112 protein-coding genes and 1 tRNA gene (1 of these 113 only partly in view) are annotated in these 113,685 nt (G+C 68.6%); 78 read left to right on the top strand and 35 right to left on the bottom strand.

The genetic code is table 11. From position 1 onward, the window contains the following. The 5 genes from C4K88_RS09530 to C4K88_RS09510 form a co-directional block, all read left to right on the top strand. Window positions 1-87, top strand: partial view of a DUF2797 domain-containing protein gene (locus C4K88_RS09530; protein ID WP_104121411.1) — the end only. It extends 855 nt beyond the left edge of the window; the window shows 87 of its 942 coding nt (coding positions 856-942); the start codon falls outside the window, past its left edge; it ends in the stop codon at window positions 85-87. Between the two features lie 33 nt (window positions 88-120). After that, window positions 121-351 carry a hypothetical protein gene (locus C4K88_RS09525; RefSeq protein WP_104121410.1) on the top strand — a complete coding sequence of 77 codons (231 nt, stop codon included), beginning with the start codon at window positions 121-123 and terminating at the stop codon, window positions 349-351. A gap of 83 nt (window positions 352-434) precedes the next feature. Continuing rightward, on the top strand, window positions 435-884 hold the full coding sequence (locus C4K88_RS09520) for a MaoC family dehydratase N-terminal domain-containing protein (RefSeq protein ID WP_104121409.1): 450 nt from the start codon (window positions 435-437) through the stop codon (window positions 882-884). A gap of 2 nt (window positions 885-886) precedes the next feature. After that, window positions 887-1,327, top strand: coding sequence for a MaoC family dehydratase (locus tag C4K88_RS09515; RefSeq protein WP_104121408.1), 441 nt, complete (start codon window positions 887-889; stop codon window positions 1,325-1,327). Beyond that, on the top strand, window positions 1,324-2,415 hold the full coding sequence (locus C4K88_RS09510; RefSeq protein WP_438502341.1) for a UDP-N-acetylmuramate dehydrogenase: 1,092 nt from the start codon (window positions 1,324-1,326) through the stop codon (window positions 2,413-2,415). The genes C4K88_RS09515 and C4K88_RS09510 overlap by 4 nt, the downstream gene beginning before the upstream one ends. Window positions 2,416-2,590: 175 nt before the next feature. Here the strand turns inward: C4K88_RS09510 and C4K88_RS09505 are convergent, their stop codons facing one another. Next, a complete protein-coding gene (locus tag C4K88_RS09505) occupies window positions 2,591-3,019 on the bottom strand; it encodes a hypothetical protein (RefSeq protein ID WP_104121407.1) in 429 nt (142 codons plus the stop codon). Window positions 3,020-3,193: 174 nt separating this feature from the next. Here C4K88_RS09505 and C4K88_RS09500 point away from each other — a divergent pair, with 174 nt between their 5' ends. Beyond that, complete coding sequence (locus C4K88_RS09500; RefSeq protein ID WP_104121406.1) at window positions 3,194-4,918, top strand: HNH endonuclease; 1,725 nt, start codon at window positions 3,194-3,196, stop codon at window positions 4,916-4,918. A gap of 136 nt (window positions 4,919-5,054) precedes the next feature. Here the strand turns inward: C4K88_RS09500 and asd are convergent, their stop codons facing one another. The 3 genes from asd to C4K88_RS09485 form a co-directional block, all read right to left on the bottom strand. Then, window positions 5,055-6,194, bottom strand: coding sequence for an aspartate-semialdehyde dehydrogenase (asd, locus tag C4K88_RS09495; protein WP_104121405.1), 1,140 nt, complete (start codon window positions 6,192-6,194; stop codon window positions 5,055-5,057). Window positions 6,195-6,256: 62 nt separating this feature from the next. After that, window positions 6,257-6,820: a dihydrofolate reductase gene (locus tag C4K88_RS09490; protein ID WP_104121404.1), complete on the bottom strand. Its 564-nt coding sequence runs from the start codon at window positions 6,818-6,820 to the stop codon at window positions 6,257-6,259. Continuing rightward, window positions 6,817-7,596 (bottom strand): thymidylate synthase, encoded by a 780-nt coding sequence (locus C4K88_RS09485; RefSeq protein ID WP_104121729.1) that lies wholly within the window; start codon window positions 7,594-7,596, stop codon window positions 6,817-6,819. The genes C4K88_RS09490 and C4K88_RS09485 overlap by 4 nt, the downstream gene beginning before the upstream one ends. Before the next feature lie 176 nt (window positions 7,597-7,772). Between C4K88_RS09485 and C4K88_RS09480 the strand changes: the two genes are divergently transcribed. Together C4K88_RS09480 and C4K88_RS09475 are read left to right on the top strand one after the other, a co-directional pair. After that, the gene (locus C4K88_RS09480; protein WP_174705225.1) at window positions 7,773-11,699 is read left to right on the top strand and encodes a Pls/PosA family non-ribosomal peptide synthetase; all 3,927 of its coding nucleotides are present in this window, start codon (window positions 7,773-7,775) and stop codon (window positions 11,697-11,699) included. After that, window positions 11,696-13,072 (top strand): M1 family metallopeptidase, encoded by a 1,377-nt coding sequence (locus C4K88_RS09475; RefSeq protein WP_241521814.1) that lies wholly within the window; start codon window positions 11,696-11,698, stop codon window positions 13,070-13,072. Before C4K88_RS09480 ends, C4K88_RS09475 begins: the two co-directional genes overlap by 4 nt. Before the next feature lie 210 nt (window positions 13,073-13,282). On the opposite strand, the gene C4K88_RS17765 is transcribed toward C4K88_RS09475, so the two are convergent. The 6 genes from C4K88_RS17765 to C4K88_RS09445 all read right to left on the bottom strand — a co-directional run bounded on the left by C4K88_RS17765 (window position 13,283) and on the right by C4K88_RS09445 (window position 19,861). Continuing rightward, window positions 13,283-14,182 carry a 4'-phosphopantetheinyl transferase family protein gene (locus C4K88_RS17765; protein ID WP_241521813.1) on the bottom strand — a complete coding sequence of 300 codons (900 nt, stop codon included), beginning with the start codon at window positions 14,180-14,182 and terminating at the stop codon, window positions 13,283-13,285. 164 nt (window positions 14,183-14,346) lie between these two features. Beyond that, window positions 14,347-14,592, bottom strand: coding sequence for a hypothetical protein (locus C4K88_RS09465; RefSeq protein WP_104121402.1), 246 nt, complete (start codon window positions 14,590-14,592; stop codon window positions 14,347-14,349). A 134-nt stretch (window positions 14,593-14,726) separates the two neighbouring features. Beyond that, window positions 14,727-15,692, bottom strand: coding sequence for an NUDIX hydrolase (locus C4K88_RS09460; protein WP_104121401.1), 966 nt, complete (start codon window positions 15,690-15,692; stop codon window positions 14,727-14,729). After that, window positions 15,692-17,914, bottom strand: a complete 2,223-nt coding sequence (locus C4K88_RS09455) for an RNA degradosome polyphosphate kinase (protein WP_174705224.1) — start codon at window positions 17,912-17,914, stop codon at window positions 15,692-15,694. The genes C4K88_RS09460 and C4K88_RS09455 overlap by 1 nt, the downstream gene beginning before the upstream one ends. A 71-nt stretch (window positions 17,915-17,985) precedes the next feature. Next, on the bottom strand, window positions 17,986-18,954 hold the full coding sequence (gene mshD / locus C4K88_RS09450; protein ID WP_104121399.1) for a mycothiol synthase: 969 nt from the start codon (window positions 18,952-18,954) through the stop codon (window positions 17,986-17,988). Between the two features lie 199 nt (window positions 18,955-19,153). Beyond that, entirely contained in the window at window positions 19,154-19,861 is a 708-nt protein-coding gene (locus tag C4K88_RS09445) for a winged helix-turn-helix transcriptional regulator (RefSeq protein WP_104121398.1), read from the bottom strand. Between the two features lie 179 nt (window positions 19,862-20,040). On the opposite strand from C4K88_RS09445, the gene C4K88_RS09440 reads away from it, so the two are divergent. From C4K88_RS09440 to C4K88_RS09425, 4 genes are all read left to right on the top strand, one after another. After that, a complete protein-coding gene (locus tag C4K88_RS09440) occupies window positions 20,041-20,793 on the top strand; it encodes a hypothetical protein (RefSeq protein ID WP_241521812.1) in 753 nt (250 codons plus the stop codon). A 234-nt stretch (window positions 20,794-21,027) separates the two neighbouring features. Further along, entirely contained in the window at window positions 21,028-21,627 is a 600-nt protein-coding gene (locus C4K88_RS09435) for a heme-binding beta-barrel domain-containing protein (RefSeq protein WP_104121397.1), read from the top strand. Between the two features lie 46 nt (window positions 21,628-21,673). Then, window positions 21,674-22,759 (top strand): CAF17-like 4Fe-4S cluster assembly/insertion protein YgfZ, encoded by a 1,086-nt coding sequence (ygfZ, locus tag C4K88_RS09430; RefSeq protein ID WP_104121396.1) that lies wholly within the window; start codon window positions 21,674-21,676, stop codon window positions 22,757-22,759. Next, window positions 22,756-23,157 (top strand): ankyrin repeat domain-containing protein, encoded by a 402-nt coding sequence (locus tag C4K88_RS09425; RefSeq protein WP_104121395.1) that lies wholly within the window; start codon window positions 22,756-22,758, stop codon window positions 23,155-23,157. The genes ygfZ and C4K88_RS09425 overlap by 4 nt, the downstream gene beginning before the upstream one ends. 222 nt (window positions 23,158-23,379) lie before the next feature. Here the strand turns inward: C4K88_RS09425 and C4K88_RS09420 are convergent, their stop codons facing one another. After that, window positions 23,380-24,084, bottom strand: coding sequence for a GNAT family N-acetyltransferase (locus C4K88_RS09420; RefSeq protein WP_104121394.1), 705 nt, complete (start codon window positions 24,082-24,084; stop codon window positions 23,380-23,382). A 3-nt stretch (window positions 24,085-24,087) separates the two neighbouring features. Beyond that, a complete protein-coding gene (locus C4K88_RS09415) occupies window positions 24,088-25,113 on the bottom strand; it encodes a 6-phosphofructokinase (protein WP_104121393.1) in 1,026 nt (341 codons plus the stop codon). Between the two features lie 259 nt (window positions 25,114-25,372). Between C4K88_RS09415 and C4K88_RS09410 the strand changes: the two genes are divergently transcribed. Together C4K88_RS09410 and C4K88_RS09405 are read left to right on the top strand one after the other, a co-directional pair. After that, on the top strand, window positions 25,373-26,203 hold the full coding sequence (locus tag C4K88_RS09410) for a UbiA family prenyltransferase (RefSeq protein ID WP_104121392.1): 831 nt from the start codon (window positions 25,373-25,375) through the stop codon (window positions 26,201-26,203). Next, complete coding sequence (locus tag C4K88_RS09405) at window positions 26,200-27,627, top strand: phytoene desaturase family protein (RefSeq protein WP_104121391.1); 1,428 nt, start codon at window positions 26,200-26,202, stop codon at window positions 27,625-27,627. The genes C4K88_RS09410 and C4K88_RS09405 overlap by 4 nt, the downstream gene beginning before the upstream one ends. A 122-nt stretch (window positions 27,628-27,749) precedes the next feature. Here the strand turns inward: C4K88_RS09405 and C4K88_RS09400 are convergent, their stop codons facing one another. The 4 genes from C4K88_RS09400 to C4K88_RS09385 all read right to left on the bottom strand — a co-directional run bounded on the left by C4K88_RS09400 (window position 27,750) and on the right by C4K88_RS09385 (window position 30,891). Then, entirely contained in the window at window positions 27,750-28,562 is an 813-nt protein-coding gene (locus C4K88_RS09400) for a carotenoid biosynthesis protein (protein ID WP_146065661.1), read from the bottom strand. 85 nt (window positions 28,563-28,647) lie between these two features. Then, entirely contained in the window at window positions 28,648-28,890 is a 243-nt protein-coding gene (locus C4K88_RS09395; protein WP_104121389.1) for a PspC domain-containing protein, read from the bottom strand. 46 nt (window positions 28,891-28,936) lie between these two features. Continuing rightward, on the bottom strand, window positions 28,937-29,191 hold the full coding sequence (locus C4K88_RS09390; RefSeq protein ID WP_104121388.1) for a hypothetical protein: 255 nt from the start codon (window positions 29,189-29,191) through the stop codon (window positions 28,937-28,939). Next, complete coding sequence (locus tag C4K88_RS09385; protein ID WP_241521811.1) at window positions 29,188-30,891, bottom strand: PspC domain-containing protein; 1,704 nt, start codon at window positions 30,889-30,891, stop codon at window positions 29,188-29,190. Before C4K88_RS09385 ends, C4K88_RS09390 begins: the two co-directional genes overlap by 4 nt. Window positions 30,892-31,015: 124 nt before the next feature. On the opposite strand from C4K88_RS09385, the gene C4K88_RS09380 reads away from it, so the two are divergent. Both C4K88_RS09380 and C4K88_RS09375 read left to right on the top strand, forming a co-directional pair. Beyond that, a complete protein-coding gene (locus C4K88_RS09380; RefSeq protein WP_104121386.1) occupies window positions 31,016-32,434 on the top strand; it encodes an ATP-binding protein in 1,419 nt (472 codons plus the stop codon). Between the two features lie 147 nt (window positions 32,435-32,581). After that, on the top strand, window positions 32,582-33,262 hold the full coding sequence (locus C4K88_RS09375) for a LuxR C-terminal-related transcriptional regulator (protein WP_104121385.1): 681 nt from the start codon (window positions 32,582-32,584) through the stop codon (window positions 33,260-33,262). A gap of 82 nt (window positions 33,263-33,344) precedes the next feature. Here C4K88_RS09375 and C4K88_RS09370 read toward each other — a convergent pair whose 3' ends face one another. Next, complete coding sequence (locus tag C4K88_RS09370; protein ID WP_104121384.1) at window positions 33,345-34,580, bottom strand: pyridoxal phosphate-dependent aminotransferase; 1,236 nt, start codon at window positions 34,578-34,580, stop codon at window positions 33,345-33,347. A 451-nt stretch (window positions 34,581-35,031) separates the two neighbouring features. Here C4K88_RS09370 and C4K88_RS09365 point away from each other — a divergent pair. From C4K88_RS09365 to rplA, 5 genes are all read left to right on the top strand, one after another. Continuing rightward, window positions 35,032-35,104: transfer RNA gene (locus C4K88_RS09365), tRNA-Trp, on the top strand. A 153-nt stretch (window positions 35,105-35,257) separates the two neighbouring features. After that, window positions 35,258-35,512, top strand: coding sequence for a preprotein translocase subunit SecE (secE, locus tag C4K88_RS09360; protein ID WP_241521810.1), 255 nt, complete (start codon window positions 35,258-35,260; stop codon window positions 35,510-35,512). 103 nt (window positions 35,513-35,615) lie between these two features. Next, window positions 35,616-36,533, top strand: coding sequence for a transcription termination/antitermination protein NusG (gene nusG / locus C4K88_RS09355; RefSeq protein ID WP_241521809.1), 918 nt, complete (start codon window positions 35,616-35,618; stop codon window positions 36,531-36,533). Between the two features lie 123 nt (window positions 36,534-36,656). Then, window positions 36,657-37,088 carry a 50S ribosomal protein L11 gene (rplK, locus tag C4K88_RS09350; RefSeq protein ID WP_043440576.1) on the top strand — a complete coding sequence of 144 codons (432 nt, stop codon included), beginning with the start codon at window positions 36,657-36,659 and terminating at the stop codon, window positions 37,086-37,088. 144 nt (window positions 37,089-37,232) lie between these two features. After that, the gene (gene rplA / locus C4K88_RS09345) at window positions 37,233-37,937 is read left to right on the top strand and encodes a 50S ribosomal protein L1 (protein WP_104121382.1); all 705 of its coding nucleotides are present in this window, start codon (window positions 37,233-37,235) and stop codon (window positions 37,935-37,937) included. A 78-nt stretch (window positions 37,938-38,015) separates the two neighbouring features. Here the strand turns inward: rplA and C4K88_RS18245 are convergent, their stop codons facing one another. After that, window positions 38,016-38,315, bottom strand: coding sequence for a hypothetical protein (locus C4K88_RS18245; RefSeq protein ID WP_167399011.1), 300 nt, complete (start codon window positions 38,313-38,315; stop codon window positions 38,016-38,018). Between the two features lie 294 nt (window positions 38,316-38,609). Here C4K88_RS18245 and rplJ point away from each other — a divergent pair, with 294 nt between their 5' ends. Continuing rightward, a complete protein-coding gene (gene rplJ, locus C4K88_RS09335) occupies window positions 38,610-39,212 on the top strand; it encodes a 50S ribosomal protein L10 (RefSeq protein ID WP_104121381.1) in 603 nt (200 codons plus the stop codon). A 57-nt stretch (window positions 39,213-39,269) separates the two neighbouring features. Next, on the top strand, window positions 39,270-39,647 hold the full coding sequence (rplL, locus tag C4K88_RS09330; RefSeq protein ID WP_104121380.1) for a 50S ribosomal protein L7/L12: 378 nt from the start codon (window positions 39,270-39,272) through the stop codon (window positions 39,645-39,647). 102 nt (window positions 39,648-39,749) lie between these two features. Here rplL and C4K88_RS09325 read toward each other — a convergent pair whose 3' ends face one another. Further along, window positions 39,750-40,949 carry an acetyl-CoA C-acetyltransferase gene (locus C4K88_RS09325; protein WP_104121379.1) on the bottom strand — a complete coding sequence of 400 codons (1,200 nt, stop codon included), beginning with the start codon at window positions 40,947-40,949 and terminating at the stop codon, window positions 39,750-39,752. 73 nt (window positions 40,950-41,022) lie between these two features. After that, window positions 41,023-41,622, bottom strand: a complete 600-nt coding sequence (idi, locus tag C4K88_RS09320; protein ID WP_104121378.1) for an isopentenyl-diphosphate Delta-isomerase — start codon at window positions 41,620-41,622, stop codon at window positions 41,023-41,025. Between the two features lie 124 nt (window positions 41,623-41,746). Between idi and C4K88_RS09315 the strand changes: the two genes are divergently transcribed. From C4K88_RS09315 to C4K88_RS09270, 10 genes are all read left to right on the top strand, one after another. Further along, window positions 41,747-42,814 carry a polyprenyl synthetase family protein gene (locus tag C4K88_RS09315; protein ID WP_104121377.1) on the top strand — a complete coding sequence of 356 codons (1,068 nt, stop codon included), beginning with the start codon at window positions 41,747-41,749 and terminating at the stop codon, window positions 42,812-42,814. Next, the gene (locus C4K88_RS09310; RefSeq protein WP_104121376.1) at window positions 42,815-43,714 is read left to right on the top strand and encodes a phytoene/squalene synthase family protein; all 900 of its coding nucleotides are present in this window, start codon (window positions 42,815-42,817) and stop codon (window positions 43,712-43,714) included. Further along, window positions 43,711-45,333: a phytoene desaturase family protein gene (gene crtI / locus C4K88_RS09305; protein WP_104121375.1), complete on the top strand. Its 1,623-nt coding sequence runs from the start codon at window positions 43,711-43,713 to the stop codon at window positions 45,331-45,333. The genes C4K88_RS09310 and crtI overlap by 4 nt, the downstream gene beginning before the upstream one ends. Before the next feature lie 326 nt (window positions 45,334-45,659). Further along, window positions 45,660-49,169 (top strand): DNA-directed RNA polymerase subunit beta, encoded by a 3,510-nt coding sequence (gene rpoB / locus C4K88_RS09300; protein ID WP_104121374.1) that lies wholly within the window; start codon window positions 45,660-45,662, stop codon window positions 49,167-49,169. Window positions 49,170-49,356: 187 nt separating this feature from the next. Then, on the top strand, window positions 49,357-53,250 hold the full coding sequence (locus C4K88_RS09295; RefSeq protein ID WP_104121373.1) for a DNA-directed RNA polymerase subunit beta': 3,894 nt from the start codon (window positions 49,357-49,359) through the stop codon (window positions 53,248-53,250). A 368-nt stretch (window positions 53,251-53,618) separates the two neighbouring features. Next, entirely contained in the window at window positions 53,619-53,993 is a 375-nt protein-coding gene (gene rpsL / locus C4K88_RS09290) for a 30S ribosomal protein S12 (protein WP_043440593.1), read from the top strand. Window position 53,994: 1 nt separating this feature from the next. Next, window positions 53,995-54,465: a 30S ribosomal protein S7 gene (gene rpsG / locus C4K88_RS09285; RefSeq protein WP_043440595.1), complete on the top strand. Its 471-nt coding sequence runs from the start codon at window positions 53,995-53,997 to the stop codon at window positions 54,463-54,465. Between the two features lie 87 nt (window positions 54,466-54,552). Next, complete coding sequence (gene fusA / locus C4K88_RS09280) at window positions 54,553-56,667, top strand: elongation factor G (RefSeq protein ID WP_104121372.1); 2,115 nt, start codon at window positions 54,553-54,555, stop codon at window positions 56,665-56,667. A gap of 205 nt (window positions 56,668-56,872) precedes the next feature. Beyond that, complete coding sequence (gene tuf, locus C4K88_RS09275; protein ID WP_043440601.1) at window positions 56,873-58,063, top strand: elongation factor Tu; 1,191 nt, start codon at window positions 56,873-56,875, stop codon at window positions 58,061-58,063. A 940-nt stretch (window positions 58,064-59,003) separates the two neighbouring features. Then, on the top strand, window positions 59,004-62,570 hold the full coding sequence (locus C4K88_RS09270) for a hypothetical protein (RefSeq protein WP_104121371.1): 3,567 nt from the start codon (window positions 59,004-59,006) through the stop codon (window positions 62,568-62,570). Window positions 62,571-62,759: 189 nt separating this feature from the next. Here the strand turns inward: C4K88_RS09270 and C4K88_RS09265 are convergent, their stop codons facing one another. Beyond that, entirely contained in the window at window positions 62,760-63,143 is a 384-nt protein-coding gene (locus C4K88_RS09265) for a VOC family protein (RefSeq protein WP_104121370.1), read from the bottom strand. A 458-nt stretch (window positions 63,144-63,601) separates the two neighbouring features. Between C4K88_RS09265 and rpsJ the strand changes: the two genes are divergently transcribed. The 30 genes from rpsJ to C4K88_RS09115 all read left to right on the top strand — a co-directional run bounded on the left by rpsJ (window position 63,602) and on the right by C4K88_RS09115 (window position 81,039). Next, complete coding sequence (rpsJ, locus tag C4K88_RS09260) at window positions 63,602-63,910, top strand: 30S ribosomal protein S10 (RefSeq protein ID WP_026531952.1); 309 nt, start codon at window positions 63,602-63,604, stop codon at window positions 63,908-63,910. Between the two features lie 16 nt (window positions 63,911-63,926). After that, the gene (rplC, locus tag C4K88_RS09255; RefSeq protein ID WP_104121369.1) at window positions 63,927-64,583 is read left to right on the top strand and encodes a 50S ribosomal protein L3; all 657 of its coding nucleotides are present in this window, start codon (window positions 63,927-63,929) and stop codon (window positions 64,581-64,583) included. Window positions 64,584-64,587: 4 nt separating this feature from the next. Beyond that, window positions 64,588-65,211, top strand: coding sequence for a 50S ribosomal protein L4 (rplD, locus tag C4K88_RS09250; RefSeq protein ID WP_104121368.1), 624 nt, complete (start codon window positions 64,588-64,590; stop codon window positions 65,209-65,211). Continuing rightward, window positions 65,208-65,513: a 50S ribosomal protein L23 gene (gene rplW / locus C4K88_RS09245; RefSeq protein ID WP_026531955.1), complete on the top strand. Its 306-nt coding sequence runs from the start codon at window positions 65,208-65,210 to the stop codon at window positions 65,511-65,513. The genes rplD and rplW overlap by 4 nt, the downstream gene beginning before the upstream one ends. Before the next feature lie 31 nt (window positions 65,514-65,544). Beyond that, a complete protein-coding gene (gene rplB, locus C4K88_RS09240) occupies window positions 65,545-66,384 on the top strand; it encodes a 50S ribosomal protein L2 (protein WP_104121367.1) in 840 nt (279 codons plus the stop codon). Window positions 66,385-66,396: 12 nt separating this feature from the next. Next, complete coding sequence (gene rpsS, locus C4K88_RS09235; RefSeq protein WP_104050958.1) at window positions 66,397-66,678, top strand: 30S ribosomal protein S19; 282 nt, start codon at window positions 66,397-66,399, stop codon at window positions 66,676-66,678. A 30-nt stretch (window positions 66,679-66,708) separates the two neighbouring features. Continuing rightward, on the top strand, window positions 66,709-67,074 hold the full coding sequence (gene rplV / locus C4K88_RS09230) for a 50S ribosomal protein L22 (protein ID WP_104121366.1): 366 nt from the start codon (window positions 66,709-66,711) through the stop codon (window positions 67,072-67,074). Next, the gene (rpsC, locus tag C4K88_RS09225; protein WP_104121365.1) at window positions 67,075-67,908 is read left to right on the top strand and encodes a 30S ribosomal protein S3; all 834 of its coding nucleotides are present in this window, start codon (window positions 67,075-67,077) and stop codon (window positions 67,906-67,908) included. Next, a complete protein-coding gene (rplP, locus tag C4K88_RS09220; RefSeq protein WP_043440626.1) occupies window positions 67,909-68,325 on the top strand; it encodes a 50S ribosomal protein L16 in 417 nt (138 codons plus the stop codon). 2 nt (window positions 68,326-68,327) lie between these two features. After that, the gene (rpmC, locus tag C4K88_RS09215; RefSeq protein WP_104121364.1) at window positions 68,328-68,672 is read left to right on the top strand and encodes a 50S ribosomal protein L29; all 345 of its coding nucleotides are present in this window, start codon (window positions 68,328-68,330) and stop codon (window positions 68,670-68,672) included. Continuing rightward, window positions 68,669-68,980, top strand: a complete 312-nt coding sequence (gene rpsQ, locus C4K88_RS09210) for a 30S ribosomal protein S17 (protein WP_104121363.1) — start codon at window positions 68,669-68,671, stop codon at window positions 68,978-68,980. Before rpmC ends, rpsQ begins: the two co-directional genes overlap by 4 nt. Before the next feature lie 343 nt (window positions 68,981-69,323). Further along, the gene (gene rplN, locus C4K88_RS09205) at window positions 69,324-69,692 is read left to right on the top strand and encodes a 50S ribosomal protein L14 (RefSeq protein WP_026549116.1); all 369 of its coding nucleotides are present in this window, start codon (window positions 69,324-69,326) and stop codon (window positions 69,690-69,692) included. 3 nt (window positions 69,693-69,695) lie between these two features. Next, window positions 69,696-70,070, top strand: coding sequence for a 50S ribosomal protein L24 (gene rplX / locus C4K88_RS09200; RefSeq protein ID WP_104121362.1), 375 nt, complete (start codon window positions 69,696-69,698; stop codon window positions 70,068-70,070). Next, on the top strand, window positions 70,070-70,645 hold the full coding sequence (gene rplE / locus C4K88_RS09195; protein ID WP_104121361.1) for a 50S ribosomal protein L5: 576 nt from the start codon (window positions 70,070-70,072) through the stop codon (window positions 70,643-70,645). Before rplX ends, rplE begins: the two co-directional genes overlap by 1 nt. 87 nt (window positions 70,646-70,732) lie before the next feature. Continuing rightward, window positions 70,733-71,131 carry a 30S ribosomal protein S8 gene (gene rpsH, locus C4K88_RS09190; protein WP_043440638.1) on the top strand — a complete coding sequence of 133 codons (399 nt, stop codon included), beginning with the start codon at window positions 70,733-70,735 and terminating at the stop codon, window positions 71,129-71,131. A gap of 18 nt (window positions 71,132-71,149) precedes the next feature. Then, on the top strand, window positions 71,150-71,686 hold the full coding sequence (rplF, locus tag C4K88_RS09185; protein ID WP_104121360.1) for a 50S ribosomal protein L6: 537 nt from the start codon (window positions 71,150-71,152) through the stop codon (window positions 71,684-71,686). A 2-nt stretch (window positions 71,687-71,688) separates the two neighbouring features. Next, window positions 71,689-72,072 (top strand): 50S ribosomal protein L18, encoded by a 384-nt coding sequence (rplR, locus tag C4K88_RS09180; protein ID WP_104121359.1) that lies wholly within the window; start codon window positions 71,689-71,691, stop codon window positions 72,070-72,072. A gap of 29 nt (window positions 72,073-72,101) precedes the next feature. After that, window positions 72,102-72,821, top strand: coding sequence for a 30S ribosomal protein S5 (rpsE, locus tag C4K88_RS09175; protein ID WP_104121358.1), 720 nt, complete (start codon window positions 72,102-72,104; stop codon window positions 72,819-72,821). After that, complete coding sequence (gene rpmD, locus C4K88_RS09170; RefSeq protein WP_104121357.1) at window positions 72,821-73,039, top strand: 50S ribosomal protein L30; 219 nt, start codon at window positions 72,821-72,823, stop codon at window positions 73,037-73,039. Before rpsE ends, rpmD begins: the two co-directional genes overlap by 1 nt. Next, a complete protein-coding gene (gene rplO, locus C4K88_RS09165; protein ID WP_104121356.1) occupies window positions 73,039-73,530 on the top strand; it encodes a 50S ribosomal protein L15 in 492 nt (163 codons plus the stop codon). The genes rpmD and rplO overlap by 1 nt, the downstream gene beginning before the upstream one ends. 226 nt (window positions 73,531-73,756) lie before the next feature. Beyond that, complete coding sequence (gene secY / locus C4K88_RS09160; protein WP_104121355.1) at window positions 73,757-75,067, top strand: preprotein translocase subunit SecY; 1,311 nt, start codon at window positions 73,757-73,759, stop codon at window positions 75,065-75,067. Continuing rightward, complete coding sequence (locus C4K88_RS09155; RefSeq protein WP_104121354.1) at window positions 75,064-75,636, top strand: adenylate kinase; 573 nt, start codon at window positions 75,064-75,066, stop codon at window positions 75,634-75,636. Before secY ends, C4K88_RS09155 begins: the two co-directional genes overlap by 4 nt. 9 nt (window positions 75,637-75,645) lie before the next feature. After that, on the top strand, window positions 75,646-76,473 hold the full coding sequence (gene map / locus C4K88_RS09150; protein WP_104121353.1) for a type I methionyl aminopeptidase: 828 nt from the start codon (window positions 75,646-75,648) through the stop codon (window positions 76,471-76,473). Window positions 76,474-76,726: 253 nt separating this feature from the next. Next, entirely contained in the window at window positions 76,727-76,948 is a 222-nt protein-coding gene (infA, locus tag C4K88_RS09145) for a translation initiation factor IF-1 (protein ID WP_019481515.1), read from the top strand. 21 nt (window positions 76,949-76,969) lie between these two features. Beyond that, window positions 76,970-77,083, top strand: coding sequence for a 50S ribosomal protein L36 (gene rpmJ / locus C4K88_RS09140; protein WP_043440658.1), 114 nt, complete (start codon window positions 76,970-76,972; stop codon window positions 77,081-77,083). A gap of 163 nt (window positions 77,084-77,246) precedes the next feature. Continuing rightward, window positions 77,247-77,624 carry a 30S ribosomal protein S13 gene (gene rpsM, locus C4K88_RS09135; protein ID WP_043440660.1) on the top strand — a complete coding sequence of 126 codons (378 nt, stop codon included), beginning with the start codon at window positions 77,247-77,249 and terminating at the stop codon, window positions 77,622-77,624. A gap of 144 nt (window positions 77,625-77,768) precedes the next feature. Further along, complete coding sequence (rpsK, locus tag C4K88_RS09130) at window positions 77,769-78,170, top strand: 30S ribosomal protein S11 (RefSeq protein WP_043440662.1); 402 nt, start codon at window positions 77,769-77,771, stop codon at window positions 78,168-78,170. Between the two features lie 149 nt (window positions 78,171-78,319). Continuing rightward, a complete protein-coding gene (locus tag C4K88_RS09125) occupies window positions 78,320-79,330 on the top strand; it encodes a DNA-directed RNA polymerase subunit alpha (protein WP_104121352.1) in 1,011 nt (336 codons plus the stop codon). Between the two features lie 66 nt (window positions 79,331-79,396). Then, complete coding sequence (rplQ, locus tag C4K88_RS09120) at window positions 79,397-80,026, top strand: 50S ribosomal protein L17 (protein ID WP_104121351.1); 630 nt, start codon at window positions 79,397-79,399, stop codon at window positions 80,024-80,026. Between the two features lie 20 nt (window positions 80,027-80,046). Further along, window positions 80,047-81,039, top strand: coding sequence for a tRNA pseudouridine synthase A (locus C4K88_RS09115; RefSeq protein ID WP_104121350.1), 993 nt, complete (start codon window positions 80,047-80,049; stop codon window positions 81,037-81,039). Here the strand turns inward: C4K88_RS09115 and C4K88_RS09110 are convergent. Further along, window positions 81,036-81,659, bottom strand: a complete 624-nt coding sequence (locus tag C4K88_RS09110) for a prepilin peptidase (RefSeq protein ID WP_104121349.1) — start codon at window positions 81,657-81,659, stop codon at window positions 81,036-81,038. The two genes, C4K88_RS09115 and C4K88_RS09110, sit on opposite strands and share 4 nt — an antisense overlap. Then, a complete protein-coding gene (locus C4K88_RS09105; RefSeq protein WP_104121348.1) occupies window positions 81,660-83,342 on the bottom strand; it encodes a sensor histidine kinase in 1,683 nt (560 codons plus the stop codon). A gap of 218 nt (window positions 83,343-83,560) precedes the next feature. On the opposite strand from C4K88_RS09105, the gene C4K88_RS09100 reads away from it, so the two are divergent. Next, window positions 83,561-84,364 (top strand): response regulator transcription factor, encoded by an 804-nt coding sequence (locus tag C4K88_RS09100; RefSeq protein ID WP_104121347.1) that lies wholly within the window; start codon window positions 83,561-83,563, stop codon window positions 84,362-84,364. Window positions 84,365-84,384: 20 nt separating this feature from the next. Here C4K88_RS09100 and C4K88_RS09095 read toward each other — a convergent pair whose 3' ends face one another. The 9 genes from C4K88_RS09095 to C4K88_RS09055 form a co-directional block, all read right to left on the bottom strand. Beyond that, window positions 84,385-84,759 (bottom strand): hypothetical protein, encoded by a 375-nt coding sequence (locus C4K88_RS09095; RefSeq protein WP_104121346.1) that lies wholly within the window; start codon window positions 84,757-84,759, stop codon window positions 84,385-84,387. Between the two features lie 74 nt (window positions 84,760-84,833). Beyond that, window positions 84,834-85,715, bottom strand: a complete 882-nt coding sequence (locus C4K88_RS09090; RefSeq protein ID WP_104121345.1) for a type II secretion system F family protein — start codon at window positions 85,713-85,715, stop codon at window positions 84,834-84,836. Window positions 85,716-85,725: 10 nt separating this feature from the next. After that, complete coding sequence (locus tag C4K88_RS09085; RefSeq protein WP_104121344.1) at window positions 85,726-86,661, bottom strand: type II secretion system F family protein; 936 nt, start codon at window positions 86,659-86,661, stop codon at window positions 85,726-85,728. A gap of 4 nt (window positions 86,662-86,665) precedes the next feature. Beyond that, window positions 86,666-88,105, bottom strand: a complete 1,440-nt coding sequence (locus C4K88_RS09080) for a TadA family conjugal transfer-associated ATPase (protein WP_104121343.1) — start codon at window positions 88,103-88,105, stop codon at window positions 86,666-86,668. Next, window positions 88,102-89,298 carry a CpaE/TadZ family protein gene (locus tag C4K88_RS09075; protein ID WP_104121342.1) on the bottom strand — a complete coding sequence of 399 codons (1,197 nt, stop codon included), beginning with the start codon at window positions 89,296-89,298 and terminating at the stop codon, window positions 88,102-88,104. Before C4K88_RS09075 ends, C4K88_RS09080 begins: the two co-directional genes overlap by 4 nt. Then, a complete protein-coding gene (gene cpaB / locus C4K88_RS09070; RefSeq protein WP_104121341.1) occupies window positions 89,295-90,062 on the bottom strand; it encodes a Flp pilus assembly protein CpaB in 768 nt (255 codons plus the stop codon). The genes C4K88_RS09075 and cpaB overlap by 4 nt, the downstream gene beginning before the upstream one ends. Continuing rightward, complete coding sequence (locus C4K88_RS09065) at window positions 90,059-91,093, bottom strand: pilus assembly protein TadG-related protein (protein ID WP_104121724.1); 1,035 nt, start codon at window positions 91,091-91,093, stop codon at window positions 90,059-90,061. The genes cpaB and C4K88_RS09065 overlap by 4 nt, the downstream gene beginning before the upstream one ends. Next, a complete protein-coding gene (locus C4K88_RS09060) occupies window positions 91,090-91,485 on the bottom strand; it encodes a TadE/TadG family type IV pilus assembly protein (protein ID WP_104121340.1) in 396 nt (131 codons plus the stop codon). Before C4K88_RS09060 ends, C4K88_RS09065 begins: the two co-directional genes overlap by 4 nt. A 78-nt stretch (window positions 91,486-91,563) precedes the next feature. Further along, a complete protein-coding gene (locus C4K88_RS09055) occupies window positions 91,564-91,767 on the bottom strand; it encodes a Flp family type IVb pilin (protein ID WP_104121339.1) in 204 nt (67 codons plus the stop codon). Between the two features lie 237 nt (window positions 91,768-92,004). On the opposite strand from C4K88_RS09055, the gene C4K88_RS09050 reads away from it, so the two are divergent. The 4 genes from C4K88_RS09050 to glmM all read left to right on the top strand — a co-directional run bounded on the left by C4K88_RS09050 (window position 92,005) and on the right by glmM (window position 97,182). After that, window positions 92,005-94,494, top strand: a complete 2,490-nt coding sequence (locus C4K88_RS09050) for a putative bifunctional diguanylate cyclase/phosphodiesterase (protein WP_146065660.1) — start codon at window positions 92,005-92,007, stop codon at window positions 94,492-94,494. A 237-nt stretch (window positions 94,495-94,731) separates the two neighbouring features. After that, the gene (rplM, locus tag C4K88_RS09045) at window positions 94,732-95,175 is read left to right on the top strand and encodes a 50S ribosomal protein L13 (RefSeq protein ID WP_104121337.1); all 444 of its coding nucleotides are present in this window, start codon (window positions 94,732-94,734) and stop codon (window positions 95,173-95,175) included. 40 nt (window positions 95,176-95,215) lie between these two features. Continuing rightward, window positions 95,216-95,713, top strand: a complete 498-nt coding sequence (gene rpsI, locus C4K88_RS09040) for a 30S ribosomal protein S9 (RefSeq protein WP_043440692.1) — start codon at window positions 95,216-95,218, stop codon at window positions 95,711-95,713. A 113-nt stretch (window positions 95,714-95,826) separates the two neighbouring features. After that, a complete protein-coding gene (gene glmM / locus C4K88_RS09035; RefSeq protein ID WP_104121336.1) occupies window positions 95,827-97,182 on the top strand; it encodes a phosphoglucosamine mutase in 1,356 nt (451 codons plus the stop codon). 33 nt (window positions 97,183-97,215) lie between these two features. Here glmM and C4K88_RS09030 read toward each other — a convergent pair whose 3' ends face one another. Continuing rightward, window positions 97,216-97,893, bottom strand: coding sequence for a M23 family metallopeptidase (locus C4K88_RS09030; RefSeq protein WP_104121335.1), 678 nt, complete (start codon window positions 97,891-97,893; stop codon window positions 97,216-97,218). A 194-nt stretch (window positions 97,894-98,087) separates the two neighbouring features. Between C4K88_RS09030 and C4K88_RS09025 the strand changes: the two genes are divergently transcribed. Then, window positions 98,088-98,822, top strand: a complete 735-nt coding sequence (locus tag C4K88_RS09025) for an SDR family NAD(P)-dependent oxidoreductase (RefSeq protein ID WP_104121334.1) — start codon at window positions 98,088-98,090, stop codon at window positions 98,820-98,822. A gap of 32 nt (window positions 98,823-98,854) precedes the next feature. On the opposite strand, the gene C4K88_RS09020 is transcribed toward C4K88_RS09025, so the two are convergent. Further along, window positions 98,855-99,694 carry a M15 family metallopeptidase gene (locus C4K88_RS09020; RefSeq protein WP_104121333.1) on the bottom strand — a complete coding sequence of 280 codons (840 nt, stop codon included), beginning with the start codon at window positions 99,692-99,694 and terminating at the stop codon, window positions 98,855-98,857. A gap of 2 nt (window positions 99,695-99,696) precedes the next feature. Beyond that, complete coding sequence (coaA, locus tag C4K88_RS09015) at window positions 99,697-100,737, bottom strand: type I pantothenate kinase (protein WP_104121332.1); 1,041 nt, start codon at window positions 100,735-100,737, stop codon at window positions 99,697-99,699. Between coaA and glmS the strand changes: the two genes are divergently transcribed. From glmS to C4K88_RS08970, 9 genes are all read left to right on the top strand, one after another. Continuing rightward, entirely contained in the window at window positions 100,736-102,676 is a 1,941-nt protein-coding gene (gene glmS, locus C4K88_RS09010) for a glutamine--fructose-6-phosphate transaminase (isomerizing) (protein ID WP_104121331.1), read from the top strand. The genes coaA and glmS overlap by 2 nt on opposite strands. Window positions 102,677-102,730: 54 nt before the next feature. After that, window positions 102,731-103,102, top strand: a complete 372-nt coding sequence (locus C4K88_RS09005) for a holo-ACP synthase (RefSeq protein WP_104121330.1) — start codon at window positions 102,731-102,733, stop codon at window positions 103,100-103,102. A 44-nt stretch (window positions 103,103-103,146) separates the two neighbouring features. Then, a complete protein-coding gene (locus C4K88_RS09000; protein WP_104121329.1) occupies window positions 103,147-104,709 on the top strand; it encodes a bifunctional ADP-dependent NAD(P)H-hydrate dehydratase/NAD(P)H-hydrate epimerase in 1,563 nt (520 codons plus the stop codon). Window positions 104,710-104,850: 141 nt separating this feature from the next. Further along, window positions 104,851-107,037: a glycogen debranching protein GlgX gene (gene glgX / locus C4K88_RS08995; RefSeq protein WP_104121328.1), complete on the top strand. Its 2,187-nt coding sequence runs from the start codon at window positions 104,851-104,853 to the stop codon at window positions 107,035-107,037. A gap of 54 nt (window positions 107,038-107,091) precedes the next feature. Continuing rightward, a complete protein-coding gene (treY, locus tag C4K88_RS08990; protein ID WP_104121327.1) occupies window positions 107,092-109,404 on the top strand; it encodes a malto-oligosyltrehalose synthase in 2,313 nt (770 codons plus the stop codon). Beyond that, window positions 109,401-111,149, top strand: a complete 1,749-nt coding sequence (gene treZ / locus C4K88_RS08985) for a malto-oligosyltrehalose trehalohydrolase (RefSeq protein ID WP_104121326.1) — start codon at window positions 109,401-109,403, stop codon at window positions 111,147-111,149. Before treY ends, treZ begins: the two co-directional genes overlap by 4 nt. Before the next feature lie 155 nt (window positions 111,150-111,304). Further along, complete coding sequence (locus C4K88_RS08980; protein WP_104121325.1) at window positions 111,305-112,480, top strand: GGDEF domain-containing protein; 1,176 nt, start codon at window positions 111,305-111,307, stop codon at window positions 112,478-112,480. 164 nt (window positions 112,481-112,644) lie between these two features. Then, window positions 112,645-113,361 carry an EAL domain-containing protein gene (locus C4K88_RS08975; RefSeq protein WP_241521808.1) on the top strand — a complete coding sequence of 239 codons (717 nt, stop codon included), beginning with the start codon at window positions 112,645-112,647 and terminating at the stop codon, window positions 113,359-113,361. A 91-nt stretch (window positions 113,362-113,452) separates the two neighbouring features. Further along, the coding region (locus tag C4K88_RS08970; protein ID WP_368771586.1) for an aldo/keto reductase at window positions 113,453-113,685 on the top strand (233 nt) is incomplete at its 3' end.

Genomic DNA, 113,685 nt, shown 5'->3' with positions numbered 1-113,685 from the left:
GCGGACCTCTCCCAGCTGAAGGGCCGGAGGCTGCGGCGCGGGGACTTCAGTACCGCGGTGCCTGCCGTCCAGGAAGCGCTCTTCTGATGAGCGGTGAGCGGGCGGCAGTAGAATCGGAACATGCTGAATACGCCCTGGGAGTCCGGCTCGGACCTGTACCGCAAGCTGGTGGTCTCAGCACTCGTGACCACGGGGCTCGGCATCCTCATCGCCGTGGTCGGAGCGGTCACGGACCAGAGGTCGCTCGTCCTCACCGGCATCCCGATCATCGTGGCCGGCATGGTGTGTCACCTCGCGGGTATGGTGGTGCGTTCGCGCGACACCCGTCGCCGCCTCAGGGACAAGCGCTGAGCCCGCACGACGCCCGTCGCCCCTTCTCTGTGCCTTCAGCCAGGATCTCCCACCCGCCCGACGCCGTTTCCATCGGAGGAACCATGACCATCGACCCAGACCTGCAGGGGCGCAGCTACCCCGCAGGAGAGACCTACTCCGTGGGCCGTGAGGCGATCCGTGACTTCGCCCGGGCCGTCAAGGCGACGCACCCGGCCCACTACGACGTCGAGGCCGCGGCAGCACTGGGGCATCGGGACCTCGTGGCTCCGCCGACCTTCGCGATCATCGTCGCGCAGCGGGCCGACGCGCAGCTCATCGCCGATCCGAGCGCGGGGATCGACTTCACGCGTGTCGTCCATGCGGATCAGCGTTTCGTCCACCACCGCCCCATCCTCGCCGGCGACCAGCTCGTCGCAGAGCTCCACGTGGACCAGGTGCGGGCGATGGGCGGCGGAGCGATGATCACCACGCGGGCGGAGATCTCGACCGTCGACGGCGAGCCGACGGCCACGACGACGTCGTCCCTCCTCGTCCGAGGGGAGGACCAGTAGCCATGGCAGTATCCATCAGCACGCTCGAGGTGGGCCAGGAGATCGGCTCCACCACCGTCGACATCACGCGCCAGGACCTCGTCCGGTACGCGGGCGCCTCGGGAGACCTCAACCCGATCCACTGGAACCAGGCCTTCGCCGAGGGGGTCGGGCTGCCGGGCGTGATCGCCCACGGCATGTTCACCATGGGCTCCGTCGTCCAACTCGTCACCGATTGGGCCGGTGACCCTGCCGCCGTCGTCGACTACCAGACCCGTTTCACCAAGCCCGTTCTCGTCGAGGACACCACGGCCGAACCCGGCAGGCCGGGGGCCGTGGTGGAGGTCACCGGCGTCGTCGGGGCGATCGACGCCGAGCGGTCGACGGCGAGGATCGACCTCACCGTGACGTTCAATGGACAGAAGGTGCTCGTGAAGGCGCAGGCCGTGGTGAAGCTGCCATGACCGTGCCACTGACCGGTACGCTGCTGGCCGACCTCACGACGGCGCGCGTCGGAGGGCCTGCACGCACGCTCGTGGAGGCCGCGACCGAACAGGAGATCGTCGAGGCCGTCCGGGCAGCCGATGCCGCGGGGGATCCGCTGCTCATCATCAGCGGCGGGTCGAACCTGCTGATCGGTGACGACGGTTTCGAGGGCACCGTCGTCCGCATCACCTCGAGTGGGTTCACCGTCAACGACGACGACGCCACCTGTGGCGGCGTCATGGTGAAGGTGCAGGCGGGCCATGACTGGGACGACCTCGTGAAGTACACCGTGCTGCACGCGTTCACCGGCCTGGAGGCCCTGTCGGGCATCCCGGGCTCGACGGGCGCAACCCCGGTCCAGAACGTCGGCGCCTACGGCTCGGACGTGTCCCACACCATCGCCACAGTGCGGACCTTCGACCGCGAGACGGACAGCATCAAGAGCTTCACCAACTTCGAGCTGCAGTTCGGCTACCGGGACTCCCTGCTCAAGCGCAGCACCGTCGACGGGTCGCCGAGATACGTGGTCCTGACGGTCGAGTTCCAGCTCGGCCTGGGGCGCATGAGCACGCCGATCCGGTATGCAGAGCTGGCCCGGGCACTCGGCGTCGAGGTCGGCGCGCGTGCCTATGCCAATGACGTACGCCGTGAGGTGCTCAGGCTGCGTGCCGGCAAGGGCATGGTGCTGGACGCACCGGACCCGGACACCTGGAGCACGGGCTCGTTCTTCACCAATCCGATCGTCCCGGAGGGCGTCGCCGACCGGCTGCCGGCCGATGCTCCCCGGTATCCGGCCGGTGAGGACGGTCTGGTGAAGCTGAGCGCGGCCTGGCTCATCGAGCACGCCGGATTCGCGAAGGGGTTCGGTCTCTCGGACGACGACGGTTTCGTTGCCGCCGGTGGTCGGGCATCCTTGTCGACGAAGCACACGCTGGCCCTGACCAACAGGGGTGGTGCCTCGACGTCGGACCTGCTGTCCGTCGCCCGCCTGGTGCGGGACGGGGTGGACCGGTCCTTCGGTATCCGCCTGGAGCCGGAGCCGTTGCTCATCAACTGCGTCCTCTAGCTGTTGCGCCTCCCGTCGGGCGTCCTGCCTGTCGGTGGGCCGGCCGCATGGGGGCTTTCGGTAGTGCCAGGATTCGGACAGCGTGAGCGGCCGACACCATCGGGGTGATGATCCGGGCTTCCGATGGCCGGTGATCCGCGCTGCGTGCGGTACCGGCCGTACTGGTCGGGGCCCTTCAGCGGGCGGGGGAGCGGCGAGCCTGTTCGGCGGCGGCACGGGTGAGCACGACGTCGTCCCAACTGTCCTCCCGCTGCACGAGCTGTCGTGAGCAGAGCCACTGGGCGAGGCGGGAGGCGACGCTGATCTGCGCGAGGCGGTCGTGGAAGTCGGGAAGAAGCTGTGGTGCTGCAAGGAACTCGGGCAGGGCGTGCAGCAGCTGTCGTGCACCCATGACGGTGGCGTAGGGTTCCTCGGTGCCGAACTGGCGTTCCAGTGCGAGTAGTTCCCGGTCGGTGCCCGTCAGTCTGGTCGCGGCAACATGCTCGAGGTAGCTGCGGAGATGGTGCTGGATCCGCTCGTACCGCAGCAGGCTCTCCGGGTGCCGCGTATGGCCGCTGGCCGCGAAGAAGCGCCGGAGGACGATATCGGCGTTCATGGGATCCATGGGCCTATCCTCCCGGCACCCTCCGACCTTTTCGCACGACCGTCAGGCAGGGCTGATCTCGGGACCGGCGACTGATCCATAGTCGGGGTCGTGGTGCGGGACTTTGTCGTCGTCGACTTATCAACATAGCGATCTTCAGCTCCCGAATAGTACGCATGTTCGACAAAATCAGGTATGGCTATCGCACCGTTGGAGACCTCAGGAGACCCGGACGTCTCCCTGGGATCCGTGTATGCCGCGCTGGTGCAGATGGCCGACTCGTTGACGGTTCAGGGCCGGATGCTGGCGCGGACCGAAGTGGTGCAGACGCTGGTCGACGTGGAGGATATCTCCCGGGTGGTCGACTACCTCCAGGTATTCGCCGCGGGCATGGCCGAGGAGAGGGACCTGGCGTCGGGTGACGAGCCTCGTGATGCGGGTTCTCTCCAGGCCCGGGCGGCACAGTCCCTCAGAACATCAGGAACAGTCGATGGGGCCCAATCGGAGACGTCCGGAGACGGTGCAGTGGATGATGCGGGCGGGACCCGATTCAGGTCGTGTGTGGACTACCTGCGTGCCAGATTGGGTATCAGCCGCGCTGAGGCGAAGCGCAGGCTGGATCTTGCACGTAGCGTATTGCCCGGCACCGCTCCTTCGGGGTCGTTCCTCGAGCCGCAGTCGGCGGCTGTGAGCGCTGCGTTCGCCTCGGGGACCCTGAGCGGGCGCGCGGCGACGGCCATCTGTTCTGCCGTGGAACGAGTCCGCTGCCTGGCCGCCCCAGAGCATCTCGTGTCGATGGAGCATCATCTCACCCGGCAGGCGCTGGAATCCGATGAGGACGTCCTGCGCGTCGTCGCCCGTCGCTGGGAGACCGTTCTGGACCAGGACGGTCAGGAACCCACGGAGAAGATTCTGCGCAGCCGTCAGGGCGTGTTCATCCGGGGCCGGCGCAACGGACTGCGCATTCTCGAGATCGGGGCTACCGACGAACAGTTCGAGCATCTGGTCACAGCCATGACCACCGTGACGAACCCGCGGACTCCCACTAACCGCACGCCGGACGAGCCGCATCGCCTGAGCAGCACTGAAGCGTTGGCGGAGCGTAGTGACGGCGAATCTTCACCCGCCGTGCAGGAACGTCCGACCCGGGCGCAAAGCCTACTCGACGGATTGGTCGGCGCGTGCAGGATCGCCCTGTCCTCCTCCGGCCTGCCCGCAACCGGTGGGCATCGGCCCCAGGTCATGGTCACCATCGATTACCGAGACCTCCTGGCCGACATCCGCGACGCTCGCGGCAGCGGCGACGTCCGCACCACTGGCGGTCGACGGACGAACCACCCAGAAGCCATCGCTCCAGGAATCATCGATCCGCGCGTCCGCGGCAGAGACATCGACGGTCGACGTGCCTTCGCTGATGCCTTCGCCGGTAGCCGGACGGTCGGAACCGGGTCCGGGCGTGCCGTCTTCGCCGAGCAGCTGAGCGCCCGGAGCATCCGGCGGATCGCCTGCGACGCGGACCTCATCCCACTGGTCCTCGGTGGTGAGGGGCAAATCCTCGATATCGGTCGCGCCGGCAGGCTCTTCCCGCCGCACATGCGTCGGGCGCTGGTTGCCCGGGACAGGGGTTGTGCGTTCCCGGACTGCACTATCCCGGCCACGTGGTGCGAAGCCCACCACATGATGCCCTGGTCCCGCGGGGATACCACCGGCATCACCAACGGAGTACTGCTGTGTGCCCACCACCACCACACCATCCATGACGGCCTCTGGACCGTCACATCGCACAACGGCATACCGTGGTTCACCCCACCGCCCCATCTGGGTCGACACGGAAACAGCACACGACGGAACAGGTACTGGCATGCCCAGCCCGGGACACCCGCCGGTGCGATGGGTCCAGCACCGTCAGGAGGCCGGTGACGCGATGGACCCTCAGATCTCACTGCCCTACGAGGCCACTCGTCAGAGGACGCCCATCGGTGGGATGGGTCCAGCACCGTCCGGAGGCCAGTGACGCGATGGACCCTCAGATCTCACTGCCCCACGGGGCCACTCGTCAGAGGTTGCCGGTCGCGATCATCAGCATCCGGCGGAGTGGCTCGGCCGCTCCCCACAGCAGCTGGTCGCCCACCGTGAACGCGCTGATGTACTCCGGGCCCATCTCGAGCTTGCGGATCCGCCCGACCGGGATCTCCAGCGAGCCGGTCGCCGCTACCGGCGTCAGTCCGGCGACGGTATCGGCCTTGGTGTTCGGGATGACGCGTACCCACTCGTTGTCCGCCGCCAGGATCGACTCGATTTCGCTGACCGGCAGGTCCTGCGTCAGCTTGAGGGTCAGCGCCTGCGAGTGCGAGCGCATGGCACCCACCCGGACGCAGAGGCCGTCGAAGGGGATCCGTGTCGCGGTACCGAGGATCTTGTTGGTCTCCGCTCCGGCCTTCCACTCCTCACGGGAGACACCGTTGCCGAGGTCGCTGTCGATCCAGGGGATCACCGACCCTGCCAGTGGCACACCGAACTGGCTCGCTTCGAGGCTCGGGTGCCGCTGCTTGGCGAGGATCGCCCGGTCGATGTCGAGGATCGCGGAGGCGGGGTCGTCGAGATTGACGGCGACGGTGCCGTGCAGCGCACCGAACTGGTTGAGCAGCTCCCGCATGTGCCGGGCACCGCCACCCGAGGCGGCCTGGTAGGTCATGGACGTGCCCCACTCCACGAGACCGTTGCGGAACAGCCCGCCGAGCCCCATGAGCATGCAGGACACCGTGCAGTTGCCGCCGATGAAATCGCGGACACCACGCGCAAGTCCGGCATCGATGGCCTCACGGTTGACCGGGTCGAGGACGATGATGCTGTCCTGTTCCATGCGCAGCGTCGAGGCGGCATCGAGCCAGAGGCCCTGCCACCCGGCATCGCGCAGCTTGGGATAGACCTCCGCTGTGTAGTCACCGCCCTGGGCGGTGACGATGATCGGCAGCTTGCCGAGCGTCTCGACGTCGTACGCGTCCTGCAGCGTACCGGTGCCCTCCGCGAACGTCGGCGCAGCTCCGCCGGCAGCCGACGTCGAGAAGAACACGGGGTTGATCCTGGCGAAGTCCCCCTCGTCCTGGAGGCGCTGCATGAGGACCGAGCCCACCATGCCGCGCCAGCCCACGAAACCGACGGAGGGCGTGGCGGAAGTCTCGGGTGTTGAAGTCATGCCGTCCAGTCTAGGCAGAGGCTCTGCACACGCGACGGTTTGTGACCGAGAAGCCTCCGACCTCAGCCCTGCTTCGTCCAGAGGCTGATGCGATAGCGGGTGCCCTTCGCGGACTCCAGCCAGCCCGCTTCGGGGGTCAGTGCCGCCAGCGACCACTCAGGTCCGAGCAGGGGTGCCAGGGTGTCGCCCTCCGCCGCTGATTCGACGACGGTGACGAGGGCCGCATTGGCGTGCTGCATGGCGTCGGCATACACGCGCCCCCCGCCGATGACCCAGATCTCGTCGGCTCCGGGACTGGTCCGGGCGGCGTCGAAGGCGGCCTCGAGCGAATCGACGACGACGGCACCGGGCAGGTCCACGCCGGATCCCGAGACGACGATGTTCGTGCGGTCCGGCAGTGGGCGGAACGTCGAGGGGAAGGACTCCCAGGTACGACGGCCCATGATCACGGGGTGTCCCGTCGTCGTCGCCTTGAAGTGCGCCAGATCCTCCGGCACGTGCCAAGGGATGCCGCCGTCCTTGCCGATCACGCCGTCCTCGGTCTGTGCCCAGATCATGCCAATCACGGGCCGGGCCCCGACGGCATCGGCGACGCTCAGGGTGCCGGGTGAGGAGACCGAGGTCATACTGCCACCGGTGCCTTGATGGTGGGGTGGTGCTGGTAGTCGATCACGTCGAAGTCCTCCAGGGCGTAGTCGAAGATGCTGTCCGGTGTCCGGTTCAGCTCGATGCGGGGGTACGGGTAGGGCTTCCGGGACAGTTGCTCGGTCACCTGCTCCACATGGTTGTCGTACACATGGACGTCACCGCCGGTCCAGATGAACTCGCCGGGTTCGAGGCCGGTCTGCTGGGCGACCATCAGGGTCAGCAGGGCGTAGGAGGCGATGTTGAAGGGGACCCCGAGGAAGGTGTCCGCGGACCGCTGGTACAGCTGGCAGGAGAGTCGGCCGGGGCCACCGTCGATGCCGGGACTCACATAGAACTGGAAGAACACGTGGCACGGCGGCAACGCCATGTTGTGCAGCTCGGAGACGTTCCAGGCCGAGACCAGGTGGCGGCGGGAGTCGGGGTTCGTCCTCAGTGCCTCGACCACCTGGGCGATCTGGTCGATGTGACCGCCGTCGGGCGTCGGCCACGACCGCCACTGGACACCGTAGACGGGGCCGAGTTCGCCGTCGTCGTCCGCCCACTCGTTCCAGATGGACACGCCGCGCTCCTGCAGCCAGCGCACGTTGGAATCCCCGCGGAGGAACCAGAGCAGTTCCAGCGCCACGGATTTGAAGTGCACGCGCTTGGTGGTGACGAGGGGGAAGGACTCGCTGAGGTCGAAGCGGAGCTGCCGGCCGAACACGCTCCGGGTACCGGTTCCGGTCCTGTCGCTCTTGGCCACACCGTTCGCCATGACGTCGCGCAGCAGGTCCTCGTAGGGGGTGGGGATGGGAGTGCTCACCCGGCAAGTCTAGGCCGAATGGGCTGTCCCGGACGGCGGCTGCGCCCGCGGGTAAACTATCCCCGGGCGGTGCGGGCGACGGCGCCGCCGCTCACCTGCTGTTCACTTCGTACCGGAAGAATCCAGCCGTGACCATCCCCTCGCCCGAGACCAGCACCCACGCCGCACCCGTCGCCGCACGGCTCACTGCATCCGGTCGGGCGCCGTCGCCCCGGACGCTCCTGGACGTCCTGCGGGCCACGGCCGCCGAACACCCCAGCGCCTCGGCCCTCGACGACGGCACCGAAGACCTTAGCTACACGGAGCTGGCAGCAGCAGCCGACCGGTTCGCCGCCACCCTCCGGGCCACCGGCGTGGGCCGGGGCGACACCGTCGGAGTACGCCTGCCCTCGGGCACCAACGAGCTGTACATCGCGATCCTCGGCGCCCTCGCGGCAGGTGCGGCCTACGTACCGGTCGACGCCGACGACCCGGACGAACGCGCCCGCGTCGTCTTCACGGAAGCCCGTGTCGGCGTCGTCGTCGGACACGGCCTGTCTGTGGTCACCGGGCCGGGCGCACGCCGGGGAATTCCCGGAGAGCCCACACCGGACGACGACGCCTGGATCATCTTCACGTCGGGCTCCACCGGCACGCCGAAGGGCGTCGCCGTCACGCACCGCTCGGCAGCCGCCTTCGTCGACGCGGAGGCGCGGCTGTTCCTGCGGGACGAGCCCCTCGGGCCCACCGACCGCGTCCTGGCCGGGCTCTCCGTCGCGTTCGACGCATCCTGCGAGGAGATGTGGCTGGCCTGGCGGCACGGTGCGTGCCTCGTCCCGGCGCCCCGCGCCCTCGTCCGCACCGGCGTGGACCTCGGGCCCTGGCTGATCGCCCGCGGCATCACCGCCGTGTCCACCGTGCCCACGCTGGCGGCGCTGTGGCCCGCCGACTCGCTCGAGAACGTCCGCCTCCTGATCTTCGGCGGGGAGGCCTGCCCGCCGGACCTCGCGCAGCGCCTGGCCGTCGACGACCGCGAGGTCTGGAACACCTACGGTCCGACCGAGGCGACCGTCGTCGCCTGCGCCGCACGTCTCGGTGACGAGGGTCCGGTGCGTATCGGCCTGCCCCTGGACGGTTGGGACCTCGCCGTCGTCGACGAGTCCGGCACACCCGTCCCGGAGGGAGGCACGGGTGAGCTCATCATCGGGGGAGTGGGCCTGGCCCGCTACCTCGACCCGGCCAAGGACGCCGAGAAGTACGCACCGATGCCCTCGCTGGGATGGCGGCGTGCCTACCGCTCCGGTGACCTCGTGCAGCTGCAGGCGGCCGGGCTGGTCTTCGTCGGCAGGGCCGACGACCAGGTCAAGCTCGGCGGACGCCGCATCGAGCTCGGCGAAGTGGATGCGGCACTCCAGGCCCTGCCCGGGATCGCCGGTGCCGCCGCCGCCGTCCGGTCGACGTCGTCGGGCAACCAGCTCCTCGTCGGCTACCTCGTCCCGGCCGGCGGAGAGCCCGATCTCACGGCCCTGCGCACACTGCTCGCCGAGGAGCTGCCCGCCGCACTCGTGCCGCTGCTCACCGTCGCCGACGCCCTGCCCACGAAGACCAGCGGCAAAGTGGATCGGAACGCCCTGCCCTGGCCGCTCGCCGGCGTCGGCGACCCGGGCGCACCCGGCAGCCTGGAGGACCTCGATCCCCGGGTCCGGTGGATCGCGGACCAGTGGGCAGCAGTCCTCGGGACCGTCCCGGCGGACGAGGACGCCGACTTCTTCCTGCACGGCGGCGGGTCGCTCGCCGCCGCCCGGCTCGTGTCGCTGATCCGCACCCGCTACCCGGTCGTCACCGTCGCCGACATCTACGCCCACCCACGGCTCGGCGCGCTCGCCGCCTTCGCCGCGGAGACGGGCGACGGCGACGCGCAGCCCCCCGCACCCGAGCGCGACGTCCTGCGCACGGCACGCAGGTCGCAGGTCTTCCAGACCATCATGGGCATTCCGCTGCAGTTCCTGGCCGGCATGCGCTGGCTCACGTACGCGATGATCGTGAGTAACGTCCTTGACGGGCTCGGGGTCCTCACCGCGGCGGCCACCCTGTCGTGGTGGTGGGTGGCGCTGTCCTGGCTCGTGTTCGTCAGCCCGTTCGGCCGGATGGGTCTGTCCGTCCTCGCAGCCCGCCTCCTGCTGGGAGGCGTGGAGCCCGGCGTCTACCCGCGGTCCGGGAGGGTGCACCTGAGGCTCTGGCTCGCCGAACAGATCTCGGACAGCGTCGGGGCAGTCAGTCTTGCGAGCGCGCCCTGGGTGCAGATGTATGCGCGCGCGCTGGGTGCACGCATCGGGTCCGACGTCGACCTCCACTCCGTCCCGCCCGTCACGGGCCTGCTCACGCTGGGCACCGGTGCGTCGGTGGAACCGGAGGTGGACCTCTCGGGCTGGTGGATCGACGGCGACCGCATCCATATCGGGGGAATCACCGTAGGCGCGGGAGCCGTGGTCGGGGCACGCAGCACGCTGATGCCGGGAGCGAGGATCGGAGACGGCGCCGAGGTGGCCCCCGGCTCGGCGGTGCAGGGCGTCGTCCGGCGCGGACAGCTCTTCTCGGGATCGCCCGCCACCCGGGCGGGCCGGGCCAAGCAGGAGTGGCCGGCCCCCCCACCCGCCCGCTCCAGGCTCCGCTCCCGCTTGTCGTTCGCGGCGTTCGCCGCGGCCTCGGGGGCGCTCGCACTCATCCCGTACGCTGCCGCCGTCGTCGCCGCCCTGCCCGTCGTGGCGGCACTACGCGGTACATCGTCCCTGTCCTCCGCGTGGCCGACCCTCGTGGGACCGGTGGCGCTCGCAGCCGTCCTCTGGCTCATCGTCACCGCGGCCCTCGTGCTCGCCACGGTCCGGCTGCTGGGTATCGGCCTGCGGGAGGGCCACTACCCGGCACGCAGCCGCATCGGCTGGCAGATCTGGGCCACGGAGCGCACCCTCGACATGGCACGGGACCTCCTCTTCCCGCTCTACGCGAGCCTGTTCACGCCCGTCTGGCTGAGGCTCCTCGGGGCACGGGTGGGCCGCAACGTCGAGGCATCCACGGTGCTCCTCATCCCGAAGATGACCACGATCGGCGAGGGCGCCTTCCTCGCGGACGACACCATGGTCGCCTCCTACGAGCTCGGCGGCGGGTATCTGCGCATCGCCCCCGCGAAGATCGGCCGGCGTGCCTTTCTCGGCAACTCGGGCATGACGTCGGCGGGTCGGCGGGTGCCGAAGAACGCGCTCGTCGCGGTGCTGTCGGCCACACCGGCGAAGGCCAAGGCCGGCAGTTCCTGGCTGGGCAGCCCGCCCTCCCGCCTGCGCCGGCTCGCCGTCACGGGGGACCAGAGCCGCACGTTCCAGCCGCCCGGGCGCCTGAAGATGGCGCGTGCGTTCTGGGAACTGTGTCGTGTGGTGCCGGTGGTCCTCACCGTCACGATCGCCGTCACCGCCTTCGTGATCTTCGATGCGCTGGCCCTCTGGGGCGGATACCTCGTAGCAGCCCTGCTGAGCGGGTTCGTGTTCACCCTGCTGGGCGCTGTCGCCGCCGCCAGCGCCGTCGTCGCGAAGTGGGTGCTGGTCGGCCGGATCACGGCGGGCGAGCACCCGCTGTGGAGCTCCTTCATCTGGCGCAACGAGGTGGTGGACACGTTCATCGAGAGCGTCAGCGCCCCATGGTTCGCGCGGGCCGCCAGTGGGACGCCGTCGCTGGTCTGGTGGCTGCGTGCCCTCGGCTCGAAGATCGGGCACGGGGTCTGGTGCGAGAGCTACTGGCTGCCCGAAGCGGATCTCGTGACCCTTGGCACCGGGTCCACTGTCAACCGCGGGTGCGTCGTGCAGACCCATCTCTTCCATGACAGGATCATGAGCATGGACACCGTGGAGCTCGCTGCAGGAGCGACCCTCGGGCCCCACAGCGTGATCCTCCCCGCCGCACGAATCGACCAGGGTGGCACCGTGGGGCCGGCGTCACTCGTGATGCGTGGCGAGACCGTCCCTGCAGGGACCTACTGGATGGGGAACCCGGTCAGCTCCTGGCCGGGTCCGGGAGACGGTGCGTGAGCACCAGTTCCGAGAGGTTCGCCCCTGACCCGTACACCCCGACCAACGGCAGCACCTCCTATCGTGTCGACCACTACGACCTCGCCCTGGACTACCGGCTCGCGAGCAATCGCCTGGCCGGTCGTGCCGCCCTCACGGTGACCGCGCACCGGGGACTGCACCACGTCGAACTCGATCTCGAGGGGCTCCGCACCACCCGGGTCACCTCCGACGTCGTCCGTATCCGGTCCTTCAAGGACCGTGGCGGCAAGCTGGTCATCACCTTCCGCGACCCGGTACCGGCCGGCGCCACGTTCCGGCTCGACATCCGCTACGAGGGCAACCCCCGGCCCCTGACCGGGATGTGGGGCGAGATCGGGTGGGAGGAACTGACCGACGGCGTCCTCGTGGCCGGTCAGCCCACCGGTGCTCCGTCCTGGTTCCCGTGCAACGACCACCCCTCGCAGAAGGCGGCCTACCGGATCGCGGTCACCACCGATGCCGGCTACCGGGCCGTCTGCAACGGGGTCCTCGTCTCCCGGGTCGACAGATCCAGCCGGACCACCTGGACCTACGAGCAGGCCGAACCCATGGCCACCTACCTCGCCACGGTGCAGATAGGACGCTACGCCCTCGTGGCACTGAACGACCCCGCAGGACCCGCCGTCGGCCTCCCTGCCGTGGGCGCACCGCGTGTGCAGCGCCCGGAGGGCGCCCCCGTCCCGGTATACGCCGCCGTGCCGCCGTCCCTCGCTCCGGCGGCCAAGGCGTCGCTGGTGCGTCAGCACCGGATGATGTCCGTGTTCGAGGAGTGCTTCGGGCCCTACCCCTTTGCGCAGTACCTCGTGGTCGTCGCCGACGACGACCTCGAGATCCCCCTCGAGGCGCAGACGCTCGCCATCATCGGGCGCAACCACCTCGATCTGGGCTGGGATGCGCAGCGGCTGATCGCCCACGAGCTCGCGCACCAGTGGTTCGGCAATTCCGTCACTGCCGCGCGCTGGCAGGACATCTGGCTGCACGAGGGCTTCGCCTGCTACGCCGAATGGATCTGGTCGGAGGCCAGCGGAGCGACGACGGCGGACGCGCACGCGCGGTCCGCCCACCAGCGTCTCGACCGCTTACCCCAGAACCTCGTCCTCGCCGACCCCGGTGCGGACGACATGTTCGACGACCGCGTCTACAAACGCGGCGCCCTGACGTTGCACGCACTCCGGAAGGCCGCAGGCGACGACGCCTTCTTCGCCCTCCTGCGCGCCTGGTCCACCGAGCAGCGCTACGGGACGACCACCACGGCCGACTTCATCGCCTTCGCGGTGCATACGCTCCCGGGTGCCGGCGTCGGGGACCTCCTGGTGCGATGGCTGCTCTCGAGGCGGCTGCCCGACCTCTGACGTGGGCGGCGCGGCGTGGGCGCAGGCTCTTGGCGTGTGCGGCGCGGCGTGGACGCAGGCTCTTGATGTGTGCGGCGCGGCGTGGGCGCAGCGTCTTGGCGTGGGCGGCGCGGCATCGGGAACGCATGCTGTCTCTTGACGTGTGCAGCGCGGCATCGGCGCGTGCAGGGCGTCTTACCGACCGACTGGGCTCGGAGTGCGATCCGTTCCTCACGGGCTGACGGCGACGACGGCGACGGCGGCGACGAGCCCCAGGGGTTCCAGCGACTCGTCCCCGACCGACGGTCGATCGGTGACCCTGTGGTCGCTCAACACCTCGACCGCGTCCGGGCCACGATCGCTGAAGCCTGTACCCAACGCTTTCACCAGGGCTTCCTTGCGGGCCCATAAGCGTGCGCGGGCCACTCTGCGATCGCCGGCTGGGAGCCCGTCGATCATCTGCCGTTCCCCGGGGGTCAGGGCCACATCGTCGAAACCCTTGAACTCCACTGGGGCGACGGCAGTGAGGTCCACACCGATTCCCGCCCGTGACGGTGACTGGACGTCGTGCGACACCGGCGACCCGTTCACGTCGCGTCCCCGGAGACTCCCGCGACTCTTGTGGCTTCTGCTCCTCCGGTGGCTCCCGTGACGCCCCTGACTCTCGGGCGCTCCGAGTGCTCCGAGCAGGACGAAGCCTTCCGCCCGCGACAGGCTGAGCGCCAGCGGCACGCGTCCGCCGTCGAGCAGGTAGGCCGGTCTGCCGTGATCAGTCACACCGGCCGGTCCGCAGACAGGACACTCGAAGCAGGACACGAACAGATCGGCCCGGGTGCCGAGCAGGTCGGCGGCAAGGACTCGCAGCAGGTACCGGCCCGCAATGAAGGAGGCGGACTGCGTGGCATCGACGGTCCGGGCCGCGCGCGCCCGTTCGGCATCGTCGAGGACCCGGAGCATGGCCGTGGTGGACGGGAGGTCGGCGCCGGGTCCGGTCCGCTGCAGACGGAGGACGGTGCCTGGCGGCAAGCCCGAGGAATCGGCGGCACCCGCAGGCAGTCGCGCGGGATCAGAGGCGCCGGGGAGCGGGCCCGACGACGCACCGGAGGCCGAGGTTCCGGAAAAGTGCTTCACACCACCATCGTCTCCGACACCGGGCGGCGGGGCCACCCCGCCTGGGGATCAGCAGCGAAATCCGGGGTGGAATCAGCGAAGGGGTCTGGAGGGGCCCTGCGAAACCGCACATCGGTCACCGACCAGGCCCCGTCACCGACCAGCCACGTCACCGATCCGTCGGGTCAACCCACCTGGCGACCGCCGAACAGTTCCGCACAGACGTCGTCACGCAGGACGAACGGTCGTGGCCGGTCCGGCTCCGCAGGCCGTCCATAGATGTAGTAGCCCCGGCCCTCGCCGGGGCCGCCGGCTGCACGATCGATGGCGTGCAGGAGCTTCGGGGTGAGCGGTCCGGTGGGTCCGATCCGGTGAATCTGCTCGATCTCGTGCGGTGCGAGCGCCCGTACGAGGCTCTTCACATCGGCCATGGGAGCATTCCTGTCCTCGGTGCCTGGTACTGCGTCAGGGCCCGACACTAGGCCTACCGGATGAATGGCGCATGAACGCGAGCGATCGGGCCCCTGACACGGTATGAACGGATCGCGACGCGCGACGGCCGTTGTCAGTCGTCGTACGCGCGGAACTGCTCCATGGACACGATGCGCCCCTGGTTGGCACTGCTCACCTGGCAGATCATCGCCTCGCCGGGTGCGAGGTGCGGGTCCTCGACGGGCAGGAGCTCGTGCAGGTGGTCCGGCATGTGGCCTCGCAGCACCGACAGGACGAGCGGGAGCACGGGGCGATGGGTGCAGATCGCCACGGGCCGGCGCTTGTCCAGCAGTCGTTCGATCGCAGCCCGCGTGCGTGCGGGCTTCCTCGTGGCGTCGCGCTCCGTCAGCGCGTCGACGAGTTTGAGCTTCGCACTGCGCTGGTTCACGTACGGCGAGATCGTCTGGACACACCGCACCCAGGGGCTGCTCACCACCCGTTCGGGGGTCCACGCCTGCAGCAGCCGGCTCACCGCGGTGGCCTGCCGGCGCCCGGTAGCGGCGAGGGGCCTCTCGCCTTCGGCCCTGCTCCACGACGACCGGGGCTTGGCTTTCGCATGGCGGACCACGATCAGGGGCCAGGTCTGGAGACTCCGGGCACGGTGCGCCTCGACGAGCGCATCGAGGGGCACGACGTCGGTCGGGTTGCTCATCAGGGTGCGCGCCTCCTCGGGGGACACCCAGCGCACGCCGTCGACCTCGCTGCCGTCCGGCACCGGGGTGGCCCGTTCGATCCTCGCCGCCCAGTAGAACACCGTCTTGTCGCCGGAGTTCACCGCATAGCGGATCGTGGGCAGCGGGATGCCGAGCCTGACCTTCAACCCCACTTCCTCGAACGTCTCCCGGACGGCGCACTCGGGGGTCGTCTCTCCGGGATCGAGCTTGCCCTTCGGCCAGGACCAGTCGTCGTACCGGGGGCGGTGGATGATCAGGACCTCGAGGGCGCCCCTCTCGACCCGCCAGCAGATCGTGCCGGCAGCGATGACGGCGGCACCGCCCGTCGCCACGGCGAGGGCGGCGTCCTTCGTGGGTGGTGCCATCAGCGGCGCGACACTGCCCGCTGGCGGGCACGGGAGGCGAGCAGCGACGACTGGATGTCCTCGAGCAGGGCGCCGTCGGCGTTCTTGTGGTGCCGGGTCCAGCAGCCGGTCTCGTCGAGGTGCCAGCTGGAGACCGTCGGGTCCATGTACCGGTCCATCAGGTTCATCAGGTAGGAGATGTCCTCGGCCGAGCTGAGCTGCACGAGCGCCTCGACGCGGCGGTCGAGGTTGCGGTGCATCATGTCGGCCGATCCGATGAACACCGCCGGCTCCCCGGCGTTGGCGAAGGCGAAGATCCGTGAGTGCTCGAGGAACCGGCCGAGCACGGAACGCACCGTGATGTTCTCGCTCAGTCCGGGCACACCGGGCCGGACGGAACAGATGCCCCGCACGATCACGTCCACCTGGACGCCCGCCTGCGACGCACGGTAGAGCGAGTCGATGATCGCCTCGTCGACCATGGAGTTGACCTTGATGACCACGCGCGCTGCGAGCCCGGCCTGCTTGTTCGCGATCTCCCGCTCGATGCGGTCGATCAGCCCCGAGCGGACGGAACGCGGCGCCACGAGCAGACGCTTGAAGGTCGACTTCGGGGCGTACCCGGAGAGCTGGTTGAACAGACGCGACAGGTCCTCGCCCACCTGCTCGTTGGAGGTCAGCAGGCCGAGGTCCTCGTAGTACCGGGCGGTGCGCGGGTGGTAGTTGCCGGTGCCGATGTGGCAGTAGCGTCGGAGGCCGTCGATCTCCTGCCGTACCACGAGCGAGAGCTTGCAGTGGGTCTTGAGGCCCACGATGCCGTACACCACGTGCACGCCGGCCTGTTCCAGCTTGCGCGCCCAGGAGATGTTGGCCTGCTCGTCGAAGCGCGCCTTGATCTCCACGAGCGCCAGCACCTGCTTGCCGGCTTCGGCGGCGTCGATCAGGGCGTCCACGATGGGGGAGTCGCCCGACGTCCGGTACAGGGTCTGCTTGATGGCCTGCACCTTGGGGTCCGCAGCAGCCTGCTCGAGGAACGCCTGCACGGAGGTGGAGAAGGAGTCGTACGGGTGGTGCAGCAGGATGTCCCGACGGCGCATCGCCGCGAAGACGTTCGCCGCCTTCGACGTCTCGCTCTCGTTGAGGTAGCGGCTCGTGTGCGGGACATGCTTGGGGAAGTGCAGGTCGCCGCGGTCGATGCCCGCGATCACGCTCAGGCCCCGCAGGTCCAGGGGCGCCGGGAGGTTGAAGACCTCGTCCTCCTCCACGCCGAGCTCCCGCGAGAGCAGGGCCCTGATGCTCGGGTTGATGTCCGTGGTGACCTCGAGGCGGACGGGCGGCCCGAACCGGCGGCGCAGCAGTTCCTTCTCGAGGGCCTGCAGCAGGTTCTCGGCGTCGTCCTCCTCCACCTCCAGGTCCTCGTTGCGTGTCACGCGGAAGAGGTGGTGCTCGAGCACCTCCATGCCGGGGAAGAGCTGGTCCAGGTGGACGGCGATGACTTCCTCGAGCGGGATGAATCGGGCCACGCGCCCGGCGACGTTCCCTGCACGCGGCCCGTCCACCGACATGAGCCGCGGCAGCTGGTCGGGCACCTTCACGCGGGCGAAGAGCTCCTTCTGGCTGACCGGGTTGCGGACCACGACGGCGAGATTGAGGGACAGCCCCGAGATGTAGGGAAAAGGGTGGGCCGGGTCGACGGCGAGCGGCGTGAGGATCGGGAAGACCTTCTCGGCGAAGACCTTGTGCAGTTCGGTGCGGGCGGCATCGTCGAGCTCCTCCCACGTGGTGAGGTGGATCTGCTCGCGGGCGAGGGCAGGCCGGATGTGATCGGCGAAGACCGCCGCGTGGCGCTGCTGCAGCTCGTAGCCGTCCTGCATGATCTTCTCGAGCTGCTCGATGGGGCTGAGGCCCGCAGCCGAGGGCACCGCGAGCCCTGTGGCGATCCTGCGCTTCAGGCCGGCGACCCGCACCATGAAGAACTCGTCGAGGTTGGACGCGAAGATCGACAGGAAGCCGACTCGCTCCAGGAGGAAGAGCTCCGGGTCCTCCGCGAGCTCGAGGACGCGCGCATTGAAGTCGAGCCAGCTGATCTCACGGTCGAGGAAGCGGTCCGCTCCGATATCGCCGGAGGGCAGGAGACTGGGAGCGAACTCCGGGATGTCGATGCGATCCTGTGTGGCCCGGGCCGGAGCCGTCTCGGCGGACCCGTACAGTGACGCACCCCGGCGTTTCGTTCCTGAATCCATTGCGTCTCCTGCAGCGTGGGTGGTCATGGGTGAGCCCTGATCCGACAAGCCGGAGGGACCCCGGAACAACCTTACAAGGTGGGCTGCGCCACGTTCGCCGCGTACATGACATCGACATCCCACCGCGAAAACCCGAGCGTGCGGTAGAGCGCCACGGCGGCGGCGTTGTCGGCGTCGACGTAGAGCATGATGGCCTGCAGGCCCCGGGTGTGGAGGTGCTCGATGCCGGCGACCGTCAGGGCCTTGCCGAGGCCCATGCCCTGCGCCTGGGGCGTCACACCGACCACGTACACCTCGCCGATCGCCGGGTGCCCTCCCACTGCGGGGTGGACCTTCGTCCAGTGGAAGCCGAGGAGGGCGCCGTCGCCCTCGCGGACGGCGAGCAGGAAGCCGTCGGCGTCGAACCAGTCCTCGTCCATCCGCGCCTCGAGGTCGGCCCGCGTGGTGGCTCCCTGCTCGGGGTGGTGCGCGAAGGCCGCCGCGTTGGCCGCGAGCCACGCCTCCTCGTCCTGTCCGCGGACGAACGCACGGAGCACGACGCCGTCGGGCAGGCGGAGGGCGGGAGTGGGTTCCGTGACGGCTGCGCGGGTCAGGCGCATCCTCCACAGCTCCCGTACCGGGGCGTAGCCGAAGCGCACCGCGAGGTCCGCCGCTGCGGAATGGTTGCCGTGGGACCACCCGCGGAGGTCGGGGATGCCCTCGGCGAGGACCGCCTGGATCAGGGCCGTCCCCGCACCCTCCCCGCGGCAGTCGGGCCGGACGACGAGCTCGAGGACAGCGCCGTCGTCGGAGCCGAGGGTGACGACGGCGACCCCGGCGAGTTCACCGTCCGCGTCCGAGCCGCGGGCGGTGAAGGTGAGCAGGCGGTCACCGGCGTCGTGGGCGCGGAGGGTGAGGAGGGTCTGTTCGGAGAGCGGCGGGTTGCCGTCCGCTTCGGCGGCGGACGCGGCGAGTGCGCGTACTTCGTCGACGACGTCCGTGGGTGGGATACCGGCGATCCTGTCGACGGACCAGGTGGGGGCATGCTGGGCGGCGGTCATGCGTTCAGCCTAGTCCTGCGCCTGCCGGCCGGTTTGGTGGTCGCCCGCAGCGTGCTGTAGTGTCGGGAACTGCTCGAGGGGGATGCGCCAGTGGGGCGCCCGCGATACGTTCGACCCGTATGTCCTCCACTCCTCCCAGCTCCGCCGTGAACACCGAAAGCCCCTTCCGCCCGCAGGCGGGAGGGGCTTTCGCGTGGGGTCAGGCGTCCTGGTCGACCGACGCGCGGTCCTCGGGCAGGCGGGTCAGGGTGAAGCGGTAGCCGACGTTCCGTACGGTGCCGATCAGCTGCTCGTGGTCCGAGCCGAGCTTCGCCCGGAGCCGACGCACGTGGACGTCCACGGTGCGCGTGCCCCCGTAGTAGTCGTAGCCCCAGACCTCGTGCAGGAGCTGATCGCGGGTGAAGACCCGCCCGGGGTGCTGTGCAAGGTACTTGAGGAGCTCGAACTCCTTGTACGTCAGGTTCAGGGGCTCGCCACCCACCCGCGCCGTGTAGCTGGCCTCGTCGATCACCACGCCGGACGCGTGGATCTCGGTGCTCGTCTCCTCGACGGCCGCCGTGGACCGCGCGATCACCAGTCGCAGTCGCGCCTCCACCTCCGCCGGACCCGCCGAGTCCAGGACGACGTCGTCCGCCAGCCAGTTCGCGGCGACCGCCGCCATGCCGCCCTCCGTGAGCACGAGGACGAGGGGCGCACTGAGGCCGGTGGCCTTCAGGAGCTGGGTGAGGGACCGCGCCCCGATGAGATCCTTGCGTGCATCGACGAGGACGACGTCGCAGGGTTCCGTCTCGAGCAGGGCCGTGGGTTCCGCCGCGAGGATGTGCACCTTGTGGTTGAGCAGTTCCAGGGCCGGCAGGATCTCGACGGACGAGCCGCTGGTATTGGTGAGCATCAGGATGTGCGGCATGTGTCCTCCACGGTCGGGAATGCGCATCATCGGGCACCGGCGTCCCCCGCCCGGACGGGAGGAGGACGTGGTAGAAATTTGGTCAAGTATAGCCTCCGCCGTGTGATGCACTGCACGCCGGCCTCCGGCGGCGGCGCGGCTTTTTCCCGCACCAGCACGGGTAGGGCAGTATTGCTCGGGTGAAGAGGACGAGTGTGGCCGCAGCGGCCGGAGCCGCGGCCATTGCGACCGGAGCGATCGTCGCGTCCTCCTACATCTCCGCCACGGCGGTCGCCATAGCCGTCGGCGCCCTCTGCCTCCTGACCGCCGTCGGCTGGCCCTACATCCTCCGCGTGCCGGCCCGGAAGAGCCTGTCGGCCGCGATCGGACTCCCGGCGCTGCTCGCCGTCGTCCTCGCCGCCACCGTCCCCGGGCCGTTCTTCCTGGCCTGGTTCCCGGTCTCCGTGGCGCTCGGCGTCGGCGCGGTGTTCATGATCCAGCTCCTGCGGGGGACCGGCCAGAGCCTCCGCCTGGAATCGACCCTCGGGGCGAGTTCCGGCGTCGTGGCCGTGGCCATGGGGTCGGGCTGGGTGGCCACCGATCGCCTGGCCGTCAACGCCGCCGATTCCGGCATGACGCTGGTGACCGGCGTCAGCATCCTCGTGGCGATCGCCGTGTGCCTGCTGCCCCTGCCGGACCGCCTCGTCGCCCCCACCGCCGTCGTCCTCGCCGCGCTCGCCGGCCCGCTCGGTGCGCTGCTCTTCACCGATGTGCCGGCCCTCCCCGCCGCGGTCGTAGGGCTCGCGTGCGGCGCCGTGATCGCCGGGACCCGCCGGCTGCTCGTCGCACGGGAGGCGTCGATGGACCGGATCGCGGCCATCGCGGCCGGCGTCGCCCCCGTCCTGGCGACCGGCGCCGTCGTGTACTTCCTCGACACCCTGTTCCTCGCCTGAGCCCAGCGGCGAGCCGGGTCGCCGGAGCCCGGACGGGGTCCTACCGGCGGTCGCCGGCCACGGGCATCCCTGCTCCGGAGCGGGCGTTAGGATGGGAGCATGTCCATCCTTGCCCTTGAAATCTTCTTCATCTCGCTGCTGGTCGTCGCCGGTCTCGGCATGGCCGGTTTCGCGGCCCTCGTCATCACGCGCCTGTACAAGGGCCAGAAGTAGCCGACTGACCCCGGAGGTCCTATGTCGATCGAACTGCCCACCGACCTGACACCCGAGCTCGTCCCGCTGTCGTGGCTCCTCGGAACCTGGGAGGGGACGGGGATGCTCGGCGAAGGCACCGCCGAATCGGAGCGCTTCTCGCAGCGCGTCGTGTTCTCGCAGAACGGTCTGCCGTACCTGCAGTACAGTGCCGAATCGTGGCTCATCGACGAGCAGGGCGCGCAGCTGCGCCCGCTGTCCGCCGAGAGCGGGTTCTGGGCGCTCGACCGCAAGCTGAACGACTCCGACGTCGGACCCGGCCTGAGTCCCGCGGACATCGTCCCGGCCCTCAAGACCGCCGACGAGGTGGAGCAGTTCCGCAACGACGCCGGCGGCTTCGACATCACGGCCACCGTGGTGCACCCCGGCGGTATCGCCGAGCTCTACTACGGGAGCATCAAGGGCCCGCAGATCCAGCTGAGCACGGACCTGGTGATGCGCGGCCAGCACTCCAAGGAGTACGTGGCGGCCACCCGGCTGTTCGGCCTCGTGGACGGCAACCTGTACTGGCGCTGGGACGTCGCGGCCCAGGGGAACTCCCTCGAGGCTCACGCCTCCGCGATCCTGAAGAAAGTCTCCTGACGCGTCCGCGAGACCCGGAACGACCCGCCTGGAAGGCGTTGTAGCAATGACCTCACGAAGCCCCCTGCTGAGCCGACCCGGTGCCGTCGAGGGCGGCGGAGCCGACGCCGGCGTGGCATCCCACTACGGCGATCCGTTCCGTGAGCAGCGGCTCCTCGCCGCCGGGGAGGCCGTCGTCGACCTGTCGCAGCGCGGCGTCGTCACCGTCTCCGGGCCCGACCGCCTGAGCTGGCTGAACACGCTCTCCTCCCAGCTGCTCCTGGGCCTCCGGCCCGGCCAGAGCTCCGAGACACTGCTCCTGACGGTGCAGGGCCGCATCGAGTACGCGTCCCACGTCATCGACGACGGCACCACCACCTGGCTCATCACCGAGGGCAGTGAGGCGGCGCCGCTGGCCGCGTGGCTCGAGCGCATGAAGTTCATGCTCCGCGTCGAGGTGGCCGACGCCACGACCGACTGGGCCGTCCTCGGAACGACGAAGGCCCTGCCGAGCGGTGACGGCGTCGTGTGGGAAGACCCCTGGCCCGCCGTCGTACCCGGCGGATACTCCTACGCGATCGTCGACGAGCGCGTTCACCCGGGCCGTGAACGGCCCTGGTTCGAGTACCTCGTGCCGCGTGACGGACTGGAGGCCGCGGTGTCCGCCACGGGACGCGCGCTGGCAGGGTCGCTGGCCGCCGAGGCGCTGCGCATCGCGGCCTGGCGGCCGCGGCCCGGGTTCGAGACCGACGAGAAGACCATCCCGCACGAGCTCGACCTCCTGCGTACCGCCGTCCACCTCGCGAAGGGCTGCTACAAGGGGCAGGAGACGATCGCGCGCGTGCACAACCTGGGGCACCCGCCGCGCCGGCTCACCTTCCTGCACCTCGACGGCAGCCAGCACACCCTCCCCGAACCCGGGAGCCCGGTCCTCAGCGACGGCCGCACGGTGGGCAGGGTGACATCCGTCGGCCACCACTACGAGATGGGCCCGATCGCCCTCGCCGTCCTCAAGCGATCCGTCGACGCCGCTGCGGATCTGGTGGTCCAGGACGGGGACGAGCCCTACGCCGCCGGCCAGGAGGTCATCGTGGCGCCGGATGCCGGGCAGGTCGTCGGCCGGGCCGCAGGGTTCCTGAAGGCGCCCCGATGAGCGCCGGTCAGGGTACTCCGGACGACGCCGCGGCCGCGATCGCTCTCGCACACTCCCTGTTCGATGCCGCGCGGGCCGGTGACAGCGCCACGCTGGTGCGGTACCTCGACGCCGGGGTGCCCTTCACCCTGACGAACACCGCGGGCGACAGCCTGCTCATGCTCGCCGCGTACAACGGCCACCCGGCGATCGTGCGCGACCTGCTGGCACGGGGAGCGGAAGCGGACCAGGTCAACGACCGCGGCCAGACACCCCTCGCCGGTGCCGTCTTCAAGGGGCACGACGACGTCGTGCGGCTGCTCGTCGACGCCGGAGCCGACCCCGACGCCGGAACGCCCTCGGCCCGGGCCGCGGCCGAGATGTTCGGGCGGACGGAGCTGCTGGAGCTGCTGGGCTAGTCCCTGCGGCGTATCCCTGCGCAGGGCTGGAGTTGTTGAGCCAGTCCCTGCGGCGCATGCCAGGCCACCCGGACCCGGTTGCCGTCCCCCTGCGGCGGATGCCCGGCCACCCGGACCGACTGCGGGGGCTTCGCCCGTCGGTCGCCGTCCTCCTGCGGCGTGTCCCGTGCTGACACGCCCTCGACGGCGTCGAAGCTTCCGCAGGACGTACGGGCGCAGCGCTCAGGCTCCGAGAAGGACCGAGGTCTGCGTCCCCGCGAAGGCGAACCCGGCACGGCGTGCGGTCCGCTGGGACGCCGTGTTGTCGGTCCGTGCACGCCACTGCGGCACGAGCCCGGCGGCCATGGCGTCCTCGACCGCGACGGCGGCCACCCGCCCCGCATAGCCCTTGTGTCGTTCCTCGGGCGGGGTGATGACGGTGACGTGCGCGAGGATGCCCTGCCAGATGTCGTAGCCGGCCCCGGCCAGGGGAGCGGCAGGATCGTCCCGGTCGACCAGAACGAACGGGTGCTCCACCGTACTGAGGCCGGCCTCGGCGACGTCGTCGGGCGGGCATCGGCGTTCGAGCTCACGGACGAGCGAGGCCTCACCGGACACCACGGCGGGCGGTCCCTCGAGCCGCGGCAGGTCGTCACAGAAGTACAGCTGCGCCTCACCGAGACCGCGGCCGCCGTGCTCCCGGCTGAGCGTGAGCAGCGTCGAGTGGCTGCGCAGCTCCGTCGAGGCCATCGCGCGTCCGGCATCCACCGCCCAGCCGGGTCCGCGCAACACCTCGCGGCCGAACAGGGTCACGAAGGTCAGGACCGAAGCGTCGTCGTCGACCGCGTAGAGGCGATCGGGGCCGCTCGCGAGGGCGTCGTCGTCGAGCCCGAGCAGTCGCGACCAGGCGAGCTGGATGATCGAGACCGTGCCGGGATCCAGTTCCACGGGTCAGCCGAAGAGGATGGAGGCTTCGTCGTAGCGGTGCTGGGGGACCCGCTTGAGGTTGCCGAGGGCGGCCTCGAAGCCCACATGGGCGATCTCCGTGCCGTTGAGCGCCACCATGGTGCCCCACAGTTCGTCCCGCACGGAGTCGACGGCGGCCATGCCGAGGCGCGTGGCGAGGACGCGGTCGAACGACGTCGGGACCCCGCCGCGCTGGATGTGTCCGAGGATCGTGGCACGGGTCTCGATGCCCGTGCGGGCCTCGAGCTCCGGCGCGAGCTGGTCGGCGATCCCGCCGAGCCGGGGACGGCCGAAGGTGTCGAGGCCACGCTCGGAGTGGGCCTGTTCCATGTGGGAGGGCACGAAGCCCTCGGCGACGACGACGAGGGGCGCGCGCCCGCGGGCGTTGGCCGTGGACACCCACTCGGCGATCTGCTCGACACTGGTCTGCTGCTCGGGGATCAGGATGGCGTGGGCACCGGAGGCCATGCCGGCGTGCAGGGCGATCCACCCGACGTGGCGGCCCATGACCTCGGCGATCATGCAGCGGCTGTGGGACTCGCCCGTGGTGCGCAGGCGGTCGATGGCCTCGGTGGCGATCTGCACGGCGGTGTCGAAGCCGAAGGTGTAATCGGTGGCGTCGAGGTCGTTGTCGACGGTCTTCGGGACGCCGACGATGTTCAGGCCGAGGTCCGTCAGCCGCTTCGCCGCAGCGAGCGTGCCCTCGCCGCCGATCGCGATCATCGCGTCGATGCCCAGGCGCTGCATGTTCGCCTTCACGACCTCCGCACCGCCGTTGCCCTCGAACGGGTTGGTGCGGGAGGTCCCGAGGATCGTGCCGCCCTGCTTGGAGATGCCGCGCACCGCGTGCCGGGGGAGGTCGATGACGTCGCCCTCGACGACGCCGCGCCAGCCGTCCCGGAATCCGACGAACTCCTGGTCGTGGACCTTGATGCCCTTGAGGACGGCGCCGCGGATCACGGCGTTGAGTCCGGGGCAGTCGCCGCCGCTGGTGAGGATTCCGATCTTCATATGGCGTGGGGTTCCTTCGAGGGAGGGTGGGGTTGTCCAACAGGAGCACGCCGTCGGGCCCGCCTATGATTCTAGACACACGTGGACCGCCCTCCTCACCGGCCGCCCCGCTGCTCCACGCCCTTGCGCCGGGCGGGTCGGCGACCCCGTAGGCTGGGACCATCCAGCGCAGGAGGGCTCCGCGTCCCCGCGAGCGCCCGTCCGTCCGAGGAGGACACCCGCAGTGCCCCAGGCAGGTTTTGCGCCAGCGGCGCTTCGCATGGTCCACATCTCCCGGCCGGTCCTCTGGATCAACACGCTCGGCACCGGCGTCGTCGGCATGTGGCTCACCGGGACGTTCTGGGAGGAGGAGGCCCTCGCCCTCCTTCTCTGGCTGACCCTGCCGTTCAACCTGCTGATCTACGGCGTGAACGACATCTTCGACCAGGACACCGACGCCCTGAATCCGCGGAAGGGATCGCTCGAGGGTGCCAGGATCAGAGCCTCCGAGGTCCGTGCCATCTGGATCGCCGTGCTCGTCACGAACCTGCCGTTCCTCGCCTGGTTCGCGGCCACCCTGCCGCCACCGGCCCTCGCCTGGATCGCGCTGTACGCCCTCGTCTTCGTGTTCTACTCGGCGCCACCGCTGCGCTTCAAGGCCAGGCCGTACCTCGACTCCCTCAGCAACGCGGCCTACGCCTTCCCGCTCGTCTTCGTCCCCTACGCCCTCGGCGGCACGCCGGTCTGGGCCGCCGCACTCGGCCTCATGGCCTGGAGCGCGGCCAAGCACACCTACGACGCCGTCCAGGACATCGACGAGGACCGCGGCGTGGGCATCACGACGACGGCCGTGCGGCTCGGACCCCGCGGTGTCGTCGCCTGGAGCGGCGCCTGGTGGGCGGTGTCGACGGTGTGCTTCGCGCTGGTCAACATCCCGGTCGCCGTCGTGAACACCCTGATCGCCGGCGGACTGCTCCTGGGCCTGTACCGGGATCCCCGGCCGGAGACGGGCCACCGGCTGTACCGGTATTCGATCGCCTTCCCGTACGTGGCCGGGACCGTCGCGGGCGTCCAGCTCGTCGTCGCCCTGACGTTCGGACTCCACCGATGAGCCGGGTCGTCGTCGTCGGGGGCGGGATCGGCGGCCTGACCGCCGCGGCCCTCCTCGGACGCGCAGGCCACAGCGTGACGCTGCTCGAAGCCTCGGACCACGTGGGGGGCAAGAGCCGCCGCGTCGAGGTCTCGGGGCAGCGCATGGACACGGGTCCGTCGCTCGTCACCTTCCCGGGCGTGTGGCAGGAACTCCTGGGCCTGCTCGACGCCGTCGCACCTTCCGGCGCGACGCCCGCCGCGGACATCGCCGGTGTCCGCCTCGAACGGCTGCCGGAGGTCGGGACCTACTACTACCGCGGTGAGGCGTGCGCCCTGCCCGTACCGGAGGGCCATCCGTGGCATCCGGCCTGGACGCGCTTCGCGGCGGAGCACGGCGTCCTCGGCGAGGACGTGTCGCGCCTGCTCACCACGGGCCCGCTCGAGAAGTCGTCCTACCCTGCACTGGCCCGGCTCGGGGCACTGTACGGTCGGAGGCTCACCACGCGCAGCTATCTCGACAGCCTGCCGTGGCTGCCCGAGGGGCTCCGCGAGGTCATCGCCATCCACACCCTCAACGCGGGCGTCAGCCCCACCCGGACACCCGCTCTCTACGCGAGCATGCCGGCCATCATGGCCGAGGACGGCGTCTGGATCCCCGAGGGCGGCGTCTACGAACTCGTGCTGGCACTCCAGCGTGTCGTCGAGGACGCCGGCGTGGAGATCCGCACGGGCGAGCCCGCGCAGGGCATCGGACGGCGGCGGGTCACCACGGCCGCCGGCAGCTACCCGGCCGACGCCGTCGTCAGCGGCCTCGACGCGCACCGCCTGGCCGGACTGTTGGGCGGACGCGCACCCCGGACGCCGCGGAAGCTCACCTGCTCCGCCGTCGGGATCTACGCCGTCCTCGACCGGCCGCTCCCCGACGGGACAGCCCGCCACGGTGTGGTCATGCCCGATGACCCGGCGGCGCTCTACCGGAGCCTCGAAGCGGGCGAGGAACCCCACCAGACCATGGCCTTCGCGAACTACTACCCGGCGCACGGGGTCTACCCCAACGGGTCCGCGACGCTCGCGCTGCTGCTCACCGCGCCCGCCAACGGGAGGACCTACTCGCTCGAGGACCCCTTCGTACGGCGCGAACTCGACCGCACGACGCACGTCCTCGGGCTGCCCGAGCCCCTCGAGGACTACTTCGGCAGCCACGAGATCCTCGACCCGGGATACTTCGGCGAGCGCGGCTCGGCCGGCGGGGCGCTCTACGGTGCGGTGCGTCCGGCGTGGATGAGCGGGCCGTTCCACCTGCCGCCCTACTCGGATCCGCTACGCCCGTGGTTGTGGCGCGTGGGGGCGTCCGTCCACCCCGGTGGCGGGCTGCCCGCGGTACTCGGTGGCGCGATGATGTCCACGCAGAAACTACTCGCGCGCCTGGGGCCCGTCGACTGACCCGTGCCCGCCGGCTCGGGTGAGCTGCCCGGCCGGAAGGGTCCGGTCTCGTTTGTGCCTGCCTGCTCGGGTGAGCTGCCCGGCCAGGCTGTGCGCAGATGCGCTAAGTCAGGTGCGGTAAGTCAGGCCTGCTGTGCGGCATCGACCGTCGCGCGGCCCGTGGCCGGCACGTCGGACGCAGCGGCTCGGGTGAGCTGCAGCCGCCGGCGTGCCACGAGGACGATCAGGGCGACGGCCAGTACCGCCGGGAACACGAGCCCCGAGAAGACGCAGACGCCGAGCCACAGGAACATGGAGATGAGCAGGCTGTCGAGCAGGCCCGGGCGGAGCGGAACATCGGTCAGGCGCCGTCCGCCGATCCAGGTCACCAGGGCGGAGGCGACGAGCCCGGAGATCAGCCAGCCGCCGTAGTTCGAGAGCGGGACCCCGTAGTAGGGGCCGCCGCCGGGCCAGATCCAGAAGCCCAGGGACACCGCACCGGGATCGAGGACGCCGTCGATGACCACCAGCAGCAGCCCGCCGAGCAGGATCCTCCGCAGGGCGGACCCACCACCGGACACGACGGCCACCGCGCCGATGACCAGCGGCACGTAGGAGAGCGGCAGCAGGTACGGGACGAGGCCGAGGATCGTGGGGCCCAGCGGGTCGCCGTAGTAGAACTCGCCGTAGGGCATGCCGGTGGCGACACCGAAGCCCTCGATCAGGTATCCGAAGACGGACACGGCCGCGAGGGCCGCCGTGCCCCGCGCAGCACCGAACTGGCGGACGAGCGCGATGAATGCCGGCAGGGCGATCAGGAGGTTGAAACCGTACGATGCGTAGCTCGCGCCCTCGACGTCCGGGAACCGCACCACGAAGTAGCCGGAGACGAAGAGGAAGGCGCAGGACGCGATCAGCAGGCGGGGGAAGCGGCGGGCAGCGGGAGTCTTCGGCACACCGACCATCCTCGCAGGTCATGCAGCAGCAAGGGGCACGCGCCGTGTGGCGCGTGCCCCTTGCTGCGTGAGCTGAGGTCCGGTCCTAGGCTCCGGCGAGGAGCCGCTCGAGGGCGATGGTGCCTTCCGTGGTGGGGAGCAGGAGCCAGAGGACGAGGTAGAGCGGGAGTCCGATGAAGGGGAGCAGGAAGCTCAGCAGGATCCCGATGCGGACGTAGGTGACGCGCCAGCCGTACTGCAGTGCGATCCCGGCGGCGATCCCGCCGAGGAGGCCACCGGGAGCGCGTTTGATGGGCGAGGAGCGGAGGAAGCGGTAGAAGGGTTGCATGGCGTGCCTTTCGGTTCTCGGGCGGGTGGGAATCAGTATCCGTCGGTCATCGGTATTCGGACAGGGGATCGTCGTCCTTCCGGTCGTCCGCCGTCAGCCTCTTCCGGAGCGACAGGATGCCGCCGGCGACGAGCGCCAGACCGACGCCCACGAGCAGCCCCAAGGCCACGATCACCGGGTCGATGGACAGGTCCACGACCTGGCTGACGAGGAGGAGGGAGGCGACGACGAGGATCACCGATCCCCAGACGATGGTCAGGAGGCGGGGGTGCCGCCTCGTTCCGTTCTTGATCGTGCTCATGGTGTGTCTCCGGTCGGGGTGGGGCTGCTGTTGGAGGGGGCGTCGCCGGTCCCGGGGTCGGTGACGACGCTGACGTCGCTCATCGCGCCGCGCAGGTCGAGGACGATCGCGGAGCCGGTGGCGTCGGGGTTGAGCCTCCCGTTCCGCAGTTGGAGCAGGCCGCCGTCGCTCCGGGGTTCCGTGGAGGACCCGCCCGGCCCCGCCAGGGTTCCGCGCGTCCCGGCGCTGCCGAGCGCCATCCGCGTACGGACCTCCACGGGGACGTCGTCCGGCACCACCACGGTCACGGCGCCGGCGAGCGAGGTGACCGGCACCACGACGTCCCCGGACAGCGGAGGCAGGCCGGTGAGGTCGATGGTGCTCTGCGCCGCCAGGACGCTGTACCCTCTGGACGCGGCGTCCAACGACGCCGGGGTGGTCCTCGACTCCTGGGCGACGATCCACGCTCCGCCGACCATCGTGAAGGATGCGACGAGGGCGCCGATGATCGAGAGTGTCGCCGCGAAGCCGACGAATCCGGAGGTGCGCCCCCGGACACCGAGCCCAATGATGCCGAGGGCGAGGACGATTGCTGCCGCTGCGAGGGCGACGACCGCCGGGGTGGCGAGCTCCAGCGTGCCGACGTAGTCGAGGGCGAGAAGGCCCGCCCCGACGACGACGGCCCCGCCCACGAGGAGTGCCGTGACGGGTCCCGACGGCTGCGGGGGCCGGTACCGGGTGACCGGGGGCCGGGTGGTCGGTTTCATGGAGGACGCCGGATAGACGGATCCCGACCAGGACGGCACTCCGGGATCGTAGGGCAACGACCCGGTGGGGTGCGTCTGCTCGGTCCACGGGTCGCCCGAGTAGGCACGGGGCTGGTACGGCAGGGGGACGGTGCGGTGTCCGGCGTCGGAGGCGTCGTCCGTCTCGTCGTCGATGTCGTCCACAGTATCGTCCGGTGTTCCGTCGCGGCCGGTGACGGAGGCACCGGATCCGGTGAAGGCGCTCGACGAGGCGGGTGAGGAGGGACCATGGGAGCCTGCGTCGGGCCCGTCGTCGGGCGAGCGCCCGGGATCCGGTGCCGGCCCCGCCGTGGGTCCCTCACCGTCCGGGAGCGGTCCGGCGGGGCCCGAATGCCCCGGGGCGTCCGGATCCGGGCCCGACGGCGGTACGGGTCCGCCGGCCGGGCCACCGGGGGTCGAGGGCCCGCCGTGGACGTTCCTGCGGGCCTGCCCGCCGGCGGAGCGGTTGATGATCCAGTACACGAAGAGGCCTACGGCACCGATCCAGAACAGCGTCCACAGCAGACCGCCTGTGCCGTCGCCGCCGAGAAGGGGGAGATTCGGCCGCCAGAGGCCGATCGCCACCAGTGCCGCGGCCCCGGTGAGGCCCGACGTCCAGGATCCACGGCCGGCCTGCTCCACGTGGATGCGTCCGTCCGGTTCGGGGAGCAGGGCCCAGGCGAGGCCGTACAGCAGCACGCCGATGCCGCCGAAGATCGCGAGGATCACGATCAGTCCGCGGACGAGGGCGATGTCCAGACCGGTGCGGCGGGCTACGCCGCCGGCGACTCCGCCGACCCAGCGGTCGGGAGCCCTGGTGATGTCGAGGCCCCGCAGCCAGCGGAAGAACGACGAGGAGGCGGGAGGTCCCGCGGGGTGCGATGCGGCCGGTTCTTGCTGCCAGGACGGCCCGCCTGGCGGTGGTTCGGAGGTCATGCATCCATCCTTCCGCCGCGGCACCGCCGGGCACATCGGGGCCTACCCTGATTGAACCCTGAGTGTGCCCTGAATCTGCTCCGGGACCGTCCCCGAGCGGCCCGCAGCGTGCTTTGATGAGGAGATGAGACCTCCGCTGCTGCGCACGTCCGACGGCGTCATCGCCGGCGTCTGCGCGGGCCTCGCGGCTCATCTGGGGATTCCCCGGTCCTGGGTGCGGGTCGGCATGGCGGTGCTGACCCTCGCCTCCGGCGCCGGGGTGTTCCTGTACGCCTGGCTCTGGATCTTCGTCCCGACGGCGTCCGACCAGGCCGCGATGCTGGGACGCCGGAGCGGTCCCGCGGCCTTCATGCACGACGTCGGGGCCACCGGTCACCGGAACGACGACGGCGGCCGCGCAGGCGTGGCGGGCCTGACGAGTCCGACCCCCGGGTCAGCTGCCGCGCCGTCGGGGCAGGGACCAGCAGCTCCCGGTGCGGCTCCCGAGGACCCGACCCCTGCAGCAGCGCTGCGCGCCACCGGCGACCGGCCCGGTCGGGGCCCGTCCGCCGGCGACGTCGGGCCCGACCGCACGGACCGCGCGGGCCGCCGGGAGATCCTGTTCGGGACCGCCCTGCTGGTCGCTGCGGCCGTCCTCGTGGTGCAGCTGCTCGGCGTCCAGGTGGACTGGGGGTTCCTCGTCCCCATCGCGGTCGTCGCGACGGGCGCGGCGCTCGCCTGGTCCCAGCTCGACGACGTGCGGCGCGCCCGCGTGATGAATCGCGCCGGCGCCGAACGGGCGGGCGGTGCCCTGCGCCTGTTCGCGGGCATCGTCCTCGTCATCGCGGGGGTCCTCGTCGCGCTCTCCAGCAGTGGTTCGTGGACCCTGACCATGGCCACGCTCGTCGCCGTCCTCGCCGTCCTCGTCGGCGTCGGACTGGTCCTCGCCCCGTGGGGTCTCAAGTTCTGGCGGGACCTCGAGAGCGAGCAGGCCGCCCGCGTGCGGGAGACGGAGCGCGCGGAAATCGCCGCCCACCTCCACGACTCGGTCCTGCAGACCCTGGCGCTCATCCAGAACCGGGCGGACTCGGAGACGGACGTGCTGCGCCTGGCCCGGGCGCAGGAGCGTGAGCTGCGCCAGTGGCTGTTCGCCGATCCCATACGGGACCCCGTCAGCCTCGCCGAGCGGCTCCGGAGCATGGCCGGGGAGATCGAGGACCTGTACGGGCACCCGGTCACCGTCGTCGCCGTCGGGGATGCCCCGCTGGAGCCCGCCGAGGACGCCCTCGCCCAGGCGGCACGGGAAGCGATGCTCAATGCGGCGAAGCACGCCGGCGTCGCCGTCTCGGTGTACCTCGAGGCAGGCCCGGAGGCCGTGGAGGTCTTCGTCCGGGATCGCGGCCCCGGCTTCGACCCGGCGGCGGTCCCGGCGGACCGCCTGGGCATCCGGGAATCGATCAACAGCAGGATGCAGCGCCACGGCGGGACGGCGGAACTCCGCAGCGACGCCGACGGCACCGAGGTGCGGCTCCGCCTGCCCCGCCCCACGGGGATCCCGGCATGAGGCTCCTGCCACGCGGCGGCGCCCCCGGGTCCGGTCTTACGGACAGCCAGTACCTCAGACACCGTCCCTCCGGCGGCTCCACACGCCGGAGGGACGACAGCTTCACCCGACGACAGGACGAACGGCCGACGGCCGGAAGGGAGATCCATGGACGCCGTGAATGAGCCGCCGGAGGGACCGGCGCCCGGAACGGTCTCCGTGGTGATCGTCGACGACCACGGGATCTTCCGCGCCGGGCTCCGTGCGGCGCTCGGGCCCGCGATCCGCGTCCTCGGCGAAGCGGCGACGGTGGAGGAGGCGGAGACCGTGATCGACGGCGTGCGGCCCGACGTCGTCCTCCTCGACGTGCACCTCCCGGGCGGCCGCGGTGGCGGTGGCGCGGAGGTCATCCACCGGTGCACCCGGCGCGGCGTCCCGTCCCGTTTCCTGGCCCTCAGCGTGTCCGACTCCGCGGAGGACGTCGTCGCCGTCATCCGCGCGGGAGCCCGCGGCTACGTCACGAAGACCATTTCCGGCCCGGAGATCACCGATGCCGTGCAGCGCATCGCCTCGGGCGACGCCGTCTTCTCGCCGCGGCTCGCCGGGTTCGTCCTCGACGCGTTCGGGACGGCGTCGGTCGCGGTCGACGACGAACTCGACCGCCTGTCGGCACGCGAACTCGAGGTCATGCGGCTGATCGCCCGCGGCTACAGCTACAAGGAGACGGCGAAGGAGCTGTTCATCTCCGTCAAGACCGTCGAGACCCACGTGTCCGCGGTGCTCCGGAAACTGCAGCTGTCATCGCGGCACGAACTCACGCGCTGGGCCACGGAGCGCCGGCTGCTCTGATCCGAGTGGCCGCCCGAGCCGGCCGCCTGGGGAGCCCGGCGCAGCGCGGACGGCAGTGCAGCGGGTGCGACCGGCAGGACGGTCAGCGGGCTGAGCCCAGGAACTCCTGCAGCCGACGCACGCCCGTGGCGAGGTCCTCGTCACCCAGGGCGTAGGACAGCCGCAGGAAGCCGCTGGGCCCGAAGGCCTCGCCTGGCACGACCGCGACCTCCACCTTCTCGAGGATCAGCGCGGCGAGTTCGGCCGACGTCGTCGGCGTGGCCCCGTCGAAGCTCCGGCCGAGCAGGGCCCGGACGTCCGCGTACGCGTAGAAGGCCCCGTGCGGAGTGGGGCACTCGACGCCCTTGATCGCGGAGAGCCCCGAGACCATGGCGCGGCGCCGTCGGTCGAACGCCACCTTCATCTCCTCGACGGCCGTCAGCGGACCGGAGACGGCGGCGAGGGCGGCCATCTGCGGCACGTTCGAGACGTTCGACGTCGCGTGGGACTGCAGGTTGGTCGCCGCCTTCACGAGGTCGGTGGGCCCGATCATCCAGCCCACCCGCCATCCGGTCATCGCGTACGTCTTCGCGACGCCGTTGAGGATGACCACCCTGTCGCCGAGCGCGGGAGCCGCCGTGGCGATCGAGGTGAAGGGGACGTCGTCGTACGTCAGGTGCTCGTAGATCTCGTCCGTGACGACCCACAGTCCGCGCGCCGCGGCCCACTCACCGATCTCCCGCACGGCATCGGGGCCGTACACCGCGCCGGTGGGGTTGGAGGGCGAGACGAAGAGGAGCACCTTGGTGCGCGGCGTGAGGGCGGCCGCCAGCTGGTCCACCGTGACCAGATAGCCCTGCTCGGGGCCGGCGAAGACCTCGACCGGGACACCGCCGGCAAGGCGGATGGCCTCGGGGTAGGTGGTCCAGAACGGGGTGGGCACGAGGACCTCGTCCCCGGGGTCGAGGAGCGCGGCGAAGGATTCGTACACGGCCTGCTTGCCGCCGTTGGTCACCAGCACCTGGGAGAGATCCACGCTGTAGCCGGAGTCACGCAGCGTCTTGGCGGCGATCGCCTGCTTCAGTTCCGGGAGGCCGCCGGCGGGGGAGTAGCGGTGGAACCGCGGCTGGCGGGCCGCCTCGATCGCCGCGTCGACGATGTAGTCCGGCGTCGGGAAGTCCGGCTCACCCGCACCGAAACCGATCACGGGACGTCCCGCCGCCTTCAGGGCCTTGGCCTTGGCGTCGACGGCGAGCGTCGCGGATTCCGCGATCGAGCCGATCCGCCGGGAGATCCGGGGGAGTGCTGCGCGGGCGGAGTCGTCGGTCGTCGCGTTCATCGGGTCCCGTTCCGTGGGGGGCAAGTGTCGTGTCCAAGCTTAGGCGCTGGCTCCGATACGGACCCGAGGACCAGGTACTGCGGGCCCGGATGTGGCGGGCGCCGTACTGCGGGCACCGGATGCGACGGGGCACAGTACGGCAGGCCCGGATGCGGCGGGGCACAGTACGGCAGGCCCCGGACGTGGCGGGGCCCCACGGCGGGCAATGCGCTGGAAGCGACAGGGCACGGTCCGGCGGCGCGCCCGGGTGCGGCGGTGTACCCGCGAGCACCGTCGTGGCATCCCCGGCGACCGCCATGCCGCGCCCGGGGAGGCGCCATGGCGGGGCGCGACACGGCCGGTTCGACGTTCCGGCGGTGAATGCGTAGACTTGTCCCTCGGTGTTGAAACACCATGCTGGTTCGTGCCCTCCCGGGCCGTCCGGAGTGGAGCTGAACAGGTTCAAGACCAAAGGGTAGTGGCGCAATTGGTAGCGCAGCGGTCTCCAAAACCGCAGGTTGCAGGTTCGAGTCCTGTCTGCCCTGCGCGTGGCCTTCGCAGAACGACGGCGAAGGCACGGCAGAAACAGATCACGAAGTCCCGTTGCAGGCATCGGTTCCGCGCGACGGTAAACATGATCAGCTGGACGCGCCACTGGTGGTCCGGTTGGAACACCACACAGATTGATGAGGTTGACGGTGACCGATACGGCTGCGAGCAGCTCCAAGGGAAGCCCCTCCGAGAAGAAGGCCCCCCAGCGCGGCTTCTTCGGACGCATCATGCTGTTCATCCGCCAGGTCCTCGCGGAACTCGGGAAGGTCGTCACGCCGACCCGCCGGGAACTGGTCCGGTTCACCATCACCGTGCTCGTCTTCGTGGTCATCATGATGCTCATCGTGACCGCACTGGACCTCGTGTTCGGCCGCGCCGCCCTGTGGGTGTTCGCCGGCTGACGCTGTCCCGGGAACACCCCGTCGGCGCTCCGCAGTCGGAGCGTCGGGTCGGGTGCAGGCAAGCAGAACAACCTTCGAAGAATGTCAGAAAGCAGGCGGCTAGGTGTCCGAGCAAGAACTCGAACGGCAGATCACTCCCGAAGATGGTCTGGAGAACGAGGAGTACGGGACGGAGGCGGAGGTCGACTCCACCACCGGCGACGTGCCTGCTGAGGGCTTCGACGCTGACGGCGACTCCACCGACTCCGACATCGAGGTCACGGCCGTCGACGCCGTCGACGAGGCTGCTGCCTCCGATGCCGACACTGCAGCCGACGACGACAGCGACGACGTAGAAGCCGACGAGGCCGTCGACGCTGATGACGCAGCCGACGTGGACGCTGACGTTTCGGAGGCCGACGGCGAGGAAGCCCCCGTCGAGGACCCGGTGGTCGCGTTCAAGGCGAAACTCCGCCGTCAGGAGGGCGACTGGTTCGTCATCCACTCCTACGCCGGCTACGAGAACCGTGTGAAGGCCAACCTCGAGACCCGCATCCAGACACTGGACATGGAAGATTACATCTTCGAGATCCAGGTTCCGATGGAAGAGGTCGTGGAGATCAAGAACACCACGCGGAAGATCGTCAACCGCGTGCGCATCCCGGGCTACGTCCTGGTCCGCATGGAACTGACCGACGAGTCGTGGGGCGCCGTACGGCACACCCCGGGCGTCACCGGCTTCGTGGGCAACGCTCACAACCCGGTCCCGCTGAGCCTCTCCGAGGTCTTCTCGATGCTCGAGCACACGATCGTGCACACGGATGCCGTCTCGGGCAAGCCCGTCCAGCCGCAGTTCACGCCGGCCACGGTCAACTTCGAGGTCGGCGAGTCCGTCACGGTCAACGAGGGCCCGTTCGAGACCCTCCCGGCGACGATCTCCGAGATCAAGCACGAGTCGCAGCAGCTCGTCGTGCTCGTCTCGATCTTCGAGCGCGAGACCCCGGTCACGCTCTCCTACAACCAGGTCACCAAGATCCAGTAAAGCTTCGGTGCCGCCCGGCGTGCTTGGCCGGGGGAGCATCGTCAGGCCGTCACGCCATGACGGCCACCACCCTGCGGGACGCTCCTGTCCCGCAGGAACGCAATGCAAGAGAAGGACCCTTTCATGGCCCCCAAGAAAAAGGTCACCGGCCTCATCAAGCTGCAGATCAATGCAGGTGCCGCCAACCCGGCTCCTCCCATCGGTCCTGCGCTTGGCCAGCACGGTGTCAACATCATGGAATTCTGCAAGGCGTACAACGCCGCCACGGAATCCCAGCGCGGCAACGTCATCCCCGTGGAGATCACGGTGTACGAGGACCGGTCGTTCACCTTCGTCACGAAGACTCCGCCGGCAGCCGAACTGATCAAGAAGGCAGCAGGAGTCGCCAAGGGCTCCGGAACGCCCCACACGGTCAAGGTCGCCAAGCTGACGAACGCCCAGGTCGAAGAGATCGCCACCATGAAGATGGAAGACCTCAACGCCAACGACGTCCAGGCAGCCGCGAAGATCATCGCCGGTACCGCCCGCTCCATGGGCATCACGGTCGAGGGATAACTACCCCACCCCGCCCGGCCGGATCCGACCGACAGGGCACACCACCATTTTCACGGCACGACGGAGACGCTCCCGCGGACGACGTCGTGAGTGGCAGGGCCGAGCGCGGTCCGCAGACCACGACTGCATAAGGAGAACAAGCAGATGGCACAGCGCAGCAAAGCATACAAGGGAGCTGCCGCGAAGATCGAGGCGGACAAGCAGTACGCCCCCCTCGAAGCGGTAGTCCTCGCCAAGGAGACCAACCCCTCCACGTTCGATGCCACGGTCGAGGTGTCCTTCCGTCTCGGAGTGGACCCCCGTAAGGCGGACCAGATGGTCCGCGGCACCGTGAACCTCCCCCACGGCACCGGCAAGACCGCCCGCGTCCTGGTCTTCGCGACCGGCGAGAAGGCAGAGGCTGCCATTGCAGCCGGCGCCGACTTCGTCGGCTCCGACGACATGATCGAGAAGGTCTCCGGCGGTTGGACCGACTTCGACGCCGCCGTCGCCACGCCTGACCTCATGGGCAAGGTGGGGCGCCTCGGAAAGATCCTCGGCCCCCGTAACCTGATGCCGAACCCGAAGACCGGAACGGTCACGGCCGACGTCGCGAAGGCTGTCACGGACATCAAGGGCGGCAAGATCGACTTCCGCGTCGACAAGCACTCCAACCTGCACTTCATCATCGGCAAGGTGTCCTTCGACGAGCAGAAGCTGGGCGAGAACTACGCCGCAGCGCTCGAGGAGATCCTCCGCCTCAAGCCCTCCGCGTCGAAGGGCCGCTACATCCAGAAGGCGACCGTCTCGACCACCTTCGGTCCCGGCATCTCCGTCGACCCGAACGTCACCAAGGTCTTCGCCGTCTAGGCATTGCCTCCAGGAAGCCCCGCGGCGTCTGCCGCGGGGCTTTTCCGTGTCCGGGGTGAGCAGGAACCGGCAGCGTCCTCACCAGAGCGCCTTCGCTGCCGTCAGTCCTGCCGTCATGACGTTCCTGTCCTGGGCCCAGCGCCGGGCCGGACGTGAGCTCGGCTCCCGCTCCGCCGTCGCGGATCCCAGGCGGACCGTGTTCTGCACCCACCTGTCCTGGGACCTGCTGGCGGGGCTGCTGCCCAACGGCACGCTCGGCTGGTCCAGGGCTGATCCGATCGCCGCCCTGGTCATCGCCGCCGTCGCCCTCAGGGAGTGTCGCGAGGCGTCGAAGGGGAGGAGGCGCACCGCCGAGACCGCCGATCCGCGATCGATCATTCCTCCTCCCGTGGACGGTGCTGCCCGCGCCGATTTGGAGAGCCCCCCGGCGTCCCGTAGGCTTGGAGTACCAAAGACCGTCGGTCGGTCCACCTCCGCTCCCCAGAAGCGCACTCGTGCGTGGCAGGGGAGAAGGATCAGGATCCGAAAGTTCCCGCAGGGGACGGCCTACGCAGGTGAACGAAGCTCCTCTCCACGGGCCCCGGTCCGTGTCGAGCACAGCCCCGTGCATCTGCGCGGGGCGTTTTTTATGGGAGCTGGAAGGCCGGCGCATATTCCCCCGGAAGGAGGGTTATGGCAACGCCAACAAAGGTTTCCGCAGTGGATGAGATCGCCACCGATTTCAAGGAGTCCACCGCTGCTGTCCTGACCGAATACCGCGGGCTCACTGTTGCTCAGCTGAAGAACCTGCGTCGTGCCCTCGGCAACGACAACAAGTTCTCCGTCGTCAAGAACACCCTGACCGGCATCGCGGCGAAGGAAGCAGGCATCGACGCGTTCGACGGCCAGCTCACCGGACCCACCGCGATCGCCTTCATCAAGGGCGACGCCGTTGCTGCAGCAAAGAGCCTCACGGATTTCGCGAAAGCCAACCCGAAGCTCGTCATCAAGACCGGAATCTTCGAGGGCAAGGCACTCAACGCCTCCGAGGTCGTCGCTCTGGCGGCCCTCGAGTCCCGTGAACTCCAGCTCGCCCGGGTGGCCGGTGTCCTCAAGGCGCCGATGTCCTCCCTGGCACGCACCGTCGATGCCCTGCGCATCAAGCTCGAGGAGGGAAGCGACGCTGCACCTGCAGCCGATGCCGACGCTCCTGCTGCCACCGAGGAAGCTGCTGCTCCCGCAGACGCTCCCACGGAAGCTCCCGTCGAGGAAGCCGCAGCACCCGAAGCGAACTAGCGTCGCTTCGCCCCCCACACTCCGGTGCACTGCACCACTACAGGAAGGACGCCTCCCATGGCGAAGCTCACCAACGAAGAGCTCATCGAAGCTTTCAAGGAACTGTCCATCATTGAACTCTCGGACTTCGTAAAGCTGTTCGAGGAGACCTTCGATGTCACCGCTGCTGCTGTTGCAGTCGCCGGCCCCGCCGGTGGCGGCGCAGACGCAGTCGAAGAGGAGCAGACCGCGTTCGACGTCGTCCTCGAGGCTGCCGGCGACAAGAAGATCGCAGTGATCAAGGAAGTTCGCGCGCTCACCTCGCTGGGCCTGAAGGAAGCCAAGGACGTCGTCGACAGCGCGCCCAAGGCCGTCCTCGAAGGCGCCACCAAGGAAGCCGCAGAGAAGGCCAAGGAGGCCCTCGAGGCCGCCGGCGCCACCGTTACCCTCAAGTAACACCTCCGGCCGGCGCACGCCGGTCGACTGCACGACGAAAGAGCCCCGCTTCGTACGAAGCGGGGCTCTTCTCGTCCTACCGGGAATTCCTGCGGGGCAGGCTCAGCGCCAGAGGAGGAGGGCTTCGCCCTGGCCGCCCCCGCCGCAGAGGCTGACGGCGGACCTCCCGGTCCCGCGGCGTGCCAGCTCCAGGGCTGCGTGCAGGGCGAGCCGGGCACCCGAGGCTCCGATGGGATGGCCGAGTGCGATCGCCCCGCCGTGGATGTTGCACTTCTCGAGCGGATAGTCGAGGTCCTTGAGCGACTGCACCGCGACCGAGCCGAACGCCTCGTTGATCTCGATGAAGTCGAGGTCGGCCGCGGACCAGCCCGCGCGGTCGAGTGCCTGGCTGATGGCGGCGGAGGGCTGCGAGTGCAGCGTGTTGTCCGGACCCGCCACCTGCCCGGGACGCCCGACGACCGCGAGGACCGTGAGCCCGTGCTCGTCGGCGTAGGCGCGGGTGGTGACGACCAGCGCTGCCGCGCCGTCGGACAGCGGGGAGGAGTTGCCCGCCGTGATCGCCCCGTCCGGGTTGAACGCCGGGCGCAGCTTCGCGAGCGACTCCACGCTCGTCGTCGGGCGGATGCCCTCGTCGGTCGTGACGACGACGTCGTCGCCCTTGCGCTGCCGAACCGTCACCGGGACGATCTCCTCCGCGAGGACCCCGCTGTCCGTCGCGGCGGCCGCCCGCCGGTGGGATGCCGCGGCAACGGTGTCCTGGGCCGTGCGGTCGATGACGAGCCGGACGTTGCCGCGTTCGGTGGAGGCACCCATCGACTCGTCGTCGAAGGCATCGGTCAGGCCGTCGTGGGCCACGGAGTCGAGGGCCTGGAGGGATCCGTAGGTCCATCCCTGGCGGGAGCCCGGGAGCAGGTGCGGTCCGCGCGTCATGGACTCCTGCCCGCCGGCGACGACGACGCTCGCCTCGCCGCTGCGGATCAGCCGGGCGGCGTCGATGACGGCCGAGAGGCCGGAGAGGCACACCTTGTTCAGGGTGACCGCGGGGACGTTCCAGGGGATACCCGCCTTGACCGCCGACTGCCGCGCGGGATTCTGTCCGCACCCGGCTTGCACGACGTGGCCCATGATGACGGCGTCCACGGCGGAGGGGTCCACTCCTGCCCGCTCCAGCGCGCCCGTGATGGCCAGGGCACCGAGGTCGACGGCGGTGAAGGAGGCGAGTTGTCCGTTGAGGCGCCCGAGGGGTGTTCGGGCTCCGCCGACGAGCACGACGTCGTCGGGGGTTGGCGTGGGTGTCGCCATGGCGAAACTCTCTTTCGTCGTTGAAATGGTGCCGCTACCAGATTAGGGCCTGGTCCCTCCGCCTCCGACCCGGTCAGCCCCGGTGCGGCCCCGGGCCGTCCGCACCCTGCGGGTAGAGCAGGGGCAGCTGCAGGGTCAGCCAGGGGCTGAACGCCCAGGGGGTGGCGGTGACGGCACGCACCAGGGCGGGGGCGTCGACCCACTGGTAGTCCATGACCTCCTCGGGCAGGGGAGCGACCGCGCTGTCGGCGACGGCGGTGTAGACGGGGCAGATCTCGTTCTCGACGATCCCGCCGGCGTCCACGGCCCGGTAGCGGAAGTCGGGCAGCGCCGCCCGGACATCCGTGACGGTGAAGCCCAGTTCCTGGGCGGCGCGCCGGTGCACCGCGTCCTCGAAATCCTCGCCCGGCGCAGGGTGCCCGCAGAAGGAGTTCGTCCATACGCCGGGCCAGGCCTTCTTGCCGAGGGCGCGCCGCGTCACGAGGATGCGCCCGTCGGCGTCGAACACGTGGGTCGAGAAGGCCAGGTGCAGGGGCGTGTCGAGGGTGTGCACGGTCGCCTTCTCCTGTGTCCCGAGCGGTGTGCCGTCCTCCGCGAGCAGTACGACGAGCTCTGCGTCCCGGCCCGTTCCGCCGTCGACGGCCTGCTGGATGGTTCCTGATTCGCTCGCCATGGTGGCTCTCTTTTCGCTGGTCGTCCGCACGTCCCGCCGGCCTCGAAGCGGCAGGGCGGCCCTGCCGGCCGCCCGACGCCGCCGCATTTAGTCAAGGGCGCACTTTCCGTTGTTTACTTTACCTATGGACATGGACACTCTGCTGGTCGAGCCCGCCGGGCTGGAGCAGGTCGAGGATGCCCTCCGGCGGTTCTTCGAGGAGTCCAAGAACCGTGCGGCGAAGATCGGCCCCGGATACCAGGCCCTGTGGGAGACCCTCGAGCGCTGCACCGCGGGAGGCAAGCGGTTCCGGCCCCGCCTCGTGATGTCCGCCTACCAGATGCTCGGTGGCCGCGACCTCGAGAACGCGGCCGAACTCGGGGCGGCCTTCGAGCTCCTCCACACCGCCCTGATCGTGCACGACGACGTGATCGACCGCGACTTCGTCCGCCGGGGCATCCCCAACGTGTCCGGCCGCTATCGCAGCCTGGCCGAGGCCGCCGGTCTGTCCCCGGACGGAGCACGACACGTCGGCCTCTCGGCGGGGGTCATCGCCGGCGACCTCGCGCTGTCCAACGCCTACCGCCTGCTCGAGCGGGTCGCCGCCCCGCCCGCCACACGACGCCGGCTGGGGGACATCCTCGACGAGGCGGTGTTCGCCTCCGCAGCCGGGGAGTTCCTCGACGTCGAGACCTCCCTCAGCTCCGACGTGCCCCCGCTCGAGGACATCGTCCAGATGGCACGTCTCAAGACCTCGGTGTACTCCTTCGAGGGGCCGCTCCAGGCGGGCGCAGTCCTCGCGGGTGCCGGGGAGGACGTGGTCGAACGGCTCGGCGACTTCGGGCGCGACGCCGGGATCGCCTACCAGATCGCCGACGACCTGCTCGGTGTCTTCGGCAGCGAGACCCGCACCGGGAAGACGAACTGGGGGGACCTGCGCGAGGGCAAGCGCACGGCGCTGCTGTCCTACGTGTCGGGCCGCCCCGAATGGGAGAGCATCTCATCGCTCGTCGGGAGCCCCGGCATGTCGGCGGCGGACGCCGACTTCGTCCGGCGGATCCTCGTCGACAGCGGGGCGAAGGACTACTCGGCGGGTCTCGCCGCCCAGTACGCCTCGCGAGCCCGCACACACCTCGAGTCCGACGCCGTGCCGTCCGCCCTGCGGTCCGCGCTCCAGCCGGTCGTGACGGCCGTCGTGGACCGGGTGCACTGAATGGGCGTGGACGATTCGCTCGCGCGCTACACCGACGCCGCGCTGAAGACCTCCGCCGAGGTCATCCGCTGTTACTCGACGTCCTTCGGGCTGGCCTCGCGGATCCTCGACCGCCCCACGCGCAGCGCCATCGAGGCCGTGTACGCCCTCGTGCGGGTGGCGGACGAGATCGTCGACGGCGCAGCGGCCGGGGCCGGCCTGTCCGACGCCGACGTGAAGCGACTCCTCGACGACCTCGAACGGGACACCGAGACGGCGATGGCCACGGGCTACAGCACCAACCTCGTCGTGCACGCGTTCGCGGTCACGGCTCGGAGCACCGGGATCGGCGTCGACCTCACCCGGCCCTTCTTCGCCTCGATGCGCGCCGACATCACCCGGCACGAACACACCCAGGAGTCCTTCGACCTGTATGTGTACGGCTCGGCGGAGGTCGTGGGGCTCATGTGCCTCAAGGCGTTCCTGGTGGGCCGGAACGTCACCCCCGAGGAGGACGCCGTGCTGGTGGACGGCGCGCGACACCTCGGCGCGGCCTTCCAGAAGATCAACTTCCTGCGCGACCTCGCCGAGGACTTCACGAGCCTCGGGCGCAGCTACTTCCCCGGTGTCCGGCCCGGCAGTTTCACGGAGGCGGACAAGCACCGCCTGCTGGACGACATCGACGAGGACCTGCGGATCTCGGCCGGCGCGCTCCCGGGGCTGCCCCCTACCCCGCGCCGCGCCGTCGCCCTCGCGCAGGCCCTCTTCACGGATCTGGCGGTGCGCCTCAGGCGCACACCCGCCGAGGAACTCCTGCGGGCACGGATCCGGGTTCCCAACCCGGTGAAGTTCCGCATCATGGTGCAAGCCTTCACCGGTCGCGCGGTACCGGAACCTCCCGCGCAGGAGAGGACGGCATGACCGCACAGCAGAGCAGGAGCCCCCGCGTGGGAGCGAAGGACGTCGTCGTGATCGGCGGCGGGATCGGCGGACTGGCGACGTCGGCCCTGCTGGCGCGGGAGGGTCACCGCGTCACCCTCCTGGAGAAGCGGAACGAGGTCGGTGGCCGGGCCGGGTCCTGGGAACAGGACGGCTTCCGGTTCGACACAGGCCCGTCCTGGTACCTGATGCCCGAGGTGATCGACCACTTCTTCAAGCTGATGGGCACCAGCGCCGCGGAGCAGCTCGAGCTGGTGAAGCTGGATCCCGGCTATCGCGTCATCTTCGAGGAGGGATTCGACACCGTCGACGTCCCGGCGGACCGCGAAGCCGTCACGAAACTCTTCGAATCCCTGGAGACCGGCGCCGGCGAGCAGCTCTCGAAGTACCTGGACTCCGCCGAGGACGCCTACGAGATCGCCAAGAAGCGCTTCCTCTACTCGACGTTCCAGTCCTTCCTGCCCTTCCTCCGGCCGGACGTCCTGAAGCGGCTGCCCCGCATCGGGGCGCTTCTGCTGCAGCCCCTGCAGTCGTTCGTCGAGAAGCGGTTCAAGGACCCCCGCATCCAGCAGATCCTCGGGTATCCGGCCGTCTTCCTCGGCAGCTCGCCCTTCGACGCCCCGAGCATGTACCACCTGATGAGCCACCTCGACCTCGACGACGGCGTCCTGTACCCGATGGGCGGCTTCACGACGCTCATCGCGGCCATGCGCCGCGTCGCGGAGTCCGCCGGTGTCGAGATCCGCACCGGCGCCGACGTCGTCTCGATCGACACGGACGCGCGCACGCCCGGCCGGTCGCCGCTGGACCGGCAGACCGCCGCGGTGCGGGCGGTCACCTACCGCACCGCAGGCACGACGATGTCGGTCGACGCCGACATCGTCGTCTCGGCGGCGGACCTCCACCACACGGAGACGACCCTCCTGCCCGCGGACCTGCAAACCTACCCCGAGAAGTACTGGCGGACGCGCGTCCCCGGACCGAGCGCGCTCCTGCTCTACCTCGGCGTGCGGGGCAGCCTCCCGCAGCTCGAACACCACACACTGCTGTTCAGCACGGACTGGCGGGACAACTTCGGACGGATCTTCGGCAAGGAGACCTCGGTGCCCTCGCCGGCGTCGCTCTACGTCTGCCGTCCCAGCGCAACGGACGATTCCGTCGCTCCCGAGGGCCACGAGAACGTGTTCGTCCTCGTGCCGATCCCGGCGGACGTCGGGATCGGCAAGGGCGGACTGGAGCGCGGGGGAGACCAGCGGGTCGAGGACCTCGCCGACGCCGTCATCGGCCAGATCTCCGAATGGGCGGGCATCCCCGATCTCGCCGAGCGCATCGTGGTCCGGCGCAGCTACGGGCCGCAGGACTTCGCGGAGGACCTCAACGCCTGGCGGGGAACGTCCCTCGGTCCGGCGCACATCCTGAAGCAGAGCGCCTTCTTCCGCGGCTCGAACCGCAGCCAGAAGGTCGGGAACCTGTTCTACGCGGGCAGCTCCACGGTCCCGGGCATCGGCATCCCGATGTGCCTGATCAGCGCCGAACTGATCGTGAAGCGACTGCGCGGCGACGTGAGCACGGGCCCCCTGCCGGAGCCGGCCGCCGGCTAGGGCCGGCTGCTTCCGGACGCCGGCCCCCGCCCGCCCGGCTCCCTCCGGCCGGGTCGACCAGTGGGCGGTGGGCTTGACGGAAAAGGGGGAAAGGGGCTATTGGACTTTGCCCTGCCCATCCCGTAGTGTAGGTCTTTGCGTCTTCCCTCTAACCTCAGCCTTCATATAGCGGTGGGCTTTGCTCTGCTCTCGTCGTTGAACCTGGCCACATGGTTGGGACGGATGGAAGCAGACTCGGGTGAGCACTGAGATCCCCGCAGCATCCTGCGGTGGCGGTGCAGAGGCGAAAGCGCTGACAAGCCTTACGGTCTGTGGAAGGATCCCTCTTGGTCGCCCCGAGCACCTCTAATAATGCAACCGCTACCAGCCAGGTCGACGCCGACGGCGCCGCTCCCCGGCTCTCATTCGCAAAGATTCACGAACCGCTTGACGTTCCCAATCTCCTCGCGCTCCAGACGGACAGTTTCGACTGGCTCGTCGGCAACGAGCGCTGGAAGGCCCGCGTAGAGGAAGCGCTGGAGAAGGGGCTGCAGGGCTTCGCCACCACCTCCGGCCTCGCGGACATCTTCGAGGAGATCTCCCCGATCGAGGACTTCCAGGGCACCATGTCCCTGAGCTTCTCCGAACCCGAGTTCGCCGACCCCAAGTACACGATGGCAGAGTGCAAGGATCGCGACGCGACCTACTCCGCCCCGCTGTACGTCAAGGCCGAGTTCATGAACAACAACACGGGCGAGATCAAGCAGCAGACCGTGTTCATGGGTGACTTCCCCCTCATGACCGACAAGGGCACCTTCGTCATCAACGGCACCGAGCGTGTCGTCGTGTCGCAGCTCGTCCGCTCCCCGGGCGCCTACTTCGAGCGCACCGCCGACAAGACCAGCGACAAGGACATCTTCAGCGCGAAGATCATCCCGTCGCGTGGTGCCTGGTTCGAGCTCGAGATCGACAAGCGCGACCAGGTCGGGGTCCGCCTCGACCGCAAGCGCAAGCAGTCCGTCACCGTGCTCCTCAAGGCGCTCGGCTGGACCGAGGGCCAGATCCTCGAGGAGTTCGGCCAGTACGACTCCATCCGCGCCACCATGGAGAAGGACGCCACGGAGACCCGCGAGGACGCCCTCCTGGACATCTACCGCAAGCTGCGACCGGGCGAGCCCCCCACGGTCGAGGCTGCCCAGACCCTCCTCGACAACCTGTACTTCAACCCGAAGCGTTACGACCTCGCGAAGGTCGGCCGGTACAAGATCAACCGGAAGCTCGGTATCGACAAGGACCTCACGGATTCCGACGCCTCGGTGCTGAACATCGACGACATCGTCGCGATGATCAAGTTCCTGGTCGCCCTGCACGCCGGCGAGAAGACCCTCGGCGGCAAGCGCGACGGCGGCGACGTCGAACTGCGCGTCGAGGTCGACGACATCGACCACTTCGGCAACCGCCGCATCCGTGCGGTGGGCGAGCTCATCGAGAACCAGGTCCGCACCGGCCTGTCCCGCATGGAGCGCGTCGTCCGCGAGCGGATGACCACGCAGGACGTCGAGGCGATCACGCCGCAGACCCTGATCAACATCCGCCCCGTCGTCGCCGCGATCAAGGAGTTCTTCGGAACCTCCCAGCTCTCGCAGTTCATGGACCAGAACAACCCGCTCGCCGGCCTGACGCACAAGCGTCGCCTGTCCGCGCTGGGCCCCGGTGGTCTGTCCCGTGACCGCGCAGGCATGGAGGTCCGTGACGTCCACCCCTCGCACTACGGCCGCATGTGCCCCATCGAGACCCCTGAAGGCCCGAACATCGGCCTCATCGGTTCACTCGCCTCCTACGGCCGCATCAACGCGTTCGGGTTCATCGAGACCCCGTACCGCAAGGTCGTCGACGGCCTCGTCACCGAGCAGATCGACTACCTGACCGCTGACGACGAGGTGGAGCGCCTCATCGCCCAGGCGAACGCCCCCCTCGCCGCGGACAACACGTTCGTCGAGGACATGGTCCTCGTGCGGACCCGCGGTGGTTCCGGCGAGCCCGTGCTCGTCGCGCCCGGCGAGGTCGAGTACATGGACGTCTCCCCGCGCCAGATGGTGTCCGTCGCAACCGCGATGATCCCGTTCCTGGAGCACGACGACGCCAACCGCGCCCTCATGGGCGCGAACATGCAGCGCCAGGCCGTGCCCCTGCTCCGTTCCGAGCGTCCCCTCGTGGGCACCGGCATGGAGAAGAACGCCGCCGTCGACGCCGGTGACGCCGTCACCGCGACGAAGGCCGGCGTCGTCAAGGAGGTGTCGGCGGATCTCGTCAGCATCCTCAACGACGACGGCACCGAGACGAACTACCCGATCATGAAGTTCGCCCGCTCCAACCAGGGCAACGCGTACAACCAGCGCGTCCTGGTCGCCGAGGGCGACCGCGTCGAGTACAACACGATCATCGCCGACGGTCCCTCCACGGACCAGGGCGAGCTCGCGCTCGGCAAGAACATGCTCGTCGCGTTCATGTCCTGGGAGGGTCACAACTTCGAGGACGCGATCATCCTGTCGCAGCGCATCGTCTCCGACGACGTCCTGACCTCGATCCACATCGAGGAGCACGAAGTCGACGCCCGCGACACCAAGCTCGGTGCCGAGGAGATCACGCGTGACATCCCGAACGTCTCCGAGGAGGTCCTCGGGGCCCTCGACGAGCGCGGCATCATCCACATCGGTGCCGAGGTCGAGGCCGGCGACATCCTGGTCGGCCGTGTCACCCCCAAGGGCGAGACGGAACTGACCCCGGAGGAGCGCCTGCTGCGTGCGATCTTCGGCGAGAAGAGCCGCGAAGTCCGCGACACCTCGCTGAAGGTGCCCCACGGCGAGTCGGGCACGGTCATCGGCGTGCGCATCTTCGACCGCGACAACGACGACGAGCTGCCCCCGGGCGTCAACCAGCTGGTCCGCGTGTACGTGGCGCAGAAGCGCAAGATCACCGACGGCGACAAGCTTGCCGGCCGCCACGGCAACAAGGGCGTCATCTCCAAGATCCTCCCGATCGAGGACATGCCGTTCCTGGAGGACGGCACGCCCGTCGACATCGTCCTGAACCCGCTGGGTGTCCCGGGCCGCATGAACGTGGGCCAGGTCCTCGAGATCCACCTCGGGTGGGCCGCCAAGCAGGGCTGGAAGATCGAGGGGGAGCCCGAGTGGCTCAAGAACCTCCCGAACCTCCCTCGGGAGATCTCCTCGACCACCGTCGCGACCCCCGTGTTCGACGGCGCCACCGAGGACGAGATCGTCGGCCTGCTCGGCTCCACGAACGTCACCCGCGACGGACAGCGCCTCATCGGCGAGTCCGGCAAGGCCCGACTGTTCGACGGCCGCTCCGGCGAGCCGTTCCCGGACCCGATCTCCGTCGGCTACATGTACATCCTGAAGCTCCACCACCTGGTGGACGACAAGATCCACGCGCGCTCCACCGGCCCGTACTCCATGATCACGCAGCAGCCGCTGGGTGGTAAGGCACAGTTCGGCGGCCAGCGCTTCGGCGAGATGGAAGTCTGGGCCCTCGAGGCCTATGGCGCGGCGTACACGCTGCAGGAACTCCTGACCATCAAGTCGGACGACATCCACGGACGCGTGAAGGTCTACGAGGCCATCGTGAAGGGCGAGAACATCCCCGAGCCGGGTGTCCCCGAGTCCTTCAAGGTCCTGATCAAGGAAATGCAGTCGCTCTGCCTGAACGTGGAAGTCCTCTCCACCGACGGCACGACGATCGAGATGCGTGACTCGGATGAAGAAGTCTTCCGGGCCGCGGAGGAACTGGGCATCGACCTGTCACGGGCCGAGCCGAGCTCTGTCGAGGAAGTCTAGGTTTCACCCGACCGGTCCAGTCCGGTACCCGGAACGGCGGCAACGAAATTTCTTCGGCCGCGGGCGGCCTTGAAATATTAAAGCCGCCTTCCTCCGGACACCTCCCTGGACCGGTGGGGGACTCCACTCCCCGCCGCACCCCATAAGACTTCAAGAATTTAGAGAACAAAGAGAGAACAGGGACCCTATGTCCAGCGAATCCTCCTTCGGCCTCATGCGAATCGGACTTGCCACCGCGGACGAAATCCGCGGCTGGTCCTACGGCGAGGTCAAGAAGCCGGAAACCATCAACTACCGCACGCTCAAGCCCGAGAAGGACGGCCTCTTCTGCGAGAAGATCTTCGGCCCTTCCCGCGATTGGGAGTGCTACTGCGGCAAGTACAAGCGCGTGCGCTTCAAGGGCATCATCTGCGAGCGCTGCGGCGTCGAGGTGACGCGTGCCAAGGTGCGCCGTGAGCGCATGGGGCACATCGAGCTCGCCGCCCCCGTCACGCATATCTGGTACTTCAAGGGCGTGCCCTCGCGCCTCGGCTACCTGCTCGACCTGGCACCGAAGGACCTCGAGAAGGTCATCTACTTCGCCGCCTACATGATCACCTCGGTCGACGAGGAGAACCGCCACGCCGAACTGCCGAACCTCCAGGCCGAACACGACCTCGAGAAGAAGCAGATGACGGACCAGCGCGACTCCGACATCGCCGCGATCGCCAAGGACCTCGAGGACGAGATCGCCCGCCTCGAGGGAGAGGGCGCCAAGGCCGCCGACAAGAAGAAGGCCCGCGACTCGGCCGACCGCCAGATGGCGAACGTCCGCAAGCGCGCCGACGCCGACATCGAGCGCCTCGTCCAGGTGTGGGAGCGCTTCAAGACCCTGAAGGTCGCCGACCTCGAGGGCGACGAAGGGCTCTACCGCGAGCTCCGTGACCGCTACGGTCTGTACTTCGAGGGTTCCATGGGTGCCGAGGCCATCAAGAAGCGCCTCGAGAACTTCGACATGCCGGCCGAGGCCGAGATGCTGCGCGACATCATCCAGAACGGCAAGGGACAGCGCAAGACCCGCGCCCTGAAGCGTCTCAAGGTGGTCAACGCGTTCCTGACGACGACGAACAGCCCGCTGGGCATGGTCCTCGACGCCGTCCCGGTGATCCCGCCGGAACTGCGCCCGATGGTGCAGCTCGACGGCGGCCGTTTCGCGACGTCCGACCTCAACGACCTGTACCGCCGCGTCATCAACCGCAACAACCGCCTGAAGCGCCTGCTCGACCTCGGGGCTCCCGAGATCATCGTGAACAACGAGAAGCGCATGCTCCAGGAGGCCGTCGACTCCCTGTTCGACAACGGTCGTCGCGGCCGTCCGGTCACCGGACCGGGCAACCGTCCCCTGAAGTCCCTCTCGGACATGCTCAAGGGCAAGCAGGGTCGGTTCCGCCAGAACCTCCTCGGCAAGCGCGTCGACTACTCGGGCCGTTCGGTCATCGTCGTCGGCCCGCAGCTGAAGCTGCACCAGTGCGGTCTGCCCAAGCAGATGGCACTGGAGCTCTTCAAGCCGTTCGTGATGAAGCGACTGGTGGACCTCAACCACGCGCAGAACATCAAGAGCGCCAAGCGCATGGTCGAGCGGTACCGCCCCCAGGTTTGGGACGTCCTCGAAGAGATCATCACCGAGCACCCGGTGCTGCTGAACCGTGCACCCACCCTGCACCGTCTCGGCATCCAGGCGTTCGAGCCGCAGCTCGTCGAAGGCAAGGCCCTCCAGCTGCACCCGCTGGTCTGCGGTGCCTTCAACGCGGACTTCGACGGCGACCAGATGGCAGTCCACCTGCCGCTGAGCCCCGAGGCCCAGGCCGAGGCACGCATCCTGATGCTCTCCTCGAACAACATCCTGAAGCCGTCCGACGGCCGTCCGGTCACCCTGCCCTCGCAGGACATGATCATCGGTCTGCACCACCTCACCACCAAGCGTGAGGGAAGCGCCGGCGAAGGCCGCGTCTTCACGAGCATGGCCGAGGCCGTCATGGCGTTCGACATGGGCTCGCTCCACCTCAACTCGGTGGTCCGGATCCGCGTCGACAACTTCGTGCCCAGTGCCGACATCGCCGCTCCCGAGGGCTGGGAGCCGGGGACGCCTGCGCTGATCGAGACGTCCCTCGGACAGGTCCTGTTCAACGAGACGCTTCCCCTCGACTACCCGTGGGTGGAGAAGGTCGCCGACAAGGGCCAGCTCTCGACCATCGTCAACGACCTCGCCGAGCGGTACCCGAAGGTGGTCACGGCGGCGACGCTGGACAACCTGAAGGACGCCGGTTTCTACTGGGCCACGCGCTCGGGCGTCACCGTCGCCATCTCGGACATCTCCGCGCCGATCAACAAGGCCGGCATCATGGAGGGCTACGAGACGCAGGCCGCCAAGGTCCAGTCGCAGTTCGACAAGGGCCTCATCGCCGACGAGGAGCGCCGTCAGGAGCTCATCGACATCTGGAACAAGGCCACGAACGAGGTCGCCGCATCCATGCGCGCCGCGATGCCGAAGGACAACACCATCAACCGCATGGTGTCCTCCGGTGCGCGAGGCAACTGGCTGCAGGTCCGTCAGATCGCGGGCATCCGTGGCCTGGTGGCGAACCCCAAGGGCGAGATCATCCCGCGTCCGATCAAGTCCTCGTACCGCGAGGGCCTGTCGGTCCTGGAGTACTTCATCGCCACCCACGGTGCCCGTAAGGGCCTCGCCGACACCGCCCTGCGTACCGCCAACTCGGGGTACCTGACGCGTCGCCTCGTCGACGTCTCGCAGGACGTCATCGTCCGCGAGGACGACTGCGGCACCGAGCGCGGGCTCAAGGTCACCATCGCCGTGCCGAACGCCGACGGTGAGCTGGTCCTGCACGAGGAGGTCGAGAACTCGGCGTACGCACGTACGCTGGCCACCGACGTCCTCGACGCCAAGGGCAAGGTGCTCGCTCCCGCGGGCTCCGACGTCGGAGACGTGCTCATCGGTGAACTGTTCGAGGCGGGCATCTCGGACATCAAGGTCCGCTCCGTGCTCACCTGCGAGTCCAGCGTCGGCACCTGTGCGCTCTGCTACGGCCGTTCGCTCGCGACCGGCAAGACCGTGGACATCGGAGAGGCCGTCGGCATCATCGCCGCGCAGTCAATCGGTGAGCCCGGCACCCAGCTGACGATGCGTACCTTCCACACCGGTGGTGTGGCGTCGGCCGAGGACATCACGCAGGGTCTGCCCCGTATCCAGGAGCTCTTCGAGGCGCGTACCCCCAAGGGTGTCGCCCCGATCTCCGAGGTCGCAGGGCGCGTCACCATCGAGGACGCCGAGAAGCAGCTTCGCCTGGTGGTCACGCCCGACGACGGCTCCGAGGAGATCGCGTACCCGGTCCTGCGCCGTGCACGCCTCCTGGTGGCCGACGGCGAGCACGTCGAGGTCGGGCAGCAGCTCGTCTTCGGCGCGGTCGACCCGAAGCAGATCCTCCGGATCCTCGGCCCCCGCAAGGCCCAGGAGTTCCTGGTCGACGAGGTCCAGCGCGTGTACCGCAGCCAGGGTGTAGGTATCCACGACAAGCACGTGGAGGTCATCGTCCGCCAGATGCTGCGTCGCGTCACCGTGATCGAGTCCGGCGAGTCGGACCTGCTCCCCGGTGAGCTGGCCGAGCGTCGCCGCTTCGAGGACGAGAACCGTCGCGTGGTGTCCGAGGGCAAGAAGCCGGCCTCCGGCCGTCCCGAGCTCATGGGCATCACCAAGGCGTCGCTCGCCACCGAGTCGTGGCTGTCGGCCGCTTCCTTCCAGGAGACCACGCGTGTTCTCACGCAGGCCGCCATGGAAGGCAAGAGCGACCCGCTGCTCGGCCTCAAGGAGAACGTCATCATCGGTAAGCTCATCCCGGCCGGTACCGGCCTGGACCGCTACACGAAGGTCACGGTCGAGCCCACCGAGGAAGCCAAGGCGAACCTCTTCACCGGTCCGAGCGCGTTCAGCGACTTCGACTACGCCGGTGTCGACGGTGGCCTCAGCCCCGAGTTCCACGCGATCCCGCTGGACGACTACGACATGGGGAACAGCGACTTCCGCTGATCTTCAGCCCATGGGGAAGGCCCCGGACCTGATGGTCCGGGGCCTTCCCGCATTCCGGCCCCCCGTGCCCCTACCATGTGGGGGAGGGTCCCTCGTCCGGGGTTCCCGCGGTCTCTGGTAGACTGGGTACCAATTGTTTGTGTGGCAGTGGATTGGCGTTGCGAAACGTATCTCCGTGTTGTACGTAAGTTGTACAGCGAATGCCACATTTTCGCACGCCTACAGTCGTTCTGCGGCAGCATGTCCGTCGGTGGTGCGCCAAACGACCGATCATCCCGACCCACGGACGGTACGACCCCGCAAGGGCGTCGCAGCCGCTGGGTAGGGCGTCACAGATCTCATCTTCAGACATTACGGAGAACACGAAAGTGCCTACGATTAACCAGCTGGTCCGTAAGGGCCGGACACCTAAGGTCTCCAAGACCAAGGCGCCCGCACTGAAGGGTAGCCCCATGAAGCGCGGCGTCTGCACCCGCGTCTACACCACCACCCCGAAGAAGCCGAACTCGGCTCTCCGCAAGGTCGCCCGTGTGCGCCTCAACGGTGGTATCGAAGTCACCGCCTACATCCCCGGGGTGGGTCACAACCTCCAGGAACACTCCATCGTGCTCGTGCGCGGCGGTCGTGTGAAGGACCTCCCGGGTGTCCGCTACAAGATCGTCCGTGGCGCACTGGATACCCAGGGCGTGAAGAACCGCAAGCAGGCTCGCAGCCGCTACGGCGCGAAGATGGAGAAGAAGTAATATGCCTCGTAAGGGCCCGGCCCCGAAGCGGCCGCTCGTTGTAGATCCCGTCTACGGTTCCCCCCTGGTCACCCAGCTGATCAACAAGGTGCTCGTCGACGGCAAGAAGTCCACCGCAGAGCGCATCGTGTATGGCGCACTCGAGGGCGCACGTGCCAAGTCCGGCGGCGACCCCGTCGCAGCGCTGAAGAAGGCCATGGACAACGTGAAGCCGACCCTCGAGGTCCGCTCACGCCGCGTCGGTGGAGCCACCTACCAGGTTCCCGTCGAGGTCAAGCCCGGTCGTTCGACCGCGCTGGCCCTCCGCTGGCTCGTGGGCTACTCCAAGGCCCGCCGCGAGAAGACGATGACCGAGCGCCTGCAGAACGAGATCCTGGACGCGTCCAACGGTCTCGGGGCAGCGGTCAAGCGCCGCGAGGACACGCACAAGATGGCCGAGTCGAACAAGGCCTTCGCACACTACCGCTGGTAGCAGCTCTACCGGCCGGACCGACACCCCGCCAGGGGCGGCCCGGCCGGTGGCCCAGCAGAACTCCATTTTCGTATTGAGGGAGACACCGTGGCACAGGACGTGCTTACCGACCTGAACAAGGTCCGCAACATCGGCATCATGGCCCACATCGATGCCGGCAAGACCACTACTACCGAGCGCATCCTGTTCTACACGGGTGTCAACCACAAGATCGGTGAGACGCACGACGGCGCCTCCACCACCGACTGGATGGAACAGGAGAAGGAGCGCGGCATCACCATCACGTCCGCCGCGGTCACCTGCTTCTGGGAGAACAACCAGATCAACATCATCGACACCCCCGGGCACGTCGACTTCACCGTCGAGGTGGAGCGCTCACTGCGCGTCCTCGACGGCGCCGTCGCCGTGTTCGACGGCAAGGAGGGCGTCGAGCCCCAGTCGGAGACCGTCTGGCGCCAGGCCGACAAGTACGAAGTGCCCCGCATCTGCTTCGTCAACAAGATGGACAAGCTGGGCGCCGACTTCTACTTCACGGTCGACACCATCATCAGCCGCCTGGGCGCCAAGCCCCTCGTGCTGCAGCTCCCCATCGGTGCCGAGAACGACTTCGTCGGCGTCGTCGACCTGCTCTACATGCGTGCCCTCGTCTGGCCCGGCGACTCCAAGGGTGACGTCACCATGGGTGCGAAGTACGAGATCCAGGAGATCCCGGCCGACCTCAAGGAGAAGGCCGAGGAGTACCGCGCGGCCCTCGTCGAGACCGTCGCCGAGTCCTCCGACGAACTCATGAACAAGTACCTCGAAGGCGAAGAGATCTCCGTCGACGAGCTCAAGGCCGGCATCCGCAAGATGACGATCAACTCCGAGCTCTACCCGATCCTCTGCGGCTCCGCGTTCAAGAACCGCGGTGTGCAGCCGATGCTCGACGCCGTCATCGACTACCTGCCCTCGCCCCTCGACGTCCCCCCGATGATCGGTCACGATCCCCGGAACGAAGAGGTCGAGCTCACGCGTGCACCGAGCACCGAGGAGCCCTTCTCGGCCCTCGCGTTCAAGGTGGCCACGCACCCGTTCTTCGGTCAGCTGACCTTCATCCGCGTGTACTCCGGTCACGTGACCGCCGGTACCCAGCTGGTGAACTCGACGAAGAGCAAGAAGGAGCGCATCGGCAAGCTGTTCCAGATGCACGCCAACAAGGAGATCCCCGTCGAAGAGGCTTCGGCCGGGCACATCTACGCCGCGATCGGCCTGAAGGACACCACCACCGGTGACACCCTCTCCGACTCCGCGAACCAGATCGTGCTCGAGTCCATGAGCTTCCCGGCGCCCGTGATCTCGGTGGCCATCGAGCCCAAGACCAAGGGTGACCAGGAGAAGCTGTCCACGGCCATCCAGAAGCTCTCGGCCGAGGACCCCACGTTCCAGGTCTCCCTGAACGAGGACACCGGACAGACGATCATCGCCGGCATGGGCGAGCTTCACCTGGACATCCTGGTGGACCGCATGCGCCGCGAGTTCCGCGTGGAAGCGAACGTGGGCAAGCCCCAGGTCGCCTACCGCGAGACGATCCGCAGCAAGGTCGCCAAGCACGACTACACCCACAAGAAGCAGACGGGTGGCTCCGGCCAGTTCGCGAAGATCCAGATCGCGATCGAGCCGATGGAGGTCGAGGAGGGTGTCCTGTACGCCTTCGACAACAAGGTCACCGGTGGCCGCGTGCCCCGCGAGTACATCCCGAGTGTCGACGCCGGCATCCAGGATGCACTGAACGACGGCGTGCTCGCCGGCTACCCGGTGGTCGGCATCAAGGCGACCCTGCTCGACGGCGCCTACCACGACGTCGACTCCTCGGAGATGGCGTTCAAGATCGCCGGCCGGATGGCTTTCAAGGAAGCCGCCCGCATGGCGAAGCCCGTGCTGCTCGAACCGCTCATGGAGGTGGAGGTCCGCACACCCGAGGAATACATGGGTGAAGTGATCGGTGACCTCAACTCCCGTCGCGGCCAGATGCAGTCCATGGAGGACGCCAGCGGCGTCAAGGTCATCACGGCGCACGTGCCCCTCTCGGGCATGTTCGGCTACATCGGTGACCTCCGATCCAAGACCCAGGGTCGTGCCGTGTACTCCATGAAGTTCGACAGCTACTCCGAGGTCCCGAAGGCAGTCGCCGACGAGATCATCCAGAAGACCCGCGGCGAGTAGCCCCTTCCCGGCAACGGGATCCCGGGGGAGCGGAGGCGGCCTGTCCCAGGGCCGGCCGCCCCGCGCTTCCTTCCGCTGGTCCACCCGGACCGGCGGTGCACAGCAATTTCATCAAAACCAAAAGCCCCCAGTAGACTTGCATGAGTTTCAGCCGCGATCAGCGTGGCTGGGAAGCAATTCTTCTCAAACGTTCTAGGAGGAACCCGTGGCGAAGGCAAAGTTCGAGCGGACTAAGCCGCACGTTAACATCGGCACCATTGGTCACGTTGACCATGGAAAGACCACGTTGACGGCTGCCATTTCCAAGGTGCTGTACGACAAGTACCCCACCCTCAACGAGCAGCGTGACTTCGCGTCGATCGACTCGGCTCCCGAGGAGAAGCAGCGCGGCATCACGATCAACATCTCGCACGTCGAGTACCAGACCGAGAAGCGCCACTACGCCCACGTGGACGCCCCCGGTCACGCTGACTACATCAAGAACATGATCACCGGTGCGGCCCAAATGGACGGGGCAATCCTCGTCGTCGCAGCCACCGATGGTCCGATGGCCCAGACCCGCGAGCACGTCCTGCTCGCCCGCCAGGTCGGCGTCCCCTACCTGCTGGTCGCGCTGAACAAGTCCGACATGGTCGATGACGAAGAGCTCCTCGACCTCGTGGAGATGGAAGTCCGTGAGCTGCTCAGCTCGCAGGGCTTCGACGGCGACGAGGCCCCCGTGGTCCGCGTCTCCGGTCTCAAGGCTCTCGAAGGCGACCCCGAGTGGGTCAAGTCCGTCGAGGACCTCATGGAAGCCGTCGATAACAACGTCCCGGATCCCATCCGCGACAAGGACAAGCCGTTCCTCATGCCCGTCGAGGACGTCTTCACGATCACCGGTCGTGGAACCGTCGTCACGGGCCGCGCCGAGCGCGGAACCCTCGCCATCAACTCCGAGGTCGAGATCGTCGGCATCCGTCCGGTCCAGAAGACCACGGTCACCGGTATCGAGATGTTCCACAAGCAGCTCGACGAGGCCTGGGCCGGCGAGAACTGTGGTCTGCTGCTCCGCGGCATCAAGCGCGAAGACGTAGAGCGTGGACAGGTCATCGTGAAGCCGGGTTCGATCACCCCTCACACCGACTTCGAGGCCAACGTCTACATCCTGGCCAAGGACGAGGGCGGGCGTCACAACCCGTTCTACTCGAACTACCGCCCGCAGTTCTACTTCCGTACCACGGACGTGACCGGCGTCATCACCCTCCCCGAGGGCACCGAGATGGTCATGCCCGGCGACAACACTGAGATGACCGTTGCGCTCATCCAGCCCATCGCCATGGAAGACGGCCTCGGCTTCGCCATCCGCGAAGGCGGCCGCACCGTTGGTTCGGGACGTGTCACCAAGATCCTGAAGTAGTCCTTCGGATCGTCCAGCCCTGCTGGAGCATCGAGGAACCCCTGCCGTCCGCGGCGGGGGTTCCTTCGTTAATGCGCCCTGATCATGCCGCGGCCGGTTCTCCACAGGGAGTTCCCGGGCGCGTCGGTCACGGGTGTGCCCTGCCTATACTGGCCCGGGGGCGGCATCCGGTTCCCATCATGGGGGAGTGGCATTGGGTCTGATTCTGACGATTCTTCTGGTGATCGTCCTGAGCATCTTCGGTGCCGGGTACCTGGCGGGATGGGCGGTCACACGGCGCCGCAGCGCACGTGCCGGGACCGCCGACCGTTACGTGGCGGCGGCGTACGAGCGGGGGTATCGCGAGGGCGCGTCCCTCGCAGCCAGGCCCGCGGATCCCGTGCCGGGCCTGGACCCCGTGCCGGACCTGGACCCCGTGCCGGGCCTGGACCCCGTGCCGGGTCTGGACCCCGAGGCGGATGCGGGCGCTACGACACCTCAGCCTGCGAGCCTGCACCACCCGGAGGCGCCAGGGCATGCGCGGACTCCGTCCAGAGGTGCCTCGGAGCCGCGGCCTTCTCCTGCCGGTGCCCAGGCTCCGACAGATCCTGCCGTTGCGCCGGCGGGGGCTGGCTCCGCGGGTGTGTCGTCTGCGACGGACCCTGCTGGCTCGTTTGCCGGGGCGGGGTCCGCTGGTGTGCCGGCCGGGACGCGTCCCACGGGCGGGCCTGCGGGGACGCGTCCCACGGGCGGGCCTGCGGGGACGCGCTCCACTGGCGGGCCTGCCGGGACGCGCCCCACTGGCGGGCCTGCCTGGACGGGGTCCGCGGGAATCAGCCTTCCGCCCGACCGTCCCTCAGAGGTCGGCGACCCCGTTCCGCCGACCGCGGAGGAACGCGCGGCCCGGCGGGCCGCCCGCGAACTCCGCAGCATCAACATCGCCCTGTACTCCGCCAGTCTGTTGCTCGTTGCGGCCGGCGGTCTCTTCATCGGTGCGGCCGTACCCGGCGCCGCCCGCGCGGCGACGATCAGCGTCGTCGTCGCCCTGTTCTACGTCAGCGGTCTCGTCCTGCATACGCGGTTGCCGCACCTCCGGCCGGCAGCGGTCGCCTTCACGGGTACCGGACTCGCCCTGCTACCGGTGGCCGGATTGTTCTTCGGGTTCCTCACCGGTCAGGTGGCTCTCGCCTGGTTCGCCACGGCAGTCGTCGGCACCGTCGCGTACGTCCTGGCTGCCGTCCGGCTGCACAGTCGTGTCGTCGCGTTCCTCACGCTGCCGTTCTTCCTCTCGATCGCGCTGTCCTCCGTGTCACTGCTCGGAGGCGCGCTCGTCTGGTACTTCACCTGCTCGATCGGCGTGGCCGCCATCCTGGCCGGGCTCCTGCGCCTCGCCCCGGGGTGGCTCCCCGAGGTCATCTCTTGGGCCGTCGTGGACACCCATCGGCTACTGGCGCCGTCCGCCCTCGTCGCCTCCGTGCTGCTCGGTCCTGTGCTGACCGAGGCGGACCGCGCTCAGCTATGGGTGGTTGCCACCCTGTACTACGCGGCGCTGCTGGCGTTCTACGACGCCCAGAGGATCCAGCACTTCTATGCCGTGAGGCTCGTGGGCACGATCACCGTCGTCCTCACCGCGGGGGCTGCCGGCAGCTCGGCAGGATGGATCTCCTTCCTCCTCGCCGTGTGCCTCGCCCTTCAGATCACGGCTCTGCTCGCTGTGCCGGGCAGGGCCAGGACGTTCCTCGACGCGGCGCGCTCGGCCGGCCGGGACAACCCGGACGTTGTTACGCGGCGCACCTCCCTGTACGCCGTCGACGTCGTCCTGACCTTCGTGACGCTGGGCCTGGCCGCAGCTGCCTCCATCTTCTCCTCGGGGTGGGGGATCCTCGCCGGTCCGGGGGATGGCCCGGACGCCCTGCTGCCTGTACTCCTGGTGCTGATCACCGGTATGGCGATCGCCGTGCGGAGCGGCGGAGCACTCGAATTGCTCGTCCTCCCGGGAGCACTCCTCAGCACGATGACCCGGTGGGACAACCCCTGGCGGGCGGAGACGGTCCTCGCGCTGACGGCCGTCTACCTGGTCCTGCGGGCAGGGCGCTCGACCGGCCGGTACCGGGAACGCTTCATGCTGGCTGCGCGAGGGGCGGTGACCGTCCTGGCGCCGATCGCCGTGCTCGTCCACCTGCAACCACCACTGCCCCCGCCCTGGCAGGTCGGGGAGGTCGCAGGCCTCGCCCTCCTGGTGGCCTTCGCGGTGAACCAGCTCGTCGAGGTCCGCCGATGGCGCCGACGGTCGGCGAGCGTGTACAGCCCGTGGGTGATCTGCACCGCGAGTGGGGCATCGCTCGTCACGGCCGTCGCCCTGGCCTCCGGGACGGAGACCTTCGCCATCGTGGCGTCCGGCCTCTGGATCTGCGTCCTGGCCGGTTGCCTGACCTCCCTTCTCCTACCCCTCGGCGAGGCAGGTGGTCGCGGCCTGTCGCCTGCCGCGCCGCACGACATTGAGGGCATCGAGGCAAGCGGTCACGTCCTGTCGGCTGCTGCGCCGCACGACCCCACGGGCGATGCGGCGGGTGGCCGCGTCCTGTCCGCTGCTGCGCCGCACGACTCCACGGGCGATGGAGCGGGCAAGGCGCACGTGCGGAATATCCCGGGCGCCCTGACGGAGGCCATCGGCCCCGTCTCCCTCGTGGTGGCGGCCCTCGCAGGGATCGGAGCCGGATTCGGCATCCGCTCCTACGAGGTGCTGCTGGTCGTCGCCATCGGCTACGGAGCCCTCATGGCGCGGCGCGCAGGCGACCGTCTGCGCCGTGGCGCGTACCTCCTGGCGGCACAGTTGTCCTTCACCGCCCTCGTCGCGACGGTCTCCGCTGACCTGGACCTCTCGGTGCACGAGGTGTTCGCGGTGACGGCCGTGAGCATCGCCGTGCAGGAACTGGTGCGGGTCCTCCTGCGCTCGAGGTTCCGCCAGGCGGGGCTGCAGGGATCGTCGGCATGGCTGAGCATCGGCCTCCTCGCCACCGTTCCCCTGGCCTACCTGGCGGTCAGCAACCCCGACGCACGGCTCGATGTGATCGTCCTGCATCTCGTCCTGCTCGGCACCGTGTCCGCCGTCCTGTTCCTCGTCCAGCACAAGGGCGCCACCGCATACCCTGCCCTGTACGCCGGTGCTGCGCTCATCGCGGTCCTCTCGAAGGACTTCGGCCTGGCACCGGCAGGACTACTGCCCGAGGCGCCGCTGTCCGTGCCGGTCGGTGCGCTCGTCGCGGTCGCCTGCGCGGTCGCTCTCGCGATGGTGCGCGTCCGCGCCTCGGCCTCCCGCCTCCGGATGCCGAGCCGCATCGGCGCCGGATTGTTCGCCACCGAGGCGGTCCTCTTCGCCTTCGCGGACGGAGCCGGTTGGGACCGGGTGGTCGTCGCCGCCGCCGTGGCCGGTATCGGCTTCACCCTGGCGCAGCGCGAGGCGTTCTCCGGACTCGACGCCGGGGGAGCGGCAGCCGTCATCGTCGCCGCCCCCGCCTTCGTGGACCAGGTGGACCGGACCACCGGCGGGACGCTCGGCTCCGACGCGATCCGCCTTCTGGGCGGTGCGGTGCTGGCTGCCGCTTTCCTGCACCTCGCCCGGGTGTTCCTGCCGGGTGAGGATGCGGCCGGGCATCGGTACCGGATCCTCGGCGGCCTGGCCCTCGGCTGGACCGCCGTCGCCGCGGTCCTCGCCATGCCCGCGGACGACTCGGCCGTCGCAGGCTCCCTGCTCCTCGCCGTCGTCGCCGTGCTCGGGGCATGGGAGGTTCCGGCTCGTATCCGCTCCGTGTACTGCGAGGTGGCCTTCCTCGTGGTCGTGCTCTCCGTGCAGCGCGTGGCCTGGCTCCTCCTCGACGGGATCGACTTCTTCTGGGCGGCGCAGTGGTGGGTGCTCGCCCTCGCGCTGCTCGCCGCCTGGTCCTTCACCCGGGGCGTGCCGGGCCGGGGGCTTCTCTGGCTCCCGGGATCCGCGACCATCCTCTCGGCGACAGGTCTCCTGACCGTGGCCGGAGGCACAACGGGCGCGCAGGTCTGGTCGCTCTGTGGCCACGTGGTGCTCCTGGCAGCCGGCGTCGCCCTGTCACGACGACTGTTCAGCCTCTGGGGTGCCGTCGGTATCGCACTCGCACTGCTCTGGTTCCTCCGCGGCTTCACGTTCCTGCTCCTGACGGTCGCGGCGCTTCTGCTGCTGGCCTTCGCTGTCTGGAAGCTCAACCGCCAGGGGCAGGGTCCACCGCCCGGCGCTCAGACCGGTACCGGCACCCCCGACGACGGGCCCGGACCGGCGCCCGGCGCTCAGGCCGGTACCGGAGCCTCCGACGACGGGACCGGACCGGCGCCCGGCGCTCAGGCCGGTACCGGTGCCCCCGACGACGGGTCCGGACCGGCGCCCGGCGCTCAGGCCGGTACCGGTGCCCCCGACGACGGGTCCGGACCGGCGCCCGGTGAGGGCAGCGGGTCGCACCCCGGCCCGGAGGTGGCCCGGGACCTGTCGCCCCAGTCGTGAGGTGGCCCGGGACCTGTCGCCCCGGTCGTGAGGTGGCCCGGGGCCTGACGCCCCGGTCGTGAGGTCGACCATGGCCCGTCTAGCGCTATTAGCAGAAGGGCCCCGCTGCCGGTGCAGCGGGGCCCTTCCTGCCGTCCTTCCTGCCGTCTCTTCCGTGCCGGAGGAGAGGGCGATCGTGCCTCGGCACGGTCAGGCGGTGATCTGGTGGAGGCAGAGGATGTTCCCCTCCGAGTCGGTGAACCACGCCGAACGCAGATGGTCGTTCTCGGCGATGTGGTCCACGGTCTTCAACCCGGGGAGGTCGTAATCCTCGAGGGTCACTCCATGCTGTTCGAGGACTGCTATCTCCGCTTCGAGGTCCTCCACCTCGAAGCTGAGCTCGGTATTGCCGGACGGCGCGCTATCGGGCTTGAGCTGCAGCTCGATGCCGTTGTGCCCGTCCTCGCTGAAGAGGAAGGTCCCTTCCTCCCAGGCCCTGTCGGCGTGGAGGCCGAGGTTCGTCTCGTAGAAGTTCCGGGCCCGGTCCAGGTCCCGCACAGGCAGGATGGTCGTGGTCCTGTTGGCGCTGATCATGGCTGATCTCCTTCGCGATGGGGGACCAATATTCTAGTTCTCGGGGCTCCGGATGGACCGGGACGGCCGTGAAGTCGAGTAGCACACATCACCCGGGTGACGCCCGGCCCGGTTCGCAATCATGCAGGGGATCTGCGACACTGGATAAGTTGTTCAAGCGCTGACGCGCGCGGTCCGAGACCTCATCCCGGTCGGGATAATGCCCGATGCAGGGATCAGGTCCGCCGATATGCGCAGCCCAAATGAAGTCCACCCCCTCCGGTCCGTCCGGAACCAGCGGGTCGTGTATGTCCAGAGATGGCGACACGCCCGAGCGCGGGGGTCGGAGCCCGGCAGGGTGAGGAACCCGGAGTTCTCCGGATTCAGTCTGTTCGGGAGGCGTCACACAACGGACGCAGGAAATGTACGTACGTACCGGAACTGCCCAGGCAGTTATGTAGAGAGAGAGTCGAGACGCCATGGCGGGACAAAAAATCCGCATCCGGCTGAAGTCATATGACCACGAGGTCATCGATGTTTCAGCCCGGAAGATCGTTGAGACGGTGACGCGCGCAGGCGCAACGGTAGTGGGCCCCGTGCCCCTGCCCACGGAGAAGAACGTTTTCGTTGTCATCCGGTCCCCGCACAAGTACAAGGACAGCCGTGAGCACTTCGAAATGCGTACTCACAAGCGTCTGATCGACATCATTGACCCCACGCCCAAGGCCGTCGATTCGCTGATGCGTCTCGACCTGCCTGCGGACGTGAACATCGAAATCAAGCTGTAAGGGAGAGCGGATACACATGTCTACTTCACTTACGCGCCAGGTCAAGGGCCTGCTGGGCATCAAGCTCGGCATGACCCAGGTCTGGGACGAGAACAACATCCTCATCCCCGTCACCGTCGTCCAGGCAGACTCGAACGTCATCACGCAGCTCCTCAGCGAGGACAAGGACGGCTACACCGCCGTGCAGATCGGCTTCGGCCAGATCGATCCCCGCAAGGTCACCAAGCCGCTCGCCGGCCACTTCGAGAAGGCCGGCGTCACGCCGCGCCGTCACGTCGTCGAACTGCGTACCTCCGATGCCGACTCCTACTCGCTGGGCCAGGAACTCTCCGTCGAGATGTTCGAAGCCGGCCAGACGGTCGACGTCATCGGCACCACCAAGGGCAAGGGCTTCGCCGGCGTCATGAAGCGCCACGGCTTCCACGGTGTGGGAGCCTCACACGGTGCCCACAAGAACCACCGCAAGCCCGGTTCCATCGGTGGAGCATCCACCCCCAGCCGCGTCTTCCGTGGAATGAAAATGGCAGGCCGCATGGGCGCCGTTCGTCAGACCACGCTGAACCTCCGGGTTCACGCTGTCGACGCCGAGAAGTCGCTGCTGCTGATCAAGGGCGCCGTTCCGGGCGCCCGCGGCCAGGTCGTCCTCGTACGCACCGCCGTGAAGGGAGCATAGCCAAATGGCTGCCAACACTGTAAAGGTCGATCTCCCCGCGGAGATCTTCGACGCACAGACCAACGTGCCGTTGCTGCACCAGGTCGTCGTCGCCCAGCTTGCTGCTGCCCGCCAGGGTACGCACAAGACCAAGACCCGCGCCGAGGTCAGCGGCGCAGGCCGCAAGCCGTTCAAGCAGAAGGGAACCGGTCGTGCCCGTCAGGGTTCGATCCGCGCCCCCCACATGACCGGTGGCGGTGTCGTCCACGGACCGACCCCCCGCGACTACAGCCAGCGCACCCCCAAGAAGATGAAGGCCGCCGCCCTGCGCGGAGCCCTCTCGGACCGGGCACGCAACGGCCGTATCCACGTCCTCGAATCCCTGGTCACCGGCGACAAGCCCTCGACCAAGGGTGCGATCGACACCCTGCGCGCGATCTCCGAGCGGCCCCGCCTGCTCGTGATCATCGAGCGTGCCAACGACGTCGCAGCACTCTCGGTGCGCAACGTGCCCGAGGTACACGTCCTCTACGTAGACCAGCTCAACACGTACGACGTGCTGGTCTCCGACGACGTGATCTTCACCAAGGCCGCCTACGACCAGTTCGTCGGCACGGCTGATGTCATCACCGAGGAGGATGCCAAGTGAGCGGCACCATCGCAAAGGATCCGCGCGACGTCGTCATTGCACCCGTCGTCTCGGAGAAGAGCTACGGACTGATCGACGAAGGCAAGTACACCTTCCTGGTCGACCCGCGCTCGAACAAGGAAGAAATCAAGCTGGCGGTCGAGAAGATCTTCTCCGTGAAGGTCGACTCCATCAACACCATCAACCGGGTTGGCAAGCGCAAGCGCACCAAGTTCGGCTGGGGCCAGCGCAAGGGCACCAAGCGTGCCATCGTGTCCCTCAAAGAGGGCTCGATCGACATCTTCGGCGGTCCGCTCTCCTAGAGCGGAGACCACTTTAACGAGGAATTGAGTTATGGGAATCCGTAAATACAAGCCGACAACCCCGGGCCGTCGTGGCTCGAGCGTTGCCGACTTCGCTGAAATCACACGGTCGACGCCGGAAAAGTCGTTGGTCCGTCCCCTTCCCAAGAAGGGTGGACGTAACAACACCGGTAAGATCACGACCCGCCACAAGGGCGGTGGACACAAGCGTCAGTACCGTCTGATCGACTTCCGCCGCCACGACAAGGACGGCGTCGACGCACGCGTTGCCGAGATCGAATACGATCCGAACCGCACCGCGCGCATCGCCCTCCTGCACTACGTCGACGGCACCAAGCGCTACATCATCGCGCCGAACAAGCTCAAGCAGGGCGACTTCGTCGAGGCCGGCGCCGGGGCTGACATCAAGCCCGGCAACAACCTGCCGCTGCGCAACATCCCCGTGGGTACCGTCATCCACGCCGTCGAGCTCCGCCCAGGCGGCGGCGCGAAGATGGCACGCTCCGCCGGTGCGTCGGTGCAGCTCGTCGCCAAGGAAGGCCGCTTCGCCCAGCTGCGCCTGCCCTCCGGCGAGATCCGCAACGTCGACGTCCGCTGCCGCGCGACGGTCGGCGAGGTCGGCAACGCCGAGCAGTCGAACATCAACTGGGGCAAGGCCGGTCGCAACCGCTGGAAGGGCATCCGCCCGACCGTCCGTGGTGTCGCCATGAACCCGGTCGACCACCCGCACGGTGGTGGCGAGGGCAAGACCTCCGGTGGACGCCACCCGGTCAACCCCAACGGCAAGGCCGAAGGCCGCACCCGTCGCCCCAACAAAGAGAGCGACTCACTCATCGTGCGTCGCCGTCGTTCCGGCAAGAACAAGCGATAGGAGCCTGGAGACATGCCACGCAGCCTGAAGAAAGGCCCCTTCGTCGACCAGCACCTTTTTGTGAAGGTCGCTCGCGAGAACGAAACGGGCACGAAGAACGTCATCAAGACCTGGTCACGACGCTCCATGATCATCCCCGACATGCTCGGGCACACGATCGCGGTGCACGACGGCCGTAAGCACATCCCGGTGTTCGTCACCGAGTCGATGGTCGGGCACAAGCTCGGCGAATTCGCTCCGACGCGGACTTTCCGCGGACACGTGAAGGACGACCGCAAGGGCAAGCGCCGCTAGGCGCTGCTCTTCGACGAGAGAAGGAAAGCAATGGAAGCCAAGGCTATTGCGCGGCACATCCGCGTAACGCCCATGAAGGCCCGGCGCGTCGTCAACCTTGTTCGTGGGAAGCAGGCGAGCGAGGCCCTGGCCATTCTGAAGTTTGCCCCACAGGTTGCTTCGGAGCCGGTATTCAAGGTGGTCCAGTCAGCGATGGCCAACGCCCGCGTCCTCGCGGACCGTGACGGCGTCGCCTTCGACGAGGACAACCTCATCATCAGCGAAGCATTCGTCGATGAAGGCCCCACGATGAAGCGGTTCCGTCCGCGTGCCCAGGGCCGCGCGTTCCGCATCAACAAGCGGACCAGCCACATCACGGTTGTCGTCGCTACCCCTGAGAAAGTGGAGGTCCGCTAAGTGGGACAGAAAGTAAACCCGCACGGGTTCCGACTCGGCATCACCACCGATCACCGGTCACACTGGTTCGCCGACAGCAACAAGCCCGGTCAGCGCTACCGTGACTTCGTCCGCGAGGACATCAAGATCCGCCAGCTGATGTCGACCGGCATGGACCGCGCCGGCATCGCCAAGGTCGAGATCGAGCGCACCCGGGACCGCGTCCGCGTGGACATCCACACGGCACGTCCCGGCATCGTCATCGGTCGCCGTGGAGCAGAAGCGGACCGCATCCGCGGCGAGCTCGAGAAGCTGACCGGCAAGCAGGTCCAGCTGAACATCCTCGAGGTCAAGAACCCCGAGATCGAGGCACAGCTTGTCGCTCAGGGCATCGCCGAGCAGCTCTCCTCCCGCGTGGCGTTCCGCCGTGCGATGAAGAAGGCCATGCAGTCCGCACAGCGTGCCGGCGCGAAGGGCATCCGTGTCCAGTGCTCCGGTCGCCTGGGTGGCGCCGAAATGAGCCGCTCGGAGTTCTACCGCGAGGGACGCGTTCCCCTGCACACACTCCGCGCCAACATCGACTACGGCTTCTTCGAAGCGAAGACCACCTTCGGCCGCATCGGCGTGAAGGTCTGGATCTACAAGGGTGACGTCACGGCGAAGGAACTCGCAGCCCAGGCTGCGGCAGCTCCCTCCCGTGGCCGTGGCGGAGACCGTCCGGGCCGTGGGCCCGCCGGACCCGACCGCGGAGGCGACCGTCGTCGTCGTGCGCCCGAGCGCTCCGAGGGCCAGGGTGCGTCAGCACCCGCCGAGACCGCCGCAGCCCCCGCTGCGACTGAAGGAGGACAGGCCTAAATGCTTATCCCACGTCGAGTCAGGTTCCGTAAGCAGCACCACCCGGGTCGTTCGGGCGCTGCTACGGGCGGCACCGAGGTCAGCTTCGGCGAGTGGGGTATCCAGGCTCTGAGCCCGGCATACGTCACCAACCGGCAGATCGAGTCCGCTCGTATCGCCATGACCCGCCACATCAAGCGTGGCGGCAAGGTCTGGATCAACATCTATCCGGACCGCCCGTTGACCAAGAAGCCCGCCGAAACCCGCATGGGTTCCGGTAAGGGTTCGCCCGAGTGGTGGGTGGCCAACGTCAAGCCGGGACGGGTTCTCTTCGAACTGTCCGGCGTTTCCGAAGAGGTAGCCCGCGAAGCCCTGCGCCTCGCGATCCACAAGCTGCCGTTGAAGGCACGCATCGTGCGTCGTGAGGGTGGTGAATAGTTATGGCTCTGGGTTCAAAGGAACTGGCAACAGACCAGCTGGACGGCTTCGATAAGGAGCGTCTGGTGGAAGAACTGCGCAAGGCCAAGGAGGAGCTGTTCAACCTCCGTTTCCAGTCGGCCACCGGTCAGCTCGAAAGCCACGGCCGCCTTCGGTCGGTCAAGCGCGACATCGCACGCATCTACACGGTGCTGCGTGAGCGCGAACTGGGCATTCGTCCCGAGGTCGTCGCTCCCGTCGAGGAAGCGAAGCCCGCGAAGGCGGACAAGCCCAAGAAAGCCAAGAAGGCTGCCGCGGAGGACGCTCCTCCCGCGGACATCGAACCTCGTGAGGAGGACGCCAAATGAGTGAGCAGCAGAACGAGACGACCGTAGGTACCGAGAAGGCCGTCCACGACGCCACCTCGCGCGGGTACCGCAAGGTACGCCGTGGCTACGTCGTCTCCGACAAGATGGAGAAGACGATCGTCGTCGAGGTCGAGGACCGCGTGAAGCACGCCCTGTACGGCAAGGTGCTTCGCCGCAGCTCCAAGGTCAAGGCGCACGACGAGGAGAACACCGCCGGCATCGGCGACATGGTCCTCATCAGCGAGACCCGCCCGCTGTCCGCCACCAAGCGGTGGCGCCTGGTGGAGATCATCGAGAAGGCCAAGTAACACCCGCACCACCCAGGTGCCGGCCCTGCCGGTACCGCCCCGGATGCCCCGGACGCGATTTCGCGTCCGGGGCATCCTCGCGATACGATAAGAATCTTGTCTGTCTGGTGGGCTGGCGCATGCCCTCACAAGGTCTCCTCACGGGATCACCCCGGGGGTTGCCTTCACACCGGGCAAATAGGCAAAAGCCCGATAATCTTGTTCGCCACGGTCCGCCATGCTGAAGTCCCGGCAGGGCCGCGCGCCCCGGGCGCGCACGCGGCGAGTACCAGTATTACGGGGCCAACCCATATCCGTTCCGCAAGGCTCGATGAGAGAACCGGCGCGACGACAGGAGTAATCAGTGATTCAGCAGGAATCGCGGCTAAAGATCGCCGACAACACGGGGGCCAAGGAAATCTTGACCATCCGCGTGCTCGGTGGATCCGGGCGCCGCTACGCAGGCATCGGCGACGTCATCGTCGCCACCGTGAAGGACGCCATCCCCGGCGGAAACGTGAAGAAGGGCGACGTCGTCAAGGCTGTCATCGTCCGCACCAAGAAGGAACGCCGCCGCGCGGACGGTTCCTACATCAAGTTCGATGAGAACGCAGCAGTGATCCTGAAGAACGACGGCGACCCCCGCGGTACCCGTATCTTCGGCCCTGTCGGTCGCGAGCTCCGCGACAAGCGTTTCATGAAGATCATCTCGCTGGCGCCGGAGGTGCTGTAGTCCATGGCACAGAAGACAAAGCTCAAGATCAAGAAGGGTGACCTCGTCCAGGTCATCACCGGGGGCAAGCAGGAACGCGGCGGAGACCGCGGCAAGCAGGGCAAGGTCCTCAAGGTGTTCCCGGAGTCCAACCGCGTCCTCGTGGAAGGCATCAACCGGGTCACCAAGCACACCAAGGTCGGGCAGTCGCAGCGCGGCACCACGACCGGTGGCATCGAAGTCGTCGAGGCACCCGTGCACATCAGCAACGTGGCCGTCGTCGATCCCGAGACCAAGAAGCCGACCCGCGTCGGATACCGCACCGAGACCGTCGAGCGCGACGGCCGCGAGCGTGTGGTCCGCATCCGCGTCGCCAAGTCATCAGGGAAGGATCTGTAATGACTGTCGAATCCACAGAAGCCAAGGTTCTTCCCCGCCTGAAGGCGCGCTACGCGTCCGAGATCAAGGGTGCCCTGCAGGAAGAGTTCAGCTACGCGAACGTCAACCAGGTCCCGCGCCTGGTGAAGGTCGTCGTGAACATGGGTGTCGGTGACGCCGCCAAGGACTCCAAGCTGATCGACGGGGCCGTCAAGGACCTCACCGCGATCACCGGCCAGAAGCCCCAGGTCACCAAGGCCCGCAAGTCCATCGCGCAGTTCAAGCTCCGCGAGGCCATGCCCATCGGTGCCCACGCCACCCTGCGTGGCGACCGCATGTGGGAATTCACGGACCGCCTGGTCTCCCTCGCACTGCCCCGTATCCGCGACTTCCGCGGCCTCAACGGCAAGCAGTTCGACGGCAACGGCAACTACACCTTCGGTCTCACGGAGCAGTCCATGTTCCACGAGATCGATCAGGACCGCATCGACCGTGTCCGCGGTATGGACATCACCGTCGTCACCACCGCCAAGACCGACGCCGAGGGCCGCGCGCTCCTCAAGGCGCTTGGCTTCCCGTTCAAATCCGAAGATTAATCTAACTACGTTGCAGGTCCGCTCCCGCCGGCACCCCGTGTGCCGACCGGAATCCGGAAACCGTTTCGAGGAAGGGCAAGAGCCCACATGACAATGACAGATCCTGTCGCAGACATGCTCACGCGTCTGCGCAATGCAAACTCGGCTTACCACGATTCCGTGTCCATGCCGTACAGCAAGCTGAAGGCCCGCGTCGCGGACATCCTGAAGGCCGAGGGCTACATCGCCGGCTGGAAGGAAGAGGAAGCGGAGGTCGGCAAGAAGCTGACCATCGACCTCAAGTTCGGTCCGGACCGCCAGCGCTCGATCGCCGGCATCCGCCGCATCTCCAAGCCGGGTCTGCGCGTGTACGCGAAGTCCACGAACCTGCCCCACGTGCTCGGCGGCCTCGGTATCGCCATCCTGTCCACGTCCTCCGGTCTGCTCACCGACCGCCAGGCCTCCAAGAAGGGTGTAGGTGGGGAAGTCCTCGCCTACGTCTGGTAACGGGAAAGGGAAAGAAACATGTCACGTATTGGACGTCTCCCCATCACCGTTCCCGCTGGTGTCGAGGTCAAGGTCACCGGTCAGGAAGTCGCAGTGAAGGGCCCGAAGGGCGAGCTGAGCCACACGGTTCCCAGCCCCATCGAGGTCTCCCTCTCCGAGGGGACCCTCACGGTCGCCCGCCCGAACGACGAGCGCGAATCGCGTTCGCTGCACGGCCTGACCCGCACCCTGGTCTCCAACATGATCGTCGGGGTCACCGAGGGCTACAAGAAGAACCTCGAGATCGTGGGCACGGGTTACCGTGTCCAGGCCAAGGGCAGTGACCTGGAGTTCGCTCTGGGCTACAGCCACCCGGTCGCCGTCAAGGCTCCCGAGGGCATCACGCTCACCGTCGACAGCCCCACCAAGCTCTCGGTCGCAGGCATCAACAAGCAGCAGGTCGGCGAGGTCGCTGCAACCATCCGCAAGCTGCGCAAGCCCGACCCGTACAAGGGCAAGGGCATCCGCTACGCAGGCGAGATCATCCGCCGCAAGGTCGGAAAGGCTGGTAAGTAACCATGGGTCTGAGCATCAACAAGAAGCGCAGCTCGAAGAGCAAGGCCGCCTCGCGCGGACGCCGCCACCTCCGGATTCGCAAGCGCGTCTCGGGTACGGCTGTCCGTCCCCGCCTGGTCGTCAACCGTTCGGCCCGCCACGTGTTCGTGCAGGTCGTCGACGACACCCGCGGGGTGACCGTTGCATCGGCCTCCACCCTCGAGGCGGACCTCCGTGCATTCGACGGTGACAAGACCGCCAAGGCCAAGCGCGTCGGCGAGCTCGTCGCCGAGCGCGCCAAGGCTGTCGGGGTCGAGTCTGTCGTGTTCGACCGCGGTGGCAACAAGTACCACGGTCGCGTTGCAGCAATCGCAGACGGCGCACGTGAAGGTGGGCTGGCACTGTGACCGAGGAGAACAAGGCAAAGGAAGCCCCATTGAATACGGCTACAGAGCAGCCCGCGGCCGAAGCTCCGGCCACCGGCGCAACGGAGACCGCGTCGGCTGACGCGACCCGCGGCAACGCCCGCAGCGGTGAGCGTGGCGGCAACGCCCGCGGCGGCGAGCGTGGTGGCAACACCCGCGGCGGCGAGCGTGGCGGTCGTGGCGGTCGCGACGGCGGACGCAACGACGACAAGGACAAGTTCATCGAACGCGTCGTCACCATCAACCGTGTCGCGAAGGTCGTCAAGGGCGGCCGTCGCTTCAGCTTCACCGCCCTCGTGGTGGTCGGCGACGGCAACGGCATGGTCGGCGTCGGCTACGGAAAGGCGAAGGAAGTCCCTTCGGCGATCCAGAAGGCCGTCGAGGAAGCCAAGAAGACGATGTTCCGCGTTCCGCGCATCGGTGGCACCGTCCCGCACCTCGTGCAGGGTGAGGCAGCCGCAGGCGTCGTCCTTCTCCGTCCCGCCTCCCCGGGTACCGGCGTCATCGCCGGTGGTCCGGTGCGTGCGGTCCTGGAATGCGTCGGCATCCACGACGTCCTCTCCAAGTCGCTCGGTTCCGCGAACGCCATCAACATCGTTCACGCGACCGTTGACGCGCTCAAGCGCCTCGAGGAGCCCCAGGCAGTCGCGGCACGCCGTGGCCTGCCCCTCGACGAGGTCGCTTCCCACCAGATGCTGCGCGCAATCGCAGCTCAGAAGGCAGGTGCGTGATGACCGCGATCACCCCGAAGAAAGTGCGCGTGAGCTCGGTGCAGCTCTCGATCACCCAGATCAAGTCCGCCATCGGCGGCAAGCAGAACCAGCGCGACACGCTGCGGTCGCTCGGTCTGAAGCGGATCGGCCACACCGTGGTCCGTGAAGCCGATGCCGTCACCGTCGGCATGGTCAACACGGTTCCGCACCTCTTGAAGGTTGAGGAGGCCAACTAATGGCAGACCAGAACATCGCAGCCCCGACCGAGGCCAAGGCAGAGCGCGTCCACGCCCTGAAGGTCCACCACCTGCGTCCCGCACCCGGCGCCAAGACGGCGAAGACCCGTGTCGGCCGTGGTGAGGGTTCGAAGGGTAAGACCGCAGGCCGTGGTACCAAGGGAACCGCAGCGCGCTACCAGGTGAAGGCAGGATTTGCCGGCGGCCAGCTGCCGCTGCACATGCGCCTTCCCAAGCTGCGCGGCTTCAAGAACCCGTTCCGCGTCGAGTTCCAGGTCGTGAACCTGGACAAGCTCTCCGAGCTCTACCCCGATGGCGGCGACGTCACGGTGGAGAGCCTGGTGGCGAACGGTGCCGTCCGCAAGAACCAGCCCGTCAAGGTGCTGGGAACCGGCGACATCACCGTGGCCGTGAACGTCTCGGCCGACGCCTTCTCCGCCTCCGCGGCAGAGAAGATCGTCGCCGCAGGCGGGACCGTCACCGAGCTGTAGGTCCTCCGCCGACCCCTCCGCCCGCACCGCCGGGGGAGGGGTTGGCTGTGATCCACGGCATCAAGGAACTAGACTTCTGGTGGGCAGGGCTGAATCAGCCCACCAGGAGTCTTTTTTCGGCTTACGCCACTCACCACCAGCGGGAACTCCCGCGCCCATGACCAACCGATAGACTCGGTTGTTGTGTACGGTCCGCGACAGGGCCAACAGACCTTCAGGAGGACGCTTGCTAAGCGCTATTGGCCGGGCATTCCGGACGCCAGACTTGCGGCGCAAGCTGTTGTTCACGCTGGGAATCATCACCATCTTCCGCCTCGGGGCTTTCATCCCCGCCCCGGGCGTCGACTACGGCAACGTGCAGGAGTGCCTGGCCCTCGGGAACACCGAAGGCGGGCTCTACCAGTTCGTGAACCTCTTCAGCGGTGGGGCGCTGCTCCAGGTGTCGATCTTCGCCCTGGGCATCATGCCGTACATCACAGCGAGCATCATCACGCAGCTCCTCCGCGTGGTCATCCCCCGCTTCCAGGAGCTGCACCAGGAAGGCGCACAGGGCCAGTCACAGCTGACCCAGTACACCCGCTACCTGACGATCGCACTCGGGCTCCTCAACGCGACCACCCTCGTCTCGCTCGCACGCTCGGGCGCCCTGCTCGGCAACTGCCCTGTGCCGATCATCCCGGACGACTCCCTCATCACCATCCTGCTGCTCATCATCACGCTGACCGCCGGAACCGGCCTCATCATGTGGATGGGTGAGCTCATCACCGAGCGCGGCGTCGGCAACGGAATGTCGCTGCTCATCTTCACGGCGATCGCCGCCGGCTTCCCGACCTCGCTCGGCGAGATCCTCCGCACCCAGGGCGCCATGGTCTTCACCTTCGTCCTGCTGATGGGCGTCGTCGTCGTGGCCCTCGTGATCTTCGTGGAGCAGTCGCAGCGCCGCATCCCCGTCCAGTACGCCAAGCGCATGGTCGGGCGCCGCACCCTCGGCGGCAGCAGCACGTACATCCCCATCAAGGTCAACATGGCCGGCGTCATCCCCGTCATCTTCGCGTCCTCGATGCTGTACCTGCCCAGCCTGATCGCCCAGTTCAACACGCCGCAGGACGGCACCGCGCCTGCCGGCTGGGTCAACTGGATCTCCACCTACCTGACCAGCGGCGACCACCCCCTGTACATGCTGATGTACTTCCTGCTGATCGTCTTCTTCACCTACTTCTACGTCGCCATCACGTTCAACCCGGACGAGGTGTCGGAGAACATGAAGAAGTACGGCGGGTTCATCCCGGGCATCAGGGCAGGGCGTCCGACGGCGGAATACCTGCAGTACGTGCTCTCGCGCATCACCCTCCCGGGTGCCATCTACCTCGGACTCGTCGCGCTGATTCCGCTGATCGCCCTCGTGGCCATCGGCGCCAACCAGAACTTCCCGTTCGGCGGCACCTCGATCCTGATCATGGTGGGCGTGGGCCTCGAGACGGTGAAGCAGATCGACGCTCAGCTCCAGCAGCGTCACTACGAAGGGTTGTTGCGATGACGAGAATGCTGATCATCGGTCCCCCCGGGTCCGGCAAGGGAACGCAGGCCGCGCGGATCTCCGAGCGCCTCGGAGTGGTGGCCATCTCGACCGGCGACATCTTCCGGGACAACGTCCGGCGCGAGACGCCCCTGGGCGTCGAGGCGAAGACGTTCATGGACGCCGGCGACTTCGTCCCGGACAGCGTGACGAACAGCATGGTGCGCGACAGGCTCGCGGCCGGCGACGTCCAGGAGGGATTCCTCCTCGACGGCTACCCGCGGACGGCCGCCCAGGTCGCCGAGCTGGACGACATCCTCCGCGAGAACGACCTCGCTCTCGACGTGGTCCTCCAGCTCACCGCCGACGACGAGGAGCTCGTGAAGCGCCTCCTCGGCCGAGCGAAGCTGGACGGCCGGTCGGACGACAACGAGCGGGTCATCCGCCACCGCCTCGGCCTGTACCAGGACCAGACCGCGCCGGTCGTCTCCCGGTACGACGAGCGTGGGATCGTCACCCGGGTGGACGGTCTCGGGTCCATCGACGAGGTCACCGATCGCGTCATGACAGCCCTCAAAGTCGCAAGCTAGGACGCCCCGATGTTCCGTCAGCCCAAGGTCGAGTACAAGACCACCGAGCAGATGCTCGTCATGCGTGACGCGGGGCGGGTGCTGGCGACGGCGCTCGACCGCACCGTCGCGGCCGCTGCGGTCGGTGTGACCACCGCAGAGCTGAATGCGGTGTTCGAGGGAGTGCTTCGCGAGGAGGGCGCCACCTCCAATTTCCTCGGGTATCACGGCTTCCCCGCGAGCATCTGCACCTCGGTGAATGCGGAGGTGGTCCACGGCATCCCCGGGTCCTACGTCCTCCAGGACGGTGACATCCTCTCGATCGACGGCGGGGCGGTCGTCCGCGGGTGGCACTCGGATTCCGCCCGGACCGTCATCGTCGGAACGCCCCGCCCGGAGGACGTGCGCCTCTCCGAGGTGACCGAGGAGGCGATGTGGCGGGGTATCGCCGCCCTGGCCTCCGGCCGGTTCGTGGGAGACATCGGTGCGGCGATCGACGACTACGTCTCATCCGTCCCCGGCCCCTCCCTGGGGATCCTCGAGGACTACGTGGGCCACGGCATCGGCACGCAGATGCACCAGGCCCCCGACGTCCTCAACTACCGCAGCTCCAATCGCGGCCCGAAGGTGCGTCCCGGGCTGTGCCTGGCCATCGAGCCGATGCTCGTGCAGGGCTCGCTGGAGACCGCGGTGCTCGACGACGAGTGGACGGTGGTCACGACCGACGGCAAGCGCGCGTCGCAGTGGGAGCACAGCGTGGCCGTCCACGACGGTGGCATCTGGGTCCTCACGGCACCCGATGGCGGAGCGTCCCGGCTCGGGCCGCTCGGCGTGACACCGGCACCCCTGGACGGATGACCCCGGTCCCACCGGAAGCGCACCAGCCATATCGAAGGCCCCGTACGCCGTGCGGGGCCTCCGCCCGTTCCGGGGCGATTTAACTATCGCCGGGCGTTAGCGTATCGTTGTCTGTTGGTTGTCCCTGTTCTTCATGCCCAATGGGCCGTGGAGGCTTGCCCGTCGGCGGAGTTCCGTCTCCCGTGGGGTCGGACGATCAAAACCCTGAACCCGCCCGCCGCGCAAGTGGCGGGCACAGACGTTAGCGGAGGATATGGCCAAGAAAGACGGTGTCATTGAGATTGAAGGCACTGTGAACGAGGCGCTGCCCAACGCGATGTTCCGCGTTGAGTTAGCCAACGGTCACATTGTTCTCGCCCACATCTCGGGAAAGATGCGCCAGCACTACATTCGAATCCTTCCTGAGGACCGGGTCGTAGTGGAACTCAGCCCGTACGACCTCACCCGGGGCCGTATTGTCTACCGCTACAAATAAGAATCAACTCGAAGGAAACCCATGAAGGTCAACCCGAGCGTGAAGCGGATTTGCGAGAAGTGCCAGGTGGTTCGCCGCAAGGGCAACGTCCTCGTTATCTGCGAGAACCCGCGCCACAAGCAGCGCCAGGGCTAAAGAACCTCTCCCGAGGCTCTTCCCGCGCGTAGAAGTACATTCAACGGCAGAACAGCACCCCTCACGGGGTGTACACCCCCGGCTCGGAGGCCGGGGACCGGAGCATCGGTTCCGCGGACGTTCTGCTCCACACCTCCGGTACCACCAAAGGAGAACCGCCACTATGGCACGTCTCGCCGGCGTAGACATCCCCCGCGAAAAGCGGGTAGTCATTGCGCTCACCTATATCTACGGCGTGGGTAAGACCCGTGCAGAGAAGACGATCGTGGACACGGGCATCTCCCCGAACACGCGCGTCAAGGACCTCTCCGACGTCGAGCTGGTCCAGCTCCGCGACTACATCGAGGGCAACTTCAAGGTCGAGGGTGACCTCCGCCGTGAGGTCGCAGCCGATATCCGCCGCAAGGTCGAGATCGGCAGCTACGAAGGCATCCGGCACCGCCGCGGCCTTCCCGTACGTGGACAGCGTACGAAGACGAACGCCCGTACCCGCAAGGGCCCGAAGCGTACGGTCGCCGGCAAGAAGAAGGTCGGACGCTAGTTCCCCACTGGCTCCCTAACTCGGCTCGCAGAGCTCGCCGAGCCAGGGGACCCTCGCCAGCGGAGGCCCCTTCAGGGGGTCGACGCAAAGGCACGTCCGATCAGCTGATCACATGCTTTACCCAATACCTTCGTAGGAGAAGTAATGCCCCCCAAGACTCGTGGAGCGGTTCGTAAGCCGCGTCGCAAGGACAAGAAGAACATCACCCTCGGCCAGGCGCACATCAAGAGCACCTTCAACAACACCATCGTGTCCATCACGGACCCCAGCGGAGCAGTCATCTCCTGGGCCTCCGCTGGTGAGGTCGGCTTCAAGGGTTCACGCAAGTCGACGCCCTTCGCCGCGCAGATGGCCGCCGAAGCCGCTGCCAAGCGTGCACAGGAGCACGGCGTCAAGAAGGTCGACGTCTTCGTGAAGGGCCCCGGATCGGGCCGCGAGACCGCGATCCGCTCGCTGCAGGCCACCGGCCTCGAGGTCGGTTCCATCTCGGACGTCACCCCGAGCGCACACAACGGCTGCCGCCCGCCCAAGCGCCGCCGCGTCTAGTCAGCCTTCCGGTCGCCGTGCCGCCTTGCAGGAGCCCTGGTTCCCGCAGGGCGGTTCGGTGCCGTCCCAGCTGCTATTGAGCCGGTCGACCAGCAGTCCCGCCCATTTGGAAGCGTCATATAGCGGATGCTTCCCGAAAGGAAATGTAAGTGCTCATTGCACAGCGCCCCACCCTGACTGAAGAAGTAGTCGCCGACAACCGCTCGCGGTTCGTCATCGAGCCGCTCGAACCGGGCTTCGGCTACACCCTCGGCAACTCGCTCCGCCGCACGCTCCTGTCCTCGATCCCGGGTGCCGCCGTCACCAGCATCCGCATCGACGGCGTCCTGCACGAATTCACCACGGTTCCCGGGGTGAAGGAGGACGTCACCGAGATCATCCTGAACATCAAGAACCTCGCCGTCTCCTCGGAGCACGACGAGCCCGTCGTCGCCTACCTGCGCAAGCAGGGACCCGGCGTCGTCACCGCAGCGGACATCGCACCCCCCGCCGGCGTCGAGTTCCACAACCCGGACCTCCACATCGCGACCCTCAACTCGAAGGGCAAGTTCGAGCTCGAACTGACCATCGAGCGTGGACGCGGCTACGTCTCGGCCTCCCAGAACAAGTCCGGCGACTCGGAGATCGGTCGCATCCCGGTCGACTCCATCTACTCGCCGGTCCTCAAGGTGACCTTCCGCGTTGAAGCCACCCGTGTGGAGCAGCGCACCGACTTCGACAAGCTCATCGTCGACGTCGAGACGAAGGACGCCATCGCCCCCCGCGATGCCGTCGCCTCCGCCGGCACCACCCTGGTGGAGCTGTTCGGTCTCGCCCGCGAGCTGAACACCGCCGCCGAGGGCATCGAGATCGGCCCGTCGCCGACGGACGCAGCGCTTGCTGCGGACATGGCGCTGCCGATCGAGGACCTCGAACTGACGGTCCGCTCGTACAACTGCCTCAAGCGCGAGGGCATCCACTCCGTGGGTGAACTCGTTGCACGCTCCGAGGCCGATCTCATGGACATCCGCAACTTCGGTGCGAAGTCCATCGACGAGGTCAAGGCGAAGCTCGTGGAGCTCGGTCTGTCCCTGAAGGATTCCCCTCCAGGGTTCGACCTCGCCGCCCGCGCCGCAGCCATCGAAGAGGACGACGTCCCCTTCAGCGACGACGAGGTCTAACACGCTATCCGTCCGCCCGCCGTTCATCCGAGCGGCGGGACGGACACTGAATGAGGAGAAAGAAAAATGCCCACACCTACAAAGGGCCCACGCCTCGGTGGCGGTCCGGCGCACGAACGCCTGATGCTCGCCAACCTGGCCGCCTCACTGTTCGAGCACAAGCGGATCACCACCACGGTGACCAAGGCCAAGCGTCTTCGCCCCTACGCCGAGCGTCTCATCACGTTTGCGAAGAAGGGTGACCTCGCATCGCGTCGTCGCGTCCTCGGCGTCATCAGCAGCAAGAGCATCGTCCACGAGCTGTTCACGGACATCGCACCTGCCGTCGCCAACCGCGAGGGTGGCTACACCCGCATCACGAAGATCGGCAACCGCAAGGGCGACAACGCCCCCATGGCGGTCATCGAACTCGTGCTGGAGCCGATGTCCGCGAAGCAGTCCGTCGTCGCCGAGGCCGAGCAGGCAGCATCGGTTCTCGCTGCAGCGCCCGTCGCGTCGTCGGCGTCCGCCGACTCGGTCGACTCGGTGGATTCTGTGGACTCGCCCGAGTCCGCTGACTCCGTGAATTCCGCTGCTTCCGCGGATTCGGTCGAGCCCGCCGAGGTGGTCCCCGCCGAGGACACGACCGTCGATGCCGAGGCCGGCACCGACGAGGTCGTCGTCGTCGAAGGTACCGTGGAGGACGAGAAGAAGTAATTCTTCCCGCCCGACACGCCATGACACCGGAAGAGCCCGCCGCCCCCTCGAGGGACGGCGGGCTCTTCCGCGTCCGGCTCGATCTCGCCTACGACGGCGCCCTGTTCTCCGGCTGGGCCCTCCAGCCCGGACTCACGACCGTCCAGGGAGTGCTCGAGGACGCCCTCTTCACGCTCCTGCGCCGCCAGGCGCGCCTCACGGTGGGCGGGCGGACCGACGCCGGTGTCCATGCCCGTGGCCAGGTGGCCCATGTGGACCTGACGCAGACCGAATGGGAGTCGATGGCGCGCGGCCGGGTCATGGACCCGTCCGAGGCCTTCCTCCGGCGCCTGACCGGCACGGTCAACCGCGTACTGACGGAGGGGATCACCGGGCGCGGGCGCTCGGTGCGGAATTCGGTGCCCGCCGTCGTCGTCCGGTCCGCCAGACCCGCGCCCGCTGGATTCGACGCCCGGTTCTCGGCGCTCTGGCGCCGCTACAGCTACGCCATCGCGGACGCGGCCACCGGGCAGGACCCGCTGCGCCGCCACACCACGCTCTGGTATCCCGGGTCCCTCGACGTCGCGCTGCTCAACGAAGGGGCCGCGCACCTGCTCGGGATGCAGGACTTCGCCGCGTTCTGCAAGCCGCGCGAGGGCGCCACGACCATCCGTGAGTTGCAGCGCTACGAGTTCGTGCGCGGACACGACGGCGTCATCACGGCGACCGTGCAGGCCGACGCGTTCTGCCACAACATGGTGCGCGCGCTCATCGGCTCCACACTGCGCGTCGGTTCCGGCGAGATGCCGCCCGTGTGGCTGGCCGAACGGCTGGCCGCCCGCCTCAAGGACGCGCGGTCCATCCTCGCCGCGCCGCACCCGCTGGTGCTGGAGGAGATCGCCTACCCGGGCAGTGACGAGCTCGCGGAGCGGGCCGGGCTCACCCGCGCGCGGCGGAACGCCGGCCACCTCACCGGACCGGCAGCGCCAGGGGCCGACGCCGCGATCGCCGGCGAGGACACACTGCCCGATTAGGCGAGCAGGACGAAGCTCGTGAAGGCGGCGAGCAGCATGCCGGGACCGAAGGGGAAGGTGGAGCCGCGCGAGCCGCGGCGGAACAGCAGCACCCCGATCCCGGCCAGGCCCCCGAGCAGGAACCCGCCGAGGAGTGTGCCCACCCAGGCGGAGGCGCCGGCCCAACCCCCGAACAGACCGAGCACGGCGGCGAGCTTCACGTCCCCCATCCCCATGCCGGCCGGGTTGATGAGGGCCAGGACGAAGTAGACCGCGAACAGGGCTGCCGCTCCTGCCGCGGCACCGAGCAGGCCACCCCAGCGGCCGCTCGCTCCCGCCGCGAGGAGCAGCAGGGGGACGGCCACTGCGGTGAAGCGCACGAGGACGGCGTTCGGCAGCAGCTTCGTGCGGGCGTCGATGATGCCGAGGAGGACCCCGAACGCCGCGAGGCATCCCACGAGCGGGAGGGTCCACCAGTCGGCCGTGACGGCGCTGCCCGCACCGGCGAGCACACCGGAGAGGAGGGCGAGCGGCAGCCGCGCCCGGCCGGGCAGGACGGTCCGCGGGTCCCTGCCGGCAAGCGCGAAGAGGGCGTACGCCAGCGCGGCCGTGCACACGCCGGTGATCAGGGCAGCGGCCACCTAGACGGAATCCTCGAGGCTGTCGTGCAGCGACCGGCTCACGTCCCCGTTGACCGGCAGCGTCACCGTGAAACGGCTTCCCTTGCCGGGAGAGCTGATGCAGTGGATCGAGCCGCCGTGGCTCTCGACGATCGACTTCGTGATGGCCAGTCCGAGTCCCGCACCGTCGATGTCCGCCCGACGGGCAGCGGGCGTCCGGTAGAAGCGGGAGAAGACCTGGCGGGCCTCCTGCTCGGTCATGCCCATGCCGCGATCGTCGACGTGGAGGTTGATCTCCGACTCGGTCTCCTCCGCACGGACGATCACCAGGCCGCCCATGGGGGAGTACTTGATGGCGTTGGACAGCAGGTTGTCGAGGACCTGGGAGATCCGCAGCGGATCGATGAGCGTCCACAGCGGAGTGTGGACGTCGGCCCGGAGCCGCACCCCGTTCTTCTGCGCGCGCAGTCGGTTGGAGCGGACGCTCATCTCGATCACCGCGGCGAGGTCCACGGGGCGCGGGTGCACCCGGACGCGGTCGCCCGCGGTGGACAGCAGGTCCGCGACGAGGTGCAGCACGCGTTCGGCATTGCGGCCCGCGACGTCGACGTAACCCGCCAGGTGGGCGGGCAGGGGGTGGTCGTCCTCCAGCACGAGCTCGAGGTAGCCCAGCACCGAGGTCAGCGGGGCGTGGAATTCGTGGGAGATGTTCGAGATGAACGTGTCCTTGGCGGCCACCGCCTCCACCAGTTCGGTGACGTCGCTGCAGGCGACCAGGGCGCCGGTGATACCGCCGTCCGCGTTCTTGATGGGCCGGGCCGCGGTCGAGAGCGCGCGCTGCGCGTCCCCGCCGCCGACCCAGATCAGCTCGTCCGTGAACGTCTCACCCGCGAGGGCCCGATGCACGGGCCGCCGGTCCGGAGGCAGCAGCGTGACGCGGTCCTGGCCGTAGACGTGGGTGTCACGGTCGCCGTCGTCGGCCGCGAGGCGGTTGAACAGCTCCTGCTGCCGGTTCGTCAGGGTGGTGGTGCCGTGGGCGTCGACGGCGGTGAGGCCGACGTCGACCGTGTTGAGGATTGCGGTGAGCACACGCTCGCGGTCGATGGCGGCGGTCAGGAGGTCCTTGAGCTCGCGGTCCTTGCGCTCGATCTCGGCCTCGCGGGCCTGGGCGTCGGCGCTCAGGAAGTGGATGACGACGCCGATGCAGAGCATCAGGACGGGCAGCAGCAGGGCGCCCGCGTAGGAGGTCAGCCGTGACGGTTCGAACGAGCCCAGGAGCGGCCACGCGGTGATGATGAGGGAACCGGCCCCGGTGCAGAGTAGAGCCACCCAGGTGGGCAGCGGGGAGAGCATGAGCCAGAGGACGGGGAAGGCGGCGAGGACGCCGAGCGCCGGCTGGATGTCCATCGCACCGGTGCGGAGCAGGGCGATCGCGACGAAGTCGAGGAGGGGGATCGCGAGCACGGTAGCGCGGGGCAGTTCGTCCCACGGGACGACGACGCACAGGGCCAGCAGGACCAGGATCAGCGAGAAGCCCACCTCGTACGTGGGGTCGGACATCAGTCCGGGCCGGAGGACCGGCGCCGTGACGGAGAGGACGACGACGATCAGCGTGAGGGGGACCTGGCAGAGGATCCCCGCGCGGCCGATGGACATTCTCTCCGCCGCCGCACTCAACCAGGACACGCTGGGGCCCCTAGCCATGCACGATCCAGGGGATGGGAGAACTCCACATTCTGAATGACTTTCCGACGCTGAGACCTACCTACTGTCCTCATTATGTCGTCATCCCCGCGTTTTGCACGTCCATCGGACGCATTTCCTGCCGAAGAACGGCAGAATAGTTGCCAGGACGAATTGGCATGGTTGCCACGACGAATTGGCCGGGCGTCATCGCGGGTCGGACGGGGGTTGGGACGCAAATGAGCGATCCAGGAGTGGCAGTCGTCATCGAGGACGATGCCGATGTGCGGAATCTGGTCGGGGCCGTGCTGCGGCAGTCGGGCTTCGACGTCAAGATCGCGCCGAACGGGAAGGACGGCGTCGAGCTGGTGCGTCTGCACGACGCCACGGTGGTGACGGTCGACGTCGGGCTGCCGGACATCGACGGGTACGAGGTGCTGCGGCGCATCCGTGCCTTCAGTACCTGCTACGTGGTGATGCTGACCTCGAGGGGTGACGAACTGGACACCCTCACCGCGCTGCAGTCGGGCGCGGACGACTACCTGACGAAGCCGTTCCGGCCGCGGGAGCTGCGCGCGCGGATCGCGGCGATGCTGCGGCGCCCGCGGACGGTCCCGGACCCTGCCGCCGACATCGCCGGAGTCGCTGCGCCGGCGCCGTCGGATGCCGCGCCCGCATCGACGGGCGGAGCGCCACCGGCGGTCGGGGCGCCTCTGGTGGTCGAACACAACGGGCTGGCCCTGAACGCCTCGGCCCGCACCGTGGTGCTCGACGGACGTGACCTCCCGCTGACACGCAGCGAGTTCGATCTCCTCAACGAGATGCTGAAGAGCAGCGGCGCGGTGCGGACGAAGGCCGATCTCGTGCGGGTGGTCCGGGGTGACTACTACGGCGAGGACACGTACATCAGCGACTCCGACGAGCGGGCGATCGAGGTGCACATCGGCAACCTCCGCCGCAAGCTCGAGGAGGACCCGAAGAACCCGCGCTGGCTGCAGACGGTGCGCGGCGTCGGCTACCGCCTGACCCCCGTGCGCGCCTGACTGGTGCTCAGACGGGGTGCTCAGACGGGATCGAGGTAGAGGGTCTCGAGTTTCCCGATCGTGGCCAGGCCGCAGCGTTCGAGCTCGGGGAGCGCGCGGCGTGCGCTCCCCGGACTGGCAGAGGAGACGGCCGTCCCGAGTGCCGAGGCGAGGGCCGCCAACCGCTCTGCACCGACCATGATCGATGAACTGCGAAGGCTCAGCACGGCCTCGAGGGCCGCGGCAGGATCCTGGTCGGTGATCGAGCGTTCCAGCCGCAGGTAGCGGTCCCCGAAGGCGGCGATGTAGTCGCGGACGAAGGCCCGGGCCGGGCCGGGCTCGCCCAGCTGACGCTCGAGGTCGCCGAGGACCGTGAGGTCCAGGAGCGGCAGGTCGGGGTCGGCGTTCGGAGGCACGGGGACAGCTTACGACCGCGCCCTGACGGTCAGCCGGGAGCCGGGACATGGCTCCTGTCTCGCGGCAGTCGTCCTCACTGCCCGGCGAACGTGGCCATGACGTTGAGCGCCGCCGGCCCGAGGATCACGATGAACAGCACCGGGAAGATGAACAGCAGGAGCGGGAAGAGCACCGCGACAGGGAGCTTCATCGCCTTCTCCTCCGCACGCTGACGGCGCTTGACGCGCATGACCTTCGCCTGGGTCCGCAGCACGCCCGACAGGGCGATGCCGTAGGCGTCCGCCTGCACGATGGCCTTCACGAAGCTGCGCAGTTCCGGGATGCTGCTGCGGTCCGCCATGGCGAGGTACGCCTCACGCCGGCTGCGCCCCACCTGCATGTCCTGCAGTGTCCGGACGAGCTCGTCCGCCAGCGGCCCTTTCCCGGTCTCGCCCGCGCGCTGCATGGCGCTCTCGAAGCCCAGGCCTGCCTCCACGGAGATCAGCATCTGATCCAGGGTGTTGGCCAGTTCCAGGGCCATGGCCTTCTGGCGTTCCTGCCCCCTGCTGTAGAGGAGGAGGTCGGGCACGAAGTAGCCGAGGAGCGTGACGAAGAGCGCGAGCAGCACGAAGAGCCTGCTGAGGTTCGACTGCAGGAGCAGCAGACCGGCCAGCCCGCCGGCCAGGCCGAGCAGGGGTTTGGCGGTGAGGACCTTGGCCAGCGGCATCGAGGCCGGCCGGCCCGCGAGGGCCAGCAGGTGGTCCAGTTTCAGGACGTACGCCTGCGGGGTGAGGCGTCGACCCAGCCGGAGGAGGGGATTCGGCCGGTCCGCCACGGCGGCTGCCCCGGCCATCCCTTGGGAGAGGTTGTGCTGCACGGTCCGGCGCATCCGTGCGTCCGAGGTGAGCAGGGACCACGTGAAGTAGCCGATGGGTGCCGAGGTGAGCAGGAGCGAGGCGAGCAGGGTCGGGTCCATGGCGGTGTCCTCAGAATCTCAGGTCGATGATCTTGCGCAGCCAGAGCCCACCGATCGCCATCATGACCGCGGCGGCTCCGAGCATCACCCAGCCCAGCGGTTCGGTGAACAGGGGGTCGACGTATCCGGGGCTGACCACGGTGAGGATCAGCGCGATCCCGAAGGGCAGAGCCGCAAGGATGTACGCGGAGAACTTGCCCTCCGCCGCGAGGGCCCGGATGTGTCCCTTGATCTCGGTGCGCTCGCGGATGGTGTGTCCCACCTGATCGAGCACTTCCGCGAGGTCCCCGCCCACCTCGCGGTTGATCTGGATGGCCTGCGCGATCCACGCGAAGTCCTCGTTCTCCATGCGGCGCGAGGTGTCGATGAGCGCGGCGAGGAGATCCTTGCCGAGGCTCGTCTCGGCGACGATCCGGCGCATCTCCTCCGACGTCGGGCTGTCCGCCTCCGTGGCCGCGGCATCGATGGCGCGCAGGATGCTGTGCCCGGCCCGCAGGCCCCCGGTGAGCAGCTGCAGGGTGTCACCGAGCTGCGTGTCGAACCGGCGGCGTCGTCGTCCGGTCCTGAAGGACACGAGAAGGTGCGCGACGGCGGGGGAGAGCAGGAACAGGAGGACGCCGACGACGGGGGCGAGCAGCACCCAGCCCAGCAGGAGTCCGGTGATGCCGCCGAGGCCCACGAGCAGGTAGACCTCGGCCTGGCTGATCCGGATGCCCGCCGTCTCGAGGGCGTTCTGGTCGAGGAAGCGCATCGGGTGCCGGCGCAGGTACCCATCCATGGCGCGCCCCACGGCGCCCGCGAAGCGCGAGAGCTGCGAGTTCTGCTGCTGGACGGGCGGGCGGCGCCGGTCCGGCGGGACGGGCGACTGGGCAGGCTGGAACGCGATCAGCAGGAGGACGATCGCACTGACCACCAGGACGGCGCCCCCGGCGAGAAGGAGGGGCATGCGCCTACCGCCCGCGGACCGGAACGGACCCGAAGACGGCGGGCGAGACCGTGATCCCCATGTCCTCGAAGCGCTCCATGAAGCGCGGGCGGATGCCGGTGGGGACGGGCCGTCCCAGGAAGCGGCCCTTGTGGTCCATTCCGGCCGAGTAGTCGAACACGAAGGCGTCCTGCAGCGTGACGACGTCGCCCTCCATGCCCTGCACCTCGGTGACGTGCGTGATGCGCCGGCTGCCGTCGCGGAGGCGCGAGATCTGCACCACGAGGTTGACGGCGGACGCCAGCTGCTCGCGGATGGCCCGCAGCGGCAGGTCCATCCCGGCCATGAGGACCAGCGTCTCGAGACGGGCCACCGCGTCCCTCGGCGAGTTGGCGTGGACCGTGGACAGCGAGCCGTCGTGACCGGTGTTCATGGCCTGCAGCATGTCGAGGGACTCCCCGCCGCGCACCTCGCCGATCACGATACGGTCGGGCCGCATGCGAAGGGAGTTGCGAACGAGGTCGCGGATGGTCACGGCGCCCTTGCCCTCGGTGTTCGGCGGGCGGCTCTCGAGGCGCACCACGTGCTGCTGCTGGATCTGGAGTTCGACGGCGTCCTCGATGGTGACGATGCGGTCGCCTTCGGGGAGGAACGAGGACAGCACGTTGAGCAGGGTGGTCTTCCCGGTACCCGTGCCGCCCGAGACGATGATGTTGAGCTTCGCCTTCACGCACGCGTCGAGCAGTTCGGCCATCTCCGGCGTGAGCGTCCCGAAGTCGATGAGGTTCTGGACCGTCAGGGGTATCTTGCTGAACTTGCGGATGGTCAGCGACGAACCGTTGACGGCGAGCGGGGGGATCACGGCGTTGACGCGGGAGCCGTCCTCGAGGCGGGCGTCGACGAAGGGGGAGGACTCGTCGATGCGGCGCCCCACCTTCGAGACGATGCGCTCGATGACGCGCCGCAGGTGCTCCTCGGAGCTGAACCGGGAATCGCTGAGCGTCAGCTTGCCCTCCTGCTCCACGTAGATCTGGTCCATCCGGTTGACCATGATCTCCGTGACCGAGGCGTCGTCGAGGAGCCGCTGGAGCGGGCCGAACCCGAGGACGTCGTCAGCCACGTCCTGGATCAGGCGGCGCCGTTCGTCGGGGCTGAGCGGCACCTGCTCGGCGTCGATGATCTGGCTCAGCTCCTCCCGCGCGACGACCTTCAGGTCCTCCTCGCTGATGGAGGTGTCGCTCGCGCGGGTGCCCATGCGCTCGAACAAAGCCTCGGCCGCACGCTGCTTGAGGCCGGCGAAGACGTCCACCTTCGCAGTGCCGGGCTTCTCCGGTGCGTTGTGGACGATCGCCGGCGCGAGGGTCGCGGGGCGTGGCGGGTTCGGCCCGGCATCGGGGGTCACGGGCTCGACGGCGACGGGCGCGGGGGAGAGGCCCGCCGCCTGGATACGCGCCGACAGTGTCATCGGACCACCACGCGGCGGTGCAGCTTCCGCTGCGATTTGGCGCGCCACTCGTGGTCGAACCGCTGCACGAGCTCGGTGAGGCTCTTCGTCGCCGGATCGCGGACCCTGTCCTGCAGGAGGGGGACGCCCCGGTTCGTGGCGAGGGTGATGGCCCGCGAGCGGGGGACGGACACGTCCACGGGCACATTGAGGGTCGCCTCGATGTCCGCGACCGAGAGCCCCGTCCTCGAGTCGGCGAAGTTCAGGACCACGTGGCGGGTCTCGGGCATGAGGTTGAGCTGCTGGAGTACGTCGAGGCCCGTGCGCAGCCCGCGGACGCTCGGCACGTCCATGCCGGTCACCCAGACGGCGTCGGTGCACTGCTCGAGGGCGGCGAGGCTGGGCTCGGTGAGGCCGGGACCGGTATCGACGACGACGTACTGGAACTCCAGCGCGAGCTGCTGGATGAGGCGGGTCACCTGGGCCGAGGTGACGCGGTCGGCGTCGGCGGGGTTCCGGGGACCGCAGAGGGCATAGATGCCGGAGGGGTGCGGGGTCAGGAAGGCCTTGAGGACCATCGAGTCCTGGGTGGCAGCGCCCGAGACGGCGTCGAGTACCGAGTACTCGGGGGTCAGGTAGAGGCCGGTGCCGACGTCGCCGAACTGGAGGTCGAGGTCCACGATGACCACGCCCATCGGGGCGAGCCTGCCCAGGCCGACGGCGAGGTTGGTGGCGACCGTCGTCTTGCCGACGCCGCCCTTCGGGGAGAAGACGCCGATGACGAGGCCGTTCTGCTGCTCGCGGGGCGCCTGCCTACCGGTGCGTTGGCGTGTCGCGAAGGCCTGGCAGGCGCGCTCGAGCTGGGCGCGGATGCTCGCGATGTCCGCGAGCGGGGAGAGGATGTCGCGGACGCCGGCGCGCATGGCCTGCAGGGCGATGTCCGGGTGGTCGTCGTGGACGAGCACCACGCTGATCTCCGGGAAGGTCACGTCCACCACCAGGGCGAGGCGCAGCGCGTCCTCGATGGCGATGCCCGGTCCGAAGACCAGGACCTCCGGCCGTTCCAGCCCCAGCTGGTCGAGGACGGACGCCGGGTCCCCGGTCAGGACGCTCGCGGGCAGGCTCTTCACGTGTCCCTGGAGTCCGCCGGCGACGGCCTGGCGGAGTTTCTGTTCGAAGTCCGAACTGGGGGTGATCAGGACGAATCTGCTCATCGGTACAGGACCTTGTCGTGGATGGTGATGGGGTCGGGGCTTTCGGTGGCCGTGGCGGGTTCCCTGCTGAGCCAGATGGTCCCGAACTCGTTCCCGAAGACCACCTTCGTCGCCTGCTCCTCGGTGACGGCCACGGTCAGCATGAGTGAGCCACTCGGCAGGGCTTCCGCTTCTGCTCGGGCCTGTTCCTCGGGCGTTGCGTCAGCATCGGGAGCAGCCTCGGTGGGGGCTCGCTGGACCGACGTGACCAGGACCTTGTGCAGCACCAGCTGGGTCATCCGCGGCTCGAGTCCTTCCGGCGCGGGGTCCACCTCCGTGGAGATGAAGACGCCGACCGTATCTCCCGGCGTGACGTTGCCGCCGACCGCGCGCCCGGGATCGAGTGCGAAGGAAACCTCTTGAAGACCCTCCGGCACATTGGGACGATCCGTCAGCTCTGCGTCCTGCGGATTCACGAGGCGTTCCGCCAGCAATTGTTCGCCGGGCAGGAGATCGTCCGACGTGATCTTCCCACCTGCCGCATCGAGGTCTTCCAGCGCTAAGGGATTCACGGCAGTGGCTGGAAGAGTCTCCGTAGTGAGGAAGGGGAGCAGGTCCTCGGCCGGTGTTCCTGCGGGGATCTCCGTTGTCACCACCAGGACCTCCACGGGGTCGAGGCTTTGAACCGCTCGGGCCTCTGCTCCCTGCGCGTACCCGAAGAGCATCATCGCTCCGAGGAGCCCGAGGACAACGGCTGCGACGCCGGCGAGGAGACGGGATTTCATGGCGTTGCTTTCTCGAGGGTGAGGCGGACGACGGCGGTGCCCATCGTCGGGTTGAAGGCGCCCAGCGTGTAGGCGTCATCGAGGGACACCATCTTCACGAACCGGCCGATGATGCCGACGCACTTCACGGAACTGCACTTGTAGCCGGGGTAGTAGTTGTCACGGAACGAGTCCGGGAACCCGGAGCTGCCCTCCTGCTTCAACTTCCAGCCGTGCACTTCGAACGCGGCGAAGCCGATGAGGTGGTACACACCGTTCGAGCCGCTGTCAGTGACCTTGTCGTAAATGGGGAACAGGCCGATCGGAGGTGTTCCCGCTTCGATCTTGGTGCGCCATTCGGTGAGCAGGGATGTGCAGTACAAGGGAGCGCCGTTATTGCCGGTGTTGCTTCCCGACGCAGCCTTGCTGATGTCGATGATGGCTTCGCACTTGCCCGAGACGTGGTCCAGGCTTCCGAAGCCGCCGGGTGGGCCACCGGCGCAGGCCGGCGTGCCGTCGGATTTCTTACGGTATTCGACAACCTGCCAGCCTGGCCCGTCCTTGAGTTCGCACTCCGAGAAAGTGATGGGGAAGGGGGCCGGCCCCGAGACGGGGCTGCCCCATTCGGCGGTGGAGGACGCGTTCACCTCTGTCGATGTAATCCCGAATGTTTTCGCGAAGATTAGAGAAACGTGGTTGGGTGCCTGCCCATTCTTGAGGGCTCCGGTGATCACGGTGACTTTCCGGGTGGATCTGTTAATCACGAAATCCTTGATGTTGCTTCTGTCGTCGAGGGCGTTGCTGTTCACGAGACTCCGCGCGATTACGGGAATCCCGGTGCAGTCGACGTCCGTCGCCATCAGTGCACATTCTTGGGCCGTTGCGATAGAAGCGGCGTCGGCTCCGTTCTGCAGTTGCGCTCTCTCGGCGTAAACCATGCCAACATCGATGGCCACAGCTGCGAAGCCAAGGAGGACCACCATGGTGAGGGCCACAATGACGCTGATGGCCCCTCGTTCGTCTCGTCTTTGGCGCGCGATATCTTGCTTCATCCGCCGCACAGCATGACTCCTTTACCGCGAAGAGTGAACGGGGCCGCGATCCCGGTGAGGGTGGTCATCGTGTAGGTGATGGTCACGGTCACGGTGCTGCCCACGGGGCAGGTGTTCACCGCCCCGGCCGGGGAGCGGGTGATTGATACTGTTGATGCGTTCACCTGAGGGATGGAAGCGTTGGCCGCGAGGACAGCTCTGTTGGTCGCCGCTGCGTCATTCTTTGCGATTGCAACAACGCGCACACCTTCACGGGCGGCGCTGGTGAGTGTCACCTGGGCGTTGTAGGCCCGGCTCACCTCGATGATCCCAAACAGCAGCAGGATCAGGACCGGGAGAACCAGTGCGAGTTCGACGGCGACGGCACCGCGGTCACTCCGTCTCGACTGCATGGGGGTCTCCTCATTAGCGCCGGGTGGCAACCTTGTGGTTGCCACCCGGCTTTGAAGTCGGCTCGGTAGACGAGGGATTTAAATCGTCAGCTGGGCAAACAGGCCTCTAAAGAACGTATCGAGGGCGCCGCCGAAAAGGGTGACGCCTCCAACGAGGACGACGGCGATGAGCGCGACCATGATGCCGTACTCGACGGCAGTGGCTCCGGTCTCTTCACGGCGGAGGCGGGACTGGACGGTGAATCCGAGGGTGTGCAGGCTCGCTGCGAGATAGTTGATCATGAGGTAACTCCTGAGGGGGACGGCGGCTGACCCAGCGCCAGCGCTGCCAGAAAGCTAGCAACGCGGACGCGTGAGAAACCGGGTTTGCCCTGATGCTGCCCGAACATTCGCAAATCCGTATCCGGCTCTGCGGGCGACCTGCGGAGAACCTGCGCTTGCCCTGCCTCGGCACCCGCCGCTCCGCGGGAATCCGGCGTGTACCACTACTACTCGAAGCGCCCGTCCTACACTGTCGGCATGCCCTCTCTCCCCGGCCGGTCCGGCTCCGCGCCGTCCGCGCTGCCCGTCGCGCGCGCGATGCCGGAGGGGCACCCGGACAGCCGCTCCTGGGAGATCCTCGACGCCCTGCCGCTGCCCGTTGCGGTGCTGGACGGCGAGGGCGTGGTCCTCGCCGTCAACAACCACTGGATCGATCAGCCGGCGGAGCACGTCGGCGTCGGCGACTCGTGCCTCGAACTGTGGAGGAGCGCTGCGGCGAGTGCCCCGGTACCGGGAGACGCGGCGCGGCTCCTGAACGGACTCCGGCAGGTCATCGACGGTGAGGTGGAGCAATGCCGGGTGCAGCACCGGGACGCCGACGTCCTGACCCATATCCGGCGGCACGGGGGCGTCGTCGTCCTCTCTCGGCTCCGGACTACGGAGCCCGCGGACCTCGTATCCCTGCGGCGGCTCGCCTGCCTGGTGGATGCGTCGGGGGACGCCATCATTGGGGTCGATACCGATCGCATTATCACCAGTTGGAATATCGGAGCCGAGACGATGTACGGCCACAGCGCCGGGCAGGCCGTCGGCCGCAGCGTGGAGATCCTGGCTCCGAAGGACGCTCCCGGGATCAGGAAAGAGTTCCTCGAGGCGCTCGCGGAGGGGAGGGGCGTCTCCGCCGCGCAGGCTCTGGCGCGACGCCGGGACGGATCCCACATCGAGGTGTCCGTGACGCTGTCTCCGGTCCTCGACAGCTCAGGTCGGGTCGCAGGGACGTCCGCGATCACGCGCAACATCACCGAATCCCAGCAGCAGCGCGCCGCCGCGGAGCATGAGAGGGACCGGCTCACTTTCGCGCAGGAGATCGCCCATGTGGGATCGGTCGAGGTCAACATGGTGACGGGGCGGCGGTGGTGGTCGGACGAATACTTCCGGATCCACGGACTGCCGGTGACCGAGGAGCCGACCGAGGAGCTCTGGCACTCGGTGCTGCACCCCGAGGACCGCGAGCGGGTGCGGCAGGCCTGGCACGACCTCGAAACCGGAGGGCCCCCACTGAAACTCGTCCACCGGATCCTGCGTCCCAGCGGCGAGGTCCGCTGGGTGCATACGAGGGCCACGGCTGAACACCGTGACGGGGTACTGGTGCGCCTGCTCGAGACCGCCGTGGACATCACGGAGCGCAAGCTCGCCGAGGAGGCTCTCCAACGGCTGGCGTTCCACGACCCGCTGACCGGACTCGCGAACCGCGCGCTCCTGGCGCACCGCATCGAGGAGGAACTCCACGACGGCGAGCGGGCCGGGACGCAGGTGGGCGTGCTCTTCCTCGACGTGAACCGCTTCAAGGTGGTCAACGACGGGCTGGGCCACGCCGCCGGAGACAGCCTCCTCATCCAGCTCGCCGCGCGTCTGCGGAGTGCAGTGCGCCCCACGGACACCTTGGCCCGCTTCGCCGGCGACGAGTTCGTGATCGTGTGCGCCGACCTCACCCTCGCGGCAGCCCACGATCTCGCCGGGCGCATCGGCGCCGAGGTGCAGGTCCCCTTCGACCTCCTGGGCCAGGAACTCTTCGTCAGCGTCAGTATCGGCATCGCGCTCTCCTCACCGAACGCCACCGCGGAGTCGCTCCTGCACCAGGCGGATGCGGCCATGTACTTCGCGAAAGAGGCGGGCCGGATCGACGGCGTCGTCTTCGACGAGTCGATGCACCGACAGGCCGAGACGCGCCTCGATATCGGCTCCTACCTTCCGCGTGCTGCCGAACGGGGCGAACTCGAGCTCCATTACCAACCGATCCTCCGCATCGACGGCCGAACGCCCACCGGCTTCGAAGCCCTCCTGCGCTGGAGGCACCCGAAGTACGGCCTCGTCCCGCCGGCCGAGTTCATCCCGGTCGCCGAGGAGACCGGGCTGATCGTCGAACTCGGCCGATGGGTGCTCGAGAACGCGCTCACCCAGGCGCAGGCATGGCGCGCCCAGGTGCCTGGGGCGTCCGGGCTCCGAATCGCCGTGAACCTCTCCGCCCGCCAACTGCAGGATCACGGTCTGGTCGCGACAGTTGCGGAAGCCATGGAGAACGCGGGGATCGACCCCTCGGCGGTCGAACTGGAGATCACCGAATCCGCCGTGATGAAAGACGTCGAACGGTCCATGACCACACTCACGCGGCTCCGCAGCATGGGGATCGGGCTGTCGGTCGATGACTTCGGCACCGGCTACTCCTCCCTGAGCTACCTGAGCCGACTGCCCGTCACCACCCTCAAGATCGACCGGTCGTTCGTGGAGGGGCTGGACGGCAGTGACGCCCACGCACGTCCGATCGTCGCTGCGGTGACGATGATGGCGGGCGCCCTCGGACTCGACGTCGTCGCCGAAGGCGTCGAGTCCGAGGACCACCTTCGGGAGCTCGAGACCCTCGGCGTCGGGCTTGCACAGGGCTTCCTCTGGGCGGAGCCGATGCCTGGCCATCAGGTGGCGCCGTGGCTGGCAGCCAGCGCGGCCGGGGCCCCTTTTGACCCACGGTAGAGCGGCAGGCTATCCTTGGGAGTCGTTGTGCGTGTCCCTTCTCGATACGTCTGCGCCCTTCGGAGCGGTTCAGTTGCAGAACCACCTGGCCCGGGGGCGGAGCCGAGATTCACGGGATGACTGGTCGTATTTCAGCCCTCACCTGAAGTTCCGGTAACGCATGAATAAGCTGAGCCCGCGGGTACGGACGCTTCCGTAGTCACGGGCGACACCGAAATAGAAACGAAGGCCATAACCGTGCGTACGTACACCCCGAAGCCAGGCGACATCAACCGCCAGTGGCACGTAATCGATGCAACCGACGTCGTCCTCGGCCGTCTTGCCAGCCAGACCGCAATCCTGCTCCGCGGTAAGCACAAGCCGACCTTCGCTCCCCACATGGACATGGGCGATTTCGTCATCATCATCAACGCTGAAAAGGTGGCCCTGACCGGCTCCAAGCTCGAGCAGAAGCGGGCCTACCGCCACTCGGGCTACCCGGGCGGCCTGAAGTCCACCAACTACGTGGAACTCCTGGACAAGAACCCGGAGCGCGCAGTCGAGAAGGCCATCCGTGGCATGCTCCCCAAGAACTCGCTGGCTGCACAGCAGATCGGCAAGCTGAAGGTCTACCGCGGCGCCGAGCACCCTCACGCCGCACAGCAGCCCAAGACATACGAAATCACTCAGGTCGCCCAGTAGTCCTGGCCACCAGTACTAAGAAATCACTTCAAGGAGAACCGTGGCTGAGAACACTGAAGAGCTGAACGAACCGACCGAGGAGCTCACGAGCTACACCTCGGAGTCCACCGAAGGCGGCGAGACCGCCGTCAAGGAGCGTCCCGCGCTGACCGTCGGCGGCGGAGCCGTCGGACGCCGCAAGGAAGCCGTCGCCCGCGTGCGCCTCGTCCCCGGCACCGGCAAGTGGATCGTCAACGGGCGCGAGCTCGCCGACTACTTCCCGAACAAGCTGCACCAGCAGGAAGTCAATGACCCGTTCAAGCTCCTCGAGCTCGACGGTGCCTACGACGTCATCGCCCGCATCCACGGCGGTGGACCCTCCGGCCAGGCCGGCGCACTCCGCCTCGGAGTCGCTCGCACGCTGAATGAGATCGACCGCGAGAACAACCGCCCCGCCCTCAAGAAGGCAGGCTTCCTGACTCGTGACGCCCGCGTCATCGAGCGCAAGAAGGCCGGTCTCAAGAAGGCACGCAAGGCACCCCAGTACTCCAAGCGCTGATCCTTCCGGGACACGCGCAGATGCCCGTCCGGGCTATCCGGACGGGCATCGTGCTTTAACCTGTTGGGGGACCCGCCCGAGCGGTCCCATTCTCTGCCCCTAGGATGATCACGATGAGCAAGTTATTCGGAACCGACGGCGTCCGCGGCCTGGCCAACGGCCTGATCACGGCTGAACTCTCCCTTCAGCTGGCCCAGGCGGCCGCCGTGGTCCTCGGCCACAACGCGTCGGACGGTCGTCGGCCCACCGCGGTCATCGCCCGTGACCCCCGCATCAGCGGCGAGTTCATCGCAGCCGCCGTCGAGGCCGGGCTCGCCAGCTCCGGCGTCGACGTCTACGACGCCGGGGTCCTGCCGACGCCGGCAGCGGCGTTCCTCGTGGCTGACCTCGGTGCCGACTTCGGCGTCATGATCTCCGCCTCCCACAACGCAGCCCCCGACAACGGCATCAAGTTCCTCGCCCGCGGCGGCAACAAGCTCAGCGACGCCCTCGAGGACGCCATCGAGGAAGAGATGGCGCGGCCTCGCCTCCGCCCCGTCGCGGGCGACGTCGGGCGCATCCAGCGCTTCGCCGACGCCGAGGACCGCTACGTGGTCCACCTCCTCAAGACCCTCCCGCACCGCCTCGAAGGACTCAAGGTGGTGCTCGACTGCGCCCATGGGGCAGCGAGCGGCTGCTCGCCCGAGGTCTTCCGGGACGCCGGCGCGGACATCGTCGTCATAGGCGCGGATCCCGACGGCGTGAATATCAACGACGGCTACGGCTCCACGCACCTCGAGAAGTTGCAGGCCGCCGTCCTCGAGCACGGCGCCCACCTCGGCATCGCGCACGACGGCGACGCCGACCGCTGCCTGGCCGTCGACCACGAGGGGACCGTCGTGGACGGCGACCAGATCATGGCCGTGATGGCCCTCGCGATGAAGGACGCCGGCAAGCTCAAGGACGACACCCTCGTGGCGACCGTGATGAGCAACCTGGGCCTGAAGATCGCCCTGCGCGCATCGGGCATCACCATCAGGGAGACCGGGGTCGGGGACCGCTACGTCCTCGAGGCGATGCGCGACGGCGGGTACAGCCTGGGCGGCGAGCAGTCCGGCCACGTCATCTTCGCCGAGTACGCCACCACGGGCGACGGCGTCCTCACCGGACTCCAGCTGGCCTCGCGCATGGCGGGGACCGGCCAGAGCCTCAAGGAGCTCGCCGCCGTCATGACGAAGCTCCCGCAGGTGCTCATCAACGTCAAGGGCGTGGACCGCACCGCCGCGAACACGGACGAGGGCGTTCAGGACGCCGTCCGTGAGGCCGAGGCAGTCCTCGGCGAGACCGGACGGGTGCTGCTACGCCCCTCGGGCACCGAGCCGGTGGTGCGCGTCATGGTGGAAGCCGCCGATGTCGCGACCGCCCAGAGCATCGCGGAAGGGCTCGCCGCGACAGTGGAGAAGCGACTCTCCCTGGAAGCGGTCGCCTGATCCAAGGGTTGCCGGCCCTTTCGCCGGCGCGGCCTACCCGGAAGCACCGGCCCCCGTCCTCGGGACGACGACGAGCTGCGACTCGGCCGGGAGTTCCGTGCCCCCGAGGGTCCTGAACGCGATCGGCAGTCCCCGGGCGGTCGCCCAGTCGGTGCTGTCCGTGACCTGGACGTGGACGTGCGGCTGGGTGCTGTTCCCCGAGTTCCCGCACTCGCCGATCTGCCGGCCGGCCCGGACGCGGCTGCCCGCCTCGACGCAGAGCGATCCCCTGCGCAGGTGGGCGACCAGCACGAAGGGCCCTCCGTCGCCCAGATCGATGACCACGTGGTTGCCGGCGACAGCCCCCGGTCCGTGCCGGAGGCGCTCAGCCTGCCCGGCCATGTACGGCACGAGCGCCAGCTGCGACCGTCGCGCCGCGTGGTCCCCCTCGCCGTCGTGGGCGACGACGACCACCCCTGCGGCCGGGGCGAGCACGGGCGCGCCGAATCCGACGAAGCCTTCCGCCGGTTCCGTGGCGAAGAGGCTCCGCCAGGTCCTCGGGGCCGGACGGCCACCGGCGCCCACGGGGACGAGGTCGATCGCATACGTGGTGCCCATGAGGTCGGTGCCGTGGCTCGGGACCCGACGCGCAGGACTGTTGCGTGCGCGGAACCGTCCCTGCAGCGGGTAATGCAGCAGTACAGGGTTGCCGTCGGCCGCGGACGCTCTCATCTGCCCATTGTCATCCTCGCCGCGACCGGGAGCGAGCCCCGGATGGCGCAGGCTCCCGGGAGTTCGAGGCCCCTTGCGGTCCGGCGCCGGGAGCGGCACGCTGGACGTCATCGTGCCGGCGGAGCGGCCGGCATGCCGAGGTCATGGGAGCGCTTCATGAACGGTACGAGGCAGGTCCGGGTGGAGGTACCACGATGAGGGTGCTGGTCACAGGGTCGGTCGAAGGGCTCGGACGGGCCGCGGCCGAGGCGCTCCTGGGGGAGGGGCACGACGTCGTCGTGCACGCCCGTAACGAGGACCGCGCCGGCGCCCTGGCCCCGCTCACCGGACAGGGCGCAGGGCTCGTGGTGGGGGACTTCGGGGACCGCAGGGCGGTCCTCCGGATCGCCGCCGAGTTGAACGAGGGCGAGCCGCCCGACGCCGTCATCCACAACGCGGGAGTCTGGAGCGGACCGGCGGTCATGCCCGTCAATGTGATCGCCCCCTACCTCCTGACCGCCCTGCTCGAGGGCCCGCGACGCCATGTGTACCTGAGCAGCGGCTCGCACTACAGCGGGCGTCCGTCCCTGCACGGCGTGGACTGGCGGGGCCGCACGCCGGGACGCTACGGGGACAGCAAGCTCTTCCTCACCACCTTCTCCGCGGCACTGGCCCGCCTGCGCCCCGACGTCCTGAGCTATGCGGTGGATCCCGGCTGGGTGCCGACGAGGATGGGCGGGCCCGGTGCGCCGGACGATCTCGACCAGGGCCACCGGACCCAGGTGTGGCTCGCGACGAGCGAGGACCCCGACGCGCTCAGCACCGGCGCGTACTGGTTCCACCGGCAGCGGCGGCAGCCCCACGATGCCGTCCAGGACACCGCGTTCCAGGACCGGCTGCTCGACGCCCTGGCCAAGGAGACGGGCGTCCCGCTCCCCGGGAGCCGCTGACAGCTCGAGCCGCTCAGGACGACGGGAGCGCTTCAGTAGGACGGCGCCGGCGGGAGGCCGAAGTGCTCCTCGAGGGTCTTCGTCCCGGCCGCCTTCATGGCCAGGGAGACGTCCTTGCCGACGTAGCGGAAGTGCCAGGATTCCGCCGAGAAGCCCGTGATCTCGTGCAACCCCAGCGGGTACCTGAGGACGAACCCGAACTCGGCCGCGTTCTTCGCCGCCCACTGCCCGGCCGGCGTGTCCTTGAAGCAGAGCACGAGGGTGCAGGCGCCGTCGGCCTGGGCGATGTCGAAGGCGAGGCCGGTCTGGTGTTCCGAGTAGCCCGGACGGGCCGACACCGTGTCCGCACCGGCCGGGCCGCCGTACTGGCCCACCCAGTACGCGTAGGTCGATTCCTGGTCCGCGAAGGAACGGTATCCGCTGACCATGGTCAGGTCCACGTCGTCCGCCGCGGCCGCCGCGAACATGTCCTCCACGGCGTCGGCGACGTCGGGGCGGAGGAGGTCGAAGTCCGTGGGCGTGGCGACGCCGGGCCGGCGCAGATCGGCGGGCGCGTAGTCCAGGGGCGTCAGGGGCCGGCGTTTGTTCACGACGACGTCGATGGCGCCCGGGTCCCTGTGTGCATCCGCGGCAGGGGAGGGGGTGGCGCTCGCGGCAGGGGCGGGGGAAGCAGTGGGTGCAGTGGGCACCGCCGTCGCGCTGGGCGCCGCTTCCGGGCCGCTCGCGGCGGGACCGGGTTCGCGCTGGGGCGGGGCGGGGAGGTCCCCCGGGGTCACGGCGCTCAGGGAGGCATCGGGTGCAGGACCCGGCCCGGAACACGCCGTCAGCGTCACGGCGAGGACCACCAGCGCCGCCACCGGCAGGACGCGCACGCTCAGGTCTTCCGCAGGAGCATGCGGCGCACCGAATGGTCGGCGTCCTTGGTCAGCACCAGCTGGGCCCGGCCGCGCGTGGGCAGGACGTTCGCCACGAGGTTGGGTTCGTTGATGCGCTCCCAGATGCCCGTCGCCGTCCGGCGTGCTTCCTCGTCGCTGAGGCCGGCGTACCGGTGGAAGTAGGACTCCGGCTTCGCGAACGCACTGGAGCGCAGCGACTGGAAGCGGTGGACGTACCACTCCTTGATGTGGGCGGTCTTCGCGTCGACGTAGATGGAGAAGTCGAAGAAGTCGCTCAGGGCGAGTCCCGTGATGCCGTCGGTCCGCGGGCGCGCCGGGGCGAGGACGTTGAGGCCCTCCACGATGAGGACATCGGGACGGCGCACCACCACCTCGCGGCCCGGCACGATGTCGTAGGTGAGGTGCGAGTACGAGGGGGCGCGCACCTCGGCGGCACCGCTCTTGACCTCGCTGACGAACCGCAGGAGCCGTCGGCGGTCGTAGGACTCGGGGAAGCCCTTGCGCTGCATGAGCCCCCGACGCTCGAGCTCCGCGTTCGGGTACAGGAACCCGTCCGTGGTGACCAGTGCGACGTCGGGGGTGTCCGGCCAGCGGCGCAGCAGCTCGCGCAGCACCCTCGCCGTCGTCGACTTGCCCACCGCCACCGAACCCGCGACGCCGATCACGAACGGTGTGCGGGTGGTGCGCTCACCGAGGAACGTGTTCGTGGCCGCATGGAGCTGGCCGGCCGCCTCGGTGTAGAGATTCAGCAGGCGGGAGAGGGGGAGGTAGACCTCCCGCACCTCGTCGAGGTTCAGGGCGTCACCCAGGCCGCGCAGGCGCTGGATGTCCTCGACGTTCAGGGGGCTCCTGATCTCGTTGGACAGACGGGACCACATCTGGCGGTCGAGTTCCACGAAGGGGGTGAAGGATTCGGCGCTGGTGGCCTGCTGGGTACCCGTGCCGGTGTCGTTCACCTGACGATTCTGCCCGGTGGCCTGCGCATTAACAAACACGGCCACCGGTACGCTAGGTGTCATGTGTGGAATCGTTGGATATGTGGGCCGGGACAACGGCCAGAGATCGTCGGCGCTGGAGACTGTCGCCCCGGCGTTCGACCAGGAATCGTCCGAAGCGCAGCATGGCGCGCTGGACGTCGTCATGGAGGGCCTCAGGCGCCTCGAGTACCGCGGGTACGATTCCGCGGGGGTTGCGGTGATCACCCCCGACGGCATCGAGTCGCGCAAGAAGGCCGGCAAGCTGACGAACCTCGTCGCGGAGCTCGTGGCGGACCCGCTGCCGCGCTCGCTGACCGGGATCGGGCACACGCGGTGGGCCACCCACGGCGGACCGACCGACCAGAATGCGCACCCCCACCTCGCCGACGACGGCAGGCTCGCGCTCATCCACAACGGCATCATCGAGAACTATGCCGAACTCAAGGCCGAGCTCACGGGTGAGGGACTGACCTTCATCTCGGACACCGACACCGAGGTCGCCGCCGGTCTCGTCGGCCTGCTGTACCGCGGGCTCGTCGAGAGCGGCGTCGAGGGCGACCACCTGACCCTCGCCCTGCAGCAGGCGTGCCAGCGCCTGGAAGGCGCCTTCACGCTCCTCGCCATCCACCAGGACCAGCCCGGCGTCGTCGCCGCCGGCCGCCGCAACTCGCCCCTCGTGGTGGGGCTCGGCGACGGGGAGAACTTCCTCGGGTCCGACGTCTCCGGCTTCATCGACTTCACGCGCCGCGCCGTCGAGCTCGGCCAGGACCAGATCGTCACCATCACGCCCGACGACGTCACCATCACCGATTTCTTCGGCGCACCCGCCGGGGGCCGGGAGTTCCACGTCAGCTGGGACGCCGCCGCCGCCGAGAAGGGCGGCTTCGACTCCTTTATGGAGAAGGAGATCCACGACCAGCCCGACGCCGTCGGCCAGACCCTCCTGGGCCGGTCCGACGTCGACGGCAACCTGATCCTCGACGAACTGCGCATCGACGAGACGATCCTGCGCTCGGTCGACAAGATCGTGGTCCTGGCCTGCGGTACGTCGGCCTACGCCGGGCAGGTCGCCAAGTACGCGATCGAGCACTGGTGCCGCATCCCCACCGAGGTGGAGCTGTCCCACGAGTTCCGGTACCGCGACCCGATCGTGAACGAGAAGACGCTCGTGGTCGCCATCTCCCAGTCCGGCGAGACCATGGACACCCTCATGGCGGTCCGTTACGCCCGCGAGCAGGGCGCCAAGGTGGTCGCGATCTGCAACACCAACGGCTCCACCATCCCGCGGGAGTCGGACGCCGTGCTCTACACGCACGCCGGACCGGAGATCGCCGTCGCGTCGACGAAGGCCTTCCTCGCGCAGATCACCGCCGCCTACCTGCTGGGCCTGTACCTCGCGCAGCTGCGCGGCAACAAGTACCGCGACGAGATCGCCGACGTCCTCGCGGACCTCTCGACCATCCCGGCCAAGATCCAGGCCGTCCTCGACGACGCCGACAAGATCAAGCAGCTCGGCGCGGACATGGCCAACGCCAAGTCCGTCCTGTTCCTCGGCCGCCACGTGGGCTTCCCCGTGGCGATGGAGGGGGCGCTGAAGCTCAAGGAGCTCGCCTACATCCACGCAGAGGGCTTCGCTGCCGGGGAACTCAAGCACGGGCCGATCGCCCTGATCGAGGAGGGCCAGCCCGTCGTCGTCGTCATGCCGTCGCCGAGCGCCCGCGACTCGCTGCACGCCAAGGTGGTGTCCAACGTCCAGGAGATCCGCGCCCGCGGCGCCGTGACCATCGTCATCGCCGAGGCGGGCGACACCACCGTCGAGGCGTACTCGGAGCACGTGTTCTACGTGCCGGAGACCCCGACGCTGCTCGCGCCGCTGCTGACCACGGTGCCGCTGCAGATCTTCGCGCTCGCCCTGGCCAGCGCCAAGGGCTACGACGTCGACCAGCCCCGCAACCTGGCGAAGTCGGTCACGGTTGAGTAGTCCCCTCCCCGTGCCGCCGCGGATCTCCGCGGCGGCACCCGGACGGGTGCGCGCGTGATCGTCGGCATCGGCGTCGACGTCGTGGACGTCGACCGCTTCCGGCAGCAGCTCGAACGCACCCCGGCGCTCCTCGAGCGCCTCTTCGTGCCCGCCGAACGCCACCTCAACACGCGGTCCCTCGCCGCACGGTTCGCGGCCAAGGAGGCCGTCGCGAAGGCGGTCGGCGCCCCGGTGGGCATGAACTGGCAGCACTGCACCATCGCCGTCGACGAGACCGGCGCACCGTCCGTCGTCGTGGACGGCACCGTGGCGGACGCTGCGCGAGCGCGGGGCGTCGAGACCTGGCACCTGTCCATCAGCCACGACGGAGGCCTCGCCACCGCCATGGTGGTCGCCGAGGGCAGCACACCGGCGGGCCGCCGATAGTAACCGTGCTGATGATCGCCCGGCTTACCGCTAAGCTCGACCGTATGCTCACAGCATTTTCCGGTGGTGACATCCGCTCCGCGGAGGCACCACTCCTCGACGCCGGGCAGGGTGACGCCCTGATGCAGCGGGCTGCCCACGGCCTGTTCGGCGTCGCCCTCGGCCTCCTGCGCGAGGCCGGCCGCGGCACCTACGGGGCCACCGCCGTCGTCCTCGCCGGGAGCGGCAACAACGGCGCCGACGCCCTGTACGCGGGGGAGCGGCTGCTGCGCCGGGGCGTCGGGGCCACGGCGATCCTCACGGGGGACCGCGTCCACGCCGCCGCACTCGAGGCCTTCACGCAGGCCGGCGGGACGAGCGTCCGCCTGGCCGACGCACCGGACATCGCAGCGTTGGCAGCCCATGCGGCCTCCGCCGACGTCCTCCTGGACGGGATCCTGGGCACCGGGGCCAGCGGCGGCCTGCGTGGTCCCTCCGCGGACTTCGTCCGGGCCTTCGACGCGGCGGCCGGTCCGCGCGCCGCCCGGTCCACGCTCGTCGTCGCCTGCGACCTGCCCAGCGGCATCGGCGTGGACACCGGACGCGTGGACGGACCCGTCCTCGCCGCGGACGCCACCGTCACCTTCGGAGCCGCGAAGCCCGGCCTGCTGATCGGCGACGGCGCGGTGGCCGCCGGCGAACTGAACGTCGTGGACATCGGCCTCGACCTCTCCGGCTTCCCGCCGGCGGCACGGACCCTCGAGGGCTCCGACGCCGCAGCCCTCCTCCGCCTTCCCGGCACCCACGACCAGAAGTACTCCCGCGGCGTCCTCGGCGTCGCCGCAGGCTCCGCGCGCTACCCGGGGGCCGCCGCCCTCGCCGTGGGCGCCGCACTGGCCACCGGCGTCGGGATGGTGCGCTACCTCGGCCCCGAGGCCGTTGCGGCTCTCGTGCACCAGCGGAACCCCGAGGTGGTGGCGTCGACGGGGCCGATCGCGGAGGCTCAGTCGCAGGCCTGGCTCGTGGGCCCCGGCGCCGTGGACGACGACGACCAGCGCCTGCGGGCGGTCGACGCCATGGCGTCGGGACTGCCCGTCGTCGTCGACGCCGGCGCGCTGGCCGCCGTGCCCGCCCGCGTGGGCCCGCAGGTCGTCCTCACCCCGCACGCCGGAGAGCTGCGCGAGCTGCTGGCGGCCCGCGGGGTCGACACCGAACGCTCCGAGATCGAGGCCGACCCCGCGCACTTCGCGCGGCAGGCTGCCGACATCACCGGAGCGACGGTGCTGCTCAAGGGGTACACGAGCGTCGTCGCCGCCCCCTCCGGCGCCCTGTTCGTCCAGGCCGACGCCACGCCCTGGCTCTCCACTGCGGGATCCGGGGACACGCTCTCCGGCATCATCGGGGCCCTGGCTGCCACGCTGGCCGAGGACGACGGCGCCGCCGGGCGCGTGGGCGTGGCCCCCGCAGACCTCTGGGCGGCGATCGCCGCGGCGGGAGCCCTCATCCACGGACGGGCCGGGCGGCGCGCCGCCCGGTCCGGGCCCGTGGTGGTCTCCGACCTGCCCGGCCCCATCCGCGCGGTGGTCGCGGACCTCGTGGAGGAGCGTCGCCTGGCCGCAAGCCCCTGAGGCGACCGACGCAATTAACCGCTCGAACAGATCAATGCGCTATGCATGGAACAGGCACCCGGGCCACCAGGACCCCGACGCGTGCGAGCAACACCGTGACGCCCATGGAGGCGGCCACGGCAGAAGATACAAGGAGAACTCATGGAACTATGGCCAGGCGACGCTTACCCCCTGGGAGCCACCTACGATGGCACCGGCACGAACTTCGCGCTCTACAGTGAGGTCGCGGACCTCGTGGTCCTCTGCCTCTTCGACGACGACGGCACCGAGACGCGCATCGAACTCAAGGAGGTCGACGGCTACGTCTGGCACGGGTACCTCCCGCAGGTCTCCCCCGGGCAGAAGTACGGCTACCGGGTCCACGGTCCGAACAACCCGGCCGAGGGACACCGCTGCAACCCGAACAAGCTCCTCCTCGACCCCTACGCGAAGGCCATCTCCGGCGACCTCGACTGGGACCAGGCGCTGTTCGGCTACAACTTCGGCGACGAGCACTCCGTCAACAACGAGGACTCCGCCGCGCACATGATGCTCGGCGTCGTCGTCAACCCCTTCTTCAACTGGGACGGCGACCGCATGCCGCGGACGCCCTACCACCAGTCCGTCATCTACGAGGCGCACGTCAAGGGCCTCACGCAGCTGCACCCGGACATCCCGGAGGAGCAGCGCGGCACCTACGCCGGCATCGCGCACCCGTCCGTGATCGCCCACCTGCAGAAGCTCGGCGTCACCGCGATCGAACTCATGCCCGTGCACCAGTTCGTCAACGACAGCACGCTCCAGGAGAAGGGCCTCTCGAACTACTGGGGCTACAACACGATCGGTTTCTTCGCCCCGCACAACAAGTACAACTCCTCGGGGGACCAGGGCGAGCAGGTCCAGGAGTTCAAGGCCATGGTGCGCGAGCTGCACCTGGCCGGCATCGAGGTCATCCTCGACGTGGTGTACAACCACACCGCCGAGGGCAACCACATGGGCCCCACCATCTCCATGCGAGGCATCGACAACGCGTCCTACTACCGCCTGGTGGAGGACGACAAGCAGTACTACATGGACACCACGGGCACCGGCAACTCCCTGAACGTCGGGAACCCGCACTCCCTCCAGCTGCTCATGGACTCCCTGCGCTACTGGGTCACGGAGATGCACGTCGACGGCTTCCGCTTCGACCTCGCCTCCGCCCTGGCCCGCGAGTTCTACGAGGTGGACCGCCTGTCCGCCTTCTTCGAACTCGTGCAGCAGGACCCCATCGTCTCGCAGGTGAAGCTCATCGCCGAGCCCTGGGACGTGGGACCCGGCGGTTACCAGGTGGGCAACTTCCCGCCGCAGTGGACGGAGTGGAACGGCAAGTACCGCGACACGGTCCGTGACTTCTGGCGCGGTGAGCCCTCGAGCATCGGCGAGTTCGCCTCCCGCCTGACGGGATCCGCTGACCTGTACGAGCACAGCATGCGGCGCCCCGTTGCATCGATCAACTTCGTCACCGCCCACGACGGCTTCACGATGCGCGACCTCGTGTCCTACAACGAGAAGCACAACGAGGCCAACGGCGAGGACAACAACGACGGCGAATCGCACAACCGGTCGTGGAACGGCGGAGTCGAGGGCCCTACGGACGACCCCGAGATCCTCGCCATCCGTGCCCGCCAGCAGCGGAACTACATCGCGACGCTCCTGCTCTCGCAGGGCGTGCCGATGCTGCTCCACGGCGACGAGGTCGGCCGCACGCAGGACGGCAACAACAACACCTACTGCCAGGACTCCGAGATCAGCTGGGTGCACTGGGACAAGGTGGACCAGCCGCTGCTCGAGTTCACCGCGGCCGTCAACCGCCTGCGCTCGGAACACCCCACCTTCCGCCGTCGCCGGTTCTTCGACGGGCGGCCCGTACGCCGCGGCGAGGGCGAGGCGCTGCCCGACATCGTATGGCTGGACACCACGGGCGAGCTCATGGCGCCCGAGGACTGGAACAGCGGTTTCGGCCGATCGATCGGCGTGTTCCTCAACGGCCAGGGCATCCAGGGACGTGACGCCCGCGGACAGCGGATCGTGGACGCGAACTTCCTGCTGTACTTCAACGCGCACGACGAGGCCGTCGACTTCACGATCCCGTCCGACGAGTACGGCACGTCCTGGGACGAAGTGATCGACACGGCCGGCAAGTACGCCGACACCGCCGCCATCCCGGCCGGCGCGACGATCTCGGTCGAGGGGAAGTCCATGGTGGTCCTGAGGGCCCACGCGGAGGTCGAGGACCTGGACCACTCGGTCGCGGCATCGCTGGCGATCCTCGCCAACGAGGTCACCGCCAAGACCGGCACCCCCTAGCACCACCCGCCCCGACAGGTACATCCCACCCACCGTCCCCAGGAGGACCCCCACGTGTTGACACCGAAATCGACCTACCGGCTTCAGATCCGGAGCGAGTTCGACCTGCATCGGGCCGCGGCCCTGGTGCCGTATCTGCACGACCTGGGGGTGGACTGGGTGTACCTGTCGCCGATCCTCACAGCGGAGAAGGGGTCCGGGCACGGCTACGACGTCACGGACCCCACCACCGTGGACCCCGACCGCGGCGGTCCGGACGGCCTCGCTGCCCTCAGTGAGGCCGCCCGGGCCGCGGGCCTGGGCGTGCTCGTGGACATCGTCCCCAACCACATGGGCATCGAGACCCCTGCCGACAATGCGTGGTGGTGGCAGCTCCTGAAGGAGGGCCGCGGTTCGCGCATGGCGGAGGCGTTCGACGTCGACTGGGACGCCAACGACGGGCGCCTGCGCGTCCCCGTCCTCGGCGACGGCGACACCGAGCTCGAGCAGCTCGCCGTCGTCGACGGCGAACTGCGCTACTACGACAACCGGTTCCCGATCGCGGACGGCACCGCCCATCCCGGCGACACGGGGGCGCAGGTCCACGCCCGCCAGCACTACGAACTCGTGAACTGGCGCCGCGCCGATGCCGAACTCAACTACCGGCGGTTCTTCGGCGTCAACACCCTCGCGGGCCTGCGCGTCGAGGTCCCGTGGGTGTTCCAGGAGAGCCACAGCGAGGTGAAGCGCTGGTTCGACGAGGGGCTCGTCGACGGACTGCGCATCGACCACCCCGACGGACTCGCGGACCCCAAGGGCTACCTCGAGGACCTCCGCACCCTGACCGGTGGCGCGTACGTGCTCGTCGAGAAGATCCTCGAGCCGGGCGAGAAGCTCCCGACCGACTGGGCGACCGAGGGGACCACCGGGTACGACGCCCTCGCGGACATCGACCGGCTGTTCACCGACCCGGCGGGGGAGCACGAGCTCACGCAGTCCGTGCCCGTGGCGCCGTTCCACGAGATGATCCACGGGACCAAGCGCGGCATCACCGACGGCATCCTCCGCTCCGAGGTCCTGCGGCTCGCGCGGCTCGTACCCTCCGACGCAGGGCTCGACGCCGACGCAGCAGCCGACGCGATCGCCGAACTCCTGACCTGCTTCCCGGTCTACCGCAGCTACCTCCCCGGCGGCGCCGAGTACCTCGCCGACGCGGTGCGGGACGCCCAGGTGCGCCGGCCCGACCTCGCGGACACCCTCACCGCGCTCCACCCCCTCCTGAACCCGTTCCTCGAGGGCGAGGGCCAGCTCACCGAACTTGCCCAGCGCTTCCAGCAGACCTCCGGCATGGTCATGGCGAAGGGCGTCGAGGACACCGCGTTCTACCGGTACTCCCGCCTCGTGTCACTGAACGAGGTCGGCGCGGACCCCTCCATCTTCTCGATCGACCCGCTGGAGCTGCACCGCCGCCTGCTCGAACGGCAGGCCGGGAGCCCGCTGGCCATGACGACGCTGAGCACGCACGACACCAAGCGCAGTGAGGACACGCGGTCGCGGATCTCCGTCCTGTCGGAACTCGCCGGCGAGTGGACGGGGTTGCTCGACCAGCTCGAGGACCTGGCCCCCATCAAGGACCGCACGTTCGCGCCGCTGCTGTGGCAGTCGCTCATCGGAGCCTGGCCGCTCAGCCGGGAACGCGCCCACGCCTACGCCGAGAAGGCCTCGCGTGAAGCCGATGCCAGCACGCACTGGACCGCACCGGACGAGGGGTTCGAGCGCGGCATGCACGCCGCCGTCGACGCCGCGTTCGACGACGACGCCGTGGCTTCGCTGATCTCCGGCCTCGTCGCGCGGATCCGGCAGGCCGGCTGGTCCAACTCGATCGGCCTGAAGCTGCTCCAGCTCACCATGCCGGGAGTGCCGGACGTCTACCAGGGCACCGAGTTCTGGGACACGTCCCTCGTGGACCCCGACAACCGCCGCGAGGTGGACTACGACGCCCGCCGGCAGGTGCTGACGGACATCGACTTCGGCGCGCTGCCCCCGGTGGGTGAGGACGCGCACGCGAAGCTGCTCGTCGTCTCCCGCGCCCTCAGGCTGCGCCGCGACCGCCCCGAACTGTTCACCGGGTACACCGCGATCACGCCCTCCGGAGCGGCCGCCGACCACGTCTTCGCGTTCGACCGCGGAGGGGCCATCACCCTCATCACGCGCCTGCCCTATGGGCTCGCGCAGGGCGAGGGCTGGGGCGACACCACGCTCGAGCTGCCCGCGGGCCGCTACACCTGCGCCCTCACCGGCGCGTCGGTGAGCGGCGGGACCGTCCGGGCCGCCGATCTCTTCTCCACCTTCCCCGCAGCACTACTGATCCAGGAGGACGCAGCATGAGTTCGCTCTTCGAGGTCTGGGCGCCCCGCGCCGCCTCCCTCACCCTCGTCGCCGACGGCGCCCGTTACCCCATGACCCAGGGTGGAGGCGGCTGGTGGCATGCCCCGGACGCTCCCACCGACACGGGGGACGTGTCCTACGGCTACCTCGTCGACGGCTCCGAGACCCCCGTCCCCGACCCCCGGTCGCGGCGCCAGCCCGACGGCGTGCACCAGCTCTCCCAGACGTTCGACCCCGCCGCCCACCAGTGGCAGGACAGCGCGTGGCAGTCCCCGGGCATGAACGGCGGCGTCATCTACGAGATGCACCTCGGCACGTTCACCCCCGAGGGAACCCTCGACGCCGCCATCGGCAAGCTCGGCCACCTGGTGGAGCTCGGTGTGCAGTACGTGGAACTGCTGCCCGTCAACGCGTTCAACGGCACGCACAACTGGGGCTACGACGGCGTCCTCTGGTACGCGGTGCAGGAGACCTACGGCGGCCCCGCCGCCTACCAGCGCTTCGTCGACGCGGCCCACCAGGCGGGCCTGGGCGTCATCCAGGACGTCGTCCACAATCACCTCGGCCCCAGCGGCAACTACCTCGGGATGTTCGGCCCCTACCTCACCGAGGGCCTGTCGAACACCTGGGGCGACTCCCTGAACCTCGACGGCCCGCAGTCGGACGAGGTCCGCAACTACGTCCTCGAGAACCTGCTGATGTGGTTCAGGGACTACCACGTGGACGGACTCCGCCTCGACGCCGTGCACGCCCTGCACGACGAGCGCGCCGTGCACATCCTCGAGGAGTTCGCCGCCCGCACGGACGAGTGCGCGGCGGAGCTCGGCAAGGACCTGTTCCTCATCGCGGAGTCGGACCTCAACAACCCGCGTCTCATCCAGGGCCGTGACGCCGGCGGCTACGGCCTCGCGGGCCAGTGGAGCGACGACTTCCACCATGCGGTGCACGTCAACCTGACGAGGGAGACCGAGGGGTACTACCTGGACTTCGACTCCGTGGGCGCGCTCGCCAAGGTCCTCGAGAAGGGGTTCTTCCACAACGGCACCTATTCCTCCTTCAGGGAACGCCACCACGGTCGCGAGATCGACCCGGACAGGGTCAGCCCCCTGCAGCTCGTCGTCGCGACCCAGAACCACGACCAGATCGGCAACCGGGCCGCCGGTGACCGCATCAGCGCCACCCTGAACCCGGCGCAGCTCGCGCAGGCTGCGGTGCTGAACATCCTCGGCCCGTTCACGCCGATGCTGTTCATGGGCGAGGAGTACGGGGCGTCGACGCCATGGCCGTTCTTCACCTCCCACCCCGAGCCGGAGCTCGGCAAGGCCACCGCGGAGGGGCGCCTCAGGGAATTCGAGCGCATGGGCTGGCGTCCGGAGGACGTCCCCAACCCGCAGGACCCGGCGACCTTCGCCTCGGCGAAGCTGGACTGGGCCGAAGCGGAGCAGGGACACCACGCCGAACTCCTGGCCACCTACCGCGAGCTCATCCGCCTGCGCCGGTCGCGCCCCGAACTGCGGGACCCCGATTTCCGCAGCATCTCCGTGGACTACGACGAGGACAGCCGCTGGCTCGTCCTGCATCGGGGTACCACCGCCGTCCTCCTGAACCTGAGCGACGCGATGGTGACCGTGCCGGTGGGCGGCAGCACCGCGGAGGTCCTGCTGTCCACGGTCGAGGGTGTCGGGCTGCTCGCCGACACGGTGCAGCTGCCCGCGCACGCCTCCCTGGTCCTCGACCTGGGCTGAGCGTAGGGCAGGACTCTGCAAGGGTTTCGACAGGAGCAGGAGTCCACCGGCCGAAGGGTCGGTGGACTCCTGCATACTGTCTGAGGATTCCTCCACCCCGGAGGTAACCCTGGCATCCGGAGACCGGACCGGGAAGAACGAGGCGGCAGGACAACATGACCCTGGACATCACCACCCTGCGGGTTGCCTTCGGAGCCGTCGCAATCACCCTGCTGGTGCTGTTCTACACCGTTGCGTTCCGTCAGACCCGCTCTGCCTACAGTGCCTGGTGGTGCGCGGCCATCCTGTTCTTCTGTGCCGGGTCCTCCCTGTACCTGTTCGACGGCACCCAGCACCAGATCTGGGCCAATCCCGCCGCCAACACGCTGTCGGTCCTAGGGACGGTCAGCGTCTGGGCGGGGGCGCGGACCCTCCGGGCAGGGAGGCCCGGCCGGCTGCAACTGGCAGCCGGGCCGCTGCTGACGCTGCTGGCCTCGGCGCTCGACAGCCCGGCGACCAACACGTGGTCCGGCGGCGCGGTGTTCCTCGGCATGATGTCCCTGGCCATCGGTCTCGCCTCCTGGGAGCTGTGGCGCCTGCCCAGCAGCTACAGCAGGGTGCAGGCACCGCTCGCCACCGCGTCCGGGGTGGTCGCGGTGCTGTATCTCGTCCGCTGCATCGCGTTCGTCGCAGGCGGCCCCGACGGCTCCGTGTTCAGCACCTTCTTCGATTCGAGCATCACGGTCCTGGTCACCCTGGTCCTCCTCGTCATCGTCTCCTTCAGCGCGGCGGCGCTCAGCGCCGAGCAGATCGCCGCCGACCTGCGGATGCGTGCCGACCGCGACGCCCTGACCGGGCTGCTCAACCGGGCAGGCTTCCTGGATCTCGCACATCTGCATGTGGACCGGCTGGCGCGGACGGAACGGCCCGGGGCGCTCGTCCTCGCCGACCTCGACTTCTTCAAGACGATCAACGACACCCATGGTCACGCGGCCGGCGACAGCGTGCTGAGGGCGTTCGCGCGGTCCTGCTCGGAGACCGTCCGGGCCACGGACCTCGTGGGACGCTACGGAGGCGAGGAGTTCATCTTCCTGCTGCCCGGGGCCTCCGTCTCCCGGGCCGAGGACATCACCCGCGACATCAGCCTGGCGCTGCGGGTGCATCCCGCACCGGGTGGTTTCGTGATGCCGACGGTGAGTTACGGCATCTCCTCGATCGAGGCCTCCGGCTACGACCTCGACGCGGCGATCGCCGCGGCGGACCGCGCGCTGTACGAGGCGAAGGCCGGGGGACGGGACAGGTCGGTCCGCGCCCTCGGCCCGACGCACGGGACGCTCGACGGAAGTCCCTGAGGGCACTATCAGGGCCTGGCGCCGGGGGCCAGCAGACGGACACGACGCGTTGCGGATCCGCGCCGGAGGATGCGTGTCCTACAGTTGACGAGACGAATGAGGGGGCACTCCGTATGGCGTGTAACGGCTGCGCGACATCATCAGGACTCGATGTCGAGTTCAGCATGGCTTTCCAGCCGATCTACGACGCCGTCGAGGACCGCGTGTGGGGCTACGAGGCGTTGGTGCGGGGACTATCGGGCCAGGGAGCTTTCGAGGTCCTGTCGAGGGTCTTGCCGGAGCAGAAGTACCGCTTCGACCAGGACTGCCGCATCAAGGCGATCGAGTTGGCCGCGCGACTGTTCCCTGCCGACGAAGAGTTGAAGCTGTCCATCAACTTCATGCCGAACGCCGTCTACGAACCGGCGGCCTGCCTGCGTGCGACGCTGCTGGCAGCGGCGCGCTGCGATTTCCCGCTGTCGTCGATCATGTTCGAGTTCACGGAGAACGAGGAGGTCACGGACACCGGCCACCTCATGAACATCATCACCGAATACCGCAGGCACGGGTTCACCACGGCCATCGACGACTTCGGCGCCGGCCACGCGGGGCTGGGGCTCCTGGTCCAGTTCCAGCCGGATCTGATCAAGATCGACATGTTGCTCGTCCGGGGAGTCGATGCGAGTCCGGCCCGCCAGGCCGTCGTGTCGGGCGTCGTCGGGATCGCCCGGGAACTCGGCATCACGGTACTCGCGGAAGGCATCGAGACCGAGGCGGAGTTCTTGTTCCTGAAGGGGATCGGCATCCGACTGTTCCAGGGCTACTGGTTCGCGAAACCGGCCTTCGAGGAACTCCCGGAGGTGCGTATCGGTGCCGTGGCGGCGGACAGCGCCACCGCTTAGCGGGCCCCGCAGGAGGCGGCCGTCATCCTCCCTGTTGTCCACCGGTGGTGCCCCTCGGTGTTCGAGTGGGCTACCCGCCTAGGATGATGTCATGACTTTTCTGCCTGCTGATGATCGTTATGACGCGATGCCGTATCGGCGGGTGGGGGTGAGCGGGTTGCGGTTGCCGGCGGTGTCTTTGGGGTTGTGGCACAACTTCGGTGATGATCGGGCGTTCGGGGTGCAGCGGGAGATCCTGCGGCGGGCCTTCGATCTGGGTGTGACGCATTTCGATCTGGCGAACAATTACGGTCCGCCGTACGGGAGTGCGGAGACGAACTTCGG

The sequence above is a fragment of the Arthrobacter pityocampae genome (genome assembly GCF_002927275.1).
GTDB classification, from domain to species: Bacteria; Actinomycetota; Actinomycetes; order Actinomycetales; family Micrococcaceae; genus Arthrobacter_D; species Arthrobacter_D pityocampae.
The sequence above is the reverse complement of the archived record's forward strand: the minus strand, read 5'-3'. Positions and strand labels throughout refer to the sequence as shown.

Coding starts and splice junctions, on each gene's coding strand:
- rpsM (WP_043440660.1), top strand. CDS start 77,247: ATGGCACGTCTCGCCGGCGTAGACATCCCCCGCGAAAAGCGGGTAGTC.
- rplD (WP_104121368.1), top strand. CDS start 64,588: ATGGCTGCCAACACTGTAAAGGTCGATCTCCCCGCGGAGATCTTCGAC.
- C4K88_RS09410 (WP_104121392.1), top strand. CDS start 25,373: ATGGTCCACATCTCCCGGCCGGTCCTCTGGATCAACACGCTCGGCACC.
- C4K88_RS09080 (WP_104121343.1), bottom strand. CDS start 88,105: ATGACACTGTCGGCGCGTATCCAGGCGGCGGGCCTCTCCCCCGCGCCC.
- C4K88_RS09315 (WP_104121377.1), top strand. CDS start 41,747: ATGGACATGGACACTCTGCTGGTCGAGCCCGCCGGGCTGGAGCAGGTC.
- rplC (WP_104121369.1), top strand. CDS start 63,927: ATGTCTACTTCACTTACGCGCCAGGTCAAGGGCCTGCTGGGCATCAAG.
- C4K88_RS09055 (WP_104121339.1), bottom strand. CDS start 91,767: ATGATCAACTATCTCGCAGCGAGCCTGCACACCCTCGGATTCACCGTC.
- rpsG (WP_043440595.1), top strand. CDS start 53,995: ATGCCTCGTAAGGGCCCGGCCCCGAAGCGGCCGCTCGTTGTAGATCCC.
- C4K88_RS09100 (WP_104121347.1), top strand. CDS start 83,561: ATGAGCGATCCAGGAGTGGCAGTCGTCATCGAGGACGATGCCGATGTG.
- C4K88_RS09310 (WP_104121376.1), top strand. CDS start 42,815: ATGGGCGTGGACGATTCGCTCGCGCGCTACACCGACGCCGCGCTGAAG.
- rpsQ (WP_104121363.1), top strand. CDS start 68,669: ATGAGTGAGCAGCAGAACGAGACGACCGTAGGTACCGAGAAGGCCGTC.
- C4K88_RS08980 (WP_104121325.1), top strand. CDS start 111,305: ATGACCCTGGACATCACCACCCTGCGGGTTGCCTTCGGAGCCGTCGCA.
- C4K88_RS09155 (WP_104121354.1), top strand. CDS start 75,064: ATGACGAGAATGCTGATCATCGGTCCCCCCGGGTCCGGCAAGGGAACG.
- glmS (WP_104121331.1), top strand. CDS start 100,736: ATGTGTGGAATCGTTGGATATGTGGGCCGGGACAACGGCCAGAGATCG.
- ygfZ (WP_104121396.1), top strand. CDS start 21,674: ATGACCTCACGAAGCCCCCTGCTGAGCCGACCCGGTGCCGTCGAGGGC.
- C4K88_RS09115 (WP_104121350.1), top strand. CDS start 80,047: ATGACACCGGAAGAGCCCGCCGCCCCCTCGAGGGACGGCGGGCTCTTC.
- C4K88_RS18245 (WP_167399011.1), bottom strand. CDS start 38,315: ATGATCGATCGCGGATCGGCGGTCTCGGCGGTGCGCCTCCTCCCCTTC.
- C4K88_RS09405 (WP_104121391.1), top strand. CDS start 26,200: ATGAGCCGGGTCGTCGTCGTCGGGGGCGGGATCGGCGGCCTGACCGCC.
- C4K88_RS09105 (WP_104121348.1), bottom strand. CDS start 83,342: ATGGCTAGGGGCCCCAGCGTGTCCTGGTTGAGTGCGGCGGCGGAGAGA.
- C4K88_RS09510 (WP_438502341.1), top strand. CDS start 1,324: ATGACCGTGCCACTGACCGGTACGCTGCTGGCCGACCTCACGACGGCG.
- C4K88_RS09520 (WP_104121409.1), top strand. CDS start 435: ATGACCATCGACCCAGACCTGCAGGGGCGCAGCTACCCCGCAGGAGAG.
- rplK (WP_043440576.1), top strand. CDS start 36,657: ATGGCCCCCAAGAAAAAGGTCACCGGCCTCATCAAGCTGCAGATCAAT.
- C4K88_RS09445 (WP_104121398.1), bottom strand. CDS start 19,861: ATGCCGCACATCCTGATGCTCACCAATACCAGCGGCTCGTCCGTCGAG.
- rpmC (WP_104121364.1), top strand. CDS start 68,328: ATGGCTCTGGGTTCAAAGGAACTGGCAACAGACCAGCTGGACGGCTTC.
- rplL (WP_104121380.1), top strand. CDS start 39,270: ATGGCGAAGCTCACCAACGAAGAGCTCATCGAAGCTTTCAAGGAACTG.
- C4K88_RS09085 (WP_104121344.1), bottom strand. CDS start 86,661: ATGCCCCTCCTTCTCGCCGGGGGCGCCGTCCTGGTGGTCAGTGCGATC.
- map (WP_104121353.1), top strand. CDS start 75,646: ATGTTCCGTCAGCCCAAGGTCGAGTACAAGACCACCGAGCAGATGCTC.
- rplF (WP_104121360.1), top strand. CDS start 71,150: ATGTCACGTATTGGACGTCTCCCCATCACCGTTCCCGCTGGTGTCGAG.
- rplR (WP_104121359.1), top strand. CDS start 71,689: ATGGGTCTGAGCATCAACAAGAAGCGCAGCTCGAAGAGCAAGGCCGCC.
- rplQ (WP_104121351.1), top strand. CDS start 79,397: ATGCCCACACCTACAAAGGGCCCACGCCTCGGTGGCGGTCCGGCGCAC.
- C4K88_RS09000 (WP_104121329.1), top strand. CDS start 103,147: ATGCTCACAGCATTTTCCGGTGGTGACATCCGCTCCGCGGAGGCACCA.
- rplP (WP_043440626.1), top strand. CDS start 67,909: ATGCTTATCCCACGTCGAGTCAGGTTCCGTAAGCAGCACCACCCGGGT.
- rpsJ (WP_026531952.1), top strand. CDS start 63,602: ATGGCGGGACAAAAAATCCGCATCCGGCTGAAGTCATATGACCACGAG.
- C4K88_RS09050 (WP_146065660.1), top strand. CDS start 92,005: ATGCCCTCTCTCCCCGGCCGGTCCGGCTCCGCGCCGTCCGCGCTGCCC.
- C4K88_RS09385 (WP_241521811.1), bottom strand. CDS start 30,891: ATGACCTCCGAACCACCGCCAGGCGGGCCGTCCTGGCAGCAAGAACCG.
- rplX (WP_104121362.1), top strand. CDS start 69,696: ATGGCACAGAAGACAAAGCTCAAGATCAAGAAGGGTGACCTCGTCCAG.
- rpmJ (WP_043440658.1), top strand. CDS start 76,970: ATGAAGGTCAACCCGAGCGTGAAGCGGATTTGCGAGAAGTGCCAGGTG.
- rplA (WP_104121382.1), top strand. CDS start 37,233: ATGGCACAGCGCAGCAAAGCATACAAGGGAGCTGCCGCGAAGATCGAG.
- rplE (WP_104121361.1), top strand. CDS start 70,070: ATGACTGTCGAATCCACAGAAGCCAAGGTTCTTCCCCGCCTGAAGGCG.
- C4K88_RS09425 (WP_104121395.1), top strand. CDS start 22,756: ATGAGCGCCGGTCAGGGTACTCCGGACGACGCCGCGGCCGCGATCGCT.
- idi (WP_104121378.1), bottom strand. CDS start 41,622: ATGGCGAGCGAATCAGGAACCATCCAGCAGGCCGTCGACGGCGGAACG.
- rplV (WP_104121366.1), top strand. CDS start 66,709: ATGGAAGCCAAGGCTATTGCGCGGCACATCCGCGTAACGCCCATGAAG.
- C4K88_RS09075 (WP_104121342.1), bottom strand. CDS start 89,298: ATGAGCAGATTCGTCCTGATCACCCCCAGTTCGGACTTCGAACAGAAA.
- C4K88_RS09460 (WP_104121401.1), bottom strand. CDS start 15,692: ATGGCACCACCCACGAAGGACGCCGCCCTCGCCGTGGCGACGGGCGGT.
- C4K88_RS09325 (WP_104121379.1), bottom strand. CDS start 40,949: ATGGCGACACCCACGCCAACCCCCGACGACGTCGTGCTCGTCGGCGGA.
- C4K88_RS09375 (WP_104121385.1), top strand. CDS start 32,582: ATGGACGCCGTGAATGAGCCGCCGGAGGGACCGGCGCCCGGAACGGTC.
- rpsS (WP_104050958.1), top strand. CDS start 66,397: ATGCCACGCAGCCTGAAGAAAGGCCCCTTCGTCGACCAGCACCTTTTT.
- C4K88_RS09395 (WP_104121389.1), bottom strand. CDS start 28,890: ATGCAACCCTTCTACCGCTTCCTCCGCTCCTCGCCCATCAAACGCGCT.
- cpaB (WP_104121341.1), bottom strand. CDS start 90,062: ATGAAATCCCGTCTCCTCGCCGGCGTCGCAGCCGTTGTCCTCGGGCTC.
- C4K88_RS09265 (WP_104121370.1), bottom strand. CDS start 63,143: ATGATCAGCGCCAACAGGACCACGACCATCCTGCCTGTGCGGGACCTG.
- C4K88_RS09490 (WP_104121404.1), bottom strand. CDS start 6,820: ATGACCTCGGTCTCCTCACCCGGCACCCTGAGCGTCGCCGATGCCGTC.
- C4K88_RS09455 (WP_174705224.1), bottom strand. CDS start 17,914: ATGGATTCAGGAACGAAACGCCGGGGTGCGTCACTGTACGGGTCCGCC.
- rplO (WP_104121356.1), top strand. CDS start 73,039: ATGGCAGACCAGAACATCGCAGCCCCGACCGAGGCCAAGGCAGAGCGC.
- C4K88_RS09415 (WP_104121393.1), bottom strand. CDS start 25,113: ATGAAGATCGGAATCCTCACCAGCGGCGGCGACTGCCCCGGACTCAAC.
- treZ (WP_104121326.1), top strand. CDS start 109,401: ATGAGTTCGCTCTTCGAGGTCTGGGCGCCCCGCGCCGCCTCCCTCACC.
- infA (WP_019481515.1), top strand. CDS start 76,727: ATGGCCAAGAAAGACGGTGTCATTGAGATTGAAGGCACTGTGAACGAG.
- rpsK (WP_043440662.1), top strand. CDS start 77,769: ATGCCCCCCAAGACTCGTGGAGCGGTTCGTAAGCCGCGTCGCAAGGAC.
- C4K88_RS09060 (WP_104121340.1), bottom strand. CDS start 91,485: ATGCAGTCGAGACGGAGTGACCGCGGTGCCGTCGCCGTCGAACTCGCA.
- C4K88_RS09380 (WP_104121386.1), top strand. CDS start 31,016: ATGAGACCTCCGCTGCTGCGCACGTCCGACGGCGTCATCGCCGGCGTC.
- C4K88_RS09065 (WP_104121724.1), bottom strand. CDS start 91,093: ATGAAGCAAGATATCGCGCGCCAAAGACGAGACGAACGAGGGGCCATC.
- C4K88_RS09485 (WP_104121729.1), bottom strand. CDS start 7,596: ATGGCGAACGGTGTGGCCAAGAGCGACAGGACCGGAACCGGTACCCGG.
- C4K88_RS09030 (WP_104121335.1), bottom strand. CDS start 97,893: ATGAGAGCGTCCGCGGCCGACGGCAACCCTGTACTGCTGCATTACCCG.
- glmM (WP_104121336.1), top strand. CDS start 95,827: ATGAGCAAGTTATTCGGAACCGACGGCGTCCGCGGCCTGGCCAACGGC.
- rpmD (WP_104121357.1), top strand. CDS start 72,821: ATGACCGCGATCACCCCGAAGAAAGTGCGCGTGAGCTCGGTGCAGCTC.
- mshD (WP_104121399.1), bottom strand. CDS start 18,954: ATGACCGCCGCCCAGCATGCCCCCACCTGGTCCGTCGACAGGATCGCC.
- C4K88_RS09505 (WP_104121407.1), bottom strand. CDS start 3,019: ATGGATCCCATGAACGCCGATATCGTCCTCCGGCGCTTCTTCGCGGCC.
- rplB (WP_104121367.1), top strand. CDS start 65,545: ATGGGAATCCGTAAATACAAGCCGACAACCCCGGGCCGTCGTGGCTCG.
- C4K88_RS09390 (WP_104121388.1), bottom strand. CDS start 29,191: ATGAGCACGATCAAGAACGGAACGAGGCGGCACCCCCGCCTCCTGACC.
- C4K88_RS09515 (WP_104121408.1), top strand. CDS start 887: ATGGCAGTATCCATCAGCACGCTCGAGGTGGGCCAGGAGATCGGCTCC.
- C4K88_RS09370 (WP_104121384.1), bottom strand. CDS start 34,580: ATGAACGCGACGACCGACGACTCCGCCCGCGCAGCACTCCCCCGGATC.
- rpsH (WP_043440638.1), top strand. CDS start 70,733: ATGACAATGACAGATCCTGTCGCAGACATGCTCACGCGTCTGCGCAAT.
- C4K88_RS09525 (WP_104121410.1), top strand. CDS start 121: ATGCTGAATACGCCCTGGGAGTCCGGCTCGGACCTGTACCGCAAGCTG.
- C4K88_RS09435 (WP_104121397.1), top strand. CDS start 21,028: ATGTCGATCGAACTGCCCACCGACCTGACACCCGAGCTCGTCCCGCTG.
- C4K88_RS09465 (WP_104121402.1), bottom strand. CDS start 14,592: ATGGCCGATGTGAAGAGCCTCGTACGGGCGCTCGCACCGCACGAGATC.
- glgX (WP_104121328.1), top strand. CDS start 104,851: ATGGAACTATGGCCAGGCGACGCTTACCCCCTGGGAGCCACCTACGAT.
- C4K88_RS09025 (WP_104121334.1), top strand. CDS start 98,088: ATGAGGGTGCTGGTCACAGGGTCGGTCGAAGGGCTCGGACGGGCCGCG.
- crtI (WP_104121375.1), top strand. CDS start 43,711: ATGACCGCACAGCAGAGCAGGAGCCCCCGCGTGGGAGCGAAGGACGTC.
- asd (WP_104121405.1), bottom strand. CDS start 6,194: ATGACTTCAACACCCGAGACTTCCGCCACGCCCTCCGTCGGTTTCGTG.
- C4K88_RS08975 (WP_241521808.1), top strand. CDS start 112,645: ATGGCTTTCCAGCCGATCTACGACGCCGTCGAGGACCGCGTGTGGGGC.
- C4K88_RS09500 (WP_104121406.1), top strand. CDS start 3,194: ATGGCTATCGCACCGTTGGAGACCTCAGGAGACCCGGACGTCTCCCTG.
- C4K88_RS09090 (WP_104121345.1), bottom strand. CDS start 85,715: ATGGACCCGACCCTGCTCGCCTCGCTCCTGCTCACCTCGGCACCCATC.
- coaA (WP_104121332.1), bottom strand. CDS start 100,737: ATGACACCTAGCGTACCGGTGGCCGTGTTTGTTAATGCGCAGGCCACC.
- rplJ (WP_104121381.1), top strand. CDS start 38,610: ATGGCAACGCCAACAAAGGTTTCCGCAGTGGATGAGATCGCCACCGAT.
- C4K88_RS09295 (WP_104121373.1), top strand. CDS start 49,357: ATGTCCAGCGAATCCTCCTTCGGCCTCATGCGAATCGGACTTGCCACC.